Raw genomic sequence first — 94,175 nt, 5'->3', positions numbered from 1 at the left:
TTCCCGCAGCGGCCCCATAGGCTGGTGGCCATAGCGTCTGTGCCCCACCCGGTCCCATCCCGAACCCGGCCGTGAAACCAGACAGCGCCGATGGTACTTATGCTTAAGCATTGGAAGAGTAGGTCGCCGCCAGCCTTTGCGGCCGCTGCCGGACACCGCGAAATTAGAACCAAACCCATTCACAAGACAACCGGCCCGCGCCCAGAACAGCGCACGCACCAACGGCCGGCATAACCCCCTCAGCGCGGGATGGAGCAGTCCGGTAGCTCGTCAGGCTCATAACCTGAAGGTCGCAGGTTCAAATCCTGCTCCCGCAACCAATCAAAACTCCCGAAATATACGCTATCGAACCGACATGCCCGAATACCGGATTCCGCCGGTAAAGGCGCAGGCCGGCAAGCTTATCCATGGCTTGCGATCCTTTCGCGGACGCATCTTAATACTCGCTTTACCCTAACGCTTAACCGCGTCGTTGCACTCGCTGACCTATCAGGGGCCTCATTCGAGGCCGTGACCGATAGGACCAGACGAAAATGGCGTCCCCCAGCAATTTCGAGCAGCTTCAGCTGGAGCTGATCAACCAGTTCCGCATGAATCCAGCCGGCGAGTATGACCGGCTGTTCGTGAACGGATTGCCGGCCACTCCGGAGATCGCGAGTGCCATAAACTATTTCGGCGTCGACCTTGCCGCGCTCAAGGCGCAGCTCAGCCAACTTACGAGCGTCGGGGCGCTGGCCTGGAGCAGCCAGTTGGCGAGCGCCGCCGAAGGCCACTCCCAGGTCATGATCGAGCAGGACGCGCAGACGCATCAGGCGGACGGCGAGCCCTCGCTGCGGGCGCGCACCGAGGCCACCGGCTATTCTGCGCAAAGTTACCTGGGCGAAAATGTCTATGCCTTCACCGAAGATGCGCTGCATGGTCATGCCGGCTTCGTCATCGACTGGGGCTACGACGAGGGTGACGATCTCAACGGCAATTTCGCATCGAACGGGGACGGCATTCAGGATCCCGCCGGACACCGCCACACGCTGATATCCTCCAACTATACGGAAATCGGCATTTCGGCGCTGGTGGAAACAGATTCCTCGACCGGTGTGGGCCCCTATGTCGTGACGCAGGATCTTGGCGGCCGCGTCGGATACAAGACGCAGTTCGTCGGCGTGGTTGCGGACGATCTCGATGGCGACTCCTTCTACGATATCGGCGAAGGGCTGGGCGAGGTGACGATCACGCTTCGCAACACCGCCACGGGAAGCATTGCCACGACGACCAGCTGGTCGTCCGGCGGATGGCAGATCGAGGTCCCGCACGGCACGTATCAGATCACCTTTTCCGGCGGTGGCCTCGCCAGCGACGTGACGAAGACAGCCACGCTGGGGGCCGGCGTGAATACAAAGGTCGACATTTATCAGCCGCTCGACCCGCTTTCGCTCGTGGCCGATACGATCACCGTCTCGGAGGACAAGGCGACCACGTTCGATCCGCTCGTCAATGACAGCGGCCGCGGCGCGCTGACGCTGGTATCGGTCAGTGAGGCCACGAACGGTACGGTGACGATCGGTACGGACGGGCGCGTGACGTACCGGCCGGATGCGAACTTCTTCGGCAGCGACCGTTTCACCTATATCGTGCGCGATTCAGCCGGCCGCACCAGCGAAGCGCTGGTGACGGTCGAGGTCACACCCGTCAATGACGGTCCCGTCATCGTCTATGTGAACGAGACCATCGAGGTGGCCGCCGATGCGGATGCTGGTACCCCTGTCGGCATCGCATTCCGCGCAACGGATATCGATGGCTACGTCACTGTTTCCCTGACGGGGGAAGCCACGCAGTTTTTCAAGCTGATCGTCGCCGATGCCGGCACGGGTCTCTATCGCCTCGTGGTCAAGGATGGTGCCGCCTTCGATGCCGAAGGCAATCCCCACATCAGCGGTACGATCAAGGTACTGGATGATGGCGGCGCGCAGATATCCCAGGGTTTCGTTGTTCCGGTCGTGCCCGTGCCCGAGACCCCGGCGCCCGGAAATGGGGAGGAGCCGGGCGGCGAAGAACCGGGGGCCGAACAACCGGGATCCGGCGATGCTGATGGCAGCGATGGCGACGACGATCAGGGCGGGGAGACCGATCCCGGCGAGGACGTGCCGGACGGGGAGCAGCCCGGTACGGAAGAGCCGGGTGAAGAGAATGACGGCGGAGACGGTGACGGCACCGACAATCCGGGCCAGGGAAATGACGGGGTCGGCGGCGAACAACCCGGGACGGAGGAGCCGGATCCGGAAGACGATAATGGCGATGACGGCGGCTCCGAGCAGCCTGGTCAAGGCGGAAACGGGGACGGCGGCCAGTCCGGGGATGGTGCCGGCCCGGGGGGAGAGACGCCAGGCGGCCAGCCGGCTCCTTCAGTCGTGGAACCGGATGCGGACAATGTCTACACGGCGAGCGCGGGCAGCGACATTTTCGCTGTGAAGGCTGGCGGCGCGACCATTCGCGGCGATCTCGCAAGCCTGTTTGGCGATCATGTCGAAGGGTTTGATTTCGACGACGGCGTCAACATCGTCGGCACACGTCTCGCCAGAAGCCAGTTCTTCTTCAACGACGACGGCACACTCTATATCGACGAGGATGGCGATGGCATCATCGACCCCGTGAGCGGACCGCGCATCTCGTTCGGCGACATGAGCGGCGGCGCCTTCCTTTCGGTTCGGGACAGTTCGGACACGTGGCTCGTCTACGAGCGCCTTCTGCCGACCCTGTCCGATGGGGAGAAAGTGGACGACAGCCTGATCAACGGCTTGTCCTTGCAGACCTTCCTTTCCGGACAGAACTCCTCGGATTTCTCGATCACGCTCGCCGAGGCGGGGGGCGGCTATCATAACAGCCTGGGCGTATACGAAGTCGACGCGAACGGGCGCATCGTCGATGTCCGCATGTTGTCGGCGGATGTCGTCCTGGATGCGGGTGAGACGTTCCTGGTGACCGATGTGGAGGCCGACCACCAACTAGGCTTCTTCCTGTTACAGGACGGTGCCCACCGTCTGTCGGAGGACGTATTCGCCAGCGATTCCCTGGCAATCGACACGAGCGGCGGACATGCCGTTCTCACCGATGCAGGTCGAAGCGTGGAGGGTGCGACGCTCTTCCTCAGTCACGATGCGTCGCTGAACCTCGACGGGACGCAGCATGTGCTATCCGGAGCATCGGAAACGCAGGACGGAGTCCTGAGGGTCGGCTTCGAGGATCTGGTCCGCGAAAGCGGCGGCGTCAGCGACGACGATTTCCAGGATGTGATCTTCGACGTGGCGGCGCTCGCGGACAATCCGCATGCGGAGCCGCTCTCCCTGCACAGCGATCCCATCATCGTCTGACAGTGTCGCATCGGTCCCGGGCGGCGGGTCAGGCGCATCTTATTCGGTGCGGCTGACCCGGACCTCCTGACGTTCGAGCGTTGCCGCGCCGTAGACGGTCAGGAAAGACACGTCCGCCGCGTCCCGCCCGACGCCGATTTTAGCAATGCCGTCGACAGGCGCCATGCCGGTCGGATCGACCAGATGCCAGCCGCCCTCCAGATAGACTTCCACCACCGCGTGGAAATCTTGCGGGTCGACACCCAGCGCATAAACGCTGACCATGCGCGCCGGGATGGCGGCCGCCCGTGAAAAGGCGATGAGAACGTGGGCATAGTCGCGGCAAATTCCGCGGCGCGACACAAAGGTGTCGACTGCCGTGGTCGCGGCGGAGCTGCTCCCCGGCGTATAGAGGAACTTGCGTTCGATCCAGCCGCGCATGGCCTGAATTCGCGCGCCGCCCGAGAGGTGGCCGAACTCGTCCTGTACGAAACTCTGGAAGCGGGTGAAATCGCAGTAGCGCGATCCCATCAGATATTTGACGGCATGGGCCGGCAGGTCGCTGACCGGCGTCTGGCGGAGATTCGTGCAATCGTCGGCAGGTCGGGTCACCTCTGCATCGGCCCGATAATGCGCTGTCAGTCTGGTGGATCGGCGCAGCCACATGCGTTCCCCGATCTGATCCTCTCCTGCGATGCGCACCCCGGCGCTGCCTTCGCCAATGTCCAGCGTGCTGTGTGCGAGGCTTTGATCGGAAAGGCCGGCGACCTCGATTTGGAGAAGAATGTCGGCGTCGCCGGACAAGGCATATTCGAGTTCGGATTCGACCTGGAGTTTCATGCTCCCTCAATGCGCATGAATAGCCTTTGTGCCGCAGGAAATACGAACCTGTCAGGCGCCCACGACCATGCGGCTGTTCCTCTTGAACGTAAGTTGGCTGAGGCGGATGAGCGCAAGGCTGAATATGAGGACGAGCGCCACATAGCCGAGGAAGAAAATCGGCGTGCCCGGAAGGATCGCGGCCTCCGATCCCCCACCCAGTTCGCCTGTCAGCACATAGGTATAGGCGACCTTGAAGGCTGCGATGAAATAGGCGTGGACGAAGAAAATGCCGAAGCTGACCTCTGCGATATAATCGAGGCGCGTGCCGACCCGGTGTTTGATGGCGTCGAGAGCGACGAGAAATACGGGTGCCCAGGCCAGTTTCTGCACCATCTGGAAATCATAGGGCAGGTCGGCCTTGTCGTTCCAAAGGACGAGAGCGAAGCCAACCGCGCCGATTGAGAAAAGCAGTGGCCACCAGCGTCGTGCCCAGGCCTCCAGCCGGTCATAGAAGTGGCTCCAGAACATGCCGAACAGATAAGCCGCGGCCAGATAGCGAGCCTTGTCGATCGGCCCCAGCGGTCCGTCGCGGCTGTAGAGAATGGAAATGACGAAGAGCGGCAGAATAAGGAAATACATCCATCGGGCTCTGTCGCCCCGCACCAGTAGCGGTGCGGCCAAATAGAAAGCAGAATAAGGAAATACATCCATCGGGCTCTGTCGCCCCGCACCAGTAGCGGTGCGGCCAAATAGAAAAGCGTGATGGTGGGAACGAACCAGAGCGGCGCGAGGTGCTTGCCAGTCAGCAGGAAAAGCCCGATCTGTTCCCAGATCGCAAGGTCGTAGAACCAGCTCCATACGCCCTCTCTTTGCGTGACGAGCGTGAAGACGAGAAGGGCCGGAACCGACATGATCAGGTATGGCATTATGACTGTGCGAAATTTCTGCTTCAGATAGCGCCGCGTTTCGTAACGCGGGCTGAGGAACTGAAACAGGAAACCGGCGATGAAGAAGAAGTAGATCGAAGCCTGATTGCAGATCGTGTCGACGACGCGGCCGAATGTCGGCCAGTCGGACCAGTCGAAGGACGGCACGGTATGCGCGCAGATGATCATCAGGATGGCGACGGCGCGGAAGATATGAACATTCTGCAGGAAGGTGCGCGCCGGCATCGCGCTCGCCTCGTAGGGCTTTTTCAAGCGCACGGGCGATGCCGCCGCAGCAGCGGCCGTTGCGGTGTCTGCCATCGATTCTTCTCCGCTCGACTGTGCCGATCGGCACGCTACGAATTCGACCCCCTGCTGCCTTTAGTGGAAGTCTCGGGACTTGGGAATGACGCGAACATCGCGGGGATGACGGCCCGCATGGCTGGGCAGGGGGCTGACCACATGGTCCGCGCGGGCCAAAGGAGCGCGTAACCGATCACCGGAAAGTTCGTCGAGGCGGGCGGTGTCGTCGACGATCTGCCGCGCCACCACATGGGTGACCGCCTCATCCATCTGAATGGTGCCGTGTACCGTCATCAGCCGGGCGCTCATCACCTGCTTTCGGTATGTGTTCAGCGTATCCGGCCAGACGACGAGATTCACGACACCGCTTTCATCCTCCAACGTCACGAACAGGACGCCCTTGGCGCTGCCCGGCCGCTGCCGGATCAGCACGATGCCGGACACGGACACATGCTGATTGAACCGGCAAGAGCGCAGATCCGCCGCACGCAGGAAGCCGGCCCGGGCATAGCCGGGGCGCAGAAATGTCATGGGATGGGCCTTCAGCGACAGGCGCATGGTCTGGTAATCGGCGACGACATGCTCCGAAAGCGGCGTTGCGGGCAGCAAGGCCGGCACATCCACCCCCTCATCGGCAGTGTCCGCATGAACGAACAGGGGCAGGTCGGGCGCGGCTTTCAGCGCGCGTGCATCCCACAGGGCTTGCCGCCGGTCTCGCCCCAGCGAACGAAAGGCGTCGGCGGCAGCCATGCGCTCTATGCCGGCGACGGACATGCCGCTCGCCGTGCGTAGCTGCGCCACCGAATCATAGGGGTGCCGCCGCCCACGCAGCAGGCGTGCCGCGTCGTCCTGTTTCAGGCCATCGATCTGACGCAGACCGAGGCGCAGGGCGAACCGATGGAGGCCGTGGTCCGGCCGCGCCGCGCCGGCGGGGTGGCCCCGCCTTCCCTCACAGGGTTCCAGGCTATTGTCCCAGTCGCTCATGTTCACGTCGGCGGGGCGCACCTCGACACCGTGTTCGCGGGCATCGCGGACGATCTGCGCGGGCGCATAGAAGCCCATGGGCTGGGAATTGAGGAGCGCGCAGGCGAAAACCTCGGGATAGTGGCATTTCAGCCAGCTGGAGACGTAGACAAGGTGCGCGAAGCTGGCGGCATGGCTTTCCGGAAAGCCATATTCTCCGAACCCCTCGATCTGGCTGAAGCAGCGGGCGGCGAATTCGGGATCGTAGCCGCGCTCTACCATGCGGCCGACCATCTTCTCCTTGTGATCCGACACCATGCCCCGCGAGCGGAAGGTCGCCATCGCCTTTCGCAACTGGTTCGCCTCGACGGACGAGAATTTGGCGGCGTCCATGGCGATCTTCATCGCCTGTTCCTGAAAGATCGGCACGCCGAGCGTGCGCTTCAGGATGTTTTCCAGCTCGTCCTGGGGCTCGCCGGGGCCGGGCCGCGGATAGACCACGGGTTCCTTTCCCTGGCGGCGGCGCAGATAGGGGTGGACCATATCGCCCTGGATGGGGCCGGGCCGCACGATCGCGACTTCGATGACGAGGTCGTAGAATTCCTTCGGCTTCAGGCGCGGCAGCATGTTCATCTGCGCGCGGCTTTCCACCTGAAACACGCCGAGGGAGTCGCCCTTCTGCAGCATGGCATAGGTGGCCTTGTCTTCGGGTGGCACCGTCGCCAGCGTATAGCGGCGGCCATAATGCGCGGCGATCAGGTCGAAACATTTGCGGATGCAGGTCAGCATGCCGAGTGCCAGCACGTCGACCTTCAAGATGCCCAGCGCCTCGATATCGTCCTTGTCCCATTCGATGAAGCTGCGATCCGGCATGGCGCCGTTGCCGACCACGACGCTTTCCACCAGCGGACCCTGCGTCAGCACGAAACCGCCCACATGCTGCGACAGGTGACGCGGCATGCCGATCAGTTGATCGGCGAGCGCAATGGTTCGGCGCAAATGCGGGTCGCTGAGGTCGAGGCCGGCCTCCGCCACCTTGTTCTCGTCGATCGAGGATCCCCATGATCCCCAGACCGTGCGGGCAAGGGCGGCAGTGATGTCCTCGGACAGGCCCATGACCTTGCCGACTTCGCGGATCGCCATGCGCGGGCGGTAGTGAATGACGGTCGCACAAAGCCCTGCGCGTTTGCGGCCGTAGCGCTCATAGATGTGTTGGATCACCTCCTCGCGCCGTTCATGCTCGAAGTCGACGTCGATGTCCGGCGGCTCCTTGCGCTCCTCGCTGATGAAGCGTTCGAAAAGGACCTCGTGCTTTGCCGGATCGACGGAGGTGATGCCCAGGCAGTAACAGACGGCGCTGTTCGCCGCCGACCCCCGGCCCTGACACAGAATATCGCGGCGACGCGCGAAGTTCACGATGTCCCGGATGGTCAGGAAATAGCGCGGGATGTCCAGCTTCGCGATCAGGCCGAGTTCGTGCCTTATCAGCTTCTGGACTTTCTCGGGTACGCCCTCCGGATAGCGGTAGAGGGCGCCGGCCCAGGTCAGGTCGGCCAGATACTCGTCCGGGCGAATGCCGGTCGGCACCACTTCCTCCGGATATTCGTAGCGCAGTTCGCCGAGGGAGAAGGTGCATGCATCGGCGATGATGCGCGTCTGGCGGATGGCGTCGGGCCAGTCTGCAAACAGGCGCACCATATCCGCCGGCGATTTCAGATGCCGCTCCGCATTCGCATCGAGGCGCGTACCGGCATCGAATATGGTGCACTTCTCGCGGATGCAGGTCATGACGTCCTGCAGCGGGCGGCGTTGGGGCACATGATAATGGACGTCGTTCACCGCGACGATACGCAGCCCGTGGGCCCGTGCGATCCGGTCCAGCCGCGCGATACGGCTCCGGTCGTTTCCGCGATAAAGATACGCCGCGGCCACATGGCCAAGGACCGGCAGCGCTTCGCACAGGCGCGGCAGATCGGCGGCGAAACCGTCCAGATCCTCTCCCGGTATGACGATCAGCACCGCGTCATCCGCGTGTCCCAGATGGACCGCGAGCTGCGCAAGATCGATTTCGCAGGCGCCTTTGTCCTGCCAGCTGCCGTCGGGCCGGCTCATCTTGCCGGCCGACAGAAGCGTGGTCAGCCGGCCATAGGCCGCGCGGGTCTTTGGATAGACGTAGAATGAGGGGGCGTCGGTCAGGTCGAGGCGGCAGCCCGTGATCGGCCGCAGCTTTGCCGTGTTCGCCTCCATCCAGTGCCGGACCGCGCCGGCCATGGAGTTGCGGTCGGCGATGCCGAGCGCGTCATAGCCGAGACAATGCGCGGTCAGCACCAGGTCGATGGGGTCGGAAGCGCCGCGCAGAAAGGAGAAGCTGCTGGTCACAGCCAGTTCGACATAGGGTGCCGGCGGGTTCGGCCGGAAATCCTCCGGATTGGCGATGGTGCGCTTGTCGGAGGTCGGGGGCGGATCGGGCATGGCGGATCAGGTTCATGAGGCGGGCGAGGGACGGGCGGCGGTGGATGGGGGCGGGGCTCAGAGGGTCAGCCGAACAGGCCCTGCACGAACCAGCGTGGCGCGCCGCCGCGGCCATCGCCCGGCACCCCCTCCCGAAACAGCCAGAAACGCCGCCCGCCTTCATCCTCGACCAGATAATAGTCGCGCAGGCGTACTGTGCTTTTTTCCCGCCACCATTCCGGGGCGATGCGCTCCGGACCCTCGCTCCTGACGATGCGGTGGGACTGGCGGCGCCAGGCAAGCCGCGCAGGGGGGCCTTCCGGCAAGGCGTAGAGGACCTCCGCTTCCTCCGGCCGGGACAGGAGGCGCGGCGGACGTGGCGGCCGGTGGCGCGACAGGGACGCCGATTCGGAAGGAGTGGAGATGGGGGCCTGCACCTCTTCCCGCGTCTCGGCACGCTCGGGCACATGGCTGCCGCGCGGTCTCAGCCGGCTGACATTCGCGCTGCCGAGACGCGCCATGAGCCGGTCGAGGAGTGTGGTCAGCGCGCTTTCCGCCCTGTCCTCTCCCGCCAATCCCCCCTGATGGGCGGAAAGCGCTTCATGGGCCGCCGCCTCCAGCGTCATGGCATCGAAACCGAAACCCGGATCGAGACGGGGCAGATCCTCCGCGAACAATCGTGTCAAATGGGCCGGGTCGCGGCTGGGTGTGGAGGTGCGGGCCTCCAGCCACGCGGTGCCGCCATCGGTGCGATACCCTGTCAGGCGCAAGTGCCGCGCGCCGCGCGCGGCGGTGCCCAGGCGACCGGTCAGATCCAGCATCAGATCGCCGAGGACATTCTCTATACCGGCGAGGTCGCCGATGGGCTCTGCAAGACGCCGCGCGGCCCGCAGCGGGGGGGCGGGGCGACCCGGGACAAGCGGTTCCGCCAGCCGCCCCATGGCCTGATCCAGCCGCAAGACAGGGTTGGCGTCCGGCGTCTCCGCCCGGCGGAAGCGTCGAACCAGGGCCTCTCGCGGTATGGCCGCCAGGGCACCGATGGTCTTCAGGCCCAGCCGCTCGAGCAGCAGCACCGTGTCGGGGTGCAGGCGCAGCGATGCGGCTGGCAGGGGCGCGAGGCAGTCTTGTGTTTGCTCGTCGCGGCACAGCAGAAGACGCCGGCCGCCATAGCGGGCCAGCGCCCAGGCGGCGCCCGGGGTGGCGGCGGCGGCGGCGCGAATCCGTAGTCCTGCCCGGCCGAAGGCTTCTCTCATCTCGCGCAGCAGGGCGCCCTCTCCGCCGGCAAGATGCGCCGATCCGCTAATGTCGAGGAAGATGCCGTCCGCTCCGTCGGTCTGCGTCCAGGGACACCAGCGCCGGGCCCAGACGGCCAGACGCTGTAGCGCTGCGGTTTCCGCGGACGGGTCCGCATCCTCCACGCACAAGTTCGGGACCAGCGCGCGAATGTCCGTTATCCGCGCGCCGCGTTTCAGCCCCAGCCGGCAGGCCGTCCTGTCCATGTCGTGGATGATGGGACCGTGCGGACCCTGGACGGCGAGGACCAACGGACGGCGATCTGCCGTCCGCACGTCCGGTTCAGGCCGCGCCGCGCAGGGGAAGGTCGCCTCTGCCTGCCTGCGCGTCCAGAGGTCGATGGGCAGGTGGGGCAGCCATATGGATATGATGCGCCGACCCGTCATAGCGCGCATGCCACAGGCCGGGCCGGCGGCCGCGTGCCCGGAACAGATCCGCCTGCCACAGGGGCGCGCCGGGGGCCTTCGGATCGAATGTCGCGGGCGGCGAGGGCAGGGCGGCAATCCGCCACCGTCGCCGTGCAGCGGACAGGCCGGCCTGCGCGTTCCAGCGGATCAGAAAGGCATGAATCCCGCTTGCCTCTGCGCGGCGCAGCAGGCGCTTGGTCGCGGTGAAGTCCAGCGCGCGCGGATCGCCCCACATTTCCCCGATCACGGCGCCGAGGCCGCTGCACCTTAACCCTTCCTCCAGCGCCCAGAGCACGTCCGGAGCCCCCCGTCCGCAGGCCAGCACGAGCCGGTCGGGAGAGAGGCCGTAGGATGCCAGACCCGGCCCGTAGGGCATGCCGGCTTCCAGCGCGCTCACACGGTCCTGCACCCAGAGGACAGACCCCTGACGCGGCAATTGTGCGAGCGTAAAGGCAATGGCCGCGCCTTCCTGCGCCGAACCGAATATTTCGGTCAGCGTCGGCTGTCCCGGCAAATCCGGTGCTTGGCTGGCAAATCCCGATTCGCTCGGTTCCGGCGCCAGCATGGCGGCACGGCAAGTGCCCGGCAGGGCAGCGGTTTCTCGGGAAGACTTCATACATTTCGAACGCCATTGTTCATGATTTGTTCTTTGCATGAATCCAAAAAGCACGCTCCGAGTCAATCGGCCTTGCATGGGGTTTCCCCTGCAAGGCCGACAAGCGGCGGAAAGCCGCCAGTTCAGGGTTTCAAAATCAGCTCGTGGCCGGCTGGGTAATGGGAACGATGCGAATTTCGACTCTGCGGTTCAGCGCTTTGCCGGCTTCGGTGTCGTTGCTGGCGACAGGATCGAGCTCGCCGCGACCCAGCGTTGCCAGGCGAACCCGCCTTACGCCCTTCGCAGCGAAATAATTGGCGACGCTCTCGGCCCGGCGCTGCGACAAGGTCATGTTGTAGACGTCCGCACCGCTGGAATCGGTATGGCCGATCACGTCGACATAGCTTTGCTGGTATGTCGCCAGCACCTGCGCGATGGAATCGAGCGTGCGCCGGAAACCGGGGCCGATCACCGCCTCGTTGACGCCGAAGGTCGACGCCCCCGGCATGGTCAGGAGTAGGGCACCCGCTTCCCGGTTCACGGTCACGCCGGCCGCGCGGCCGATCTCCTGCAGCCGGGCCTCCTGCAGGTCCAGATAGGGTTCCACCTGGGTTGCCGGCAGCGGCGCCACCGATCCGTCGGCACGGATGATGTCGAAGCGGTCGGCCACCCCGCCGATCAGCGGCGCGGATCGCGCCGCCACGGAGGCTGACGGCGCCGGGGCAGGGGCCGGAACCCGCTGCGGCGCATTGCTTTGTCCGGCCGGCGGCGTACAGGCTGCGAGTGCCAGAACGACGATGGCCATGGCCGCGCCGCTCAGCGGCCGCCCAATCCCCTTCATGCGAAAGCCCCCGATCACGCGTTTAAGCCGCCGGTTCTTCGGTTACGGGCACGACCTTGATCTCGACACGGCGGTTCTGGGCCTTGCCGCTGGCCGTGTCGTTGCTTGCGACGGGCTGCGTCTCTCCGAAACCGCGTGTTGCGATCCGCTGGCGAAGCACGCCGTCCTGCACCAGATAATTGGCGACGCTTTCCGCGCGCTGTTCGGACAGGCGCTGGTTGAAGGCGTCCGACCCATCGGAATCGGTATGGCCGTAAACGTCGACGAAGCTGCGGTCATATTCCGTCAGAACGCCCGCAACCTTGTCGAGCGTGGGGCGGAATTCCGGCGTGATGGTATAGGAACCGGAAGAGAAGGTGACCTGGCTGGGAATGTTGAGAAGCAGCGAATCGCCGGTGTTCGTCACTTCGATGCCGGTGCCCTGCGTTGCCTCCTCCATCTTCTTCTTCTGGTTTTCCAGATAGACGCCGACCGCGCTGCCGGCGACCGCGCCGATACCGGTGCCGACGAGCACCTCTGTCCGATTGCTCTTGCCGCCGAGAATGGCACCAAGGCCGGCACCGACACCGGCGCCGAGCGCGCCTGTGTACACGGCCTGATTGACCCGGCGTTCCCCCGTAACGGGATCGGTGACGCAGGCGGTGAGAGCGAAACTGGCTGTCGCAGCCATGAGAAGCGAAGCGGAAATAGCGCGCATGGAATATCCTTTCTGGAATCTGCGTAGCATGACCGCATCTACGAAGGGTAGACCCGCCGGTTCCCGGCAGGCTTCCTTCCCGAACAAATCGTTCCGCTCTATGCGCTTGATGTCGCCAATCGCGCGGAACGTCGCTATGGACCGTTCAGCCCATGTCAGATTTTCCCTGGTCCGACCTTCTCATTATCCTGGCCCTGATCGCCGCGAACGGCGTCTTCGCCATGTCCGAAATGTGCATTGTTTCCTCGCGGGAGGCACGGCTGCAGGCGATGGTCAATCGCGGCAAGGCCGGTTCGGAAATCGCCCTGCGCCTGCACCGGGAGCCGGGGCCGTTCCTGTCGACGGTCCAGATCGGTATAACGCTCGTCGGGATCATCAACGGTCTGTATTCCGGGGCCACACTGACGGAACCGCTCGCCCAGTTCCTTGCCGGTACGCCCATTCCCGCGAGCGTTGCCGACAATGTGGGCATCATCATCGTCGTCGGGACGATCACCTATCTGACACTGACCATCGGTGAGCTCGTGCCGAAACAACTCGCGCTGCAATCGCCCGAGGCGGTGGCTTGTATCATCGCGCCGCCCATGGCCATTCTGGCGAAGATCGCCGGTCCCCTCGTCTGGTTCCTGGACAATTCCACGAATGTTCTGCTGCGCTTGGTGGGCGGATCCGAGCGGGCGGAGCAGCGTGTCACGGCGGAGGAGCTGCGCCTCTTGGTGGCGGAAGCGCAGCAATCCGGCGCCATCGAGGAATCGGAGCGCCTGATGATTTCCGGGGTCATGCGCCTTGCCGACCGGCCGGTCCGGGGAGTCATGACACCCCGGACGGAGGTTGATTGGCTGGACGTCGATGCGGACGAGCAGACCGTGCGCCAGCATCTGATCGACAGCCCGCATACGCGCCTTCCGGTCGCCGAAGGGGCCGTGGACCGCATTTTGGGCGTCATTCAGGCGCGCGATGTGCTCGCGGCCGTCCTTGCGGGCGCGCCCCTCGATCTGCGCACGCTGATGATGTCGGCGCCGCGTATCCCGGACGTGATGGATGCGTCCGACGCGCTCGATATTCTTCGCCGCGCGGAAATCCCCATGGGTCTGGTCCATGACGAATACGGACATTTCGAAGGCGTGCTGACGCCGTCCGACCTTTTGTCCGCCATTGCCGGCGTCTTCGCCTCGGACGTCGATGAGGGGGAGGAGGAGCGCGCGGTCGAGCGCGGTGACGGCTCCTGGCTGCTTGCGGGATCGATGCACGCCGACGAAATGGCCGACATTCTGGATATTACGATCCCGGACCCGGACGACCGGGATTTCGAGACCGTGGCCGGCTTCGCGCTTGCTGTCCTGACTCACATTCCCGAGACTGGTGAAAACTTCGAATTCGGCGGCTGCCGCTTCGAAATCATCGATCTGGACGGTCACAAGATCGACAAGGTTCTGGCCACGCCGCTGCGCCTCGACGAGACGCCTGAGGAATAGCGCCGGGGCGCCGACCGGCGCGCTCGATCCGCGCTACGCCAGCGCCTCTTCCAGCAGGCCGGTAAAGTCACGCCAGGACCGGCGGTCGGCATGGGCGTCATAGGCGATGCCGCTGTCCCGGTCGTCGGCATCCTCCCGCGTGAAGGCGTGCACGGCATGGCCATATCCGGTCAGGTACCAGTCGGCCTTGCGGCGCGTCAGTTCCTCGCCCAGCGCGACGACGTGATCGGGCGGCGCCATCGGATCGGCCCAGCCGTGATAGACCGCGACCGTCGCCCTGATTTCCCTCTCGTCGAGACCCTCCGGTGCGGAGAGGAGGCCATGGAAGCTGGCGCAGGCGCGAATATCCGCGCCGCTGCGGGCAAGGTCGATGGCGCAGAGGCCGCCGAAGCAGAAGCCCGCTGTCGCAATCCGGTCGGCGTCCACCTCGTCCAGGTCGCGCGCGGCCGCCAACGTCGCCTCAAGCCGTGTGCGAAGGCGGGCGCGATCGTCCGTCAGCGGCGTCATCAGCGCTTCGTTTTCCGCGGTGTCGCGGCCCCGCCGCGCATCCCCGTAGAGATCGCAGGCGATCGCGGCGTAGCCGAGCGCGGCGAGCCTTTCCGCGAACGTCTCTTCGGAGGGGGAGCGGCCCGACCATTGCGGAAAGATCAGGACCGCGGCGAACGGAGCCTCCCCCTCGGGCGTCACGAGCAGGCTTCGCAGCGTGATGCCATCCGTCTCGATCTCGAATTCGCGCCGCTTGGTCATCACGCCCCCGCTTTCTTTGCCTGTTCCCATGCCAACTGCGCCAGTGGCACGAACCGCTCGGCCATGGCGGCGGCATGTTTATTCGATGCGGTGCCGCGAATATAGCGCCCCTTGATGCCGTGGATGATCGCGGCAAGCCGGAACATGTTGTAGGCCATGTAGAAATTCACGTCGGGGATCTCTTTTAGCCCGGTCCGCTCGGAATAGGCGCGCACATAGTCTTCCTCGGTCGGGATGCCGAGTTCGCCAAGGTCGCGATCGACGAGACCCGCGGTTTCCTGCGGCGGCATACGGTACATCATCAGGTGATAGGTGAAGTCCGCAACCGGATCGCCGAGCGTCGACAATTCCCAGTCCAGCACGGCGATGACCTTCGGCTCCGTCGGGTGGAACACCATGTTGTCGCAGCGATAATCCCCGTGCACGACGCGCGCCGCGCCCTCTGGCGGGATGTTTGCAGGAAGCCATTCGCAAAGCGCGTCCATTTCGGGAATGTGGCCGGCCTGCTCATCGGCCTTGTACTGCCCGCCCCATCGCCCGATCTGGCGGGCGAGATAATCCTGCTTCTTGCCGTAATCGCCCAGGCCGATAGCGTCGGGATCGAAATTGTGCAGCTGCGCGATGGTGGCGTTCATCGCGTCGAAATAGGCACGACGCTCCTCTCGCGGAACTTCGGGAAAGGTCGTGTCCCAGAAGATCCGGCCCTCGACCATATCCATGACATAGAACCACGTGCCGATAACGTCTTCGTCCGTGCACAGGCCATAGGTGCGCGGCGCGGGAAACCCCTGCGCATGAAGCGCCGTGATGACCTTGTACTCCCGGTCGACGGCGTGCGCGGACTTCAGGAGCTTGCCCGGCGGCTTGCGGCGCAGCACATAGGATTTTCCCGGCGTTTGCAGTTTGTAGGTCGGGTTCGACTGACCGCCCTTGAACTGCGAGACGGAAAGCGGTCCGGCGAACCCCTCGACATTGACCGTCATCCACCGCTCGAGGCTTGCCTCGTCGAACCGGTGCGCCTCGCGCACCTCCTGCGTGCCGGAAAACTGTTCCTGCCGCTCTGCCATCCAATACTCTCCCAGATCGTTCCGGTTTATCTCTCGCATGTCGCAGACGGCGCGAACATTGGCCGAAAAGAGAGGCGCCGCGCTCGCGCATATCCAGGATGGGGCGGCGTGTTCGTGAATGTCGGCAATCTTTACAATTGATTAGGCCGTTAAGTTGACATCGGCGGAATTGCGGGACTGGCCCGCCCCTTGCTTCCTGTGTCGCAGGGTCGAGCCATGGAAGAGTAGGAATGATCATGTTCAATGGTACGAAGACCCTCGCGACAGCCGCAGCCGCCTTGCTTTTCGCCATCCCCGCTGGCGCCGTAACCATCAACTTCGACGAACTCGCCTATGATGGCGGCAGCGCGCAATTCGTCGGCTCGCCTTACAGCGCGCAGGGCTATACCTTTACCAGCACGGGCGGCGTGCTCGGGGATCTGCTGCCGATCACGCGCTACCTCGTCTATGGCAACCAGAGCCCGTCACAGGTCGATCCGAACGGTGCTGCGCTGGTTTCCAACCGGGAAGGGGCGCTCAATACCCTGACCCGTAACGATGGCGGCCTGTTCGATTTCACCTTCATCGATCTCGCCGGAACGATGAACTTTGGCGGTGTCGGCGGCACGGTTCGCTTCTACGCCAATGACAATGCCTCTTCGTTTTTCGATCTCGACTTCGCCAGCGATACGGAGCTGACCACGTTCGCCCTGCCGTTCACCAGCGTCGAAAGCGTCACCTTCTTCGGCATTGGCGATACGCCGTTCTTCAATTTCGACAATGTCGAGGTGTCAGCCGCCGTGCCGGCCCCGGCTGCGTTTGGCCTTCTTGGGCTAGGGATTGCCGGGCTGGTCGCGGTGAGGCGTCGCCGCTTCGTCTGACGTTCGGGCGTCATGGCTGCCCGTCCCCGCTAGTCCGGGGCGGGCAGCACCGTGTCAGGATTCAGCGCCGCTGGCGGCACCCGTATAAATCGCGCGGGCGTCCGCCTTGAACGCGGCGCCGCTGTCGCTGCGGCTGTAGAACATGTGTCCGCCCGGATAGACGTTCAGGTCCACACGCTCGCCCATGCCGAAATCGGGCATCTGATCGACGATCAGGCGCGAGGCGAAGAACGGGCAGGACAGGTCGTCCCAGCCGTGTACGATCATGACCGCCATGCGCGGATCGTTGGCGATGGCGCGGCGCAGATCCTCGACCGGCGTATCGTCGGGCTTTCCGCGATCCCAGGCCTGGTTCACCTCATAGGAGAGGGCATGATAGCGCGCATCGGTCTTCCAGCCGACGACGCGGGTCATGAAATCGACCATGGCGCTCGTCGTGGGGGCGATCAGCGCATCCAGAATGGGGTCGTTGGACTGACGCTGCGCCGACCAGGGGAAGGGGTCATAGGCGGTGACGTTGGAATCGTAGATGCTGCCGATCAGGCCCTGCTCGCGGTGCACTTCCCGCAAATAGGTGCCGGCATCGACCCGGCCGCCCATGTCCTGCACCAGTTCGGGGTCGAGGCCGGTCAGGCGGCTGACATTCTCCACCAGCCGCGCCACGGCCTGCGGGTCGGACCGTCCACGCAGCAGATCGGTCGCGAACTGTCCGCGCGTATAGGCTTCCACCTCTGCCATTGCCTGCGGCGTCAGCTGGTGCTGCCGTTCCAGCTCGGAGGCCGCCATCGACGGCAGGTCGATCATCCATGGAATCGGCGACAGCGCGGTGGACCCGGCGCCGGAGGCCGGGTCGAGATAGGGCGACACCAGGAACAGCCCGTTCACCCCGATGCCGATCTGCGATTGCAGTTCATAGGCGATGCGCGGCGCGCGGTAGCCGCCATAGCTTTCGCCCATCAGATATTTGGGGGAGCGAAGGCGCTCCTCCTTCACCAGCCAGTCAAAGACCACCTTCGACAGATACTTGATGTCGGGATCGTTGGCATAGAACGCCTTTGCCGTCTTCTCCTTGTCGACGAGGCTGCGGCTGAAGCCGGTACCGATCGGGTCTATGAAGACGAGATCGGTGAAGCCGATCCAGCTGTTCGGATTGTCGACGGCGATGGCGGAATCGGAGGGCGCGTCCCCCTGCGAGCCGAATTGAACGCGCTTCGGCCCGACCGCGCCCATGTTCAGATAAACGCTCGACGCGCCGGGACCGCCGTTGAAGGCAAAGGTCACCGGCCGATCGGGGCCGGCATCGGGGCGCGTGTAGGCGGTATAGACAACTTGGCCGATCACCTTGCCCGTCTCGTCGCGTACGGGAACGCTGCCGACGGTCGCGTCATAGCTGATCGTGCGGCCGTCGATGCTGACCGACTGGCGCACCGTCTTGTCCTCGGGCAGCGGCGGAAGCTGCATGTCGTCCTCGACCTTCTTCTCGACGGTCGAGGTCACCTCCGTATCCTGCGCGGCGCCCGGCGCGGCGGTCAGAGAGACTGCCGTCGTTGCGGCGAGGAGGAGGGCGAGCGGCTTAACGGGCAAGAGGCGTATCCTTCTTCTTGGTTTGCTGGCCGCATAGGACCGGGGGACGGCGCCGGCAACCGGCCTGCGACGGACGGCGAGGACGGGGTTCGTCCGGGCATTTCGTCGCGCTGCTGCCGTTGGCGCCTTCACGGCGTTAAGGCGGTGTGATGAACCCGGTACGCACAGCCATTGCGGGCGAGATCCGCGGCATGTTCGCTGCGGAGCCCGCGCGCGGTGACGATTTCGAACGCGGGATCGGCCTGTTCACCGAGGGGGCGGTTTCGCGCCGGGTCCACGGGAATGTCACGACCATGATGATCGGCGGCATCTCCGCCCTCCTCCTGCAGATGCTGCACCCCGGCGCGCTTGGCGGGGTATGGGATCATTCCAATTTCCGGCAGGATATGCTCGGCCGGCTGCGCCGCACTGCGCGGTTCATCGCCGCAACAACCTATGGTCGAGAGGCGGACGCGCAGGCGGCGATCGCGCGCGTGCGCAGCGTCCATGCCTACGTCACGGGCACGCTTCCGGACGGCACGCCCTATGCCGCGGACGATCCGCATCTTCTGAACTGGGTTCACATCACGGAACTGACCAGCTTCCTCGCGGCCTGGAAACGCTACAAGGAACCGGGAATGACCCGCGCCGATCAGGATCGCTATTTTGCGGAGAATGTCGTCGTGGCCGAGCGGCTCGGCGCCAGCGATGTGCCAGCCAGCCGGGCGGGGGCGGAGGCGTTCCTGCGCGACATCCGATCGGAACTGCGTGCCGATGCCCGCGTGCGGGACGTTCGCGGCGTGCTGATGTCCCACCGCGCGGGCAAGGCGGCGGCGCAGCCGGCGGTCGACCTGATCCTGCGCGCGGGCGCCGACCTGCTGCCCGATTGGGCGCGGAGCATGCACGGCTTTCGCAGCCTGCCGGGCGAGCGTATCGCCGTGCGTGCGGGCGCCGCGGCGCTGACCCGCACGGTCGGCTGGGCCATGGCCGGTTAGCGCCCCGCGTGTTTCTCAGCCGAGCGCGCGGTGCCCGATATCGTGGCGATAGAAGCCGTCCGCCCACTCCACGGCTTGGCACGCCGAGTAGGCGGTGTCGGCCGCTTCGCGCAGGGTCGGCGCCATCGCCGTCACGTTGAGAACGCGGCCGCCGCTCGCCACGAGATCGTCCCCGTCTCTCTTCGTCCCGGCGTGAAAGACCTTTGCCCCGCCCGACTCCGCGGCGTCGATACCGGCGATCCGCCCGCCCGTCTTCGGCGTGCCCGGATAACCCTCCGCCGCCATGACGACCGTCAGTGCGGGATCTTCGTGCCATTGCAGCGTGAAGTTCGACAATTGCCCGTCCGCCGCTGCCAGCAGCGCCGGCAGCAGATCGGACTTCATCCGCATCATCAGCACCTGGCATTCGGGATCGCCAAAGCGGCAATTATATTCGATCAGCTGCGGTCCCTTCGGACCGATCATCAGCCCGGCATAAAGCACGCCAACGTAGGGCGCGCCCTCTGTCGCCATTGCGCGCGCGGTGGGCTCGACGATCTCCGCCATCACGCGATCCTGCATCGCCTGATCCAGCACGGGCGCGGGGGAGTAGGCGCCCATGCCGCCCGTATTCGGACCGGTATCGCCGTCGCCCACGCGCTTGTGATCCTGCGCGCCCGCCAGCGGCAGCACGGTCTGGCCGTCGCAAAGCGCGAAAAAGCTCGCTTCCTCGCCGGACAGGAACTCCTCGACCACGACCTCAGCGCCCGCCGCGCCGAAGCGGCCGGCGAACATCTCCTCGATCGCCGCCTCTGCCTCGTCGCGGCTTTCCGCAATCACCACGCCCTTGCCCGCCGCAAGCCCGTCAGCCTTGATGACGTAGGGCGCGTCGCGGCCGTCCAGAAAGGCCTTCGCGCCCTCCGGGTCGGTGAAGCGGCCATAGGCGGCGGTGGGGATGTCGTATTTCGCGCACAGATCCTTGGTGAAGCCCTTCGACCCCTCCAGCCGCGCACCCGCCGCGCTCGGTCCGAAGCAGCGGACACCTGCCGCCTTCAGAGCGTCGGCCAGCCCGTTCACCAGCGGCTGCTCCGGCCCGACCACCACCAGTTCGACGCTGTTTTCCCGGCAGAAGGCGATCACCGCGTCATGGTCGCCGACATCCAGCGCGGCGATCTCCGCATGCTCCGCGATACCCGGATTGCCGGGCGCGGCGTAAAGCGTGTCGAGAAGGGGCGATTTGGCGAGTTTCCAGGCAAGCGCATGCTCGCGCCCGCCGCCGCCGATCAGAAGAAGGTTCATGGCGGCGGCTTGTAGCGCGGCCCCCGCATCCATAACAAGCGGGGCATGGCAAGCATTCCCGGACTCGACCCCGGCGCCCCCGGCCCCTCTGGCGCCGGCGGCGATTCCGGCGGCAACGCCTATGAATTCACCGTCGGCGAACTGTCGATCGAACTGAAGCGCGCGGTCGAGGACCGTTTCGGCCATGTGCGCCTGCGCGGCGAAATTTCCGGCTGGAAGACGCCGGCCTCCGGCCACGCCTATTTCACGCTGAAGGACGAGGATGCCTGCATCGACGCCGTCATGTGGCGCACGTCGCGGGCGCGGCTCGATTTTGCGCCGGAGGATGGGCTGGAGGTGATCGCGCAGGGACGCGTCACAACCTATCCCGGCCGCTCCAAATACCAGATCGTCGTCGAGCGCATGGCGGTCGCGGGCGCCGGCGCCCTGATGGCGCTTCTCGAAAAGCGAAAGGCGGCGCTCGGGGCGGAGGGATTGTTCGCGCCCGAACGCAAGCGTGCGCTGCCGTTCCTGCCGCGCCGCATCGGGATCGTCACATCGCCCACCGGCGCCGTCATCCGGGACATGCTGCACCGGCTGGAGGAGCGGTTTCCCCGCAATGTCCTGCTATGGCCGGTCAAGGTTCAGGGTGAGGGCGCGGCAGGGGAGGTGGCGCGCGGCATTGCGGGATTGAACGCCCTGCCGGACGCGCCCGATCTCATCATCGTTGCGCGCGGTGGCGGCTCCATCGAGGATCTCTGGGCCTTTAATGAGGAGGCGGTCGTCCGCGCGGTGGCGGCCAGCGGCATTCCGGTTATCAGCGCCGTCGGCCACGAGACCGATACGACGCTGTGCGATTTCGCCGCCGATCACCGGGCGCCCACGCCAACGGCCGCCGCGGAGCGCGCGGTACCCGTGCGCGCCGAGCTTGCCGCCCTTATTGCCGATCAGGCCGCACGCCTGGACGGGGCGATGCGACAGGGGCAGCGCGCCTGCGCGGAGCGGGCCGCCATGCTCGCCGCCCGGTTGCCCGCGCCCGCGACACTGATCGAGGCGCGCCAGCAGCGGCTCGACGATCTGGCGGCAAGGCTGCCGGGACCGAAGACGATCTTCGACATGCGGGCAGAGCGTCTCGCTGCGCTCGAGGACCGCCTTCGCCGCGCCGGAATGCAGGCGCGGCGCGATGCCGCCCGCGACCTGCAGCGCGTATCCGCGCGCCTCGGTCCGGATCTTCTGCAGCGGTCCTGGCTGCGCCACGACCAGCGCCTGAAGGATACGTGCCGCGTTCTCGCCTCGCTCGATCCGCGCCGCCCGCTCCAGCGCGGTTTCGCCCTCGTAGAGGGGCCGGGCGGGCGGCCGGTGACGAGTGCGGCGCGTGCCGGCGAGCTGGCGAGCCTGATGCTGCGCTTTTCCGATGGCGCCCTTTCGGTGCGCACGGCTGCCGGTTCGGACCCCGACGATCCTTCGGGGGGCAGCGGCCCGGGCGAGCCCAATTCCGCGCAGCGCGAAAGGCCGAAGCGGACAAAGGCGCCAAAGCCCGCGCCGCCCGGCCAGCCCGACCTGTTCTAGCCGCATCCGCGATGCCTTGAGGACGCGGCCGCTTTCGCGGTAATGGGCATCATGCTCAGACTCGGACAGAACCGGCCCGCCCGCCTCGATTACAAATCCGGCACCTTTCGCGTGGTGTCACAGGGCGACCACGTTCTGTGCGCGGTGACGGGGCAGAAGATCATGCTGAACGACCTGCGCTACTGGAGCCACGAGCTCCAGGAACCCTACGCATCCGCAGAAATCGCCAACGCCCGCTACGCCGAGGCCCGGGCGGCAGGGGACCTTTAGAGGTTGCATTACTGAGTCGGACCCGCGTCCTACCTTAATCTCGGAACAACGTCCGAGAATCTCTGCAGGTCCGGAATGAAACGTCTCTTCGAAGCCTAGGCGACCTCTTCGACAGCCGCTTGGCGGTTATGGGGCGTGCCCATCGCGCAGAGCGATCATAACTATTCCGGCGCCGGCGGTGTGGCCGCAAGACCACAGTTACGACCCCTTAATAGTTCCGGTCCGTGACGAACGCTTTACAGCCTCTCGAATCCTAACCTAGAGACCGCTTCATGCCGTTCTGCGGCAATCAGGTGCGCGCATGCCGGCTGATAGAGGGACGCCCAGGGGGGCAAACCAAACCGGTTCGGGCGGCTGGCGTGGCCACATTTAGAGCAAGAAGAGGGATTGGGACGTGACCAATACATTTTACCGCACAGCGCTGAAGGCGAGCACTGCTCTCGTCGCGGTCGCTGCTTTCGCTGCGCCGGGCTATGCCCAGGTTGATGAGTCCGCTACGGCTGCCCAGAATCAAGATTCTGAGAATGCAACGCCAGCAGTTGTCACCGATCCGATTGTGATCACCGGTTCGCGCATTTCGAATCCAAATCTCGTTCAGTCAAGTCCGGTGCAGGTAGTCGGCGAGAATGAGGCGGCGTTGCGCCAGGCAACCAACGCGGAGGAACTTATCGGGGAACTGCCGGGCATCTCGCCGGGTATTAATAGTTCCGTTAACAACGGTAGTGCCGGCTTCTCATCCCTGAACCTGCGTAATCTCGGTACGAACCGTAATCTGGTTCTTCTCGATGGCACGCGTCTTGTTCCGACGAGCTTGGCCGGAACGGTTGACCTGAACATCATTCCCCTGGCGTTGATCGAGCGCGTTGAAGTGGTGACCGGCGGTGCGTCTTCCGTGTACGGTGCGGACGCGATTTCGGGTGTCGCCAACTTCGTGTTGAAGCGTGACTTCTCCGGCGCGGAGATTGTTGGAACGACCGGCATTACCGAAGCGGGTGACGGCTTCCGGGTGCGCGGTGACGTTACTCTCGGCGCGAACTTCGATGATGGTCGTGGTAATGCCTCCATGAATGTCGGATATCAGAAGATCGATGGTGTGCTTCAGGGTAACCGCTCGATTTCGCAGGACACCTTCTTCTATGACGGGTCCGAGGTCGGCTCAGGAACGGCCCAGCCAACGCGTATCACAAGCCTTCTTGACGGGGACGATAACTCCAGCACCAACCAGTATGATCCTGAGACTGGCCAGCTGGTTCCCACTTACAACACGTATAACTTTGCTCCGGACAACTATTTCCAGACGCCGCTTGAGCGCTTCAATGTGTTCGCCGATGCTCACTACGAGGTCGCGGACAACGTGGAAGTCTACACGCGCGGCATGTTCACGAAGTCGATTGTTGATCTGCAGCTCGCCCCGTCAGGCCTGTTCGGCGACACGTGGCAGTTTCCTTTGAACAACCCGTTCATCAACGACACCATTCGTAACCAGATTTGTGGGGGCGCCGGTGTGAGCGCGGCGGATTGTGCTGCTGCAGGGGCGGCAACAGACCCTACGGATGACGGGTATCTTGAGGTTCCTGTTACCATCAACCGTCGCCTGATCGAAATGGGGCCGCGCCAGACACGCTACACAACCAACCAGTTTCAGATTTGGACTGGTGTTCGTGGTAGTCTGACGGATACGATCGATTATGACGTATACGCTACCTATGGCGAGTCGGATCGTCGGCAGAATGTTACCAATTGGGGTTTGAAGTCCCGCGTGCAGCAGGCGCTTCGTGCGATCGATGCGGATACCTGCGTCGATACGTCGAACGGCTGTTCGCCGATCAACCTCTTCGGTGATGGTCTTTCCGTCAGCGACGAATCGATCGCTTTCTTCAATCAGCCGGCTGGTAACACGGTCCAGACGACCCTTTTCCAGGCAAACGCTTCGCTGTCGGGTGATCTGGGTGAGCAGGGCTTCCTGACCGACACGCCCGTCGGCTTCGCGCTTGGCGCCGAATATCGTGACTATGGTGCAAGCCAGGTGTCTGACGTTTCCTTTGGCACCCAGGATGAGGTCATGGGTACGGGCGCGCCAAGCCCCAGCTTCTCGGGCGGCTACGACGTCAAGGAAGTCTTTGGCGAGCTTATCGTTCCTATCCTTGAAGACATCCCAGGAATCTACAGCCTGACGGCAGAGGGAGGCATCCGCTACTCTGACTACTCGAACACCGGCACCAGCACGACGTGGAAGGCTGGTGGTACCTATGAGCCTTTCGAAGGCTACCGTGTCCGTGGTATTTATCAGCGTGCGGTACGTTCGCCGAACATCAGCGAACTCTTCAGTCCGGTCGTGACGGGACTTACCGCTCTGTCGACCGATCCCTGCGCGGGCTCCAACCCGGTTGGTAATGCGGCTTTGACCGCGATCTGTATCGCTCAGGGTGCACCTTCGAGTCAGATTGGCAACATCCCCACGCCGAATGCCTCGCAGGCTAATGCTACCGCTGGTGGTAACCCGGATCTCGATGTTGAGAAGGCGAAGAGCTATACGGTTGGTCTCGTTCTGCAGCCGCCGCAGGTTCCGGGGCTGGCGATCACGGCCGATTATTATAATATCAAGGTTACGGATGCGATCACCAACCCAACGCCGGGCGACATCCTCGTGCCTTGCTACGGCCAGAACAATGATGGGCAGGGTAGCGATCCTGCGGCGTGTCAGAACATCGTTCGCAACCCGTTGAACGGTTCCGTTAACGGCGGCGGCGATACGCCGGGTCTGATCCTGCAGCTCACGAACCAGGGTACGATTGAGACGACGGGTGTCGACCTTCGCGTCGCCTATTCGATCCCCGCCTCGTTCGGTGCCGTGAACTTCGACTTTAACGGCAACTGGGTCGATAAGCTGAAGTTCCGCGCCAGCCCGACCTCTCTCAACCGTGAGTGTGTGGGCTATTACAGCGAGAACTGCGAGCCGATCACACCGGAATACACGTTCAACTTCCGCACGACGCTGTCGCTGGATGCGGTGGACGTCTCGGTGCTTTGGACCTGGCTTGACGGTGTTGATCTTGAGCCGATCGGGGCCGCCTACTCCGGCGCCCTGGAAGAGTATCGGTCGATCAGTGCATATAATTACTTCGATCTGACAGCTCGTTTCCGTGCAACGGAGAACTTCGAGTTGACGGCTGGTGTGAACAACTTGTTCGACAAGAAGCCGCCGCTCGTCAGCAACTACGTTGGGTCGAGCTCGTACAACTCGGGTAACACTTACCCGACGACGTATGATGCGCTGGGTCGTCGCATGTCGATCACGGGTCGTCTGACCTTCTAATCGGCTGGTCGATTGTTTTAGGGGGCGGCATGCTTGGCATGCCGCCCTTTTTTTTGCTCCTTCTCAAACTGGATGGCTTTTAGATTAATGGTGACAGACGCTGATGCGATTATTGAGCGGGTGCGTGCAGCGCGTCGTGTCGGAGCGTCCGAAGACGTGCTTCAAGCTTTAAAAGAGGCTGTAAGGACCAATTCAAGCGATGCGCGGCTTTGGCACGCCTTGGGCCTGGTTTATCGGGATCTGGCTGACTCCCGTCCGGCCGTCGACGCACTAAGCGTGGCCAGCCGCCTTATGCCTTCCAGCGCGGCAATCGCCCATGCACTCGCCCGGGCAACGCATGAAGCAGGAGGGGCGGCATATGAGCTTTTTGAAAATGCGCGCAGGTTGGCGCCTGCTGATGGTGCGGTTCTCTTGGGACGGGCGGCGGCGCAGATGGCAGAGGGGCGGGGACATCAGGCCATTGCGGATCTTCAGATCATTCTGCACAGCAACTCCTCGTGGATCGAAGGTCATGAACTTTTGGCGTCATTTCAATGGATGATGGGAGAGCGGGATGCTTATGGTGCGTCCGTAACCGCCGCGCTGGCCGGCCTGCCGAAAAATCATCAATTATGGCAATGCTACTTTGACCTGCTTGTTAAAGTAGAAAGGTTTCAGGAACTCGATCAGCGTGTCACGGAAGCTCGGAGAATAGCCGGAGAGGCTCGAGTTTTTCAAGTTTACGAAGCTGTGTCTGCTTCAGAGATCGGCGATGATGAACGAGCCAGTAAGCTATTCGATGTAATGCAACCTATTCAACAAATCGGTCTAGCTGTCCGACATATTCGCCACGAGGCGCGGTACGGTAGGTTTGATCAGGCCGCTGCGATTGGGGAGCGTTTTCTTGCTGATCAAGCGGTACAGCAGATGCTTCCCTATCTTGCATCCGTCTGGCGCATTTTGGGCGACCCGAGATGTGAGATCTTCGATAATACTCCTCAACTTGTCGGCATATACGACGTGGGAACGGAAATTGACCTGAGCGGTCTGGCGCGTGTACTTCGTCAACTTCATGTAGCGAAAGCGGAAATGGCGGGTCAGTCTGTGCGGGGGGGTACACAGACCGATGGACCACTTTTTTCAAGAACGGAGCCGGAGATTCAGAACCTTAAACGGCTCGTGGCGACGACCGTCCGCAAACATCTTCGCCGAAATTTAGCGCAGTTTTCTCATCCGCTATTTGGCAGCAAGCCTGACGTCGTGAGATTTGCGGGCTCTTGGTCGGTGCGGCTACAGGGGGCAGGGCACCACACACCTCACATTCATCCGGAAGGCTATTTAAGCTCCGCCTTCTATGTAACTGTGCCCGAACCGCCCCAAAGAGGCGTAGCACCTTCGGGTTGGCTTGCCTTGGGGGCTCCTCCGCCGGAACTGAATTTCGGTCTGTCACCACAATGTTATGTAGAGCCCAAGCCTGGGCGTCTGGTGCTGTTTCCGTCTATTATGTGGCATGGCACGGAACCATTTGCAGCGGGGGAGCGAATGACGGTGGCCTTCGACATCGCCCCTGCCAGAACCTAAAGAAGAGAGGCCTGCGGGCGCAGCGGGATCGCGTTCCGTTCGGCGATTTGATGAGCCCAAAGTGAAACCTTCTCGATCTCGTCGGCATGCGGAGCGTCTCCTTTCGACTGCTCGATGCGCCGTTCTTCCCGTGAGAAGGCATCACCAGACTTCGAATGCTTGCGAAAGGCACCTTTTCGGACAATATCGTCCCGGACATCCTCAGGTACATCTAACCCGAGGAAGATGAGCGCGCTCTCTAAAACCTGGTGCGGCATTTCGACTGTGGTTTCACTGTCCAGCGTTCTCACCCGCGCGCTGCCGAGGCGATCGATCAAATCTTGAAAAATTTTCATATGTGCGAGCCAGCAGATCGCGGCGATTTGCAGATCGGTTTGACCAAAATATTGCTGATCATCAAATCCTAAGTCTGTAAGGTTCTGCGATCGCAAGACGAGGAAAAGTTCGCGCGCCCATAGTCGGCCCCAAAGGCCTTTGCGCGCAATCGACCCAAGGAATACTGGCAGCGGTGCAAACATCAAGAGGGCTTTGGAGGCAGGCCTAAGGTTTAGCATGGGCTGGGCAAACCCATTTAGAACATTTGAAGGCTTTAAAAGCATCAAGCTATTGGGATCAAAAGGCTTCGCAAGAAGCCTTAGCGCCGTTTCGAGAACTGCGGGGAGTTCGTTCCGCCTGCCCGAATGTTGACCAAAACCGACGAGGTCGTTCAGCAGCATGGGCTCCTTCAAGCTTGTGCAATGCCCAGCAATCTCGAGCGCGTTCGCCATTAATGTCGAACAGCAAAAACCGGAATGAAATATATAGCTGAGTGCGCCTTGATCGGGGGCCGCGTTCCTTACCTCGGCCTCTGAAATGGTTACCGAACGCAAATCCGCTGGAAGATATTCGTCAGTTGCGAATAGGGCGTCTCTGCGTACCGCTCGAGGGGCGAGAAGAAAGTGATACTGATAGTTAAGATAGTCGTGTCGATGAGCAAGCCAGTCCGGATCGGAGAGAGGATAATCTTGTTTCATGGCACCGGCCTATCGTCCGCTCTCGTCTACGCAAGATATTAGACGGGCCTATCCAACCACCCTTTCCTGGGGCAGGCACAGGCGGACTTCCAGGCCTGCCGGTTCGCGCCGGGACAGTTTCAGGCCGCCGCCGTGCATGGCCGCGAATTCGCGGACAAGGGCAAGGCCGAGGCCAACGCCGCCATAGCGCCGCGTTTCGCTGTCTTCCACCTGAAAGAAGGGCGCCTGCACCTGCTCGAACAGCCCCTCTGGAATGCCGATGCCGTTGTCGCGCACGATCAGCTCGGCGCCCTCCGTTCCGTTGCCGCCTGTGACTGCCAGTTCTATGACGGGATCGTCGCCGCAGAACTTCACCGAATTTTCCATCAGGTTGATGATCGCCTGGCTGAGAAGGCGCCGGTCGGCCCAGACGATCAGGGGAACCTCGGGGAACGCCTCGCGGAATGCGATGCGCCGGTCATGACCGCGCCCCTCGACGAGGAGCCGGGCGCTCCGCATCATCTCGCCAAGATCGACCTCCGATTCCCGCAGCGTCAGCTGGCCCGTCTCGATCCGTGTCAGGTCCAGAAGATCGTCGACGATGGCGAGGAGGTGGCGGCCGCTATCGGAAATAAGCCGCGCATAGCCGGAATGGCGTTTCGCATCGGCGCGGCCGCGATCATGGTCCTGAACGATCAGCTCGGCAAACCCGATGACGGCGTTCAAGGGCGTACGCAGTTCGTGGCTCATTTTCGCAAGGAAGTTCGACTTCGCCTGGTTCGCGCTCTCTGCCCTGTTGCGCTGCGCGACGAGAACATCGCGCATGGCGATCAGCTTCTTTTCGTTTTCCTTCAGTTCGGTCACGTCCATGTGGGTGATGGCGATCTCGCCCGTGGAGAGCATGGCCATGGTGGTTCGGTACCATCGGCCGCCTCGCGGCACCGTTTCATGAAAATCGAGCGGAATCTGCTCCTGCCGTTCCAGAAAGCGCATCTCCGCGCATGTTTCGTCCTCAGACAGGTAATCCTTTGGTCGGGCTCCGACGAACAGGGCCGAACTCTCAATGCGGAAAAGCCGCCTGTACGGTTCGTTCCACAGCATCAGCCGCCCGGAGCGGTCGAACAGGGCGAACGCCTCGGCGGAGCGTGAGAATTCGCTCCAGCGCATTTGCGAGGCGTCGAGGGCGGCCTGCGCGTTCTCCGCCGCGCGGCGTGCACTTATGGCGGAATCGCGCGCTTCGACCTCGGCGAGCAGCCCGGTACTGTTGAGCCGAAGGCCGACCAGCATGATCAGGACGAAAATGATTCCGAGAATGCCGAGGAGGACGCCCGTCCAGGTGGGCGCCGTCAGGTAGGCAACCAGAAACGGAACACTGACCGGGATGATGAAGGCGAAGGCCGCCTTCGGCACGGCGCTGAGCGTGGACGTCGCGCCGACGACGAGTGCAAAGGCTACGACGGTCAGCGCGACCTGTCGCCCCTCTCCCAGATAGGGAAGGGCAAGTGCGGTGATCCCCCAGCATATGCCGATGGCGGCGCACAGATAGGGCGCCCCGCGAAGGAGCATTCGGGCATAAACTTCCGTCAGTGCCAGCCGGCCGCCGCGCCGCCGCCGATAGACCCCGTAAAGAAGCAGCGCGCCCGTCACGGCGGCCCAGACCGCATCCAGTCGCCACGGAAACCGTCCGTAGATCAGGATCAGCGTCGCCATATAACTGAGAAAGGCGAACAGCAGACTGAGGGTCGTCTGCCGCAAATATAGTCGTGCCAGCAGCCGACGTCCCTCAAGACCTTCGGTATCGACCGCACGTCCTGCAAAACCACGAAGAGCGCGCTCGAATGTCATCAGGACGTCGCCTGCTGCCTTAACATCGTGACCCCCTGCCGCCCCATTATTGTCTCTGCGGCCGCTATCAGGGTTAATGGCGCGGGGCGTCCCGCGCCAGAAATTTAAGTGACAGGGACGGGATGGACCGTAAAGCTCAGTTCCTTGTCGCCTTCGTCAATGTGAACCGATGCGCCATCCGGCACGCCGCCTGACAGAATACGGTCGGCCAGCGGATCCTGCACGTAGCGTTGGATCGCCCGCTTCAGAGGGCGGGCGCCATAGACGGGATCGTAACCCACCCGGCCCAGCCAGGCGCGTGCCGCTGGCGTCAGGTCGAGACGGATCTTACGGTCCCGCAGCAGCGCCTCCACTCTGCCAAGCTGGATATCGACGATGGGTCCCATATGCGCCTCGGCGAGGCGGTGGAACAGAATGATGTCGTCCAGTCGGTTCAGGAACTCGGGCCGGAAATGGCCGCGCACCACCTCCATCACCGCGTCCTCAACCTCCGACACGTCCTGATCCGCACGCAGTTCGCTCAGGAAATGCGATCCGAGGTTCGATGTCAGGATGATGATGGTATTCGAAAAGTCGACCGTATGGCCATGGCTGTCCGACAGACGTCCATCGTCGAGAAGCTGTAGCAGGACGTTGAAGACGTCGGGGTGGGCCTTTTCCACTTCGTCGAACAGGACGACCTGATAGGGCTTGCGGCGCACCGCCTCTGTCAGGACGCCGCCCTCGTCATAGCCGACATAGCCCGGCGGCGCGCCGATCAGGCGGGCGACGGAATGCTTCTCCATGAATTCCGACATGTCGATGCGCACCATCGCGTTCGGATCGTCGAACAGAAATTCGGCCAGCGCCTTGGTCAGTTCGGTCTTGCCGACGCCGGTCGGCCCCAGGAACAGAAAGCTGCCCAGCGGCCGGTTCGGATCCTTCAGCCCCGCGCGGGCGCGGCGCACGGCCTTTGACACGACCTCCACGGCCTGCTCCTGCCCGATGACGCGGCGCCCGAGCTCGCTTTCCATGCTCAGCAGTTTTTCCCGCTCGCCCTCCATCATCCGTTCCATGGGGATGCCGGTCCACCGCGCGACGACGGAGGCGATGTCATCGGACGTCACTTCCTCGCGCAGCATGGCGCCTTCCGACGCCTGCGCGGCTGCCTGAACCTGGCGCTCCAGATCCGGGATGACGCCGTAGCTCAGTTCGCCGGCCCGTTGCAGATTGCCTTCGCGCTGCGCCTGCTCCAGTTCGATCCGCGCCTGGTCCAGCTGCTCCTTCACCTGCTGTTCGCTGCTGATCTTGTCACGCTCCGCCTGCCAGCGCTGTGTCAGGGCGGCCGCTTGCTCCTCCAGGTCCGCCAGTTCCTTGCGAACATTGTCGAGGCGCGATTTGGATGCGTCGTCCGTTTCGCGCTCGAGTGCGGATTCCTCGATCTTCAGCTGGATGATGCGGCGGTCGAGAGTCTCGATCTCCTCCGGCTTCGATTCCACCTCCATGCGGATGCGGCTCGCGGCCTCGTCCATCAGGTCGATGGCCTTGTCGGGCAGGAACCGGTCGGAAATATAGCGATGCGACAGCTGCGCGGCGGCGACCAGCGCCCCGTCCGTGATCCGCACGCCGTGATGAAGTTCGTACTTGTCCTTGATGCCGCGCAGAATGGAAATGGTATCCTCCACCGACGGCTCGCCGACCAGAACGGGCTGAAAGCGACGCTCCAGCGCGGCGTCCTTCTCGATATATTTGCGATACTCGTCCAGGGTCGTGGCACCGATGCAGTGCAGTTCGCCGCGGGCGAGCGCGGGTTTGATGAGGTTTGAGGCATCCATTGCCCCGTCCGTCTTGCCCGCGCCGACGAGGACGTGCATCTCGTCGATGAACAGGATGATGTTTCCTTCGGCGGCCTTCACCTCGTCGAGCACGCCCTTCAGGCGCTCCTCGAACTCTCCGCGATATTTCGCGCCGGCGATCAGCGCCCCCATGTCCAGCGACATCAGCGTGCGGTTCTTGATGCCGTCGGGAACATCGCCGTTCGCAATGCGCAGGGCGAGCCCCTCGGCAATGGCGGTCTTGCCGACGCCGGGATCGCCGATCAGCACAGGGTTGTTCTTGGTGCGCCGCGCCAGCACCTGAATGGTGCGGCGGATTTCCTCGTCCCGGCCGATAATGGGGTCGATTTTGCCCGCCCGCGCACGCTCCGTCAGGTCCTGCGCGAATTTCTTCAGGGCGTCATACTGGTTTTCCGCGCCCGCCGTATCGGCGGTACGGCCACCTGTCAGTTCACGGATCGCGGCGTTCAAGCCCTGCGGCGTCACCCCGGCAGTCTTCAGCGCCGCTCCGGCTTCGCCCGGCGACAGCGCGAGGGCCAGCAGCATCTGCTGAACGGTGACGAAACTGTCGCCGGCCTTCTTCGCACTCTCCTCCGCCTGCGTCAGCACGCGGGCGGCATCCGCGCTCCAGTTCACGTCCTGCGCGCCGGAGCCCGAGACCTTCGGGATCTTCGACAGCGCCTGATCCGTCAGTTGCACCGCCGTACGCGGGTCGCCGTCCGTTTTCGCGATCAGGCCCGACGCCATCCCCTGCTCATCGTCGAGCAGCGCCTTCAGAAGATGCACGGGTTCGACTCGCTGGTGGCTTTCGCGAATGGCGGCCGTCTGCGCGGCCTGCAGGAAGCCCTTCGCACGGTCGGAGAATTTCTCGATGTTCATGGGTGTGAGCGTCCCCTGTCTGCTGTCCGAAGAAACGCCAGGATCTTCGAACCGTTCAACTGTGTGTCCTCGATCAGATAGTGTTGCTTATAGGCAACACAAGGGCGATGCCTTGTAAATTTGCGGCGTTCGGGCAGGCTCGTTCCGGCATATGTTCTCGCTTCGCAATATCTCCGTCCGATACGGCAATACGCTCGCCGTGAAACCCGTTTCGCTCAATGTCGAGCCGGGCCGCACCCTGGTCCTGATCGGGCCGTCCGGTTCGGGGAAGACGACGTTGCTGCGTGTGATGGCGGGGCTCGTCCGGCCGGAAGGGGCGGTCTGTTTCGACGGCGCGGCGGTCGAGGACTGGCGGGCGGTGCGCCGCCGCATCGGCTATGTGGTTCAGGACGGCGGCCTCTTTCCCCACCTGACGGCGCGCCAGAACATCACGCTGATGAGCCGCGAGCTGGGGCGGGATGCCGGCGAAATCGCGGCGCGCACGGATGAGCTTGCATCGCTGACGCATTTGTCCGCGGACCAGCTGGACCGTTATCCCGCCGAACTGTCGGGCGGACAGCGTCAGCGCGTCGGCATCGTGCGGGCGCTGATGCTGCGCCCCGACGTCCTGCTCCTTGACGAACCGCTGTCCGCGCTCGACCCCATCATCCGCGCGCAGCTGGCGCAGGAACTGAAGACGATCATCGAGACGCTGGGCACGACGGCGGTTCTGGTCACGCACAGCTTGTCGGAGGCGCGGTACTTCTCCGATCAGCTCGTTCTGATGCGGAATGGCGGCGTCGTGCAGATCGGCAGCTATGCGGCGTTCGAGGAGGCGCCGGAGGACCCGTTCGTTACCGAATTCATCGAGGCGGAGAGCATGTTGTGAGGACGGCCCTGTTCGCGCTCCTGTCGCTTCTGGTCGCGGCCATGCCCGCGCGCGCGCAGATCGTCGTCGGGTCGAAGCTGTTCACCGAAAGCGTCATTCTGGGGGAAATGGCGCAGGAGGCGATCACCGCCCGCACGGACGAGGCGGTCTCCCACAAGCGCGAACTGGGCGGCACCCGCATCATGTGGAATGCGCTGATCGCCGGAGAGATCGACGTCTATCCCGACTATACCGGCACGATCCGCTATGAAATTCTGCCGGACGAGGGGTTGGAAACCGATGCGGCCCTGCCGGCCGCGCTGGCGACACGCGGGCTGGAAATGTCCGCGCCGCTCGGCTTCTCGAACACCTACGCCGTTGCGGTCACGCGCGAGACGGCAACGCGTCTCGGCCTCCGAACGACGAGCGATCTGCGAGCGCATCCGAATCTGCGTTTCGGCGTGTCGAACGAGTTCCTCGACCGGGCAGACGGCTGGCAAGCCTTGGCAGCGGCCTATGATCTGCCGCAGACGGATGTTCGCGGCATGATCCATGATCTCAGCTACCGCGCGCTTGCCAGCGGACAGGTCGACGCGGTGGATGCCTATACGACCGACGCGCAGATCGCCCAGTACGACCTCGTCCTTCTCGAGGACGATCGGAATCATTTTCCGGTCTATGATGCGGTCTATCTCTATCGTTCGGACCTTCCCGAGCCGGCGAAGGCGGCGTTGGGCGAGCTTGCCGGCACGCTGGACGAAGCCGGGATGCAGGACCTCAACGACCGCGCACAGTCCGGCGCGGCGGAGGGTGATCTTGCCGCGGAAATCGTCTCGCTCGCTCTCGGTGTCGATGTCGAGGCCAGCGGGCGGACGGACAGTCGTGCGGGCCGCGTCTGGCAGCGCACGAAGGAGCATCTGGCCCTTGTCGGCATCGCGCTGGGGGCGGCCATTGTTATCGCATTGCCGCTGGGGATCGCGGCGGCGCGCCTCCCTCGCTTCGGCAATGCAATACTGGGGGCGGTCGGCGTGCTGCAGACGATTCCCAGCCTGGCGCTGTTCGTCATCCTGATCCCGCTGCTCGGCATCGGCGCCGTGCCCACGATAGCGGCGTTGTTCCTCTATTCGCTGCTTCCCGTCGTCAGAAACACGCATGCCGGGCTGACGGGCATCGCCCCGGCGCTGCTCGACAGCGCGGACGCCCTTGGCCTGTCACGCACGGCGCGGCTGCGCCGCATCGAATTGCCCCTGGCCGCGCCGACGATCATGGCGGGCGTGAAGACGGCGGCGGTGATCGCGGTCGGGCTCGCCACGCTGGGCGCGATCATCGGCGCGGGGGGCTACGGACAGCCCATCCTGACCGGCATCCGCCTCGCCTCCACACCGCTCATCCTGGAGGGGGCGATTCCAGCTGCCGTGCTGGCGCTCGTCATGCAGGCGGCCTTCGATCTGGCGGAACGCTGGATCACGCCGCGCGGCCTGCGCTTGCGGCAGGCCGCGCCGTGAGGCCCTATCCGAACGGCGCCTTGAACACGCACCAGGCGCCGGCCGCGATGAGTGCGAAACCGGCGGCGTAGCTCAGGGTGAACTTCTCGCCCAGGTAAAAGACGGAAAACAGCGCGAAGACGATCAGCGTGATGACCTCCTGCATCGTCTTCAGTTCCGCGGCGGCATAGACCTGATGGCCGATGCGGTTCGCGGGCACGGCCAGCCAATATTCGAACAGGGCGAGCCCCCAGCTGGCAAAGACCACGATCCACAGCGGCGCGGACGGGTACCGCAGATGGCCGTACCAGGCGAACGTCATGAAGACGTTCGACAGAAGCAGAAGTCCGATGGGCAAATAGTGAAGCGTGCTTGCAGGCATCTGGTCTTCTCCGAACGGGGCGCGGACGGCGCCGCGAGTCACGCGTCGTGGCTAGGCGCGCTGCGCGGCGGCTGGCAAGAGGCGGCTGGCAGGGGCAGCGAAACGCGGCTTCGTCCCCCGGGCGCCGTCGCCGCGGCCGGCGTGAAGCGGAACGCCCCCGCGCAGCCCCTTGCCAGCCGCTGCGCCGCACGCGAAAGATATGGGCATGAGCACGACCGTCGACCCGCAGCAGGCAGCCCTTTTTTCCGACATGGCTGCCGAGTGGTGGAATCGAAAGGGCTCCTCGGCCCTCCTGCATCAGGTGAATCCCGTCCGCCTCGCCTATATTCGGGAGCGGGCGGCCGCGCATTTCGGCCTCGATACGACACGGCGGAACTGGCTTTCTGACCGCGACGTCCTCGATGTCGGGTGCGGCGGCGGCATCCTGACAGAGTGCCTGGCGCGCCTTGGCGGCACTGTGACCGGCATCGATGCGGCCGAAGGCGGTATCGAGGTGGCGCGGGACCATGCGGCCGGGCAGGGGCTCTCCATCGCCTATGAGCTTACGACGGCCGAGAATCTGGTCCAGCAGGGGCGTCGCTTCGATCTCGTGACCTGCATGGAGGTGGTGGAGCATGTGGCCGACGTGCCAGCCTTCCTGTCCAGCCTCGCAAAGCTGCTGAAGCCCGGCGGGCTCCTCATCTACTCGACCCCGAACCGCACCGCGATGAGCTACGGCGTCATGATCGTCGGTGCCGAATGGATATTGCGGTTGCTGCCGCGCGGAACGCATGACTGGAATCGTTTCTTGACCCCGGAAGAATTGAAGGCCGCGCTGGCGGGTGCGGGGCTGACCGCGACGGACTGCCAGGGGATCGCCTATGATCCGGCCCGCGGCTTCGCCCTCTCGGACGACATGCGCGTGAACTTCATCGGCGCAGCGGTCGGCGCATAAGGAGCGCGGGGGAAGGAGCCGGCCAAGCGTTCGCCCAGACCGCTGCCGGGATGATCCTTACGGATGTAAGAGACGTACGGCTCGCCGGCCGCGCCACTCAAAGAAAACGGGCGATGACCTCCCGATAGGAGCGGCTGACCTTTACCTGCGCGCCGCTGGTGAGGACGAGGAAACTTTCGCCGTTCGTGTGCGGCTTCACCTCCCGCACCTGATCCAGATTGACGATGGTCGAACGGTGCACGCGCTGAAAGATGCGCGGGTCCAGGCGCTTTTCCAGGTCCTTCATGGTTTCGCGCAAAATCAACGTGTTGTCGCCGGTATAGATGCACATGTAGTCGCCGGCCGCATCGATGCGTTCGATATTTTCGACATCGACCCGGAAGATCTGGCCACGATCCTTGATGTTCAGCAGCTTCTCGTAGCGGCTTTCGTCGTCGCTGGACGTGCTGGCCTGTTCGGCGAACTGCTCCGCGGCCTCCGGCGCGACCTCCTCCAGCAGATCCTGCAGCTTCTGCTTTTCGCGTGCAGCGCTGCGTTCCGCGAGGCTGCGCCGAATGCGGGCCATGGTGTCGGCAAGCCGATCCTCCTCGACCGGCTTCATCAGATAATCGATCGCCCGCGCCTCGAACGCCTTTACGGCATATTCGTTATACGCCGTTACCATGACGAACATCGGCGGATCGATGTCTGCAAGCGCGCCGATGACCGAAAAGCCGTCGAAGCCCGGCATCTGGATGTCGAGGAAAACCAGATCGGGCTTGTGGGTCTTGATCGACTTGATCGCCTCCCGCCCGTTCGCGCAGCGGTCGATGATCTCCACGTCGGAATAGGCCTCCAGACGCATTTCCAGCCCCTTGATGGCGAGGCGTTCGTCGTCGACGAGGATGGTCCTGATGCTCATGCCGCGGCCTCCTGAACTGGCGATGGCGGTAGATAGGGTATTTCGATCTTCGCGACCACGCCGCCACCCGGTCCGTCGGCGAGTTCGAACCGGGATTGTTCGCCGTAAGCCTGCTGCAGCCGATCACGAATATTTCTGAGACCAACACCTGCGCCATCGACGAAAGCAGGACGATCCGCCTTCAGGCCCGGTCCGGTATCGCAGACGGATACGGTCAGCCGTCCGCCGGTCACTCGCGCCGTCACGGCAATTTCCGCGCCTTCCTCCAGCGGAGTGACGGCATATTTGATGGCGTTCTCTGCCAGCGGCTGCAAAATCAGGGAGGGTACGGTTGCCTGCATGGCCTCGTCTTCGATGGAGAAACGCGTCCGCAGACGATCCTCGAACCGCATGCGCTCAATATCGAAATAGAGTTTGAGGGCTTCCAGTTCCTGCGCCAGCGTCACGGTGGAGCTGGGCTCCTCCGCCAGCGAGTAGCGCAGGAAGGAGGACAGCCGCGAAAGCATGGCGTTCGCGCGCTCGTTTTCCTTGAGGAGGACCAGCGTCGAGATGCTGTTCAGCGTGTTGAACAGGAAATGCGGGTTCACCTGATAGCGCAGCATGGCGAGGCTCGCCTCCGACGCCTGCGCGGCCACCTTCAACATGCGCTCCGACTGAGAGGAAAGCAGCAGATAGAAGTTGATGCCGTAGTAGAGCCCCGTCCACGCACCCAGCACGCTGATGTCGAGAAGGATGGCGCCGAAGAACTGCAGCCCCTCCGGCTGGTAACCCGAATTGTAGAAGCGCGAATGCGACCACACCTCCAGCACCGAGAAGAGCACCGAGGAGGGGATGAGGAGAAGAAGCGTCAGGCTCCACACCAGCGCCGGCTTCATACGGATGATGCGGCGAAAGGCGGCGGACATGACCAGCGTGATGGAAAATCCCGTCAGCGTTACGATGGCGCTGGGGATGATGAAGCTGAGGCCCATGGAGTTGGCGAGGCCGCCCAGTGTGCGCAGCACGAAATACCCGGCCCAGCCGCCGGATTGCAGCAGCCAGAAGGCACGGTTCTTGTCCTCGAAAAATCCGGGGCGTCTGACTTTTTCCGGCTTCATTGCCGGGCGGCTTAGCAGGCTGGAGAGCACGCCGCCATCACCATCGGGGGCCGCCTAGCCTCGCCGGCCCCGCCGCCAGAAGGCGCGCCGGCGTGCGGGACTCTTTCAATCCTCCGGCGCGATGCGCACGGCCAGGCCGTCCAGCGCGTCCGTCATTTCGATCTGACAGCTCAGCCGGCTGTTCGGCTGTTTGTGATCGGAGGATTCCAGAAGGTCGTCCTCGTCATCGCCGGGCGCGCCGACGGCATCCATCCAGCCATCCTGGACGTGGACATGGCAGGTCGCGCAGGACAGGCAGCCGCCGCACAGCGCCAGAAGCTCGTCGAACCCGTTGTCGCGAATATTTTCCATGACGCTAAGACCGCTCTCGGCCTCCACGGTACGTTCGTCGCCTTCTCGGGTGATGACTTTTAGCTTCGGCATGTATGTCTCCGCTGGGATGGGCCTTGCGTCGTTTGCCGCTAATAACGGTGGTGCATCACCTGTCAAAACAGGAGAGTTCGGAAGGACCCGTCGCATGGACGCAGATTCACTCACTCGTTCGCTCGAGGCGCTTGGCGCGGCCGAGCCGAAGATCGCCGCGGCGCTCGAGCGCGCGGGGTATCCGCAGCCGCGCGTCCGCCCGCGCGGATATGAAACGCTGCTCAGAACCATCATCGGCCAGCAGGTCAGCGTGAAGGCGGCCGCCAGTATCTGGGACAAGCTGGCCGGCATCGTCGGCGACGTGCACGTGCCCGCCGTGATGCTGGCTGCAAGCGATGCCGACCTGCGCGCCGCCGGCCTGTCGCGCCAGAAGGCGGCTTATGCGCGCAGCCTGGCGGAGCATGTCTCCGCCGGCACCCTCGACCTCGACGCGCTGCCGGAGGACGATGAGGAGGCAATCGCCCGTCTCGTCGACGTGAAGGGGATCGGGCGCTGGTCGGCGGAAATCTATCTGCTGTTCGCGGAAGGGAGACCGGACATCTGGCCGGCCGGCGATTTGGCCGTGCAGATCGAGGCCGGGCGCATCATGGGGCTGGAGGGTCGGCCGACGGAACGGCAGACGCGCGCGCTCGCCGAAGCCTGGCGCCCGCACCGCGGCGCGGCGGCCATCCTGATGTGGCACAGCTACAATACGGGCGTGATCTGACCAGGAGCGGGCGCTCCAAGGGGTCTCGTTGCTCGTCCCCCTCGAACGGCCTTCATCTTCTTACCCGTCATCCCGGCGAAGGCCGGGGATCCACTCCTCGTGACCGAGCATCTTCGAATGTGAACACAGATGGCGCGGATTGCGGCCTTCGCCGAGATGACGGCATGTGGGAGGGAGGTAATGCCGGTGCGCACCCCCATCCCAAGACCTGCTCAGCCCCCTTTGGAATTCTCCCTGACGAGCGCGCGGCGGTAGCCGTCCCGCTCTTGCAACCGCGCCCAATAGGCGGCGATGTTCGGCGGAAATGTTCCTAGCTCGAGCTGTGCGGCAAGTTTCAAGGCATAGCCGACGCAGATGTCCGCCACGGTGAACCGGTCGGCCGCGACATACTCCCGGTCCCCCAGCATTGCGGCCGCGCCCTTCAGGCGTGAGAAGAACCACTGCACATAGTCATCGCCCGCCTGGGTGAGCCCGCGATCCTTCTCGAAGACCCGGTAGCGGAGGAACAAAGTCTGCGGAAAGGTCAGCGTCGCATCGGATTGGTAAAGCGCGTTCAGATAGCGGCCGTAATCCGCTTCCTCCGCACGGACGGCGAGCGGCGTATCTGCTGTCCTGTCCGCCAGATAATGGCAAATGGCGACACTCTCCGTCAGCACCTGATCGCCGTCCACGAGGGTCGGAACGGTGCCGAGCGGGTTGATGTCCATATATCCTTCGTGCCGGAAACGTGGCGGGAAGGGCATGATTTCGAGTTCGTAAGGTATTTGCAGTTCTTCCAGTGCCCAGAGCGGGCGGAAGGAGCGCGCGCCCTGGCAGTGGTACAGCTTCATTCGCATTTCACCAGTTCGACCTCCTGGCCTTCCTCGCCGCGAATGGTCATGGTCTGCGCGTCATCGCCATAGCTCAGCGTCCAGGTCTCCCGGAATCCCCCGTCCGGCATGCGGCAGACGGTGCGCAGTTCCGTGTCGGAAAAGCTGGCATCGGGGGGAAGGATATCGCAGTGCATGCCCTCCGTCTTCGTGCGCAGCTCGTCGGCCCAGAACCGCCACCAGTCGGTTTCGCACTGGTCGGCGCTACGGGCCCAGCGGCCGATGAAACGGCGGGGATCGCTTGGCGTCGGCTTCGGCGCCGGTTCGGCCTTCTCCTCCGGTTCCTCGCGCGGTTGTTCCGGCTGGCAGGCGGCAAGGCCGAGCAGCAGGCCGGTGCTTGCTGCGGTCACGGCCAGGCGGGCGGGACGTGCGCTCACGTCTATTCCCCCGGGCGGCCCAGCTTGCCGAACCGCGCCTCATATTCGGTCACGCGGCCGGCCGCGAGCAGCTTGGCTTGTTCCTGAAGCTGGTCGCGCTCGATGCGTCCCTTGAAATTGCCCAGCTTCGCATCGACCGTCTTGCGGTCCGCATCGCTCCAGTCGGCGATCTGGGCGAAGAACCAGATGCCCATATCATGAAGCTGTGTTTCCAGCTTCGGCCCGACGCCCTTCAGCAGGGACAGGTCATCGGGATTGTCCGGCCGCGTTTCCAGAAAGGTCGGCAGCGTTTCGGTGGGTTGATAGGCGATGCCGCGCTCGCCGGACGGGGTGGCCGTCGCGGCTGCGGCGCTGGCCTCCGGGCTGGCCTTGACGGTCCCCTCCGCTTCGCCGGCGGGCGGCGCCGGAACGGCGGTCCGCGTCTTCATGGCGCGCAGCCGGTCCACCTCGTCGGCGAGGGGCGCGATCTGGTCGCGGGCCATGGCAAGCTCACGTTCCAGCGCGTCGTTGCGTTCCCGCGCGGCGCCCAGTTCGGTTTCGCGCTCATGCAGTTCCGCCGCCAGCTTCTTGCGCTTGCCGCTGCTGCCGAAGATCAGGGCGCCCAGGATGATGCCGACGATCAGCGCGGGCAGCGCGTAGATGAGTAGAAGATTGATATCGATGGTCATGGGACATGCTCCTAGACGGAAAACCGGGATGCGTCAGCCCGGCGGAAAACGCTAGCCGTTTCGAAAATCCTCCGACGTACCCTTCGAACTGATGGCGTTGCACAGGCGGATCATCGCGGCGCCATAGGCGGCGGTGCGCATGTCGATATCGCGCTCCCGCATCAGCGTCGTCACCTCGCTCGCGGCGGCCTTCATGCGGTCTTCCAGATAATCGTGCACCCGGTCCTCCGGCCAGCCGAGGCCCTGGCGGTTCTGAACCCATTCGGCGTGGCTGACGACGACGCCGCCGCCATTGGCAAGAATGTCCGGCACGACCTCGATGCCCGCCTGGCGCAGCGGCTCGTCGGCAGAGGGCGCGACCGGCATATTGGCGATTTCCAGAATGGCCTTGCAGGCCAGCGTGCCGGCATTTTCGTCCGTCACCACATCACCCAGCGCGGCAAGCGCCAGGACGTCGCAGTCGGTCGTGATCAGCTGATCCGCAGCAGCCGTTTCCGCGCCGTCCTGCCGAAGGTCCGTCACACTGCCGCCATTGGCCTTCAGGTTCGCGATCGCCTCGATGTCCAGCCCATCGTCATGACGGACCATGCCGCGGGAATCGGAGGCGGCGACGATGCGGTGTCCGGCCTTGACCGCGGCCCGCGCGAACCAGGAGCCGGCATTGCCGAACCCCTGCAGGGCGATGTCGAGGCCGTCGTCCGGCAGGTCGAGACTGCCGCGCACCTGCTGCAGCGCGATAAGAGCCCCGCGTCCCGTCGCCTGCGTCCGTCCCTTCGCGCCGCCCAGCACGACCGGCTTGCCGGTGAAGGCGGCGGGAGAAATCGCGCCGGACAACTCGGCATATTCGCTTACCATCCATGCCATTTCCCGTTCGCCCGTGGCCACGTCCGGTGCGGGGATGTCCCGGTCGGGGCCGAGCTGGCGGGCGAAGGCACGGACATAGCCGCGCGTCAGCCGTTCCTTCTCCAGGGCGCTCAGTTCCTTGGTGTCCACGTGAACGCCGCCCTTCGCGCCGCCAAAGGGCAGACCCATCAGGCTGCATTTCATGGTCATGAGGAAGGCGAGGGTCTGCACTTCCTCCAGGCACACGCTGGGGTGGAAACGAATGCCGCCCTTCGTCGGCCCGAGCGCGCTGTTGTAGCGGCAGCGCCACGCCTTCAACTGCTTCAGCGAACCGTCATCGCATCGCAGCGGAATGGAAACGGCCAGCGTTTCGGCCGGATAATCGAGATAATGAACAAGATCGTCGGAGACGTTCACATAATCTTCTGCGCGGTACATACGCTGCCGCGCGTCGCTCAACATATTTCCCAAGGGAAACCCTTTCTCTTTCCTTTGAAGGGAAAAGGCGGGCGGCAGGCTTCTGTTCCGGCCCGGCGGGGGTTCGTGGTGCCCTATGGCACGGTACGGCGACTTCTGACGGCCGAACACGAGCTGATGAGGGCTCGGACATTCAGTCGGCGATTTAAGCCGCGTCTGGAAGTAAGCGTCCCGCTCCTCCGGGCATCTCTTCCCGACGAGCATTTGATTAAATCATAATAATGCGATAATAGCCTTTCAAAGATATAAAAATTCAAATCGGGGGTGGCGTGAGAGGACGAAGGTATTTCCGTCGCAAGGCGATCGGTCTCGCTGCCACCTTGATGGCCGCCGCACTCGGCGCGGGGCCGGCACTCACCGAACCCGGCGCGGCGCCCGCAAGCGCCCCGGAACCGGCCCCGGAATCGGCACAGCACCCGGTCCAGCCCAATATCCTGTTCGTGCTGGTCGATGACATGGGATATGGGGACCTGTCGATTACCGGCAATCGCCTTGTCGCCACGCCCAATATCGATGCGCTCGCTCACGATGGGATCGTGATGACGCAATTCTATGACGCCTCTCCGCTGTGTTCGCCATCGCGTGCAGGTTTCATGACCGGGCGCTTTCCAGCCCGTGATCGCTTCGTCACCTTCATCGACAATCGCCGCCGGAACGCCGCGTTCAACCAGGCGGATTGGCTTGATCCCGAATTGCCGACATTGCCTCGCACCTTGCGGCAGGCGGGCTACAAGACCGGGCATTTTGGCAAATGGCATCTGGGCGGCGGCCGGGATATCGGCGATGCGCCGTTGCCGACAGCTTACGGATTCGACGAAAGCTATGTGCAGTGGGAAGGACTCGGACCCCGCGTCCTGCCGACCGATCTGACCAACACGCTCGGCGAACAAAGCGCCAGGCTGGGCCAGGGGCCGCTGGAATGGCTTCCACGCGCGCAGCTCACGGATCGCTTTGTGAACACGACACTCGATTTCGTCCGCCGCAACAAGGATGAGCCCTGGTTCGCGCAATTGTGGCTGACCGACATGCACTCGCCCTGGGTGCCCAGCGCCGAGCAGCTGGCAGAGACCGAGGGTAAGGGGCGAAACCCGCGCGAGGACAATTTCCTCGCCGTGCTGGTCGCGATGGATGCCGAGATCGGCCAGCTCGTGGAGGGGCTGCGCGCGGCGGGCGAACTGGACGAAACTTTGATCGTCTTCACGTCCGACAATGGACCCACGATCGGAGCGGACGCGCCGGGTTCGGCCGGTCCCTATCGCGGCCGCAAGGCAAGTCTTTACGAAGGCGGCGTGCGCCAGCCGCTGATCGTGCGCTGGCCGGGTCAGGTGCCGGCGGGAAGCCGCGATCCCGACAGCGTGGTGCAGGCGGTCGATCTTTTGCCGACGCTGGCAGGGATCGCCGGTGCCCCCACGCCGGCCGGGATCGACGGTGTCGACGTTTCCGCCGCTTGGCGCGGCACGCCGATGACATCGCGGCCAGACCTCTACAGCCATGTCGCCCGCCCCGGGCGCGAGGCGTTCGGGCCGCTTTACGCCATCCGTGCAGGCGCGTGGAAGCTGCTGATGAACGCGGACGGCAGCGGAGCCGAACTTTACAATATCGAGCAAGACCCCGCCGAACAGCGTGATCGAACGGCCGATTCCCCAGACATTTTGGAGACCTTGTCGAAAAAGTTGGCGAACTGGATTGCCAGTCTCCCGCCGCCGGCTACGCCGCGCCGCTCCCGCTAGAGTCGAGCGATGCACCACAAAGCTGAAAAGCCCCGCACGGGGCCAGAACAGGAATATGATTAATAGTATCTAATGCTGCGGGACGGAATATATTTCGCCATCGCACTACCAGCCTCGAGCGGTGCCGAAATGAAGGCGCAGTTTTCTTTCTTGAGGGCAAATCTTCGCGAGGTCTGCAATCAAGGACAGAATCACCGTTCCAGGTGAGGGCGTTAGAAAATTTGACAGTTTAGGCGTCAGGTTTTCACCGCCGAAGTTCTCATGCTGCGAATGCGAAAATCCATGAATTGGCGTAAAGTCGTCACAATTCTTATGTCGCTTTTGACTCATATGATAATTCGTATATATCGATTTGCAGAGGATTCCTGGGGAGGGTTCGAATGCAAAATCGAGTTATTCTTGCGTGCACGACATCTGCGTTCGCGCTTGTCGCAATTCCGACCGGCGCGATGGCGCAGGACGAAACCGTCACGGTCGAAAGTCCGCCCGACGACACGTCCCAATCCGAAGAGATCGTCATCACGGCGATCCAGCGCAGCATCGAAACATCACAATCGATCAAGCGGGAATCGGATCAGATCGTGGAATCCATCGTGGCGGAGGACATCGGCAAGCTGCCAGATGTGACCGCCACGGAATCGCTTGCTCGCCTTACCGGCGTACAGGTCGATTACGCGAATGGTACCGCCGCCGGCACGCGGATACGGGGTCTGCCCAATATCACCACGACCTATAATGGACGCCAGCTGTTCACCGGTCAGGGGCGCTCCGTTGCGCTTCAGGATTTCCCCTCAAGCAGCATAGCGCGCCTTGACGTCTACAAGTCGGGCAGTGCCGATCTTATCGAGCCCGGCATCGCCGGACTGATCGATGTCCGTGCGCGCAAGCCGCTGAATTTCCGGGGAGACCGCATCGCCGGCGGTCTCAACGGCGTGCACTGGCACCAATCGCAGAAGTTTGGGATCGATGCGAACCTGCTTGTCAGCAAGCGCTGGAAGACGGGCATCGGCGATATCGGCTTCCTGGTGGAGGGCTCCTATACCGAAATCAAGTTCCTCGATTCATCTCGCAATGTCAGCCAGCAGATTTTGCAGCGCGAAGTCGCCGGACTCGGCACGATCCGCTACCCGTCCTTCGTCAACATCAACTACAACACGGCCGATCGGTCGCGCCCCTCCGTCGCGACGGCGCTGCAATGGCGGCCGACGACCGAGCTTGAATTCTACGCGGACTTCCTGTTTCAGGGGTATCGCAACACCGGTTTCGGTCGCAATCTTCAGGTCAATTCCGGTCAGCGGGCGAACCTGAGCGACGTCGTCCTGATCCCCGGCACCGACCAGGTAAAGAGCATGACGGCGAGCGCCGGCGGCTTTCCCACGGGCGTACAGCGGGCGATCGACGCCCACACGGACACGTATCAGGCCGGCACCGGCTTCATCTGGGACCGTGACAGGTTGGAAATAACCGGCGACGTCGCGTTCACGGATTCGACGTTCACGCAGAACGGGCTGAATTTCAACTTTGGCGGAATTGTGCCCCAAGCCACGCGCGCGTTCGATTTCGATATCGACAGCGGCGTCGGCGGCGGGACCGTTGTGGTGCTTGACGACGATCTGACCGACCCCGCGCGCTACCGCATGACAGGTCTCGGTCAGAACGGCTCTCGCAACCATGGTCGTGATTGGCAGGGGCGGCTCGATCTGGACTATCGGCTCGGATCGGGAATGCTCACCAACCTGCAAACCGGCATCCGGTTCAACACGCGCGACTTCGATCAATCGAACTACACGGAAAGCGGCGTGGCGCCGGGCGGTCAGTTCTTCCCGCTCCTGCCCCTGGAGTATACCGGGACCTCGCCGGGTTTCCGCGGCGATGACGCAAGGATCACGCGCACGTTCCTGACGCCCACGCCCGACAGCCTGCTGGCGAACTTGCCTGCGCTCAGGGACATTGTCGGCCTGCCTGCCGAACGCGCGCCGCTCGAAGAGGTGTTTTTCGGCAACGAGAAGGCCTACGCCGGATATCTTCAAGGCCGCTACGCCTTCGACCTCGGCATGATGACGGTCGATGGTCTCGTCGGACTGCGGGCCGTTCACACGGAAAACGAGATCAACGGTTTCGATCGGAGCACGACAGGCGGCGTCACGACCACAGTGCCGGTGTCGAACAACAACAGCTATACCGATTTCCTTCCCAACGCGAGCGCGCGCCTGCGCATTACGCCGGAGCTGCAATTCCGCCTCGCCTATACGGAAACGCGCAGCCGCCCCGGCTTCGGCGATCTGAATCCTTCGCTGACGATCGGCGCGCCATCGACGACCTGCAACATCGATCCCAACGATCCGGATTGCGTCCGTGTATCCACAGGCGGCAACGCAGAGCTCGATCCCGTCAGGTCGCAGAATTACGACGCATCGCTGGAGTGGTATTTCACGCGAAGCGGCTCGCTGACCTTCGGCGCGTTCAATCGCGAAGTTACCGGCTTCGTCTCGAACTTCACCAGCGATGTGGAAGATGCCGAATTTGGCCGCCTGCGTGTCACCCGGCCGTTCAATGGAGGCGACGGCAGGCTGCGTGGCATCGAGACCGCGTTCCGCTCCTTCCTTCGGTTCCCGGGCGCGCCGGATTGGGTGCGGAATTTCGGAGTCATGGCGAATTATACCTACATCGATCATGAGTCCGAATTGCCGCAGGAGCTGGCGGAAACGCTGCCCGGCAAGCAGCGATTGGCTGGCATTTCCAACCATATCGCCAATGCCGGGATCTTCTATGACAGCCGCTTTTTCTCCGCCCGGGCGTCCTACAACTACCGTTCCAACTACGTGGTTCGATACAGCCGCGTGAACGATCCCGCTTTGGGCAATGCGGTGCTCGGTCCGACGTTGCCGATCATCGAGGATGGCCGCGGCACGCTCGACATTAACGGAACGATCGATCCCACCCGGAATGTCACCTTGGCCTTCAGCATCGCCAACCTTCTTGGCGCTGCGGCAACGAACCATCGCCAGTTCAATCAGGAAGGGCAGGTCTATCCCTGGCAGACCCGCTTCCTGGAGACCGTGTATCGCGTGGGGGTTCGTTTCCGCTTCTAGGTAAAACGTCGCCATGTCCAACGGGTCGGGAGAGCGTGAATGATCGCACGTCGCCGCTTTATGAAAAGCTTCGCCTTGGCGCTCGCGGGGTCGATGCTGGCGAGCGTGGCCAGTGCCGCGTCGCCGCCCCGACCGCGGACGACAGCGGAAAGCCCGCCCAATATCGTCATGATCCTGGTCGACGATATGGGGTTTTCCGACCTTGGCAGCTATGGGGGTGAAATCCCCACCCCCAATATCGATGCGCTGGCGAAAACAGGCCTGCGCTTCACCCAGTTCTATAACAATGCGCGCTGCAGCCCGACGCGCGCAGCCCTGCTGACCGGCCTCAATCCGCACCAGGCGGGCATGGGATATCTGTCGGGCAAGATCGAGCCGCAGTCGCGTGGCACATTCGGAAGGCTGCACGAGCGCAGCGTGACGATCGCCCAGTTGCTACGCCGCTCCGGGTATATGACGGCGATGACGGGCAAGTGGCACCTGGGCAATCGGCCGGGGACGACGCCGGCCACGCGCGGGTTCGACCGGTCGCTGTCGGCTGTCGCGGGCGGCATTTATTTTTCCGACCAGACATTCGGTCGGCGCCGCGCTAGACGTCATCTGCTGCGCGACGGCAAGCGCATAGGGCTGAACGACCCCTCGCTCGGCGACGATTGGTATGGAACCGATCTGTGGACCGACTGGGGCATGCGCTACATCGATGAGGCGCGGGAGAAGAAGAAGCCGTTCTTCCTCTATCTGGCCCACACCGCGCCGCATTTCCCGCTGATGGCGCCGCAGCCGGATATCGAACGCTTTACCGGGAAATATCGCGCCGGATGGGCCGAACTGCGTAAGGAGCGCTTCGAGCGGCAGCAGCAGATGGGCCTGATCGGACCGAACACCGGCTTGGGCAAGGTGTCGGAGGCCGCCGACGATTGGGATTCGCTGTCGGAAGAGGAAAAAGAACGCTTCGACCGCATAATGGCGGTCTATGCCGCAACGATCAGCCGCATCGACCGGTCCGTCGGCCGGTTGACGGCGCACCTGAAGGGGACCGGTCAATTCGACAATACGCTGATCCTGTTCCTGTCCGACAATGGTGGAAACGCTGAATCCGGGCCGCAAGGCCGTACGGGTGCCGAACCCTGGGGCGGCCCGAACAGCAATGTCTGGGCAGGCATGAATTGGGCGGTGCTCCAGAACACGCCGTTTCATTCGTTCAAGCATTTCACGCACGAAGGCGGCATCGCCACGCCGCTGATCGCACATTGGCCAGCCGGTATCGCGGCCGACCTACAGGGCCGCCTGGAGCGGACCCCTGCTCATGTGATCGACATCATGCCGACGCTTCTGGACCTGACCGACACGCCCTATCCCGAAAATTTCGGCCGGAGCGCGATCCTGCCGCTGGAGGGAATGAGTCTTGCCCCCTTACTGAGGGGGCGGACGGCGCTCCGCGACAAGCCACTGTTCTGGGCGCACGAAGGAAATCGCGCGGTACGCGATGGCCGGTGGAAGGCTGTGAAGCGGCTCGGCTATCCCTGGCAATTGTTCGACATGGACACCGATCGCACCGAACGAACGGATCTGGCACGGGCGCACCCCTCGCGTCTCAGGGCGATGGCTGCAGCATGGGATCAGTGGGCCGAACGCACCTATGTCGATGAATGGACTGACGATGTTCGCCGGGCCGACTGGGGCGCGCCGATGACCACAAGCAGCCGGTCCGCAAGCGGAGTGCGGGAGCATTGAGCTGAACGACGAGGGGGATACCCGCGCCAAGCTTGCCGAAGGTTGCCATTTGCCTCCCGCCGCTTTGCAAGGCTCCGTGAAGCGATCCCGATACGGGTGCGTTGCGCCGCTGCGCTGCACCTCTTAAGCGCTGGCTCTGAAAAGCTGAGAAGGACGGAGATTATGGGTTACCGCGTCGTCGTGGTGGGCGCGACCGGCAATGTCGGCCGCGAAATGCTGAACATCCTGTCGGAGCGTGAATTTCCGCTCGATGCGCTGGCGGTGGTCGCCTCCAGCCGCAGCCAGGGCCGCATGATCGATTTCGGCGACACGGGCGAGGAGCTGAAGGTTCAGTCTATCGAGCACTTCGATTTTACCGGCTGGGATATCGCGCTGTTCGCGGCAGGTTCCGGCCCGACGAAGGAGTACGCCCCCCGCGCGGCAAAGGCAGGCTGCATCGTCATCGACAATTCCTCGCTTTACCGCATGGAGCCCGACGTGCCGCTGGTCGTGCCGGAGGTGAATCCCGATGCCGTCACGAAGATGAAGCGGAACATCATCGCCAACCCGAACTGCTCGACCGCGCAGATGGTCGTCGCGCTGAAGCCGCTGCACGACGCAGCGACGATCAAGCGCGTGGTCGTTTCGACCTATCAGTCGGTGTCGGGTGCCGGCAAGGAGGCGATGGACGAGCTCTTCAACCAGACGCGCGCCATCTTCGTTGGGGACCCGAAGGAGAATGAGGTCTTCACGAAGCAGATTGCCTTCAATGTCATTCCGCATATCGACAAGTTCCTCGAGGATGGCTCCACGAAGGAAGAGTGGAAGATGATCGCCGAAACGCACAAGATCCTCGATCCCGATATCGAGGTGACGGCAACCTGCGTGCGCGTGCCGGTCTTCGTCGGCCATTCCGAAAGCATCAATATCGAGTTCGAGAACGAGCTGAGTGTCGAGGAGGCGCGGAAGATCCTGCGGGAGGCGCCGGGCTGCATGGTCGTCGACAAGCGGGAGGATGGCGGCTACGTCACCCCCGTCGAATGCGTCGGCGAATATGCGACCTATATCAGCCGCATTCGCAAGGACCCGACGGTGAAGCACGGCCTGAACCTGTGGTGCGTCAGCGATAATTTGAGGAAGGGCGCGGCGCTGAACGCGGTGCAGATCGCGGAACTTCTCGGCCGCAAGCAACTGCAAAAGGGCTAGAGGCGCAGCCCGGCGCCCGTCCGGCCGCCCGGCCCCTTATCCGAAGATCGACCAGCCGGTCCGCTCGGCGATCTCCCTCAGCGCGCGGGCACCCAGAAGGCTGGTGCCCTCGCGGTTCAGGCCGGGCGACCAGACGGCGATGGAGGCTCGGTCCGGCACGATGGCCAGGATACCGCCGCCAACCCCGGACTTGCCGCAAAAACCGACTTCGAAGGCGAACTGACCGCTATTGTCGTAATGGCCGCAGGTCAGCATCAGCGAATTGATGCGGCGGCAACGGGCGGTCGTCGTGACGCGGTGTCCGGTTTCCGGATCGACGCCGTCGCAGGCCAGGAACAGCGCCGCTTCGGCCAATTGCTCGCACGACATGGTGAGGGCGCACTGCCGGAAATAAACGCCAAGGACCGTTTCGACGGGATTTAGCAGGCGCCCGAAATCCTCCATGAAGTAGGCCAGGCTGCGGTTGCGCGCGCCGGTGCGGCTTTCCGACTGCGCCACGTCGCGGTCGTAATCGACGCTGTCGTCGCGCGCCAGCTTGCGCAGCAGCGACACCAGCTCGTCGAACGCGTCCTCGTCGCTGCGCCTGTCGATCAGGCGGTCGGTCGTGACGATGGCGCCCGCATTGATGAAGGGATTGCGCGGGATGCCGCGTTCCCGCTCCAGCTGCACGATGGAATTGAACGGATCGCCGGACGGTTCGCGCCCGACCACGTCGAACAGCGCGTCGCCGTGCCGGTCGATGGCGAGCGCCAGCACGAACACCTTCGATATGCTTTGTATGGAAAAGGGCTCCGCCGCGTCGCCGGCCGTGAACCGCCTGCCGTCTGGCGTCACCACCGCGATACCGAACTTCGCAGCATCCACCTCGGCGAGCGCCGGGATATAGTCGGCGACCTTGCCCGCACCGCGGCTGTCGGCAAGCGCGCGATAGGTGTCGTCGACGATCTCTTGCAGGTCCATGGCGCGAGGGGGTAGCCGATCGCGGCGTTCTGCGGAAGCCGCAGCGGCGCACCTGCCGCGCGGCGATTCTGAACCATCATCGCCGCCAGACATTCAGGCATGCATGGATAGCGACACTCTTCACGACGACCCTGTAAACGGGGCGCCCTGGAACATTCTGGCAAGCGGCGGGCCAATTCTGGCCACCTCCATCCATGCCGGCCACCGCATCCGCAAGGAACTCGATCCCTGGCTGGTCGCCGACGAGCAGACGCGGCTGCGGGAGGAGGACCCGATGACGGATTATTTCCTGACCGCGGCGGGCAATGTCGCGCGCGCCAACCGCTCGCGCTTCGAATGCGATCTCAACCGGTCCCGCGACCTCTGCATCACCAGCGATCCCGAAAAGACCTGGGGCCTCAAAATCTGGTCGGAGGATCTTCCGGAGGAACAGATGGAGGCCTCCCGCCGGCTGCACGATGCCTTCTACGCCGAGATCGGTGCGGTTATCGAGCGCATGATCGCCCGGTATGGCCGGATTCTGGTTCTCGACCTCCACAGCTTCAATCACATGCGGGAGGGGCCGGATGGCGATCCGGCGCCGCAGGAGGGCAATCCCGACATCGACCTGGGCGTGACGGAACTGAACCATGACATTTACGGCGATCTGCTGAACCGCTTCACCGAAACGCTGCGCGCGGAGCCGGTATGCGGGAACACGCCCGATGTGCGTCACAACAAGCGCTTTCCCGACGGCGGCCATTTCCCCGAATGGGTCTATGCCACCTATGGCGACGCCGCCTGCACCGTCACGCTGGAATACAAGAAATTCTTCATGAACGAGTGGGGCGAGCAGGCCAATATCCTTGCGCTGCAACATCTGCGCGGCGGCGTACTGCGTGCGGTGGCGGGGGCGCGTGCCGATCTTGCCGGACTGTCGTGATGGCGGCGCGTGGCAATGCCGATCCGGCGGAGAAGGCGCCCGGCCTGTGCAGTGCGGCGCACAGGGTGGACGATACGCTCAGCGAAATGGACGGACGTATCGACTGGCTCAGCCGCTTGACGCCGGTGAACCTCGACGATGTCTTTGCAGGCTTTAAGGTATCCGGTTTCCGCGACATGCCCGCGCTCCGATACGATGCCGGCCTGGACGACCTGGAGGGCATGCGCCGCGAACTGTTCGCGCTTCCCGTGCGAGAGATCGAGAACGAACTCGTCGAGGCCTTGCTGATGGAAAAGCAGCGGGAACTCGACCGTCAGCTTGAACTTGTCCGCCTGCGCGGCGGCAAGGGCTTTATCCAGGCCAGCCTCGATCTCTTCGGCGATGTGAGCACTCGTCTCCTCGACGAAGCGGAGGAGATCATCGAGAGTGTGCCCGCACAGGAGCCCGAACCGCGCGATGCGGATTGCGAGGCGTTCTGCGAACTCGCCCGGGAAGAGCTCGCCTGGTACCGCGACCGCATTCCCGAGCTTGCGGCCGAGGTCGTGGTCGATCCGCATCCGGGCACCCACGTCTTCGTTTCGCAGGGCAATCTGCATGTGGCATGCGACTACCGCGTTCCGGTCAGCCATATGATCCCGCTGATGGGGCATGAGATCGGCACCCATGTCGTCACGCGTTACAATGGGCGCCAGCAGCCGCTGAGAACGCTCGAGGTCGGTCTGGCCGATTATGACGCCTTGCAGGAGGGGCTTGGCGTCCTGTCCGAGTATCTGTCCGGTTATTTGCCGCCCATGCGGCTGCGTACGCTCGCGGCCAGGGTCATCGCCGCGCACATGGCGCTGCAGGAAAAATCACCGGCCGAAATCTTCGCGGCCATGTACGATCATTGTCACATGGGGGAGGAACTGTCCTTCTCCACGACCATTCGGGCGCTGCGCGGCGGGGGCATGACGAAGGACGCGCTTTATCTGTCCGGCCTGTCGGACCTCGTTCGCTATCTGAATCACGATGGCGATTTCGAGGCGCTGTTTATCGGCAAGTTCGCGTTGAAGCACATTCACACCCTGGAAACGCTGCGGGAGCAGGGCATCGTCATGCCTCCCGCGCTCCTGCCCCGCTATCTCGAAGATCCCGCCGCGCGGGACCGTCTGGACCATGTCCGCACGATTTCCGTCACCGAACTCTATCAGAAAGCCCCCGCATGAAGCTCGCCTTCGTCATCAACGATCTCGCCACCGAGCAGTCGAACTATACCACTATCCGCCTCAGCCGTATCGCCAGCGCCCGCGGGCATACGGTGGCACTGATCGGCCTTGGCGACTTCATCTACGATCCCGAGGGGGAGATTTGCGCGATGGCGACCCTCGTCGGAAAGACGAAGTTCGAAAAGGACGAGGCCTTCCTTGAGGAGATACAGACGAACCGCGAGCGTGAGCGTATCTGCCTTGCCGATTACGACATATTGATGCTGCGATCGGATCCCGCCCAGGAAATGGGGACGCGCGATTGGGCGCCGGCCGCCGGGCTGCTGTTCTCGCAGATCGCGGCAAAGAGCGGCACGATCGTCCTCAACGATCCCAAGCACCTGACGGACGCGGTCAACAAGACCTATTTCCAGCACTTCCCGGAAAGCGTGCGGCCGAAGACGCTGATCACGCGCGAGCCGGAGGAGGTGAAGCGCTTCGTCGACGCACAGAAGGGCGGCAAGGCCGTTATCAAGCCGCTTCAGGGTTCTGGCGGGCAGGGCGTCTTCATCATCGACAAGAAGTCGGGCCGGAACATGAACCAGATCATCGAGGCCGTGACCCGCGACGGCTATGCCATCGTGCAGGAATATCTGGCGAAGGCGAAGGACGGCGACATTCGCATGATCACGCTGAACGGCCGGCCGCTGAAGGTGGGCGACACCTATGCCTGTCTGCACCGGTTCAGTCAGACGGAGGATCACCGCTCCAACATTTCCGCCGGGGGCGGCGTGGAGATGATCGAACCGGACGAGGATATGCTGAAGGTGGCGGAGCTTGCCGGACCGAAGCTGATCGAGGACGGCATGTACCTTTGCGGTCTCGACATCGTCGGCGACAAGATGATGGAGATCAACGTCGACACGCCCGGCGGCATCAACTTCCTGGAAGATCTCAGCGGCGTCGATTTCTGCGGCGCGATCCTCGACGATCTGGAACGCAAGGTGCGTCTGAAGGAGCAGTATGGCGGCTCGCTGAACAACCTGCAGCTTGCCGTGTTGTGACACGTCGCGTTTTGAGGGCGCGCGTCTTCCTGCTTCCAAAATAGGACCGCGTCGGCCACAAGATGTCGGACAGGATCCGAGGCCGGATCGCCGCTCTCCCGCGCATGTGCGCGTGTATGAGTGTACACTTTGTCAACTTCGCCCCGGCGGCACCTGTTGCGCCGCCGCCCTGCACCAGAGGAGGCTTCCCTGAGCCGGACCCACCGTTTCGAGAGTTTCGATGGCACCGAACTCGCCTGGCACGAGGTGGGGGCGGGGCGGCCGCTCCTCCTCATGCATGGCCTGTTTTCAAGCGCGGAGGTGAACTGGATCAAATTCGGCACGGCGGCGCGGCTGGCCGACGCCGGCTATCGCTGCCTGATGCTCGATTTCAGGGTGCATGGCGACAGCGCGGCGCCGGAAGACGAGGCGGCCTATCCGACAGGCGTTCTCGAAAAGGATCTGGCCGCATGGACGGATTATTTGGGAATTCAGGATTATGATCTGGCGGGCTTCTCGCTGGGTGCGCGAACGGCGGCGATCGGCGTTCTCGACGGGCTGGCGCCCCGCCGCCTTGCCCTGTGCGGCATGGGACTGGAGGGCATTTGCGATCATGATCGCGGCACCAGCATTGGCGAATATGTCGGCATCATCGACACATTCGGCACGCACAAGCCGGGCAGCGAGGAGTATTTCACGCAGCAGTTCCTCAAGACCAACAAGGTCGACCTGACTGCCGCGCGTCACTTGCTGCACACACTGCGCGACGCGGACCGCGCGGCGCTCGGCGATATGAACATTCCCGCCGCCGTCATCTGCGGCGAGGAGGACAAGTATCTCGCCGATGCAAAGGCACTTGCCGCACATCTGCCGGACGCGGCGTTCACCGAAATCGCCGGCACGCATATGTCGTCGGTGACCAAGCCCGATCTTGGGGAGGCGCTGGCCGCGTTCTTCGGTTCGCCGCCATCCGCTTGACGGCAGCGCGGCATTCGCTTTCAAACGAAACGATCTTTTTGTGAGCTGAGGGGCATCACCATGTTGAAGCAGATTTCCACCGCCGCGCTGGCGGCCGCCATCCTGTCCGGCTGCGCGGCAGCTTCCGCGCAGAGTCCGGCCACGGGTGCCAGCGAAACCGCGTCCCAGGCGGATGGCGCCGCTCCGACCGCGGCAGACGCGGCTGCCTTTGTCGCCGATGCGGAAAAGCGGCTGGCGGAACTCAGCGTCTATGCGGGGAAGGCGGCGTGGGTGAACGCGACGCACATCACCGTCGATACCGATTACCTGGCGGCCCGCGCGGGTGCGGAATATACCGAACTCGGCGTCGAATTGGCGAACGAGGCGGCGAAATATGTCGACGTTCCGGGCCTCGACTACGACACCAGCCGAAAGCTGAACATGCTGCGGCAGGGTCTGACGGCACCGGCCCCCAATGTGCCTGGCGCGGCCGACGAACTGTCGACGCTCCTGACTGGCCTTCAGTCCGCCTATGGTAAGGGAACCGGCACCTACAAGGGAGAGGTGACGCGCGGCAACGATCTGGAGGCGCTGATGGGCACCGTGCGCGATCCGGCGCTACTGCAGGAAATGTGGACGTCCTGGCACAAGATCGGCGCGCCCATGAAGGACGATTATGCGCGCTTCGTGGAGATTTCCAACGCCGGGGCGAAGGAACTGGGCTACGCCGACACCGGCGCGATGTGGCGGTCCGGCTATGACATGGCACCGGACGAGTTCGCCGCCCTCCTCGACCGTAACTGGCAGGAGGTGAAGCCGCTCTACGACCAGCTCCACTGCTATGTCCGTGCCCGGCTGAACGAGAAGTACGGCGACGAGGTGCAGCCGGCGACCGGTCCGATCCGCGCCGACCTTCTCGGCAATATGTGGGCGCAGGAATGGGGCAACATCTATGACGTCGTCGCCCCGGCGGGTGCCGGCGACCTTGGCTACGACCTGACCGACCTGCTGGTTCAGGCGGACTATACGCCCATCCAGATCGTGGAGACGGGAGAATCGTTCTTCTCCTCGCTCGGCTTCGCCGAACTGCCGGAGACGTTCTGGGAACGCAGCATGATCACGGCGCCGCGTGACCGGGAAGTCGTGTGCCATGCCAGCGCCTGGGACGTTGACAATGTCGACGATCTGCGCATCAAGATGTGCACGAAGGTGAATGCCGACGATTTCACGACCGCGCATCACGAGCTGGGCCACAATTACTATCAGCGCGCGTACAACCAGCAGCCCTTCCTCTACAAGAATTCCGCCAATGATGGCTTTCACGAGGCGGTGGGCGATTTCATCGCGCTGTCGGTGACGCCGGACTATCTGGTGAAGCTGAACCTGCTCGATCCGGCGAACGTGCCGGACGAGTCCAAGGATATCGGCCTCCTCCTGCGCCAGGCGATGGACAAGGTCGCGTTCCTGCCCTTCGGTCTTCTGATCGACAAATGGCGGTGGCAGGTCTTTTCCGGCGAGGTGACGCCGGCGACCTACAATCAGGCCTGGACCGATCTTCGCCGCGAATATCAGGGCATCGTCCCGCCGGGCGGGGAGCGGCCGGCAGATGCCTTCGATCCGGGCGCGAAATATCACGTGCCCGGCAACACGCCGTACACCCGCTACTTCATGGCGCGGCTTCTGCAGTTCCAGTTCCACAAGGCTGCCTGCGAACAGGCCGGTTGGCAGGGGCCGCTGCACCGCTGCTCCATCTACAACAACAAGGCGGTGGGCGAGCGCCTGAACCAGATGCTGGCCATGGGCGCCAGCAAGCCGTGGCCCGACGCCCTCGAAGCCTTCACCGGAACGCGGGAAATGTCCGGCAAGGCCATGCTGGCCTATTTCCAGCCACTGCAGGCCTGGCTGGAGGAGCAGAACGAGGGCCGCGCCTGCGGCTGGTCGTCGGCAAGCTGAGCCAAGGGAGGAGGGTCGAATGACCGTATGTGCAGGCGCATGCCGCTCCCTTGCGGGCCTCGCCGCCCTTGTTCTCGCCAGCGCCGCCGTCGGTTCATATCCGGCGTCGGCGCAGGCGCCTGTTCTGGCTCAGGGCGAGACGCTGCTCCAGCTCTCCGCCGAGGGTCGATCGGACGCCGTCCCTGACCTTGCCATCATGTCCGCGGGCGTCGTGACCGCGGGGGAAACGGTGGCAGCCGCGATGGCCGCGAACAATGCGGCTGCGGCGCGGATCGTTGCAGAGGCGAAGGCCGGGGGCGTGGAGGACCGGGATGTCCAGACGCAGCGTATAAATGTCTCGCCGCGTTTTGCCGGGGAGGATGGGGGCGCGCGTGCGCCCCGGGTTCCTGGGGACGACCCGCCGCGCATCACCGGCTATGTCGCATCGAACGCCGTAGAGATCCGAATTCGTGATCTCGACAGAGCCTCTGCGCTCATCGGAGAGGTTTTCGCAGCGGGGGCCAACAGTGTGAACGGCCCGGATTTTGTTCTGCAGGATGATGAAGAGGCGGCACGGGACGCGCGCGCCGATGCCATCGCGACCCTACGGGCCGAGGCGGAGGATTATGCCGCCGCGCTCGGCAAGCGTGTCGCGCGCATCGTCTTCATCGGCGACCACCGGCGCGGTAGCGGTGATGAGGGGCGGGTCGTTATCACCGGCAGCCGCATTGCCGGAGGGCGCTACAGCGCAGCCCCGGCTGCCCCGACACCGCTGGAGGCCGGCAGTCTGGAGGTGTCCACGCGGGTCTGGGGCGATTTCGTCCTCGCCGATTAGGCGGGGGAGCTGGCTCGTTCCGGCACCATCTGTTCGTCCGCGATGCCGGCTTGGTATTGCGCGCTACTGTCGCGCCCGTCCGGCTGATGAGCGCCGTTCCCGCGCCGGGCACCATCGCCAGAGCCGCGATCACTGCCGAAACTGGGACGGCCGGATGCGTGCGCGTGGTTTCTGCGTTTCAGCGCCGCGGCGCCCAGCAATGCAGCCCCGCCGGCAATGGCTGCGGTTCGCCATGGATGCAACTGCGCCTCCAGCGCCAGTGAGGTGCGGCGAACATAATGATCCTTGTTGCCATCGACGCTACCGTCGCGGCGCGGCTCGAACAGATTGTCGCGCATACCGGGCCGTGCGGGCGTCTCGTCGGTCTGGCCGGATTCGCCGAAGAACGTCTCCATCACCTTGTCCATCAGACGCGGCGCGATATTGCCGCCCTTCGTCAGTACGAGCCCCTGACCGCCGACGGTGATGTCCCGTTTCGGATGCGCGCAAGCATGGCAGATGGCCTTCGCGACGAGGCGCGGATCGTAGACGACAGGCGGGATGCGCGGCGGCTTGTCGAGTTCACTATGGGCATGTTCGGGATAGGGGGTCTGCATCCCGTTCGGCTTGATCAGCGTAACGGAAATGGGCGCGTCCTCCGCTTCCAGTTCCATCCTCAGCGCCTCGGTAAATCCGGCGACGGCGTGTTTCATGGCCGAATAGGCGCCCTGGATCGGCACCGATCGTTCCGAAAGCACGGAACCGACATTGATAATGGCGCCGCCCCGGTCCTTCAGCTTTCGGGCGGCATACTGGCTTGCACTCACGAGACCGAAATAGCCGGTGTCGAAAATGCGGCGATGTTCGTCCATGTCCGTTTTAAGAAGAGGCGCGAACATGGCGGCGGCAGCGTTGTTCACCCAGCTGTCGAAACCGCCGAACCGCTCTTGGGCACACGCCCCGATGCGCTCGGCCGCGTCGGGCTCGCCAATGTCCACAGCGACCCACGCCGCCTCACCGCCGCGAGACTCGATCGAGCGTGCCGCATCGGCCAGCGCCTCTGCGTTTCGGGCGGAGAGAACGACGTTCGCGCCTGCGTCAGCAGCACGATAGGCCGTCGCGAGACCGATGCCGCTCGACGCGCCGGTGATGACGATCGTCTGATCGGACAGGGCTTTGTGGTTGGAGAACATGAAAGGGGTCCTTCGTCGGAGAGAGAGGTGTCTCATCCCCAACGAAAGACGCCCCCGCACGGTCCGCCGATCAGCCGGAAATTTGTTGTAACATATGTTCCGCCGAGGATACGCGGAAATCGCCCGGTTGCTCCAGGTTCAGCTCGGCGACGCGGCCGTCCTTCACGATCATGGAGTAGCGCTGCGAACGCTTGCCCATGCCGAAACCCGAACCGTCCATCGTCAGACCGAGAGCCTCGGCGAAGTCGCCATTGCCGTCTGCGAGCATAGTGATCTTTTCGCCCACATCGGCGCTCTTGCCCCAGGCATCCATGACGAAGGTGTCGTTGACGGACACGCAGGCGATCTCGTCGACGCCCTTGCCCTTCAGATCGTCGGCCTTCTCGACAAAGCCGGGCAGGTGTTTCGCGGAGCAAGTCGGCGTGAAGGCGCCCGGCACGGCGAACAGCGCAACCGTGCGTCCCTCGAAAAATTCCTTGGTGTTCACCGGGCGCGGCCCCTCGCTGGTCATGCGCGTCAGGGTCGCTTCGGGAATGGTGTCGCCTACGGATACGGTCATGGTGTCATTTCCTCCTGAAAGATTTTGCCCTCGCCAGATCGCTCGCCCATCAAGCGAACGCGGCCGCGCGCTTGTTCCGGGCTCATGCCGCGCTGCCTCTTGTTCAGGCGTGGCATGGGCGCCACCTAGCGGGTAGGCAGGCCATATGACAGACACGCAATTTCAATCCGGACAGTTTCTGCTTTCCATGCCCGGCATGGGCGACGAACGCTTCGAGCGGGCGGTGATCGCCGTGTGCTCGCATGACGAGGAGGCGGCGCTCGGCATCGTCGTCAACCATATTCGCGGCGACGTCGACGCGCACGGGCTTCTCGAGAAGCTCGAGATCGAGGTTGGCGACATGCCGAAGGCGCCGGTCTTCGCCGGCGGACCGGTCGAACCCGCGCGCGGGTTCGTGCTGCATTCGACCGATTATGAGGGGCAGGGCACGCTGTCCGTCGCGGGCCGCTGGGCTTTGACGGCCACGCTCGACATTCTGCGTGATATCGCGCGCGGCAACGGGCCCGCTCGTTGGATGATCGCGCTTGGCTATACGGGCTGGGGCGAGGGGCAATTGGAAACGGAAATGACGCGGCACGGCTGGATGCCGGCGGCGGGCGACACTGACCTGCTGTGGGAAACGCCCATCGAGGACCGTTGGAAGACCGCCTTTGCGGGAGAGGGGATCGACGTCGGCATGCTGTCGGCCAAGGCGGGGAACGCCTGAGGCCGGCACCGGTTCTTGGCATATAAAGAAATCTTTATATTTGCCCCAAGCGGGCACAGCGTTTATGCCGTGCGCAATTTTCTAACCCGCTTTGAATAGCGACCCGCAGGAGCCCAGACCATGGCCGACGACTATATCATCGCCGACATCAGCCTCGCCAAATATGGCCGCACCGAACTCGACATCGCGGAGACGGAAATGCCCGGCCTGATGGCGACGCGCGAGGAATTCGGCAGCGCCAAGCCGCTGAAGGGCGCACGCATTGCCGGTTGTCTGCACATGACGATCCAGACGGCGGCGCTGATCGAGACGCTGACCGCGCTCGGGGCCGATGTGCGCTGGGCCAGCTGCAACATCTATTCCACCCAGGATCACGCCGCGGCGGCCGTAGCGGAATCGGGCGTGCCCGTCTTCGCCAAGAAGGGCGAGACGCTCGCCGAATATTGGGAGTATGTCGACAAGATCTTCCAGTGGGACGGCGAGCCCTGCAATCTGATCCTCGATGATGGCGGCGATGCGACCATGTACATCATCTGGGGCGCCCGCGTCGAAGAGGGCGAGGCGCTTCCCGCGCCGCAGAACGAGGAGGAGGAGGAGTTCCAGAAGGCGCTGAATATGCGCCTGAAGGAAAGCCCCGGCTTCTTCGTGAAGACCCGCGATGCCATTCGCGGCGTTTCGGAAGAGACGACGACGGGCGTTCACCGCCTCTACGATCTTGCCAAGAAGGGCAAGCTTCCGTTCCCGGCGATCAACGTCAACGACAGCGTCACCAAGTCGAAGTTCGACAACAAATATGGCTGCAAGGAATCGCTGGTCGACGGCATCCGCCGCGGCACGGACGTCATGATGGCCGGCAAGGTCGCGGTCGTCGCCGGTTACGGCGATGTCGGCAAGGGTTCCGCCGCCTCTCTGCGCGGTGCCGGCGCCCGCGTTATCGTGACCGAAATCGATCCCATCTGCGCGCTGCAGGCCTCGATGGACGGTTTTGCCGTGATGACCATGGAGGAGGCCGTGAAGCACGGCGACATCTTCGTGACGACGACCGGCAACAAGGATGTCATCACCATCGATCACATGCGCGAGATGAAGGACATGGCGATCGTCGGCAATATCGGCCATTTCGACAATGAGATTCAGGTCGGCGCGCTGAAGAACCTGGAGCGGGTGGAGGTGAAGCCGCAGGTGGACATGTACACTTTCCCGGACGGTCACCGCATGATCCTTTTGTCGCAGGGCCGCCTCCTCAACCTCGGCAATGCGACGGGCCATCCCAGCTTCGTCATGTCCGCCAGCTTCACCAACCAGGTGCTGGCGCAGATCGAACTGTGGAAGAATTACGAGGATTATGAGAACCAGGTCTACGTCCTGCCGAAGCATCTCGACGAGAAGGTCGCCAAGCTGCACCTCGACAAGCTGAACGCGAAGCTGACGCAGCTCACCGACGAACAGGCGGCCTATATCGGCGTCGAAAAGACCGGCCCCTTCAAGACGGATGCGTATCGCTACTGAACGTTGTGCGAACCATCAAAGGGAAGGGGCGCATCCGTTGGAATGCGCCCCTTTTTCTAGATCAGAAGAGGTTCGCCGTTTGCACGCTGAGGCCGAGGAAATAATAACGGCCATAGGGCGATACCGGATAGGCTGAACTGTTCCGGAACGGCTTTTCGTCCGAGATATTGTTCACGCCGGCGTAAAGACGCATACGCTCGGAAAATTCATAGCCGACGGTGGCGTCGTGAATGAAATATTCTTTCGCAAATCCACGCGGTCCCGCTACGACGTCCGCGGTCTCGATCTCCACTCCGCGCAGCGCCATGGAATCGAGATACTGTAGCCCGTAGCGTAGCGAGAAGGGGCCGTTCTGCCAGGCCGCCGAGAAGGTACCTTGCCATTCCGGCCGCCCCTGCTCGCTCAGTTCCGGATCGACAGCATCCGGGTTGGCCGGATCGAAGAAATAATCGAGCTTGTCCACCCAGCCGACATTCGTGCGAAGGGTGAAATCGTTTCGTCCCAGGCCAAAGCGATAGATCGCGGTCGCGTCGACCCCGGCCGTCTCGATACGGCCGAAGTTGAGTTGCGTCTGCCGCAAGAACGCGAGCCCAAAGTCGGAGCGGCGGTCGAACTGGCCGCAGAACTGGTTCGGAAAGGTGGCGCTGTCGTAGCATTGGTCGACAATGTCCTGAGCGGATACCGATCCGACCGCGTCCTTGATCCTGATGTTGTAGTAATCGGCCGACAGGCTCAGGCCGGGCAGGAAACGCGGCTGCAGGACAACGCCGGCTGTCCAGGTCTTGGCGGTCTCCTCCCGCAGGTCGGGATTGCCGCCGGTCGTGCCGGGAAAGCGCGCCGTCAGGGGATCGGTGTATCCGGCTGGCGCGCCATCGGCCAGGCAGTTCGCCTGACGAATGTCCGCGCGCGCGGGGTCGCTCTGCCGCAGGACCTGGATCTGGTTCACATCGCAAGGATCGATCGGACGGAAAACGGTTCCCTGCGCGGGGTCGAACAATTCCGCGATGTTCGGGGCCCGCACGGCTTGGGCATAGGTGGCGCGAAAGCGGATGTCGGGAACAGGCGCCCAGATGCCGTTCACATTCCAGGTGAATGTCTGCCCGACCGTAGAGTAATCCGAGAAGCGCGCGGCGCCTGCAAGCTCCAGCGATTCAAAGAACGGACGGCCGGACAGGATCGGCAGATTCAGCTCCGTGAAGGCATCGAATACGCTATATTCGCCGCCCGAATTGAAGGTGCGGGTAGAGGCATCGAAATCAAGCGCCTGATTGCCGCTGATATCGCCGATAAAATCACCGGCGCTGCCATCAATCGTGTCGATCTTAAGAATGCCGCGAGTGAAATCGTTGAAGCGGGAGGTGCTTTCCTCCTTTCGCATTTCGACGCCGACAGCGAATTGCGGCGCTCCGCCCTGCAAGGTGACGATCGTGCCGAGATCGCCGGTCAGGCTCGCTGCCACGACGAACTGGTCGAGCTCGAACTTGTTCGTTGTCGGCGTGGTGATGAAATCCACGCCGGCCTGCGAAACCGACTGTGCGCCGTTGAATAGGGTGATCGGCGCACATTGGCCGTCGCCGGGATTGAACGTGAAGAAGCCGGGTTCGATTACAGGGAAGATCTCGCTTCCCGGATAGGGATTTGCGCCCCCGTCCAGATCGGAGCGGCAGACGATATTGCCATTTGGGGTTCCCGTCAGGAACTGCCCCTCGTCGACCGCGTCGAGCGCCGCGAACAGACGGTCGTAGAGGACGGAATTGGAGAATGTGACGTCCGATTTGAAGTGTCCGTAATTCGCGTAGAGTTCGTAATCCAGATGCTCGGTCATCTCCCCTTCGATGCCGACCACGAAGCGGTACGTTTCGCGGTCTGCCTCCGTAAAACCAGGGCCGAGGTCCGTGAAATCGCGGGAGACACGCAGGCCGCCGGCATCGTCGGCATCGGCTTGCAGGACAGCGGGAATGAACGGATTGTCGGGGCGGATGAGCAGGCTGTCGTAAAATGTGTTGTACGGGTTCTGCGTCACGGTATCGGAACGGGCATATTTGCCGTCGAAGAAGAGCGTGGCTGTCGACGAGACCTCAAAGGATGTACGCAGGTTGATGTAATAGCGCTCGTTCTCGGGGATGAGTGACTGCGGACTGTTGCTCTCGCCTGCACCGTCGCCGCCGAACTGGTTCGTTGCGGTGGCGATGGTGCCGTCCTCGAAGATGCGGACGCCGCCGCCCTCGGTGGTGACATAGCAGCCCCCGCCGCCAAAGCCGGTGAAGCCGATGAAGGACTCTTCGCAATCCTGAATCCCGTTGCCGTTCACGTCGGCTTGAAAGAAGCCGAAATCATTTCGGAAGACGAGGCCGGAATTGGACGAAATGGCGAAGGCGGGAAATGCCTCGAACGCGTTAGACGGGGCGGCCAGTGCGCGGTCGATCAGGGCCTGCTCCGCACCGGTCGGCGCCCGCCCGCCGAAAATCTCGTCATATGTCTCCGAACCCGGTAGAGGGATCGAGAACCCGTACGGATACAGACCATTATCGACGGTGAAATAATCGAAGAAGGACGGGGTCGAGGAGGCGGAAATGTCGCCCTTCTGGAAGCGAAGGTCGGGGCTGCCATAGGTCAGGCCGGCATTGGCGATCCGATTGTTGGCGGCATAGGAGCGGTCCTCCATCTGCAGTTCCTCAATGCGGGAATAGCCGCCGGAAAGCGTGATGTTTCCGCGCCCCTCCGCGAAATTCCGGCCGATGGTCAGGTCGGCCGAACCGGTAAACCCGTCACCTTCTTCCGAAAGGCCGACCTGCCCGCTGGCTGAAATGCCCTCGAAATCCTCCTTCAATATGTAATTGACGACGCCGGTAACAGCGTCTGCACCGTAGACGGCAGAGGCGCCGCCGGTCAGGACCTCGACGGATTCGATGAGGCCTGTGGGGATAGTGGCCACGTCGACAATCTGCGAGCCTGCGACGCCGGCGACGTGGCGCTTGCCGTTTACCAGCACCAGCGTACGATTGGCGCCGAGACCGCGCAGTTCGAGCGTCGCTTGCCCGACACCCCCGCTGCCCCTCTCGATGGAGTCCACGATCGTGCCGGACTGCGACAGCGCAGGAATCTCTCGCAGAGCCTCGGCCGGATCGACGACGCCCGTCTGCTGAATGTCCTGCGCCGAGATTGATGTGATCGGTGACGGGGCAACATCGTTCGGGTCTCGCTCAAGTCGTGAGCCAGTAACGACGATGACAGAAGAGTCCGGTCCGGCAGCCTCTTCACCATCGGTATTCAGTGGCAGTTCCGGTGTTTGTGCAGACAGTGCGGTGGTCAGCGCGATTGCCGCGTAGGAGCAGCCGCATGTTACCGCGGCTCGAAGCGAGCGCATAATCGTCATTTATAGTCCCCCTCGATACAAGATCTTCGCCGCTCGCTCGGCTTTCGGGACCCACTTTGTTTTGTTATTGCAGAAAGCCCTATCGACGCGGAGATGTCAACTTGGAATGGTGCGCCGCAGCAAAGATGTGCCGCTTCTCCTTCTTGGTTGAACGAAGGCTTGCGTTTCCTTGTCATCGCCGCCGGTGGGTCGTAATACTCGGCCGGTGAGTTTCGCGCATCTTCGCACGCGGCCCCGCCGGCCCTTTAACCGAAGGCTCGAGGCATTGCTTCAATGACCCCCGATCTCGGCATTGCCGTGCTGTTTCTCGTCGGCGGCGCCTGGCTGCTCGTGGCGGTTTGGGCGGTGGTACGGGCGGCGCGGATTGGCGCTCAGGTGAAGGTCGCGCAAGCCTGGGGGCTGCGGCTGCGGGGACTGCTCGCGACAGCGCCGGGGGCCTATCTGATCGTCGGCGACGCCGGGCGCATCACCATGTCCGATACCCTGCGTCGGTGGCTCAATCTCGGCAGCCGCGCCTCGCGCCTGTCCGAACTGGGGCCGAGCGAGACGGCGGGGCTGGACGGCGCGGATTTCACCGATTTCGAGAATGCCGTATCGAGCGCTGCCGTGTCCGGCGTGCCCTTCACCATGTCGGTCAGGACCGTGGATGGCAGTCTGCTTCGCGCCGAGGGGGTGAGCGCACCGCCGGAAGTGGCGGGCGATCGCGGTGTGGTCGTCTGGTTCAGCGACCTTTCGGATACCGCCGAGCGGCTGCGTGCGATGGAGGAGGAGCGGCGCACCGAACTCGAGCGCTCGCAGGCGGCCCGCGCGATCATCGAGCAGGCCCCGGTGCCGCTCTGGCGGCGCGATGCCAATCTGAAGCTCGTCGAGGTGAACGGCGCCTATGCGCGGGCGGTCGATGCGGCGACGCCCGCCGCCGCGGTCGAGGCCGGGGCCGAACTTCTCGCCGGACCGCTCTCCACCGGCGCTCATGCCGCGGCGCGGCAGGTGCTGGAGAGCGGTGAGATGATGGTGCGGGAGGAGACCGCCATCATCGACGGCGAGCGCCGGCGCCTGCGCATTGCCGAGGTTCCGCTGAAAAGCGGCGGGGTGGCCGGCTATGCACTGGATATCAGCGATGTGGAGGACGCCCGGGCCGAACGCGACCGGCTGCTGAATGCGCAAAGCAACATTTTCGCGCGGCTGTCCGCGGGCGTTGCGCGTTTTGGATCCGACCGGCATCTGATCGCAGCGAACCAGGCGTTCCTGCGCCTGTTCAAATTCGATGAAAGCATGCTGCTGGAAGCGCCGGAATTCGACCGCGTGCTGGAGCGCATGCGCGAGGCGCGGCGCTTGCCCGAACAACGCGACTTTCCGGGGTGGAAGGCCGAGCGGCGGGAATGGTTTCACAGTGCGGAGGGAAGCCTGGAGGAAACCTGGGTGCTGCCGGACAATGAGGTTCTGCGCGTCATTGCCCAGCCCGCGCCCGATGGCGGGCTGGTCATCATTTTCGAGGATCAGTCGGAGCGCCTGCGCCTCGCCTCTTCGCGCGATCAGCTTGTCCGCGTGCAGGATACGACGCTGCAGAACCTGCACGAGGCGGTGGCGGTCTTCGGCAGTTCGGGCCGGTTGCAATTCTACAACCAGGCCTTTCGCATCATGTGGGGCGTGCCCCCGCACGTGCTGGAATCGAGTCCGCATGTCGACGAACTGTTCGGCAGTGCGCAGGCGCAGATGGCTGGTGGCGGCGTCAAGGAACTGATGCGCGGCCTGATCCGCGTCAGCACCGAGGGCCGGGCGGAACGCAACGGCCGGATCGAGCTGACAGGCGACCGCTATGTACGCTTCTCCGCCGTGCCTTTGCCCGACGGCAATGCGCTGTTCACCTTCGATGACATCACCGATACGGAGCGGGTCGAATTGGCTCTGCGCGACCGCAACGAAGCTCTCGAAACCGCGGATCGGGCCAAGAGCCGGTTCGTCGAGAACATGTCCTACGAACTGCGCACGCCGCTGACGGCCATTTCGGGCTTCGGGGAAATGTTGAGTACCGGCCTTGCCGGCGAACTTACGAAACAGCAGGCCGATTATGTAGGATCGATCCTGACCTCCGCCGAGCGGCTGCGCGTGATGATCAACGGCATTATCGACCTCGCGCTCAGCGATGCGAAGGGTATCGTCCTCAACGCCGAAGAGGCGGACATCGGCGATCTTCTGGACGGTGCGATCGCGATGGTTCGCGGTATGGCCGAGGATCGCAGGCTCGTCGTCAGCGGCGCGGCGGCGGAAAATATGGAACCGCTCTCCGCCGATGGCGTGCGGCTTCAGCAGGCGGTCTACAACCTGCTTTCGAATGCCGTGCGCTTTACGCCGGAGGGAGGACGCATCAACGTCGTCGCCGCCAGCGAGGGAAACGATGTGGTGATCACGGTCAGCGACAATGGCATCGGCATACCGGCGGAGGACCAGCCGCACATCTTCGAGCGTTTCTTCAAGGCCTCGAATGCGGCGCGGACACCGGGTGTGGGCCTTGGCCTCTCCTTCGTGCAGGAAGTCGTGCAATTGCACGGCGGCGATATCGAGGTCCGGTCCGCCGTCGGCAAGGGTACGCGCATGACCCTGCGTCTTCCGCGCAAAAGCCGGCCGCCGCTTGCCGAACCCTCTCGCCCGATTGGCCTGGCCCGTTAGCTCATGGAGCGGCGCTTGAGCCTTGCGAGCGAATCCGCGCTTTCGGCGTTCGGGAAGCGTCTTGCTACGCTGCTGGAGCCGGGGGACGTCGTGCTGCTTTCGGGCCCGCTCGGAAGCGGCAAGACGAGCCTTTGCCGGGCAGTGCTCCGCGGCCTGGGTCATTGCGGCGAGGTGCCGAGCCCGACATTTACGCTTGTCCAGCCCTATGACGACGACGGGCTGCGACTGCCGGTGTGGCATGCCGACCTCTACCGTCTCGACAGGCCCGAGGATGTGCGCGCTCTCGCGTTCGAGGAGATATTGGAAGACGGCGTCCTTCTCGTCGAATGGCCGGAAATGGGAGACGGCGAGTTGCCGGGCCCCGCGCTCTGCCTGTCGATTTCCGGCACGGGAGGCGACGTGCGCGAGTTGACTTGTCTCCTGCCGGCAGCTTGGGAAGCCCGATGGGAAAGACTGTGAAGCTTCCCGCCGGGGCCGAGGACTTTCTGGGCGACTGCGGTTGGGGCGAGTGCGAGATCGAGGAATTCAGCGCCGACGCTGCGTTCAGGCAATATTACCGGTTGCGGCGGGGCACCGAAACACGCGTGCTGATGTACGCGCCGCGCCCCTCGGAGCGCAGCGAATGGTTCGTCGCCCTGGCTCGGCATATCAAATCCTTCGGTCTCAGCGCGCCGACGATCCACGCGGAACGGCTGCCCGATGGCTTCATCCTGCTCGAGGATCTGGGTGAATTGCAGTATTTCTCCATCCTGCCGGACCGGCGGGACGAGCGGCTCTTGTACGAAACGGCGACCGACGTGCTCGTGGCGCTGCACCGGGTGGAGATGCCGGCCAATCTGGGTGCCGTCGAAATTCCTCGCTACGACCACGCGCGCATGATCGCAGAGGCGGGGTTGCTGCTCGACTGGCACTGGCCCGAACTCATGGACGGCGCGCCGCCGGAGAGCGTGCGCCGCTCTTATGAGGCGGCATGGCAGGCCGTTCTGCCGGCGGCGGGCTATGCAGACGACCGGCTCGTGCAGCTGGACTATCATTCACCCAATCTGATGTGGCTGCCGGATCGGCAGGCGGAAGCGCGCGTCGGCATCCTCGACTTTCAGGACGCCATGCGCGGACCGGCGAGCTATGATCTCGTGTCGCTGCTGCAGGACGCGCGCCGCGACGTGGGGGTCGGTATCGAGGCGGATATGCTGCACCGCTATCTGTCGGCCTTGCCGTCCTTCGATGCGGGCCGGTTCCGTGCCAGCTATGCCGTCATGGGGACGCAGCGCGCCGCACGCATTCTGGGCGTGTTCGTGCGCTTGTGGCGACGCGACGGGAAGCCCCGCTATCTGCAGCATCTGCCGCGTTTGTGGCGGCAGCTCGATACGAATCTCGAACATCCCGTCCTTGCGCCGCTAAGGACTTGGTTCGACGCGCATCTGCCGGTAGAGGCGCGCCGAAATCTGGCATTGGAGGCCGTGTGAGCAAGGTAAGTGCGCCGCTGGCCCTGAGGCCGCGGATCGAGGCGGATGTTCCGCGGGCCGCGATGGTGCTGTCGGCCGGTCTGGGGCGGCGCATGCGTCCGCTGACGGCGACCCGGCCGAAACCGCTGATCCAGGTGGCCGGGCGTCCGTTGATTGACTACAGCTTCGATTCGCTGGTGCGCGCCGGGGTCGGCGAAGCAGTCGTGAACACCCACTATCTGGCCGATCAGGTGGAGGCGCATGTGAAGCGCGTTCCTGCCGGCCTCGCCATTCATCTGTCCGATGAGCGCCAGCAATTGCTGGAGACCGGCGGCGGGGTGAAGAAGGCGCTGGATTTGATCGACGCGGATCCATTCCTGATCCTGAACAGCGACAATATCCTGATGGACGGACCGTGCGACACGCTTTCGCTGCTTGCCCAGCGTTGGGACCCGGAGGCGATGGATGCGCTGCTCCTGTTGGTGCCGCTCAGCCGCGCGAACGGCTATGACGGCCGCGGAGACTTTCACATGACGCAGTCGGGCGAGCTGACGCGGCGGCAAGGGAGCCGCGTGGCGCCTTTCGTCTACAGCGGCGCGCAGATCATCAAGAAGAGCGCATTCCAGGGCACGCCGGACGGGAAGTTCAGCCTGAACGTCGTCTTCGACAAGCTGCTGGAAGAGGGCCGCCTTTACGGCTTCGCCCATCAGGGGGGCTGGTATCATGTCGGAACTCCGGAGGCCGTGCCGGACACCGAGGCCCGCCTGCGCGGTGAGTGAGGCGCGCCGACCGAGCCTGTATACGATCCCGGCGCACGGCGCCTTTGCCGACCGCCTCGCCGAGGGGCTTCTGGCCGGCCATCCCTTCGGCGCCGCGAGCAGCACGGACGAACTGTCGCTCGCGCGCACGACCGTCCTCCTGCCCAGCCGCCGTGCGGTCCGCGCGCTGAACGAGGCGTTTGTCCGTGCGGCCGGCGGCGCCTTGCTGCTGCCGAAGCTGATCGTGCTCGGCGATCTGGAAGACGATTTCGCGCCCGGCGTGCCTACGGATGCGGAAAGTTTTTCGCGCCGGCCGCAGATCGGCGCGCTGGAGCGCACCATGCGCCTGATGCCGCTCGTCGAACATTGGCAAGAGCGGACCGGTCAGAGCCGCGCGAAGGTCGAGACATGGCGGCTCGCGGAGGCGCTCGGCCGCGCGCTCGATCTCGTGCAGCTTCACGGAGTGGACGGACGCGACCTGCCAGGCGCGGTCGAGGGCGAAATGGCCGCGCATTGGCAGCGGACGGTACAATTCCTTGATATTGTCATCGGCGAATGGCCGGGCGTGCTGACCGAACTGGGGATGAGCGACCGCGTCACCGAGCGGCAGGCGGAATTGCGGCGCCTGACGGCCCGGTGGCAGGCGCACCCCCCGGCCGGTCCCATGATTGCGGCCGGCATCGCCAGTGCCGATCCGGCGGCGGCGGCGCTGCTTGGCGCGATCGCCCGGCTTCCCGGAGGGGCCGTGGTCTTTCCGGGGCTCGACCTGGACATGCCGGAGGAAGAGTGGGACCGGCTGTCCCCCACCGGTCCGCACCCGCAAGTGCCGATGAAGCTGCTGCTGGAGGGCATGGAGGTCCGCCGGGGCGAAGTGGACTTGTGGCCGGGGGCGGGCACGCGCGATGGAGAGGCGGAGCGTACTCCTCTGCTCGCGGCTGCGTTTCAGCCGCCAGCCCGCACGGCGGATTGGCACGCACTCTCGATTCCTGCGCCAAAGGGAATGACACGGTTCGAAGCGGCGTCACCGGCGGAAGAGGCGTCAGGCATCGCCCTTGCGCTACGCCGAGCGCTGACCGTCCCGGAAAAGACGGCAGCGCTCGTGACGCCGGATCGCGATCTTGCCCGGCGCGTGGCTGCGCAGATGCGCCGCTGGGGCATCGACATCGACGATTCCGCCGGCCAGCCGCTGTCGTTGACCCCGCCTGGCGGATTCATGCGGCTGGCGCTGGAAGCGGCTGCATCGGGCTTCGCGCCCGTCCCGCTGATGGCGCTTCTGAAACACCCGCTCGCAGGACCGCCTGCCGAGGCGCGCGGAGACTGGCTGATCAAGGTGCGGCGTCTCGATCTTGCCCTGCGCGGCGTGCGGCCTGCCCGCGGCCTGCAGGGCGTGCGCAATCGGCTGACCACGACGGTGACGAAGGATGAGGCAGGGCGCGAGGCGCTGATCGCCTGGTGGAAGGACATCGAAACGAAGCTGCGCCCGGTGGCGACGCTCTTCCAGCAGCGGACGCTCGGCAATCTCGGCGCCGCAGCGGCGCATCTGCGCACATTGATCGAGTCGCTTTCGGACGAGCGGTTCTTGGCGGGGCAGGCCGGCCGGGCCGCGGCCGAAATGCTTGCGGAACTGGAACGTCTCGGCCCGCATGGTGGAGCGGCGAGGGCGGCGGACCTGCCGGCCTTCCTTGGCGCCGTTCTCGGCACGGTCGCCGTGCGGCCCGCCTATGGCCGCCACCCGCGCCTTGCCATTTACGGCTTGCTGGAGGCCCGGTTGCAGCGTGCCGATCTCATGATCCTTGGCGGCCTGAACGAGGGGGTCTGGCCGCCCTCAGACACGTTCGACCCGTGGTTGCCGCCAAAGGTCAGGGCGGCGCTCGGTCTGCCGCCCACCGACCGCGCGCTGGCCCTGTCGGCGCACGATTTCGTACAGGCGTGCGGTGCGCCCGAGGTGCTCCTGACCCGCTCGAAGCGGGACGCGAGTGCGCCGACCGTGGCCTCGCGCTTCTGGCTGCGTCTCGACGCACTGCTTGGCTCCGACCTGCCCCGCGATGGCGAGATCGCGGCGCTCGCCTCCGCGCTCGACAGCAGCGAGACACGCGCGCCAGCGCCGCGGCCGGAGCCCGCCCCCCCGGTCGATGAACGGCCGCGGGAGATCAGCGTTACGGAGGTGGAGACACTGCGTGCCGATCCGTTCCAGTTCTACGCGAAGCGTCTGCTGCGTCTCAGCCGCCTCGACGCGCTGGGGGAAAAGGCCGGTCCGGCGCAGCGGGGAACAATCGTTCACGACCTGATGGAAACGCTGTCGCGTGAGGGTGCGCTGGGCGACGAGGTGCGCCGCGCCGCGGCGATCGAAACCGCGCTTCGCGCCTATTCGGACCATCCGCTGATGACGGCGCTCTGGCAGCCTCGGGTCGAGCGCATGCTCGGCTGGGCGGCGGAGCAGTTCGCGGCGCTGGAGGCGCGGCAGGTCCGCATCGCGGCGGTGGAGCGCTGGGGCGAGATGCCGGTGGACGGCGTTCGCCTGAAGGGCAAGGCGGACGTCATCTTCGACACCGGCGCCGGCGTCGCCATTGCCGACTACAAGACGGGCCAGCCGCCTGCGCCGGGACGAATCGCGGAAGGCTATGCCGATCAGCTCGCTCTTCTCGCGTGGATGGCGGAGGCGGGCGCGTTCGACGATCTCGACAAACGGACCGTCGAGGAGATCGCCTATTGGCGTTTGTCGGGCGGCGAGCGGCAAGGCACCATCACCTCCAGCACGAACAAACGGATGCGCAAGGACAATGTCTGGCGCGATCTGCCGGCCTATTTCGAGGAAGCGCGAGAGCGGTTTCGCCAGACCATCGCACGGTGGCTGACCGGCAATGCCCCCTTTACCGCGCGTCTGCGGCCGGAATTCGCGCCGTATAACGATTACGAGCAGCTCGCACGCGTGCAGGAATGGGAAGGGGAGGTGCGCGGATGAAGGCACTGCTGCCCCTGACCGACGAGCAGCGCCAGGCGGCGGGCCCCGACGTTCATGCCTGGGTCTCCGCCTCTGCGGGGACGGGCAAGACGCAGGTCCTGTCGGCCCGGGTTCTGCGCCTCTTGGCGAGCGGCGCGCGGCCGGAGGGCATTCTGGCGCTGACCTTCACGAAGGCCGCCGCGGCGGAGATGCAGAACCGGATATTGGAACGGCTGGCCCGGTGGGTGACCGCCGAGGATGAGGAGATCGCAGCCGATCTTCGTGCGATCGGCGAGTTGCCCGGCGCAGCCATGCTTCGGCGTGCGCGCACACTGTTCGCCAGCGCGCTCGATGTGCGCGGCGGCTTCAAGGTGCAGACGCTGCACAGCTTTGCCTCCTCTCTTCTCGCCGCCTTCCCGATCGAGGCCGGCGTCACGCCCGGCTATCAAACGCTCGACGACCGGTCGGGATTGCAGGTGAAGCGTCAGGTCCTGGAGGGCGCGATCGAGGCGGCGGCGGCCGAGGGGGATGCGGCCTTCCTGGACGATCTCGGACGGCTGGCCGTTCAGCATGGCGATGCCGGCGCGGCGAAGATGATGGAGACGCTGCTGCGGGAGCGGCGCCGGCTGTCCGCCTATCGCAGCGAAGCGGAACTGACCGCCGCCCTGCGCCGCATTCTCGACCTGCCGCCAGAGGGCACAGCGGAGGAGGTGCTGCGCGCCGAAATCGCCAGAGACGGCGCGCTGGAAAGTACTCTTCGTGACTATGCCAGCGCCCTGTCGCGGTGGAATTCGAAGGCGAACGGTCCGCAATGGCTGGCGAGTATCGAGGCATTCTTTCGGGCGGAAGCGCTGTACCGGACGGATATTCTGCCGGACCTGTTCGCCACCTGCTTCACGACCACGGGCGACCCCCGGAAGCCGAGCGCGGCGCTGGAGCCATTTCAGAGCGAGGCCACCGTCTGCCTGGATCGGCTGCGCGACACGCTGCGCCGGCTGGAGGTGGCGGAGATCGCCGCGCTGCATCTGCGAGTCGGGCGACGGCTCGCAGCCTCCTATGAGGAGACGAAGCGCCATCTGGGCGCCGTCGATTTCGATGATCTGATTGCCGAGGCCGCGCATCTTCTCGACAGCGTTCCGGGTGCGTGGGTGCTCTACAAGATGGATCAGCGTATCGATCACGTACTCGTCGACGAGGGGCAGGATACGAACGCGGCGCAGTGGCGCATCGTCCATGCGCTGACCGCCGAGTTCTTCTCCGGAGAAGGCGCGCGGGAGGACGATCTGCCCGGCCCCCGCACGCAGTTCGCCGTGGGCGATTACAAGCAGGCGATCTTTGGCTTTCAGGGAACCGACCCTGAAGAGTTTCGAACGGCCCGGGAGGAAACGGCCGCGCGCGCGGCGGCGGCGGGGCAGCCCTTCGTTCCGGTGCCGCTGAGCCGTTCGTTCCGTTCCGTTCCGGCCGTGCTGACGGCGGTCGACCGCGTCATCGCGCTGAAGGGCCACGCCGCGTTCGGCATGGACAGCGAGATTCCGCCGCATATTCCGCACAGGGCCGGGGACGCGGGCGCCGTCACGCTTTGGCCGAAGCTCGGCACGGACGAAAACCCGCTGCCGCCAGCGGAGGCCGACAATAAGGAGCGGGCGATCGCCTCTCGCATAGCCGCGGAGGTGAAGGGCTGGTTGGACCGCGGCCTGTTTCTTCCGTCGAAGGGGCGGGCCGCCGCGCCGCAGGACATCCTCATCCTTCTCCGCTCGCGCGGCGATCTGGTGCCCGAACTCGTTGCCGCCCTGCATGCGGAGGGGGTCCCGGTCGCGGGCGCCGACCGGCTGCGCCTGACCGCGCCGCTTGCCGTGCGCGACTGCCTCTCCCTGATCCGCTTCGCATTGCAGCCTGAGGACAATCTGTCGCTTGCGGAGATTCTCGTCTCGCCCTTCCTGGGCTGGTCGCAGAAGCAGCTCTACGATCTGGCTCATACGCGTGCAGGCCCCGCGACGCTATGGTTCGCGCTGCGGCAGGCACGCACCGCGCATGCTGAGGCCGCGCGCGCATGGCTGGGCGAGGTTCTCGGGATGGCCGATTTCCGGACGCCCTATGATTTCCTGGAGGCGATGTTGTCGGGTCCGCTGAAGGGGCGGGCAAAGCTGCTGCGCCGATTGGGGAGCGAGGCGCGCGATCCGCTGGATGAACTTCTCAGCCAGGCGCTTGCCTATGAGCGTGTGGCAGCCCCGTCCTTGCAGGGCTTTCTCGACTGGCTGGCCGTCGCCGACGATATCGAGGTCAAGCGCGATCCCGAGGCGCCGCAATCGGCCGTTCGCATCATGACGGTGCACGGCGCGAAGGGCCTGCAGGCACCCGTCGTTATCATGGCGGACGCGGCAAAGGCTTCCGGGCAAGCGAGCATTTCCCAGCTCCTTGCGGGCGAGCCGCCGCTGCCGATCTATGGATTTCGCAAGGGCGATCTGCCCGGAAATCTGGCGGCGCTTCATGCCGTGGCAGAGAGGAAGGAGGCGGAAGAAAGTCTTCGCCTTCTCTACGTCGCCATGACGCGCGCAGAGGATTATCTGTTCGCAGGCGGCATCGCCGGCCGGACTGGCGAAAGCTGGTGGGATGTGATGCATGCCGCCCTGCAGACGCTGGAAACCGAGGAAGAAAAGGCGGAGCGCTGGGGCGGTGTCGCCCTGCGCTACAAGGAGGGCGTGGCGGCGGCGTCGCAGGCAGAGGAAAAGGCGAGCGCGATCTTTCGTCCAGTTATTCCAAGCTGGGCGGCGGAGCCCGCCCCGCCGGAGGCTCGGCCGCCGCGACCATTGGCACCGTCCGCTGTCGAGGAGGAGGGCGGCCTGCCGCCGCCCGGCCCGGAACTGGAACGCGCGGCGCTGCGGGGCCGGCTTCTCCATGCCCTTTTCGAAAAATTGCCGGACCTGCCGCCCGAAGATTGGCGCGAGGCCGCGACGTCCTACATCTCTGCGCGCGGTCAGAACCTCGATGCGGGTTCGCTGGCGGACGAGGTGCTCGCGGTCATGACGGCCCCGGAGCATGCGGATCTTTTCCGCGCGGGCGCGCTGCGGGAGGCGCCCGTTTCCGCGATCGTCGGCACCGATGTCATCGCCGGCACGATCGACCTGTTGCTGGTCGGGCCGGACCGTGTCCGGCTGGTCGATTACAAGACCGACCGGAAGGTTCCGGCAAGCGCAGAGGAGGTTCGGCCCCGCCACCGCGCGCAAATGGCGGCATATCGGGCGGCGGTGGAAACGATCTTCCCCGACCGCCGGGTTGAGGCGGGCCTGCTTTATACGGCCGGCCCACGGCTGATCTGGCTTTAAGCGGCGCTATCGCATCCGACAGAAAGCCTTGGTTCGTCGCAGGCCCAGGACCCCTTGCCGTCGGCGTGGCCGCGCGCCATGTGTTGGAAAATCATTTGTTCGGAGACCAGATATGGCGACCACGGCGATCACCCCGGAAAATTTCGAAAGCGAAGTAAAGCAGGCGGGCAAGCCCGTCCTGATTGATTTCTGGGCGCCCTGGTGCGGCCCCTGCCGGCAGATCGCACCGGCGCTCGAGGAGCTTTCGGACGAGATGGACGGTGTCACCATCGCGAAGCTGAACACCGATGACCACCCGGACCTTGCCGCCGAATTCGGCATCAAGGGCATCCCCACCATGATCCTGTTCAAGGACGGCAAACCCGTTTCGACCAAGGTGGGAGCGCAGCCGAAGAGTTCGATCAAGGACTGGCTGGACAGCGAGACGGCCTGACCCGTTCGTTCCGCCGCCGCGGCGACCCTCAGGCTGCGGCGGTCAGCACCTGACCGGCGCGCGGGACGTGCACATGCACCTTTCCCGCGCGCTTGTCCTCTCTCGACACGGTGATCGTGCAATCGTCGAGGCCGATCAGTGTCCCCACAATGGCGGCCGAATCGGGACCCTCCGGCGATACCGACACGATGTCGCCGGCATGAAAGCCGCTGTTCGGCGCCACGGCAAAGTCGTGCAGCGGCTCTTCCGCCCGGGCATGTTCGATGGCCTGTGCGGCCGTCCAGTCTTCCCGTTGTCCGTGCCCGATGGCGCCAACGCGCCCGGCCCATTCGGCAATGACATCCCCGAATTCCTGGGGCCTCTGGCCGCGCAGAGACTGAAACCAGACCAGCATGTAAAGCGCGAGATCGGCATGGCCGGCCTGTTGTCCGCCGATGAATCGCCGGCCGTCGTCCAGCGCCTGCTCCAGCAGCGCGATGTTGGCCGCGAACTGCGCTTCAAAATGGGGCAGGGCGGGCAGGAACGCCTCTCTTGACAGTCCGAAGCGCCGGGCTCGATCATCCCAGAACGCCTGGGGGATTTGCTCATGAACCGCGCCGAGTGCGTGACCGACCGCAGGACGAAAGGCCGGTCCGCCCGCCCAAAGCGCGATCATTCGCCCGGCAAGGCCAAGCGGTTGGGGGTAAAGGCTTGGCTGCGGCACAGCGCGTTCCAGACGGTCGACGATGATGGCGGTGTCGCAATAGATGTCAGCGCCGATCTGCAACACAGGCGTCCTCTCATAGCCGCCGGTCAGTGCCGTCAGGTCCGGCTTCGGCGCGATGTTCGGAATTTCGACCGACTTCCACGATATGTCCTTCAGCCCCAGCGCTAGACGAATGACCTCAGAGAAGGGCGAGGTGGCGTAGTGGTGAAGAACGATGTCCGGCATATTCGCTCCCGAAGGTCTTGGAAATGAAGCCGTTAACCATAGAAACGCTTTTGCCAAGGCCAAAAGATACGTGCCCGTCACGAATAGATCGCCGAGGACCTGCGGGGGCGGGCGACGCTTAACCGTAGAAGATTTGCGCTGCGCGGTCCCACAGGGCCGGGGAGGACGCTGCGAGGAGGCCGGTGCGCCTGTCGCCGAGCCGGTAGGCGCTGCCGTCGGTACGGCGTACCCGTCCACCGGCCTCGTTCAGGAACAACGCGCCGGCGGCATGATCCCACGGCAATGTACGGCGGAAGACGGAAATGTCGTTCTCGCCCAGGGTCAGGCGCGGATATTGTTCGGCAGCGCAGCGCGGGATGGGCACGATGGTGAGGTGCCCCGACGCCTTTTGCGTCAGCGTCTCGCGTTCCTCCGCCGTCATGAACCCTGTCGCAAGCGCAGCGACGGGCTTTATGGCCCCGGTGGCGACGGCGCGCAGGGGTTGGTCGTTCAGGAACGCGCCCTCACCGACGCGCGCGTGGCACAATCGGCCGGTCAGCGGGTCGAGCATCCACCCGGCCAGCGCGTCGGCGCCGTCGGCGAGCGCGACCATGATCCCGAATGGCGGTCGGCCGGCTGCATAATTGCCGGTGCCGTCTATGGGATCGATGATCCACTGCAGGCCCTGGCCGACTGTGGACAGAAGCTGCGCGTCGGCGGCGCACGCCTCCTCGCCGATGACCTTCGCCGAGGGTTCCAGCGACGACAATCCAACCGTCAGGCGATCTTCGCTTTCCCGGTCCGCCGCCGTTACCAGTTCGCCCGGCTCCTTTTCCTCGATCTCGTGCGCGGCAAGAGCCTGGTATCGCGGCAGTACGATGTCCGCCGCCACATTTCGGAGCAGCGCCGACACTTCCGCATGCAGCCGGGCGGCGAGCGAAAGTCCGCTCAACTGCGGTAGTCCGCGTTGATGGAGATGTACCCGTGCGTCAGGTCGCACGTCCAGACGCGGGCGCGGCCCTCGCCAATGCCGATATCGACGCCGATGTCGATTTCTGCGCCTTTCAGATGGGCGCTGACGGGCGCCTCTTCATAGTCCGGGACGCGCGCGCCGGCTTCTGCGACGACGGTATTTCCGAAGCGGATGGACAGGCGATCGCGGTCGGCGGGCTCGCCGGCCTTTCCGACAGCCATGACGATGCGGCCCCAATTCGCGTCTTCACCCGCAATCGCAGTCTTCACGAGCGGCGAGTTGGCGATCGACAGGGCGATCCGGTGGGCACTCTCGGCAGAGGCGGCGCCGGTGACGTCGATAGTGATGAACTTCGAAGCGCCCTCGCCATCACGGACGATCTGCTTCGCCAGATCGGTGCATATGTCGGTGATCGCGGCCTGCAAGGCATCGGCGCCGGGGGAGTCCTGCGTTTCTATGCGCGGCGCATCGGCTGAGGCTGTGGCGAAGGCAAGCAGCGTGTCGCTGGTCGACGTGTCGCCGTCGACCGTGATGCATGAAAAGCTCAGACGGTTGGCGGCTGCCACCATCGCCTGAAGCGCCTTTGCCGAGACATTCGCGTCGGTGAAGACATAGGCGAGCATGGTCGCCATGTCGGGCGCGATCATGCCCGACCCCTTGGCAATCCCCACCAGCGTGACGGTTTCGCCGCCGACGATGGCGGTTGCGGAGGCGGTCTTCGTGAACGTGTCCGTCGTACCGATGGCGGCGGCGGCCGCAACCCAGTCCTTCGCTTCCCCCAGCCGTCCGGCCGCGCCGGCGATCGCGCGTTCGCCCTTTTCGGCCGGCAGCGGTTCTCCGATGACGCCGGTCGCCGACAGGTAGATGCCGGCTTCGGGCACGTTCAACGCATTCGCGGCGGATGCGGCGATGCGTTTCGCCGCGTCCGCGCCCGCACGTCCCGTAAAGGCGTTCGAATTGCCGGCGGAGACGATCAGCGCACGTGCCTCGCCGCCGGCCGCCAACCGCGTCCGGCACCATTCCACCTCCGGCGATGCGCACAGGGACCGGGTCGTAACGCCCGCGGCGACCGTGCCCGGAGCGAAGCGGCAGATCAGAAGGTCCGCACGTTCGCGATACTTGTAGCCCGCCTCCGCCGTTGCCAGTTCGACACCAGCGACCCGGGGCAGCGGTGCATCCTCTTTCTCTTCAGACCATTTCACTTTAGAATCGAGTTCCTGTTTGCGTATGCGTACCCTCGATCCGATAGTCGAAGCGAATGGTTCCCGCCACTCCATGTCGGGCGGAATCGCTGCGGATCCGTGTTCCGGACGAACGGTTTTGCGGAGACGTTCCTTGGTTGGTAACCCATCCGGTGCGAAAAAGGAGGCGGCGCTGCCCGCTGCAAGCGCAGAGGCGGAGGCGCTGAGGGCAAGCATCCGCCATCTGCAAGAGCGTCTGGCCGCGCTTCAAAGCGCCAAGGACCGTTTGGAGCTGGCGCTGGACAATACCGGCATCGGCGTCTGGGACTGGAATGTTTCCACTGGCGATTTCTGGATGTCCGACGCGGCGCTTGCGCTGCAGGGTTATGATACGTTGCCGCCCTTGTCCTTCGATACGGTGCATGAACATTATGTTTGGCCGCAGGAATGGCGGGAATGGCGGGCGAAGTTGCTGGGCTGCCTGAAGGGGCACACCGACTATGCCGAGCACGAACATCAGCTGCGCTGCCGCGACGGTGGATTCATCTGGGTGGTCGAGCGGGCCCGGGTGGTCGCCCGGACCGAGGCCGGTCGCGCGGTGCGCATAATCGGAACGCGCACCGACACGACGGTGAGGCGGGAGGAGGAAGAAAGGCTGCGCTGGCTGGCACAACACGACCCGCTGACGGGCCTGCCGAACCGCACCGTCTTCAATGAAATGCTGGAGGCGGCCCTGATGGACAGGGACGGCGATCCGGATGATGGGGGCAGCATGGTGGGCTTGATCTTCGTGGATCTCGATCACTTCAAGGGGGTGAACGACGCGGATGGTCACGAACGCGGCGACCAGGTGCTTTGCGCGGTCGCCGAGCGGCTACGCGAGCGCTTTTCCGCGCCGGCGACCGCTGCGCGGATTGGCGGCGACGAATTCGGCATCGTCCTGCCGCTGGTGGAGGACGCCGCGACGTTCGCCAAGGCCTGCCGGGAACTCGCCGAGATCAGGCAGCCCATAAGCGTCAGCGTCGGCGGCGCCATCTTTTCGCGAAGCGGCACGGATGCGGCCACGTTGAAGCGCGCCGCCGACGACGCTCTTTACCAGGCAAAACGCCAGGGACGAGCCCGGGCTGTCGTCGCGAAGACCGGGCGGATCGGGTAGGGCGGCGGCGTTTGCGGCCGGGGCGCTTTATTGACCTCTCTACGGCCCCTTCCTATGTCGCGCGCAGCCGTCGGGTCCGTTTGCGATCTGCCGGCGGACGGTGGAAGCGGTGTGCGCGGTATTGCCCTGTTCGGGGCCGCGATATGCGCCGACTGCCCATTCACGGGGACCCATCCAAAGGGTTCGTCATACGGCAAGGATGTTCAATGCTCGGTCTCGACGCGCTCGCGAAGCGCCTTTTTGGTTCTTCCAACGACAGATACGTCGCCAGTCTGAAGCCGACGATCCGCCGTATCGGCGAGTTGGAGCCGGAGTTCGAAGCGCTGAGCGATGACGAACTGACCGGCAAGACGGTCGAGTTCCGCAAGCGGCTCGCAGACGGCGAAAAGCTGGATGCACTGTTGCCGGAGGCGTTCGCGACCGTGCGGGAGGGCTCGAAACGCGTCCTCGGCATGCGCCACTTCGATGTGCAGCTTGTCGGCGGCATCGTTCTCCACCGCGGAGAGATTGCGGAAATGCGGACGGGTGAGGGCAAGACGCTCGTCGCCACCTGCGCCGTCTATCTGAACGCGCTGGAGGGCAAGGGCGTCCACGTGGTGACCGTGAACGACTATCTGGCCAGTCGCGACGCGGCGTGGATGGGCCGCCTCTACACCTTCTTGGGACTGTCCGTCGGCGTCATCATTCCCGATCTTCCGGAGGACGAGCGCCGGAACGCCTACGCCGCCGACATCACCTATGGCACGAACAACGAGTTCGGCTTCGACTATTTGCGCGATAACATGAAATATTCGCGCGCGAGCATGGTGCAGCGGCCGTTCAACTATGCCGTGGTCGACGAGGTCGATTCGGTCCTGATCGACGAGGCGCGTACGCCGCTGATCATCTCCGGTCCGACCGAGGACAAGTCGGAAATGTACGTCGCGGTCGACAAGATCGTGCGCCAGCTTGGCGAGGACGATTACGAGATCGACGAGAAGCAGAAATCGATACAGCTGACCGAGGACGGCACCGAACGTATCGAGCGTCTGCTGGAGGATGCCGGGCTTCTGGAAGGCTCGAACCTCTATGACATCGAGAATACACAGATCGTTCACCATACGAACCAGGCGCTGCGTGCCATCAAGATGTTCAAGCGCGACACCGACTATATCGTGAAGGATGGCAAGATCGTCATCATCGACGAATTCACGGGTCGCATGATGGACGGGCGCCGCTGGTCGGACGGGCTTCACCAAGCGGTGGAGGCGAAGGAAGACGTCGACATCAAGCCGGAGAACCAGACGCTGGCGACGATCACCTTCCAGAACTATTTCCGCATGTACCCGAAGCTGTCGGGCATGACCGGAACGGCGGCGACCGAGGCGCCGGAATTCTACGACATCTATAAGCTGAACGTGGTCGAGATCCCGACGAACCTGCCGGTTCAGCGAGAGGATTACGACGACCAGTTCTTCAAGAATGCGGAGGACAAGTACAAGGCGATCGTCGTCGCCATTCGGGAGGCGGCGGCCAAGGGTCAGCCGGTGCTCGTGGGCACGACCTCCATCGAGCGGTCCGAACTTCTCTCAGCCTTTCTGAAGAAGGAGGGTGTCGATCACAGCGTTCTCAATGCCCGCTTCCACGAACAGGAAGCGCATATCGTGGCCCAGGCCGGTCGCCTCGGTGCCGTCACGATCGCCACCAACATGGCGGGGCGCGGCACGGACATCCAGCTTGGCGGCAATGTCGATTTCCGTGTCGCCGATGAGCTGTCCGCGATGGAGGACGGGCCGGACAAGACCCGCGAGATCGAGCGCATCGAGCAAGAGATCAAGGCCGAGCGTGAGGCCGTGAAGCAGGCCGGCGGCCTCTTCGTCCTCGGCACTGAGCGGCACGAAAGCCGGCGCATCGACAATCAGCTGCGCGGCCGGTCGGGGCGTCAGGGCGACCCCGGGCTCAGCCGCTTCTTCCTGTCGCTGGAAGACGACCTCCTGCGGATCTTCGGTCAGCAGAATCTTCTCAACCGCATGATGAACAGCTCGCTGGAAGAAGGCGAGGCGATCGAGCATCCTTGGATCTCGAAGGCGATCGAGACCGCGCAGAAAAAGGTGGAGGCGCGCAACTACGACGTTCGCAAGCAGCTGCTGCAGTATGACGACGTCATGAACGACCAGCGCAAGGTGGTCTATCAGCAGCGCGAGGAAGTGATGGATTCCGAACGCGTCGATGACGTCGTCGAGGAGATGCGCGCAGAGACGATCGAGGAGATCATCACGCTGAACGCGCCCCCGGGGTCCTATCCCGAGCAGTGGAACGTCGAGGGGCTGAAGGAGGAGGTTTCCCGCGTCCTCGGCATGGAGCCCCCTATCGACGCCTGGATGCAGGAAGATGCGGTCGATCAGGAACTCTTTGTGGGGCGCCTGGAAGAAGCCGCGAAGTCGGATCTGGAGGAAAAGGTTGCGCGCTTGCCGGAGGGCCGCTGGCGCGAGATCGAGAAGAGCTTCCTGTTGCAGTCGATCGACTATCGCTGGAAGGAGCATCTGGCGACGCTCGACGCACTGCGCTCCTCCATCGGGCTGCGTGCCTATGCGCAAAAGCAGCCGATCAACGAGTATAAGAAGGAGGCCTTTGCACTTTTCGAGGCCATGCTGACCCACATTCGCGAGGATGTGACGCGCATGCTTCTGACCGCGCGCCTGCCGGAGCGCGCGCCGGAGCCGGAGATGCCGGCGCCGTCCGAGTTCGTGACGACGCACATTGATCCGCTCACGGGGCGCGACGACAGCGCGCCGCCCTCCCGCCCCGCCGGCCCTACCCAAACAGCGCAGCGGCCGATGCCGGACAATGCCGGACCGGTAAATCGAAACGCGCCGTGCCCCTGCGGATCGGGCCGCAAATACAAGCACTGCCACGGTGCGCTCTAACGTCTGAATTCAGGGACGGACCGGCCGACCGGCACGCTTGTCAGGTCGGCCGGTCCGTCCTATCGACCGGCGCGTGAACAGGATTCCTCTCTTCGCGGCACGCGCCGTCATGCTTGCTGCAACCCTCGTCGTCGCCCGGCCTGCCGCTGCGGAGACGCTCGTTGTTTCGGCTGCGCGCCTTCTGGATGTGCGGACGGGGCGCTATGTGGCCGACCCGCAACTGGTGATCACCGATGGCCGCGTCGTGTCTTGGGACGGCAGCGGCGCACCGCCGGACGCGGAGTTCGTGGACCTGCCGGGACTGACCCTCGTTCCGGGTCTGATCGACATGCATGTTCACCTGACCGGCGTTGCAGACATCGGCGGCTATCGCAGTCTTGGCTATACGGACGCCTTTTGGACCGTGATGGGGGTTCCCAATGCGGAGGCGACGGTCCGCGCAGGCTTTACCACTGTCCGCAATGTCGGCAGCGATGACTTCGCCGACGTTGCGCTGCGTCAGGCGATCGACGAAGGCCGCATTATCGGGCCGCGCATTGTCCCGGCGGGCTACGCCATCGGCGCAACCGGCGGGCACTGCGACAACAATTTCCTGCCGCCCAGTTATCAGGCGACCGCGCCCGGCGTTGCGAACGGGCCGGACGAGATGAAGGCGCGCGTCAAATGGATGCGCAAATATGGCGCGGAGGTCATCAAGCTGTGCGCGACGGGCGGTGTCTTTTCGAAAGGCACGACCGTCGGAGAACAACAGCTGAGCGAGGAGGAGATTCGCGCAGCGGTGGAGACGGCGCACATGCTGGGCCTGAAGGTGGCGGCCCATGCACACGGCAATGCCGGCATCCGCGCGGCGATCCTGGGCGGCGTCGATACGGTGGAACATGCCAGCTATCTTGACGAGGAGACGATCCGCCTCGCCAAGGAGCATGGCACGGCCCTGTCGATGGACATCTACAATACCGAATACACGCTGGCGGAGGGTGAGAAGAACGGTGTCCTGCCGGAATCGCTCGCGAAGGAACGTCAGGTCGGACAGGTGCAGCGGGACAGTTTCCGTAAGGCGGTCGAGGCCGGTGCGATGATGATCTTCGGCACCGACGCTGCCATCTACCCGCACGGCCTCAACGCCCGGCAGTTCCGCGTGATGACGGAATACGGCATGACGCCGCTGCAGGCCATCCGCGCCGCGACGCTTTCAGCGGCGCAGGCGCTTGGCCGGGAAGGGCAGGTCGGAACGCTCGATCCGGGTGCTTTCGGCGACTTCGTTGCGGTTTCCGGTGATCCCCTTGCGGACGTCACCCTGTTCGAGTCACCCGCGGCAGTGGTCAAAGGCGGCGCATGGGTGGTCAAGCCTGACTGAACCGCCTATGAGGCTGGGCATGGCGGGTCGATGTCTCATCGCGTCGCCAGTGGGGCTTGCCGGTCGAGAATCGGGGGCAGGCGCCCGATTCTGCGTGTTGACCCATGCTGCCGCCATCCCTATATGCGCCGCCTAATGCTCGCGGGCTGGTGGTAGGCGCTCGTCCTAGACGCTGCTCGAAGGCGAGGCGGCTCGGCTGACAAAAGTTCAGCGAGATCGCGAGGTTAACATAGCTAATCGGTTGGGTCCGGGCAGGGTCGTTAGGTTGCCTGTCGGAGCCGACTCTTTTCGTTCGCGCGGGGGCAGGGGCCTTCGGGCGATGTTCGTTCGCAGGTGGGATCGCGAATCCGGTGCGAGCGGGCGTTCAGGTTTGGAATTGAAGAAGGCGAACATAGACACATGCCGACGATCAACCAGCTGGTCAGGAAGGGCCGCGAGCCGCAGAAGGCGCGCAACAAGGTCCCCGCTCTCGAAGCGAACCCGCAGAAGCGCGGCGTCTGCACGCGCGTCTACACGACGACCCCGAAGAAGCCGAACTCGGCGCTTCGTAAGGTTGCCAAGATTCGCCTGACCAACGGTTTCGAGGTGATCGGCTACATCCCGGGTGAGGGGCACAACCTCCAGGAGCACTCCGTCGTGCTGATCCGCGGCGGCCGCGTGAAGGACCTTCCCGGCGTTCGTTACCACATCCTGCGCGGCGTGCTCGACACGCAGGGCGTCGGGGACCGCAAGAAAAGCCGTTCCAAGTACGGCACCAAGAAGCCGAAGTAAGAAGGTAGAAGAGCCATGGCCCGTCGTCGCCGCCCAGAAAAGCGCGAAATCCTGCCTGATCCCCGTTTCGGGGATACCGTCCTGACGAAGTTCATGAACCTCGTCATGTATCAGGGCAAGAAGTCCACCGCAGAGCGCATCGTCTACGGTGCCCTCGATACGATCGAGGGCCGGATGAAGAGCGACCCGCTGGGCGTCTTCCACGATGCGCTGAACAACGTGAAGCCGGCCGTCGAGGTTCGCAGCCGCCGCGTCGGCGGTGCGACCTATCAGGTGCCGGTCGAGGTTCGTCCGGACCGCGCCCAGGCTCTTGCCATTCGCTGGCTGATTTCCGCGGCGCGTGGCCGCCCGGAAAACACCATGGCGGCGCGTCTGTCGGGCGAGCTGATGGATGCCAGCCAGAACCGCGGCAATGCCGTGAAGAAGCGCGAAGACACGCACCGCATGGCGGAAGCGAACCGCGCCTTCTCGCACTACCGCTGGTAGTCAAACGAGATCCGGCGGCCGGGCGATGAGCGTCCGGCCGCCCCAAATTCGAATTATAGGATAGGCACACGCATGGCCCGCGAAAATCCGATCGAGATGTACCGCAACATCGGGATCATGGCGCATATCGACGCCGGCAAGACCACCACGACGGAGCGGATCCTCTACTACACCGGCAAGTCCTACAAGATCGGCGAAGTCCATGACGGCGCCGCCACCATGGACTGGATGGAGCAGGAGCAGGAGCGCGGCATCACGATCACGTCCGCCGCGACGACGACCTTCTGGAAGGATCACCGCGTCAACATCATCGACACGCCGGGCCACGTCGATTTCACCATCGAGGTGGAGCGTTCGCTGCGTGTCCTCGACGGCGCCATCGCCGTGTTCGACGGCGTTGCCGGTGTGGAGCCGCAGTCCGAGACCGTGTGGCGTCAGGCCGACAAGTACCGCGTTCCGCGCATGTGCTTCGTCAACAAGCTCGACCGCACCGGTGCGAACTTCGAGCGCTGCGTCGAGATGATCAAGGACCGCCTCGGTGCGCGTCCGCTGGTGCTGGCGCTGCCGGTCGGCCTGGAATCCGACCTGAAGGGCATTGTCGATCTGGTGCAGAACAAGGCCATCATCTGGAAGGATGAGAAGCTGGGCGCCGAGTTCGAGGTCGTCGATATCCCCGCCGACATGGCTGAAGCCGCCGAACTGGCGCGCGCGGAGATGATCGAGATCGCCGTCGAGCAGGACGACGACATCATGGAAGCGTATCTGGAGGGCAACGAGCCCGACATGGAGACGCTGAAGAAGCTGATCCGCAAGGGTACGCTCGGCCATGCGTTCGTTCCGGTTCTCTGCGGCAGCGCGTTCAAGAATAAGGGTGTGCAGCCGCTGCTGGACGCCGTCGTCGATTACATGCCGTCGCCGCTCGACGTTCCCGCCATCAAGGGCGTGAAGCCGAACACCGGCGACGAGGTCGTCGAGGACACGCGCCCGTCCAGCGACGATGCGCCGTTCTCCGCGCTCGCGTTCAAGATCATGTCCGACCCGTTCGTCGGCACGCTGACCTTTGCCCGCATCTATTCGGGCAAGCTCGAGGCGTCCTCGCAGGTCGTCAACTCGGTGAAGGACAAGAAGGAAAAGATCGGCCGCATGCTGCTGATGCATGCGAACGACCGTGAGGACATCAAGGAAGCCTATGCCGGCGATATCGTCGCTCTCGTGGGTCTGAAGGACGTCACCACCGGCGACACGCTGTGTGCGCCGTCGAAGCCGATCATCCTGGAGCGCATGGAGTTCCCGGATCCCGTGATCTCCGTTGCAGTCGAGCCGAAGACGAAGGCCGACCAGGAAAAGATGGGTATCGCGCTCAACCGCCTGGCGCAGGAGGATCCGTCCTTCCGCGTGCAGTCGGATGAGGAAAGCGGCCAGACCATCATCAAGGGCATGGGCGAGCTTCACCTCGACATTCTGGTCGACCGCATGAAGCGCGAGTTCAAGGTCGAGGCAAACGTCGGCGCGCCGCAGGTGGCGTACCGCGAGAGCCTGAAGCGCACTGTCGATATCGACTACACCCATAAGAAGCAGTCGGGTGGTTCGGGTCAGTTCGGCCGCGTGAAGATGACCGTTTCGCCCGGCGAGCGTGGAACGGGCGTGCAGTTCGTCGACTCCATCAAGGGCGGCAACATCCCGCGCGAATATATTCCCTCCGTCGAGAAGGGCATTCGCGAGGTCGCCGAGAGCGGCGCGCTGATCGGCTTCCCGATCATCGACTTCTCCGTCGAGCTGACGGACGGCGCCTATCACGACGTCGACTCGTCCGCGATGGCGTTCGAGATCACCGGCCGCGGCGCAATGCGCGAGGCGGCGACGAAGGCGGGCATCAAGCTCCTGGAGCCGATGATGGAAGTCGAGGTCGTGACCCCTGAGGAGTTCATGGGCGACGTGATCGGCGACCTCAACAGCCGCCGCGGTCAGATCCAGGGCACCGAGGTGCGCGGCGTCGCGCAGGTCGTGGAGGCCATGGTGCCGCTGGCGAACATGTTCGGGTATGTGAACCAGCTGCGTTCGATGACGCAGGGCCGTGCACAGTACACGATGCAGTTCAGCCACTATGAGGAAGTTCCGCAGAACGTGGCGGACGAAGTGAAGGCGAAACTGGCTTAACAGCGCCTCGAGTTGAAACAGTTGAACCTAGGAAAGACAGAGGGTTAGAGAATGGCGAAGGAAAAATTCGAGCGCAATAAGCCGCACCTTAACGTGGGCACCATCGGTCACGTCGACCACGGCAAGACCACGCTGACGGCTGCGATCACGAAGGTGCTGGCGGAGACCTATGGCGGCGCGGCCGTCGACTTCGCGAACATCGACAAGGCGCCGGAAGAGCGCGAGCGCGGCATCACCATCTCGACGGCGCACGTCGAGTATGAGACCGACCAGCGCCACTATGCGCACGTCGACTGCCCGGGCCACGCCGACTATGTGAAGAACATGATCACCGGCGCCGCGCAGATGGACGGCGCGATTCTGGTCGTGAACGCCGCCGACGGCCCCATGCCGCAGACGCGCGAGCACATCCTGCTGGCGAAGCAGGTCAACGTGCCGGCGATGGTCGTTTTCCTGAACAAGGTCGACCAGGTCGACGACGAGGAGCTGCTGGAGCTGGTCGAGCTGGAAGTTCGCGAGCTGCTGTCCTCGTACGACTTCCCGGGCGACGACATTCCGATCATCAAGGGTTCGGCGCTTGCCGCTCTTGAGGGTCGCGACGACAGTATCGGCAAGGAGAAGATCCTCGAGCTGATGAAGGCCGTCGACGATTCGATCCCGCAGCCGGAGCGTCCGCTGGACAAGCCGTTCATGATGCCGATCGAGGACGTGTTCTCGATCTCGGGTCGCGGTACGGTTGTCACGGGCCGCGTCGAGCAGGGCGTGATCACGGTCGGCGAGGAAGTCGAGATCGTCGGCATCAAGGACACGGTGAAGACGACCGTCACGGGCGTCGAAATGTTCCGCAAGCTGCTCGACCGCGGTGAGGCCGGCGACAATGTCGGTGCGCTGCTGCGTGGTACGAAGCGTGAGGACGTGGAGCGCGGTCAGGTTCTGGCGAAGCCGGGCTCGATCACGCCGCACACCGAGTTCTCTGCCGAGGTGTACGTGCTGTCGAAGGACGAGGGCGGCCGTCACACGCCGTTCTTCGCCAACTACCGTCCGCAGTTCTACTTCCGCACGACCGACGTGACGGGCGAAGTGGTCTTGCCAGAGGGCACGGAAATGGTTATGCCCGGCGACAACGTGAACCTTGGCGTGAAGCTGATCGCTCCCATCGCCATGGATTCGGGTCAGCGCTTCACGATCCGCGAGGGTGGCCGTACGGTCGGCGCGGGTGTTGTCGGTGACATCACGAAGTAACGATTGAATATCGGAAGCGGGCCGGTCCGGCGCCCTGGAGCGAACGGACCGGCCCGGTTCTTTTTGTTTGAAGGTTTGAGGCAGTAGGCATGGAAACGCAGAACATCCGCATTCGCCTGAAGGCGTTCGATCACCGTGTGCTGGATCAGGCCACCGGTGAGATCGCCGATACGGCGAAGCGCACCGGCGCGATGGTTCGCGGTCCGATCCCGATGCCGACGAAGATCGAGAAGTTCACGGTCAATCGCGGCCCGCACATCGACAAGAAGAGCCGCGAGCAGTTCGAGATGAGGACGCACAAGCGCCTTCTCGACATCGTCCAGCCGACGCCGCAGACGGTCGATGCGCTGATGAAGCTCGATCTGTCGGCGGGTGTCGATGTGGAGATCAAGCTCGGCGCCTAAGCTCCTGAGCGACAGGAATTCAGTCGGGGCGCCGGTCGGCGTCGCGGCGAAGACGGGGCCGGCGCCCTCGACAGCCGGAGCATTATGTTGGGCACGCCCCCGTCAGGATGAGCTTGGCGCCAGGGGCCTCTGTTAAGGAAGGAACGGATCATGCGTACCGGCGTGATCGCGAAAAAGATGGGCATGACCCGCTTGTTCCAGGACGATGGGCGGCATGTGCCGGTCACGGTTCTGGCGCTCGAGGGGTGTCAGGTCGTTTCGCACCGCACCGTCGACGTTGACGGTTATACCGCTGTCCAGTTGGGCGCGGGAACGGCCAAGGCCAAGAATGTGAATAAGCCGCAGCGCGGCCATTTCGGCAAGGCCGAGGTGGAGCCGAAGGCCCGTGTCGTTGAGTTCCGCGTGTCCGATGACGCGCTGGTCGACGTCGGCGCCGAACTGGGCGCGGATCACTTTCTGAAGGGTCAGAAGGTCGACATTTCGGGTCGCACGCAGGGCAAGGGCTTTGCCGGCGCCATGAAGCGCTGGGGCTTTGGCGGCATGCGCGCCAGCCATGGTGTCTCGATCTCTCACCGTGCGCATGGTTCCACCGGTCAGTGCCAGGACCCCGGCAAGGTGTTCAAGGGCAAGAAGATGGCCGGCCATATGGGTCACCGCAATCGCACGCAGCAGAACCTTGAAGTCGTCGAGATCGACGCGGATCGCGGGCTGATCTTCGTGAAGGGCTCCGTGCCCGGCGCGAAGGGCGGCTGGCTGACGGTCAAGGATGCCGTGAAGAAGAAGCACGCTGCCGACCTGCCGTTCCCGGCGGGTATCCGCGGCGCCAACACGAACGCTCCGGCTGCTGAAGCCGAGAGCGCGGAGGCCTAAACCATGAAGGTCAAGATGCAGAGCCTCGACGGCAAGGCGTCCGGCGACATCGAGCTTCCCGAGGAAATCTTCGGCCTCGAAGCGCGTCCGGACATCCTGCACCGCGTCGTTACGTGGCAGCTTGCGAACCGCCGCGGCATGGCCCGAGCGGCCCGCGAGCGCGGTGATGTTGCGCGTACGTCCAAGAAGTTTGGGCGGCAGAAGGGTGGCGGCGGTGCTCGTCACGGCAGCCGCAAGGCCCCGATCTTTGTCGGCGGTGGCAAGGCGCACGGTCCGAAGGCCCGTACGTTCGAGCAGAGCCTGAACAAGAAGGTGCGCGTGCTCGGCCTGAAGACGGCGCTGAGCGTAAAGGCCGCCGAGGGCAAGCTCGTTGTCCTGAAGGACCTCGACCTGAAGGATGCCAAGACCAAGGCCCTGAAGGAGTCGCTGGGCAAGCTCGGTTTCGAGCGCGCGCTCTTCATCGATGCCGAGACGAACGAGGGCTTCAAGAAAGCTGCCGCGAACCTGCCGCACATCGACGTGCTGCCGACCGCCGGTGCGAACGTCTACGACATCCTCAACCACGACACGCTGGTCCTGACCAAGGCCGCGGTCGAAAAGCTGGAGGCGCGCTTCAATGGCTGACACGAAAGCTGCACCGGCGCTGTCGCATTACGACGTGATCCGCGCTCCGATCATCACCGAAAAGTCGACCATGGTGTCCGAACATAACCAGGTTGCCTTCCAGGTCGCGAAGAACGCCACGAAGCCGCAGATCAAGGCGGCGGTCGAAGCGCTGTTCGACGTGAAGGTGACGGGCGTGAACACCCTGATTGCCAAGGGCAAGACGAAGCGCTGGAAGGGTCGCCCCTACACGCGCACGGACGTCAAGAAGGCGATCGTGACCCTGGCAGAGGGTGACATGATCGACGTGACGAGCGGAGTTAACTAATGGCACTGAAGCAATATCGCCCGTCGAGCCCGGCCCGTCGCGGTCTGGTGCTGGTCGATCGCTCGCACCTGCACAAGGGGCGTCCGGTCAAGGCGCTGACCGAGGGGCTGACGAAGTCCGGCGGTCGCAACAACACCGGCCGCGTGACATCGCGGGGCATCTCCGGCGGTCACAAGCGCAAGTACCGCGTGATCGACTTCAAGCGTCGCAAGTGGGACGTCGAGGGTACGGTGGAGCGTCTGGAATATGACCCCAACCGCACGGCCTTCATCGCGCTCGTCAGCTACGGCGACGGCGAGCAGGTATACGTCCTCGCGCCGCAGCGTCTGAACGTCGGTGACAAGATCGTCGCCGGCAAGAAGGTCGACGTGAAGCCGGGCAATGCGATGGAAACGGGCCAAATGCCCGTCGGTACGATCATCCACAATGTCGAGCTGAAGCCCGGCAAGGGCGGTCAGCTGGCGCGTTCGGCGGGAACCTACGCGCAGGTGGTCGGCAAGGATCGCGGCATGACGATCATCCGGCTCGGTTCGGGTGAGACGCGTTACGTTCGCGGCGACTGCATGGCGACGGTCGGTGCGGTGTCCAACCCGGACAATTCGAACCAGACGCTGGCCAAGGCGGGGCGCAATCGCTGGCGCGGCAAGAAGCCGCTGACGCGCGGTGTCGCCAAGAACCCGGTCGATCACCCCCATGGCGGCGGTGAAGGCCGTACGTCCGGCGGTCGTCATCCGGTGACCCCGTGGGGCAAGCCGACGAAGGGCGCCAAGACGCGGGATCCGAAGAAGGATTCCAACAAGATGATCATCCGCTCGCGTCACGCGCGCAAGAAGGGGCGGTAAGGACTAGCTATGGCACGTTCACTCAAAAAAGGTCCGTTCGTGGACCTGCACCTTTTGAAGAAGGCCGATGAGGCGCAGGAAGCGTCGAAGCGTACGCCGATCAAGACCTGGTCGCGCCGCTCCACGATCCTGCCGCAGTTCGTCGGTCTGACCTTCAACGTGTATAACGGGAAGAAATTCATTCCCGTGTCGGTCAACGAGGATATGGTCGGAATGAAGCTTGGCGAGTTTGCGCCGACGCGTACCTATTTCGGCCATGGCGCAGACAAGAAGGCGAAGCGCTAATGGGCAAGGCAGCAAATCCCCGCCGCGTCGGCGATCGCGAGGCGCTGGCTACCGGCACGACCGTACGCGGATCCGCCCAGAAGCTGAACCTTGTCGCGGGTCTGATCCGCGGGAAGAAGGCCGAAGACGCGTTGAACATCTTGAAGTTTTCCAACAAGGCGATGGCGGCTCCGGTCTCCAAGGTTCTGGCCTCGGCCATTGCGAACGCGGAAAACAATCACAATCTGGATGTCGACGCGCTGATCGTCAGCGAAGCCTCCGTGGGCAAGGCGTTGTCGATGAAGCGCTGGCATGCGCGTGCCCGTGGCCGCGCCAGCAAGATCGTGAAACCTTTCAGCCGCATCCGCATCGTGGTGCGTGAGACGGACGAGGACTAAGCATA

At 64.0% G+C, this 94,175-nt stretch carries 76 protein-coding genes, 1 tRNA gene and 1 rRNA gene (1 of these 78 cut by a window edge); 48 read left to right on the top strand and 30 right to left on the bottom strand.

Features of this window, described 5'->3' with window-relative positions; translation table 11 throughout:
• The first annotated feature begins 20 nt into the window (after positions 1–20).
• The 3 genes from rrf (at position 21) to C725_RS11680 (ending at position 3,365) form a co-directional block, all read left to right on the top strand.
• A 5S ribosomal RNA gene (gene rrf, locus C725_RS11690) occupies positions 21–135 on the top strand.
• A gap of 108 nt (positions 136–243) precedes the next feature.
• Positions 244–320, top strand: a tRNA-Met gene (locus tag C725_RS11685).
• Positions 321–533: 213 nt separating this feature from the next.
• The gene (locus C725_RS11680; RefSeq protein WP_008603216.1) at positions 534–3,365 is read left to right on the top strand and encodes an Ig-like domain-containing protein; all 2,832 of its coding nucleotides are present in this window, start codon (positions 534–536) and stop codon (positions 3,363–3,365) included.
• A gap of 39 nt (positions 3,366–3,404) precedes the next feature.
• Here the strand turns inward: C725_RS11680 and C725_RS11675 are convergent, their stop codons facing one another.
• The 8 genes from C725_RS11675 to C725_RS11645 all read right to left on the bottom strand — a co-directional run bounded on the left by C725_RS11675 (position 3,405) and on the right by C725_RS11645 (position 12,642).
• Positions 3,405–4,184, bottom strand: a complete 780-nt coding sequence (locus tag C725_RS11675) for a transglutaminase-like domain-containing protein (protein WP_008603213.1) — start codon at positions 4,182–4,184, stop codon at positions 3,405–3,407.
• Positions 4,185–4,235: 51 nt separating this feature from the next.
• Positions 4,236–4,400: a hypothetical protein gene (locus tag C725_RS16950; RefSeq protein ID WP_200858609.1), complete on the bottom strand. Its 165-nt coding sequence runs from the start codon at positions 4,398–4,400 to the stop codon at positions 4,236–4,238.
• Complete coding sequence (locus C725_RS16945; RefSeq protein ID WP_420804924.1) at positions 4,394–5,281, bottom strand: acyltransferase family protein; 888 nt, start codon at positions 5,279–5,281, stop codon at positions 4,394–4,396. Before C725_RS16945 ends, C725_RS16950 begins: the two co-directional genes overlap by 7 nt.
• A gap of 192 nt (positions 5,282–5,473) precedes the next feature.
• Positions 5,474–8,830, bottom strand: a complete 3,357-nt coding sequence (locus tag C725_RS11665; RefSeq protein ID WP_008603209.1) for an error-prone DNA polymerase — start codon at positions 8,828–8,830, stop codon at positions 5,474–5,476.
• Between the two features lie 65 nt (positions 8,831–8,895).
• The gene (locus C725_RS11660) at positions 8,896–10,488 is read right to left on the bottom strand and encodes a Y-family DNA polymerase (protein WP_038283052.1); all 1,593 of its coding nucleotides are present in this window, start codon (positions 10,486–10,488) and stop codon (positions 8,896–8,898) included.
• On the bottom strand, positions 10,385–11,125 hold the full coding sequence (locus C725_RS11655; protein WP_008603205.1) for an ImuA family protein: 741 nt from the start codon (positions 11,123–11,125) through the stop codon (positions 10,385–10,387). Before C725_RS11655 ends, C725_RS11660 begins: the two co-directional genes overlap by 104 nt.
• Before the next feature lie 136 nt (positions 11,126–11,261).
• Entirely contained in the window at positions 11,262–11,945 is a 684-nt protein-coding gene (locus tag C725_RS11650) for an OmpA family protein (RefSeq protein WP_149864657.1), read from the bottom strand.
• A gap of 22 nt (positions 11,946–11,967) precedes the next feature.
• Positions 11,968–12,642 (bottom strand): YiaD family glycine zipper/OmpA-like lipoprotein, encoded by a 675-nt coding sequence (locus C725_RS11645; RefSeq protein WP_008603199.1) that lies wholly within the window; start codon positions 12,640–12,642, stop codon positions 11,968–11,970.
• Positions 12,643–12,794: 152 nt separating this feature from the next.
• Here C725_RS11645 and C725_RS11640 point away from each other — a divergent pair, with 152 nt between their 5' ends.
• Positions 12,795–14,117, top strand: coding sequence for a hemolysin family protein (locus C725_RS11640; RefSeq protein ID WP_008603197.1), 1,323 nt, complete (start codon positions 12,795–12,797; stop codon positions 14,115–14,117).
• Positions 14,118–14,150: 33 nt separating this feature from the next.
• Here the strand turns inward: C725_RS11640 and C725_RS11635 are convergent, their stop codons facing one another.
• Positions 14,151–14,864 carry a dienelactone hydrolase family protein gene (locus C725_RS11635; protein WP_008603195.1) on the bottom strand — a complete coding sequence of 238 codons (714 nt, stop codon included), beginning with the start codon at positions 14,862–14,864 and terminating at the stop codon, positions 14,151–14,153.
• Positions 14,864–15,931, bottom strand: coding sequence for a phosphotransferase (locus C725_RS11630; protein WP_008603193.1), 1,068 nt, complete (start codon positions 15,929–15,931; stop codon positions 14,864–14,866). The genes C725_RS11635 and C725_RS11630 overlap by 1 nt, the downstream gene beginning before the upstream one ends.
• Positions 15,932–16,161: 230 nt before the next feature.
• On the opposite strand from C725_RS11630, the gene C725_RS11625 reads away from it, so the two are divergent.
• A complete protein-coding gene (locus C725_RS11625) occupies positions 16,162–16,791 on the top strand; it encodes a PEP-CTERM sorting domain-containing protein (protein ID WP_008603191.1) in 630 nt (209 codons plus the stop codon).
• A gap of 54 nt (positions 16,792–16,845) precedes the next feature.
• Here the strand turns inward: C725_RS11625 and C725_RS11620 are convergent, their stop codons facing one another.
• Positions 16,846–18,375: a S10 family peptidase gene (locus C725_RS11620; RefSeq protein WP_008603189.1), complete on the bottom strand. Its 1,530-nt coding sequence runs from the start codon at positions 18,373–18,375 to the stop codon at positions 16,846–16,848.
• Between the two features lie 149 nt (positions 18,376–18,524).
• Between C725_RS11620 and C725_RS11615 the strand changes: the two genes are divergently transcribed.
• Positions 18,525–19,349 carry an oxygenase MpaB family protein gene (locus C725_RS11615; RefSeq protein ID WP_008603187.1) on the top strand — a complete coding sequence of 275 codons (825 nt, stop codon included), beginning with the start codon at positions 18,525–18,527 and terminating at the stop codon, positions 19,347–19,349.
• Between the two features lie 15 nt (positions 19,350–19,364).
• On the opposite strand, the gene purD is transcribed toward C725_RS11615, so the two are convergent.
• Positions 19,365–20,627, bottom strand: a complete 1,263-nt coding sequence (gene purD, locus C725_RS11610) for a phosphoribosylamine--glycine ligase (RefSeq protein WP_038283047.1) — start codon at positions 20,625–20,627, stop codon at positions 19,365–19,367.
• Between the two features lie 45 nt (positions 20,628–20,672).
• Between purD and xseA the strand changes: the two genes are divergently transcribed.
• The 4 genes from xseA to C725_RS15850 all read left to right on the top strand — a co-directional run bounded on the left by xseA (position 20,673) and on the right by C725_RS15850 (position 27,321).
• Positions 20,673–22,175, top strand: coding sequence for an exodeoxyribonuclease VII large subunit (gene xseA / locus C725_RS11605; RefSeq protein ID WP_008603184.1), 1,503 nt, complete (start codon positions 20,673–20,675; stop codon positions 22,173–22,175).
• Positions 22,176–22,226: 51 nt separating this feature from the next.
• The gene (locus C725_RS11600) at positions 22,227–22,445 is read left to right on the top strand and encodes a DUF2093 domain-containing protein (RefSeq protein WP_038283092.1); all 219 of its coding nucleotides are present in this window, start codon (positions 22,227–22,229) and stop codon (positions 22,443–22,445) included.
• A gap of 394 nt (positions 22,446–22,839) precedes the next feature.
• Positions 22,840–25,761 (top strand): TonB-dependent receptor domain-containing protein, encoded by a 2,922-nt coding sequence (locus C725_RS11595; RefSeq protein ID WP_008603181.1) that lies wholly within the window; start codon positions 22,840–22,842, stop codon positions 25,759–25,761.
• Positions 25,762–25,794: 33 nt separating this feature from the next.
• On the top strand, positions 25,795–27,321 hold the full coding sequence (locus C725_RS15850; RefSeq protein WP_008603180.1) for a 2OG-Fe(II) oxygenase family protein: 1,527 nt from the start codon (positions 25,795–25,797) through the stop codon (positions 27,319–27,321).
• Here C725_RS15850 and C725_RS11585 read toward each other — a convergent pair.
• From C725_RS11585 to clpB, 3 genes are all read right to left on the bottom strand, one after another.
• Positions 27,318–28,334, bottom strand: a complete 1,017-nt coding sequence (locus C725_RS11585; protein WP_038283042.1) for a hypothetical protein — start codon at positions 28,332–28,334, stop codon at positions 27,318–27,320. The two genes, C725_RS15850 and C725_RS11585, sit on opposite strands and share 4 nt — an antisense overlap.
• Before the next feature lie 48 nt (positions 28,335–28,382).
• Entirely contained in the window at positions 28,383–30,158 is a 1,776-nt protein-coding gene (locus C725_RS11580) for a sensor histidine kinase (RefSeq protein WP_008603177.1), read from the bottom strand.
• A gap of 104 nt (positions 30,159–30,262) precedes the next feature.
• Positions 30,263–32,851: an ATP-dependent chaperone ClpB gene (clpB, locus tag C725_RS11575; RefSeq protein WP_008603174.1), complete on the bottom strand. Its 2,589-nt coding sequence runs from the start codon at positions 32,849–32,851 to the stop codon at positions 30,263–30,265.
• A gap of 151 nt (positions 32,852–33,002) precedes the next feature.
• Between clpB and C725_RS11570 the strand changes: the two genes are divergently transcribed.
• On the top strand, positions 33,003–33,719 hold the full coding sequence (locus C725_RS11570; protein WP_008603173.1) for an ABC transporter ATP-binding protein: 717 nt from the start codon (positions 33,003–33,005) through the stop codon (positions 33,717–33,719).
• Positions 33,716–35,203, top strand: a complete 1,488-nt coding sequence (locus C725_RS11565) for a glycine betaine ABC transporter substrate-binding protein (RefSeq protein ID WP_008603171.1) — start codon at positions 33,716–33,718, stop codon at positions 35,201–35,203. Before C725_RS11570 ends, C725_RS11565 begins: the two co-directional genes overlap by 4 nt.
• A gap of 4 nt (positions 35,204–35,207) precedes the next feature.
• Here the strand turns inward: C725_RS11565 and C725_RS11560 are convergent, their stop codons facing one another.
• Positions 35,208–35,564, bottom strand: coding sequence for a DMT family protein (locus C725_RS11560; RefSeq protein ID WP_008603167.1), 357 nt, complete (start codon positions 35,562–35,564; stop codon positions 35,208–35,210).
• A 205-nt stretch (positions 35,565–35,769) separates the two neighbouring features.
• On the opposite strand from C725_RS11560, the gene ubiG reads away from it, so the two are divergent.
• A complete protein-coding gene (gene ubiG / locus C725_RS11555) occupies positions 35,770–36,498 on the top strand; it encodes a bifunctional 2-polyprenyl-6-hydroxyphenol methylase/3-demethylubiquinol 3-O-methyltransferase UbiG (protein WP_008603165.1) in 729 nt (242 codons plus the stop codon).
• A gap of 97 nt (positions 36,499–36,595) precedes the next feature.
• On the opposite strand, the gene C725_RS11550 is transcribed toward ubiG, so the two are convergent.
• The 3 genes from C725_RS11550 to C725_RS11540 form a co-directional block, all read right to left on the bottom strand.
• Positions 36,596–37,399, bottom strand: a complete 804-nt coding sequence (locus C725_RS11550; RefSeq protein ID WP_008603163.1) for a LytR/AlgR family response regulator transcription factor — start codon at positions 37,397–37,399, stop codon at positions 36,596–36,598.
• Complete coding sequence (locus C725_RS11545; protein WP_008603160.1) at positions 37,396–38,496, bottom strand: sensor histidine kinase; 1,101 nt, start codon at positions 38,494–38,496, stop codon at positions 37,396–37,398. Before C725_RS11545 ends, C725_RS11550 begins: the two co-directional genes overlap by 4 nt.
• A gap of 105 nt (positions 38,497–38,601) precedes the next feature.
• Positions 38,602–38,919, bottom strand: coding sequence for a 2Fe-2S iron-sulfur cluster-binding protein (locus C725_RS11540; protein ID WP_038283039.1), 318 nt, complete (start codon positions 38,917–38,919; stop codon positions 38,602–38,604).
• A gap of 94 nt (positions 38,920–39,013) precedes the next feature.
• Here C725_RS11540 and C725_RS11535 point away from each other — a divergent pair, with 94 nt between their 5' ends.
• Positions 39,014–39,625, top strand: coding sequence for a DNA-3-methyladenine glycosylase family protein (locus C725_RS11535; RefSeq protein ID WP_008603156.1), 612 nt, complete (start codon positions 39,014–39,016; stop codon positions 39,623–39,625).
• Positions 39,626–39,837: 212 nt separating this feature from the next.
• Here C725_RS11535 and C725_RS11530 read toward each other — a convergent pair whose 3' ends face one another.
• Genes C725_RS11530 through C725_RS11515 form a run of 4 tightly spaced genes read right to left on the bottom strand, consistent with a single transcriptional unit; the run spans position 39,838 to position 42,844 of the window.
• On the bottom strand, positions 39,838–40,455 hold the full coding sequence (locus C725_RS11530; protein ID WP_008603155.1) for a glutathione S-transferase family protein: 618 nt from the start codon (positions 40,453–40,455) through the stop codon (positions 39,838–39,840).
• Positions 40,452–40,871 carry a hypothetical protein gene (locus C725_RS11525; protein WP_008603153.1) on the bottom strand — a complete coding sequence of 140 codons (420 nt, stop codon included), beginning with the start codon at positions 40,869–40,871 and terminating at the stop codon, positions 40,452–40,454. Before C725_RS11525 ends, C725_RS11530 begins: the two co-directional genes overlap by 4 nt.
• 2 nt (positions 40,872–40,873) lie before the next feature.
• The gene (locus C725_RS15440) at positions 40,874–41,539 is read right to left on the bottom strand and encodes a putative membrane protein (protein ID WP_008603152.1); all 666 of its coding nucleotides are present in this window, start codon (positions 41,537–41,539) and stop codon (positions 40,874–40,876) included.
• A gap of 51 nt (positions 41,540–41,590) precedes the next feature.
• Complete coding sequence (locus C725_RS11515; protein ID WP_184460231.1) at positions 41,591–42,844, bottom strand: Glu/Leu/Phe/Val family dehydrogenase; 1,254 nt, start codon at positions 42,842–42,844, stop codon at positions 41,591–41,593.
• Positions 42,845–43,128: 284 nt separating this feature from the next.
• Between C725_RS11515 and C725_RS11510 the strand changes: the two genes are divergently transcribed.
• From C725_RS11510 to C725_RS11495, 4 genes are all read left to right on the top strand, one after another.
• Positions 43,129–44,589: a sulfatase-like hydrolase/transferase gene (locus tag C725_RS11510; RefSeq protein WP_008603141.1), complete on the top strand. Its 1,461-nt coding sequence runs from the start codon at positions 43,129–43,131 to the stop codon at positions 44,587–44,589.
• Between the two features lie 380 nt (positions 44,590–44,969).
• Positions 44,970–47,681: a TonB-dependent receptor gene (locus C725_RS11505; protein ID WP_008603139.1), complete on the top strand. Its 2,712-nt coding sequence runs from the start codon at positions 44,970–44,972 to the stop codon at positions 47,679–47,681.
• A 39-nt stretch (positions 47,682–47,720) separates the two neighbouring features.
• A complete protein-coding gene (locus C725_RS11500; protein ID WP_008603137.1) occupies positions 47,721–49,415 on the top strand; it encodes an arylsulfatase in 1,695 nt (564 codons plus the stop codon).
• 162 nt (positions 49,416–49,577) lie between these two features.
• Positions 49,578–50,600 carry an aspartate-semialdehyde dehydrogenase gene (locus tag C725_RS11495; RefSeq protein ID WP_008603134.1) on the top strand — a complete coding sequence of 341 codons (1,023 nt, stop codon included), beginning with the start codon at positions 49,578–49,580 and terminating at the stop codon, positions 50,598–50,600.
• 36 nt (positions 50,601–50,636) lie between these two features.
• Here the strand turns inward: C725_RS11495 and C725_RS11490 are convergent, their stop codons facing one another.
• Positions 50,637–51,560, bottom strand: coding sequence for a glutaminase (locus C725_RS11490; RefSeq protein ID WP_008603132.1), 924 nt, complete (start codon positions 51,558–51,560; stop codon positions 50,637–50,639).
• A gap of 103 nt (positions 51,561–51,663) precedes the next feature.
• Here C725_RS11490 and C725_RS11485 point away from each other — a divergent pair, with 103 nt between their 5' ends.
• The 6 genes from C725_RS11485 to C725_RS11460 all read left to right on the top strand — a co-directional run bounded on the left by C725_RS11485 (position 51,664) and on the right by C725_RS11460 (position 58,433).
• A complete protein-coding gene (locus C725_RS11485) occupies positions 51,664–52,482 on the top strand; it encodes an N-formylglutamate amidohydrolase (RefSeq protein WP_008603129.1) in 819 nt (272 codons plus the stop codon).
• Entirely contained in the window at positions 52,482–53,687 is a 1,206-nt protein-coding gene (locus C725_RS11480; RefSeq protein WP_008603127.1) for a tyrosine/phenylalanine carboxypeptidase domain-containing protein, read from the top strand. The genes C725_RS11485 and C725_RS11480 overlap by 1 nt, the downstream gene beginning before the upstream one ends.
• Positions 53,684–54,730 (top strand): ATP-grasp domain-containing protein, encoded by a 1,047-nt coding sequence (locus C725_RS11475; protein WP_008603125.1) that lies wholly within the window; start codon positions 53,684–53,686, stop codon positions 54,728–54,730. The genes C725_RS11480 and C725_RS11475 overlap by 4 nt, the downstream gene beginning before the upstream one ends.
• A gap of 129 nt (positions 54,731–54,859) precedes the next feature.
• The gene (locus tag C725_RS11470; protein WP_243442742.1) at positions 54,860–55,687 is read left to right on the top strand and encodes an alpha/beta fold hydrolase; all 828 of its coding nucleotides are present in this window, start codon (positions 54,860–54,862) and stop codon (positions 55,685–55,687) included.
• Positions 55,688–55,747: 60 nt separating this feature from the next.
• A complete protein-coding gene (locus C725_RS11465; RefSeq protein ID WP_008603121.1) occupies positions 55,748–57,619 on the top strand; it encodes a M2 family metallopeptidase in 1,872 nt (623 codons plus the stop codon).
• 19 nt (positions 57,620–57,638) lie between these two features.
• Positions 57,639–58,433: an SIMPL domain-containing protein gene (locus tag C725_RS11460; RefSeq protein ID WP_008603119.1), complete on the top strand. Its 795-nt coding sequence runs from the start codon at positions 57,639–57,641 to the stop codon at positions 58,431–58,433.
• Here C725_RS11460 and C725_RS11455 read toward each other — a convergent pair.
• Both C725_RS11455 and C725_RS11450 read right to left on the bottom strand, forming a co-directional pair.
• Complete coding sequence (locus C725_RS11455; RefSeq protein WP_008603117.1) at positions 58,430–59,605, bottom strand: SDR family oxidoreductase; 1,176 nt, start codon at positions 59,603–59,605, stop codon at positions 58,430–58,432. The two genes, C725_RS11460 and C725_RS11455, sit on opposite strands and share 4 nt — an antisense overlap.
• A gap of 70 nt (positions 59,606–59,675) precedes the next feature.
• Positions 59,676–60,164: a peroxiredoxin gene (locus C725_RS11450; protein ID WP_008603114.1), complete on the bottom strand. Its 489-nt coding sequence runs from the start codon at positions 60,162–60,164 to the stop codon at positions 59,676–59,678.
• A gap of 145 nt (positions 60,165–60,309) precedes the next feature.
• Between C725_RS11450 and C725_RS11445 the strand changes: the two genes are divergently transcribed.
• Entirely contained in the window at positions 60,310–60,870 is a 561-nt protein-coding gene (locus C725_RS11445) for a YqgE/AlgH family protein (protein ID WP_008603111.1), read from the top strand.
• 120 nt (positions 60,871–60,990) lie between these two features.
• On the top strand, positions 60,991–62,379 hold the full coding sequence (gene ahcY / locus C725_RS11440) for an adenosylhomocysteinase (RefSeq protein WP_008603109.1): 1,389 nt from the start codon (positions 60,991–60,993) through the stop codon (positions 62,377–62,379).
• Between the two features lie 61 nt (positions 62,380–62,440).
• Here the strand turns inward: ahcY and C725_RS11435 are convergent, their stop codons facing one another.
• A complete protein-coding gene (locus C725_RS11435) occupies positions 62,441–65,755 on the bottom strand; it encodes a TonB-dependent receptor domain-containing protein (protein WP_149864654.1) in 3,315 nt (1,104 codons plus the stop codon).
• Between the two features lie 273 nt (positions 65,756–66,028).
• Here C725_RS11435 and C725_RS11430 point away from each other — a divergent pair, with 273 nt between their 5' ends.
• From C725_RS11430 to trxA, 7 genes are all read left to right on the top strand, one after another.
• Positions 66,029–68,422, top strand: coding sequence for a PAS domain-containing sensor histidine kinase (locus C725_RS11430; RefSeq protein ID WP_008603106.1), 2,394 nt, complete (start codon positions 66,029–66,031; stop codon positions 68,420–68,422).
• A gap of 15 nt (positions 68,423–68,437) precedes the next feature.
• Entirely contained in the window at positions 68,438–68,881 is a 444-nt protein-coding gene (gene tsaE, locus C725_RS11425) for a tRNA (adenosine(37)-N6)-threonylcarbamoyltransferase complex ATPase subunit type 1 TsaE (protein WP_008603103.1), read from the top strand.
• A complete protein-coding gene (locus C725_RS11420) occupies positions 68,878–69,888 on the top strand; it encodes an aminoglycoside phosphotransferase family protein (protein WP_051051363.1) in 1,011 nt (336 codons plus the stop codon). Before tsaE ends, C725_RS11420 begins: the two co-directional genes overlap by 4 nt.
• The gene (locus C725_RS11415) at positions 69,885–70,646 is read left to right on the top strand and encodes a nucleotidyltransferase family protein (protein ID WP_008603096.1); all 762 of its coding nucleotides are present in this window, start codon (positions 69,885–69,887) and stop codon (positions 70,644–70,646) included. The genes C725_RS11420 and C725_RS11415 overlap by 4 nt, the downstream gene beginning before the upstream one ends.
• A complete protein-coding gene (gene addB / locus C725_RS11410; protein ID WP_008603094.1) occupies positions 70,639–73,587 on the top strand; it encodes a double-strand break repair protein AddB in 2,949 nt (982 codons plus the stop codon). Before C725_RS11415 ends, addB begins: the two co-directional genes overlap by 8 nt.
• Positions 73,584–76,889 carry a double-strand break repair helicase AddA gene (addA, locus tag C725_RS11405; RefSeq protein WP_008603091.1) on the top strand — a complete coding sequence of 1,102 codons (3,306 nt, stop codon included), beginning with the start codon at positions 73,584–73,586 and terminating at the stop codon, positions 76,887–76,889. The genes addB and addA overlap by 4 nt, the downstream gene beginning before the upstream one ends.
• A 112-nt stretch (positions 76,890–77,001) precedes the next feature.
• The gene (gene trxA / locus C725_RS11400) at positions 77,002–77,322 is read left to right on the top strand and encodes a thioredoxin (RefSeq protein ID WP_008603089.1); all 321 of its coding nucleotides are present in this window, start codon (positions 77,002–77,004) and stop codon (positions 77,320–77,322) included.
• A gap of 28 nt (positions 77,323–77,350) precedes the next feature.
• Here trxA and C725_RS11395 read toward each other — a convergent pair whose 3' ends face one another.
• The 3 genes from C725_RS11395 to argJ all read right to left on the bottom strand — a co-directional run bounded on the left by C725_RS11395 (position 77,351) and on the right by argJ (position 80,407).
• Positions 77,351–78,253, bottom strand: coding sequence for a glutathione S-transferase family protein (locus C725_RS11395; RefSeq protein ID WP_008603087.1), 903 nt, complete (start codon positions 78,251–78,253; stop codon positions 77,351–77,353).
• Between the two features lie 118 nt (positions 78,254–78,371).
• The gene (locus C725_RS11390; RefSeq protein ID WP_008603085.1) at positions 78,372–79,184 is read right to left on the bottom strand and encodes an inositol monophosphatase family protein; all 813 of its coding nucleotides are present in this window, start codon (positions 79,182–79,184) and stop codon (positions 78,372–78,374) included.
• The gene (argJ, locus tag C725_RS11385) at positions 79,181–80,407 is read right to left on the bottom strand and encodes a bifunctional glutamate N-acetyltransferase/amino-acid acetyltransferase ArgJ (RefSeq protein ID WP_008603083.1); all 1,227 of its coding nucleotides are present in this window, start codon (positions 80,405–80,407) and stop codon (positions 79,181–79,183) included. The genes C725_RS11390 and argJ overlap by 4 nt, the downstream gene beginning before the upstream one ends.
• 133 nt (positions 80,408–80,540) lie before the next feature.
• On the opposite strand from argJ, the gene C725_RS11380 reads away from it, so the two are divergent.
• The 15 genes from C725_RS11380 to rpsC all read left to right on the top strand — a co-directional run.
• Positions 80,541–81,542, top strand: a complete 1,002-nt coding sequence (locus tag C725_RS11380) for a sensor domain-containing diguanylate cyclase (protein ID WP_008603081.1) — start codon at positions 80,541–80,543, stop codon at positions 81,540–81,542.
• A gap of 206 nt (positions 81,543–81,748) precedes the next feature.
• Entirely contained in the window at positions 81,749–84,448 is a 2,700-nt protein-coding gene (gene secA / locus C725_RS11375) for a preprotein translocase subunit SecA (RefSeq protein ID WP_008603079.1), read from the top strand.
• 73 nt (positions 84,449–84,521) lie between these two features.
• Entirely contained in the window at positions 84,522–85,805 is a 1,284-nt protein-coding gene (locus C725_RS11370) for a Xaa-Pro dipeptidase (protein WP_008603077.1), read from the top strand.
• 399 nt (positions 85,806–86,204) lie between these two features.
• The gene (gene rpsL, locus C725_RS11365) at positions 86,205–86,576 is read left to right on the top strand and encodes a 30S ribosomal protein S12 (RefSeq protein WP_008603074.1); all 372 of its coding nucleotides are present in this window, start codon (positions 86,205–86,207) and stop codon (positions 86,574–86,576) included.
• Positions 86,577–86,591: 15 nt separating this feature from the next.
• Positions 86,592–87,062, top strand: coding sequence for a 30S ribosomal protein S7 (gene rpsG, locus C725_RS11360; RefSeq protein ID WP_008603072.1), 471 nt, complete (start codon positions 86,592–86,594; stop codon positions 87,060–87,062).
• Positions 87,063–87,134: 72 nt separating this feature from the next.
• Positions 87,135–89,219 (top strand): elongation factor G, encoded by a 2,085-nt coding sequence (gene fusA, locus C725_RS11355; protein WP_008603069.1) that lies wholly within the window; start codon positions 87,135–87,137, stop codon positions 89,217–89,219.
• A 51-nt stretch (positions 89,220–89,270) separates the two neighbouring features.
• Positions 89,271–90,461 (top strand): elongation factor Tu, encoded by a 1,191-nt coding sequence (gene tuf, locus C725_RS11350; RefSeq protein ID WP_008603067.1) that lies wholly within the window; start codon positions 89,271–89,273, stop codon positions 90,459–90,461.
• A gap of 89 nt (positions 90,462–90,550) precedes the next feature.
• Positions 90,551–90,865 carry a 30S ribosomal protein S10 gene (gene rpsJ, locus C725_RS11345; protein WP_008603064.1) on the top strand — a complete coding sequence of 105 codons (315 nt, stop codon included), beginning with the start codon at positions 90,551–90,553 and terminating at the stop codon, positions 90,863–90,865.
• 150 nt (positions 90,866–91,015) lie between these two features.
• Positions 91,016–91,735, top strand: coding sequence for a 50S ribosomal protein L3 (gene rplC / locus C725_RS11340; RefSeq protein WP_008603062.1), 720 nt, complete (start codon positions 91,016–91,018; stop codon positions 91,733–91,735).
• A 3-nt stretch (positions 91,736–91,738) separates the two neighbouring features.
• Positions 91,739–92,359, top strand: a complete 621-nt coding sequence (gene rplD / locus C725_RS11335) for a 50S ribosomal protein L4 (protein ID WP_008603061.1) — start codon at positions 91,739–91,741, stop codon at positions 92,357–92,359.
• Positions 92,352–92,666: a 50S ribosomal protein L23 gene (locus C725_RS11330; protein WP_008603058.1), complete on the top strand. Its 315-nt coding sequence runs from the start codon at positions 92,352–92,354 to the stop codon at positions 92,664–92,666. The genes rplD and C725_RS11330 overlap by 8 nt, the downstream gene beginning before the upstream one ends.
• The gene (gene rplB / locus C725_RS11325; RefSeq protein WP_008603056.1) at positions 92,666–93,508 is read left to right on the top strand and encodes a 50S ribosomal protein L2; all 843 of its coding nucleotides are present in this window, start codon (positions 92,666–92,668) and stop codon (positions 93,506–93,508) included. The genes C725_RS11330 and rplB overlap by 1 nt, the downstream gene beginning before the upstream one ends.
• Positions 93,509–93,517: 9 nt before the next feature.
• Positions 93,518–93,793 (top strand): 30S ribosomal protein S19, encoded by a 276-nt coding sequence (gene rpsS, locus C725_RS11320; RefSeq protein ID WP_038283027.1) that lies wholly within the window; start codon positions 93,518–93,520, stop codon positions 93,791–93,793.
• Positions 93,793–94,170, top strand: a complete 378-nt coding sequence (rplV, locus tag C725_RS11315) for a 50S ribosomal protein L22 (RefSeq protein WP_008603052.1) — start codon at positions 93,793–93,795, stop codon at positions 94,168–94,170. Before rpsS ends, rplV begins: the two co-directional genes overlap by 1 nt.
• Positions 94,171–94,174: 4 nt before the next feature.
• Position 94,175: a 1-nt sliver of a 30S ribosomal protein S3 gene (gene rpsC, locus C725_RS11310; protein ID WP_008603051.1), read on the top strand. 695 nt of this gene lie beyond the right edge of the window; only 1 of the gene's 696 nt is visible here; its start codon straddles the right edge of the window (only 1 of its three bases is visible, at position 94,175); the stop codon falls past the right edge of the window.

This window comes from Pacificimonas flava (assembly GCF_000342165.1).
GTDB lineage: Bacteria > Pseudomonadota > Alphaproteobacteria > Sphingomonadales > Sphingomonadaceae > Pacificimonas > Pacificimonas flava.
Note: the sequence above shows the minus strand (reverse complement) of the source record. Positions and strands in the feature narration are given on the sequence as shown.

Bases quoted from the DNA above. Each gene is read 5' to 3' on its own strand.
- ubiG (WP_008603165.1), top strand. From the start codon at position 35,770: ATGAGCACGACCGTCGACCCGCAGCAGGCAGCCCTTTTTTCCGACATG.
- C725_RS11645 (WP_008603199.1), bottom strand. From the start codon at position 12,642: ATGCGCGCTATTTCCGCTTCGCTTCTCATGGCTGCGACAGCCAGTTTC.
- fusA (WP_008603069.1), top strand. From the start codon at position 87,135: ATGGCCCGCGAAAATCCGATCGAGATGTACCGCAACATCGGGATCATG.
- addA (WP_008603091.1), top strand. From the start codon at position 73,584: ATGAAGGCACTGCTGCCCCTGACCGACGAGCAGCGCCAGGCGGCGGGC.
- C725_RS11450 (WP_008603114.1), bottom strand. From the start codon at position 60,164: ATGACCGTATCCGTAGGCGACACCATTCCCGAAGCGACCCTGACGCGC.
- C725_RS11435 (WP_149864654.1), bottom strand. From the start codon at position 65,755: ATGACGATTATGCGCTCGCTTCGAGCCGCGGTAACATGCGGCTGCTCC.
- rpsG (WP_008603072.1), top strand. From the start codon at position 86,592: ATGGCCCGTCGTCGCCGCCCAGAAAAGCGCGAAATCCTGCCTGATCCC.
- secA (WP_008603079.1), top strand. From the start codon at position 81,749: ATGCTCGGTCTCGACGCGCTCGCGAAGCGCCTTTTTGGTTCTTCCAAC.
- C725_RS11570 (WP_008603173.1), top strand. From the start codon at position 33,003: ATGTTCTCGCTTCGCAATATCTCCGTCCGATACGGCAATACGCTCGCC.
- C725_RS11675 (WP_008603213.1), bottom strand. From the start codon at position 4,184: ATGAAACTCCAGGTCGAATCCGAACTCGAATATGCCTTGTCCGGCGAC.
- trxA (WP_008603089.1), top strand. From the start codon at position 77,002: ATGGCGACCACGGCGATCACCCCGGAAAATTTCGAAAGCGAAGTAAAG.
- C725_RS11600 (WP_038283092.1), top strand. From the start codon at position 22,227: ATGCTCAGACTCGGACAGAACCGGCCCGCCCGCCTCGATTACAAATCC.
- C725_RS11680 (WP_008603216.1), top strand. From the start codon at position 534: ATGGCGTCCCCCAGCAATTTCGAGCAGCTTCAGCTGGAGCTGATCAAC.
- C725_RS11445 (WP_008603111.1), top strand. From the start codon at position 60,310: ATGACAGACACGCAATTTCAATCCGGACAGTTTCTGCTTTCCATGCCC.
- C725_RS11395 (WP_008603087.1), bottom strand. From the start codon at position 78,253: ATGCCGGACATCGTTCTTCACCACTACGCCACCTCGCCCTTCTCTGAG.
- C725_RS11560 (WP_008603167.1), bottom strand. From the start codon at position 35,564: ATGCCTGCAAGCACGCTTCACTATTTGCCCATCGGACTTCTGCTTCTG.
- rpsJ (WP_008603064.1), top strand. From the start codon at position 90,551: ATGGAAACGCAGAACATCCGCATTCGCCTGAAGGCGTTCGATCACCGT.
- xseA (WP_008603184.1), top strand. From the start codon at position 20,673: ATGGCAAGCATTCCCGGACTCGACCCCGGCGCCCCCGGCCCCTCTGGC.
- C725_RS11500 (WP_008603137.1), top strand. From the start codon at position 47,721: ATGATCGCACGTCGCCGCTTTATGAAAAGCTTCGCCTTGGCGCTCGCG.
- C725_RS11455 (WP_008603117.1), bottom strand. From the start codon at position 59,605: ATGTTCTCCAACCACAAAGCCCTGTCCGATCAGACGATCGTCATCACC.
- C725_RS11655 (WP_008603205.1), bottom strand. From the start codon at position 11,125: ATGAAGTCTTCCCGAGAAACCGCTGCCCTGCCGGGCACTTGCCGTGCC.
- rplD (WP_008603061.1), top strand. From the start codon at position 91,739: ATGAAGGTCAAGATGCAGAGCCTCGACGGCAAGGCGTCCGGCGACATC.
- C725_RS11630 (WP_008603193.1), bottom strand. From the start codon at position 15,931: ATGGCAGAGCGGCAGGAACAGTTTTCCGGCACGCAGGAGGTGCGCGAG.
- C725_RS11485 (WP_008603129.1), top strand. From the start codon at position 51,664: ATGGATAGCGACACTCTTCACGACGACCCTGTAAACGGGGCGCCCTGG.
- rplB (WP_008603056.1), top strand. From the start codon at position 92,666: ATGGCACTGAAGCAATATCGCCCGTCGAGCCCGGCCCGTCGCGGTCTG.
- C725_RS11475 (WP_008603125.1), top strand. From the start codon at position 53,684: ATGAAGCTCGCCTTCGTCATCAACGATCTCGCCACCGAGCAGTCGAAC.
- ahcY (WP_008603109.1), top strand. From the start codon at position 60,991: ATGGCCGACGACTATATCATCGCCGACATCAGCCTCGCCAAATATGGC.
- C725_RS11585 (WP_038283042.1), bottom strand. From the start codon at position 28,334: ATGAAACAAGATTATCCTCTCTCCGATCCGGACTGGCTTGCTCATCGA.
- rplV (WP_008603052.1), top strand. From the start codon at position 93,793: ATGGGCAAGGCAGCAAATCCCCGCCGCGTCGGCGATCGCGAGGCGCTG.
- C725_RS11615 (WP_008603187.1), top strand. From the start codon at position 18,525: ATGAACCCGGTACGCACAGCCATTGCGGGCGAGATCCGCGGCATGTTC.
- C725_RS11660 (WP_038283052.1), bottom strand. From the start codon at position 10,488: ATGACGGGTCGGCGCATCATATCCATATGGCTGCCCCACCTGCCCATC.
- tuf (WP_008603067.1), top strand. From the start codon at position 89,271: ATGGCGAAGGAAAAATTCGAGCGCAATAAGCCGCACCTTAACGTGGGC.
- rplC (WP_008603062.1), top strand. From the start codon at position 91,016: ATGCGTACCGGCGTGATCGCGAAAAAGATGGGCATGACCCGCTTGTTC.
- C725_RS11650 (WP_149864657.1), bottom strand. From the start codon at position 11,945: ATGAAGGGGATTGGGCGGCCGCTGAGCGGCGCGGCCATGGCCATCGTC.
- C725_RS11545 (WP_008603160.1), bottom strand. From the start codon at position 38,496: ATGAAGCCGGAAAAAGTCAGACGCCCCGGATTTTTCGAGGACAAGAAC.
- clpB (WP_008603174.1), bottom strand. From the start codon at position 32,851: ATGAACATCGAGAAATTCTCCGACCGTGCGAAGGGCTTCCTGCAGGCC.
- C725_RS11460 (WP_008603119.1), top strand. From the start codon at position 57,639: ATGACCGTATGTGCAGGCGCATGCCGCTCCCTTGCGGGCCTCGCCGCC.
- C725_RS11665 (WP_008603209.1), bottom strand. From the start codon at position 8,830: ATGCCCGATCCGCCCCCGACCTCCGACAAGCGCACCATCGCCAATCCG.
- C725_RS11535 (WP_008603156.1), top strand. From the start codon at position 39,014: ATGGACGCAGATTCACTCACTCGTTCGCTCGAGGCGCTTGGCGCGGCC.
- C725_RS11580 (WP_008603177.1), bottom strand. From the start codon at position 30,158: ATGACATTCGAGCGCGCTCTTCGTGGTTTTGCAGGACGTGCGGTCGAT.
- C725_RS11505 (WP_008603139.1), top strand. From the start codon at position 44,970: ATGCAAAATCGAGTTATTCTTGCGTGCACGACATCTGCGTTCGCGCTT.
- C725_RS11330 (WP_008603058.1), top strand. From the start codon at position 92,352: ATGGCTGACACGAAAGCTGCACCGGCGCTGTCGCATTACGACGTGATC.
- C725_RS15440 (WP_008603152.1), bottom strand. From the start codon at position 41,539: ATGACCATCGATATCAATCTTCTACTCATCTACGCGCTGCCCGCGCTG.
- C725_RS11550 (WP_008603163.1), bottom strand. From the start codon at position 37,399: ATGAGCATCAGGACCATCCTCGTCGACGACGAACGCCTCGCCATCAAG.
- C725_RS11495 (WP_008603134.1), top strand. From the start codon at position 49,578: ATGGGTTACCGCGTCGTCGTGGTGGGCGCGACCGGCAATGTCGGCCGC.
- C725_RS11515 (WP_184460231.1), bottom strand. From the start codon at position 42,844: ATGTTGAGCGACGCGCGGCAGCGTATGTACCGCGCAGAAGATTATGTG.
- C725_RS11530 (WP_008603155.1), bottom strand. From the start codon at position 40,455: ATGAAGCTGTACCACTGCCAGGGCGCGCGCTCCTTCCGCCCGCTCTGG.
- C725_RS11625 (WP_008603191.1), top strand. From the start codon at position 16,162: ATGATCATGTTCAATGGTACGAAGACCCTCGCGACAGCCGCAGCCGCC.
- rpsL (WP_008603074.1), top strand. From the start codon at position 86,205: ATGCCGACGATCAACCAGCTGGTCAGGAAGGGCCGCGAGCCGCAGAAG.
- C725_RS11490 (WP_008603132.1), bottom strand. From the start codon at position 51,560: ATGGACCTGCAAGAGATCGTCGACGACACCTATCGCGCGCTTGCCGAC.
- C725_RS11640 (WP_008603197.1), top strand. From the start codon at position 12,795: ATGTCAGATTTTCCCTGGTCCGACCTTCTCATTATCCTGGCCCTGATC.
- C725_RS11480 (WP_008603127.1), top strand. From the start codon at position 52,482: ATGGCGGCGCGTGGCAATGCCGATCCGGCGGAGAAGGCGCCCGGCCTG.
- C725_RS11635 (WP_008603195.1), bottom strand. From the start codon at position 14,864: ATGACCAAGCGGCGCGAATTCGAGATCGAGACGGATGGCATCACGCTG.
- C725_RS11430 (WP_008603106.1), top strand. From the start codon at position 66,029: ATGACCCCCGATCTCGGCATTGCCGTGCTGTTTCTCGTCGGCGGCGCC.
- C725_RS11465 (WP_008603121.1), top strand. From the start codon at position 55,748: ATGTTGAAGCAGATTTCCACCGCCGCGCTGGCGGCCGCCATCCTGTCC.
- C725_RS16945 (WP_420804924.1), bottom strand. From the start codon at position 5,281: ATGATCATCTGCGCGCATACCGTGCCGTCCTTCGACTGGTCCGACTGG.
- C725_RS11540 (WP_038283039.1), bottom strand. From the start codon at position 38,919: ATGCCGAAGCTAAAAGTCATCACCCGAGAAGGCGACGAACGTACCGTG.
- rpsS (WP_038283027.1), top strand. From the start codon at position 93,518: ATGGCACGTTCACTCAAAAAAGGTCCGTTCGTGGACCTGCACCTTTTG.
- purD (WP_038283047.1), bottom strand. From the start codon at position 20,627: ATGAACCTTCTTCTGATCGGCGGCGGCGGGCGCGAGCATGCGCTTGCC.